Here is a 96535-nt window from a genome sequence, read left to right as displayed (position 1 = left end):
GACATTACATATCAATTAAAAGAACACTTTCAACCTATTTTAGAAAAAGTAGGTACAAAAAAATTATTTGATGAAATCGAAATTCCATTAGTTGAAGTTTTAGCTGATATGGAGAAAGAAGGAATCAATTTAGATGTTGACTTTTTAAAAGCAATGTCAAAAGATTTATCTGAAGAAAGTAATGCTTTAGAACAAAACATATATGAAACGGTTGGCGAAACCTTCAATTTAGCTTCACCAAAACAATTAGGTGAAGTTTTGTTTGATAAATTAAAAATTGGTGGACCAAAACAAAAGAAAACTAAAACGGGTCAATATGCAACTGGCGAAGAAGTACTTAGTTATTTAGCTAAAGACAACGAAATTGTTCGCAATATTTTAGAATGGAGACAATTGGTTAAGCTACAAAACACTTATGTTGATGCCTTACCTAATCAAGTAGATGCAAAAACAGGTCGAGTTCATACAGATTATATGCAAGCGGTTGCTGCAACTGGTCGTTTGAGTTCTAATAATCCTAATTTACAAAATATTCCTATTCGAACAGAAAGAGGGAGACAAATTAGAAAAGCATTTATAGCTCGTAATGAAAACTACACGTTATTAGCTGCCGATTATTCTCAAATAGAACTTCGAATTATTGCGGCTTTATCTGGTGAAACGACTATGATTGAAGCCTTTAAAAACAATGAAGATATTCACAAATCAACGGCTTCAAAAGTCTTTAATGTTCCAATAGAAGAAGTCACAAAAGAACAACGTAGCAATGCTAAAACAGTTAATTTCGGAATCATTTATGGTGTTTCCGCTTTTGGATTAAGCAATCAAACTGATTTATCACGAAAAGAAGCTGCAGAATTGATCGAAGCTTACTATCAAACCTATCCAAAATTAAAAGCCTACATGGCTGAACAAGTAGATTTTGCCAGAGAAAACGGATATGTTCAAACGGTTTTAGGCAGAAGAAGATATTTAAAAGATATCAATTCGGCTAACGCAATGGTTCGTGGTGGAGCAGAACGAAATGCAGTAAATGCACCAATACAAGGAAGTGCTGCAGATATTATCAAAATTGCTATGATTAACATTCACAAGCGATTAATTGCTGAAAATTGGAAATCAAAAATGTTGTTACAAGTACATGATGAACTTGTTTTTGATGTACATAATAGTGAATTAGAAAAAATTCAACCCATGATAAAAAGCGAAATGGAAAATGCTTTTAAAATGGATGTTCCTTTAATTGTTGATTTAGGAATGGGTAAAGATTGGCTAGAAGCCCATTAATTTTTTGAAGCACATATTTATAAATTAACTTCAAATTTAAAGCAACTAAATAAACAGAAATACATCTAATTAAAAATGAAATTTTATTATATTTAACAAAAAAATAAGCCTTGCAAAGTCTAAAAACAATATTATACTTTTCAATTTTTCGATATCCTTTGACTATTGAAGAAATTCATAGTTACACAAAACATAATGATTTATCAGAAACAAAAGAAGAATTAAATTACTTGTTGCAAGAAAAAATTATAACTGATATTGATGGCTTTTTTGTTTATGCAAATGACTTACAAAGTGTTACAAAAAGAATTAAAGGCAATCTTGAAGCTAAAAAAGCATTAGTAATTGCCAAAGAAAGGGCTGAATTTATTTCAAAATTTCCTTATGTAAAAGCTGTTGGTGTTTCTGGTTCTTTGTCAAAAGGATATTATGATAACGAAAGTGATATTGATTTTTTTGTCATTACAAAACACTCTAAACTTTGGCTTTGCAGGACATTTTTAATGCTTTATAAAAAAATATTTCTACTAAATTCGAGAAAATATTTTTGCATCAATTATTTTGTGTCAGAAAAAAAATTGGAAATAGAAGAACAAAATCGATTTACGGCAACCGAATTAAAAACACTAATTCCCTTACAAGGAAAAGAAATATTTGAAGAATTTTTCAATCAAAATGATTGGATTTCAACCTATTTTTCAAATTTTCAACCAAATGTAGAAAATATTCAAAATACAAAAAAACCAGTTTTTACTAAAACTATAGAATTAACGTTTAGCAATAAGTTTGGAACTTCAATTGATTTTATTTTCAAATCAATTACTTTAAAAAAATGGAATTCAAAATTTCATTATTTAAGCAAAGAGGACTTTAATATTGCTTTAAAATCAACAAATAACATCTCTAAACATCATCCTTCTAATTTTCAGAAAAAAGTCATAATGGCTTTAAATGAAAAAACGGAAGAAGTTCAAAGAAAATTCAAAATCGAATTAACCAAAGAATATGTCTAACATACTTTTTTCGCATTCCTATTATTACAAATTAGACGCAAAGCAATGGAAAAATAAAATGCCATTTCCACCTTTGGGAACTTTGTATGCAGCTTCATTAATGAGAAAAAATGCCTTTGATGTAGATTTGTTTGATACCAATTTATTAGATTCTCCAAAGGCAATTGTTTCAAAACTAAATTCCAATCAACCAAAATATTTAGTAATTTATGATGATGGCTTCAATTATCTAACCAAAATGTGCTTAACCAACATGCGTGAAGCTTGTTTTGAGATGATTATAATTGCAAAAAATTATAATTGTAAAGTAATAATTTGCAGTTCGGACTCAACAGATCATTATGAAAAATATCTTGAAAAAGGGGCAGATTTCATCATTCAAGGGGAAGGAGAAATTACTTTATTAGAGTTAATTCAACATTTAGACGAATGTAAAGATATTTCTTCCATAAACGGAATTGTATTCAAAAATAAAGACGAAATAAAAGTCAATACAAAACGAGCAGTTCTTCAAAATTTAGACGAATTACCTTTGCCAGCTTGGGATTTGGTTGACATAAATTCCTATAAAGAAGTTTGGAAAGAAAGCGATCAAGAATTCACTTTAAATTTAGCTACAACTCGTGGTTGTCCCTACAAATGCAATTGGTGTGCAAAGCCTATTTATGGCAATCGTTACAATGCGCATTCACCAGAATATATCGTAAAAGAAATTGCTTATTTAAAAGAACAATTTGGAGTATCTCGTTTTTGGATGTGTGATGATATTTTTGGTTTAAAACCTAATTGGGTTCAAGAATTTAATGTTGAATTGAAGAAAAAAGATATTCTAATAAAGTATTTCATTCAAAGCCGCGTTGATTTGTTATTAAAAGAAGACACCATTGCCGCTTTGGCTGAATCTGGTTTAGAGGAAGTTTGGGTTGGTGCAGAAAGTGGTTCGCAAAAGATTTTGGATGCCATGGATAAAGGCACAAAAGTGGAAGAAATTTATGAAGCAACACGACTTTTACAACAAAAAAACATTAGAGTTGCCTTGTTTCTTCAGTTTGGCTACTTGACTGAAAACCAAGAAGATATTCAGAAAACTATTCAAATGGTTAAAGAGTTGAAACCCGATAATATCGGAATTTCAGTATCATATCCTTTACCAGGAACCAAGTTTTATGACAAAGTAAAAGATGATTTAAAATTGAAAGCCAATTGGACCGATTCAGACGATTTTGATATGATGTTTCAAGGAACATACAGTTCCAATTATTATAAAAAATTACAAAGATTTGTTCACAAGGAATTTAGAAAAAGTCAAGGCATTGATAATTTAAAAAACTTTTCGTTTTCTAAAAACAAAATTAAATCCATATTGAAATTGGGATATTATATTCCTAGTGCTTTTTTGGATAAGATTAAATTGAAAACACTTCAGAATGAAAGCTAGTTTTGATAAAGCAGCAACTACTTATGACCAATCTTTTACAAACACTTTGATTGGGAAACTACAACGCAATTTAGTTTATGAAGTAGTTTCAAAACATTTATATCAAATAAAAAACATTCTTGAAATTAATTGTGGAACTGGTGAAGATGCAATTTGGTTAGCAAAAAAAGGCATTGAAGTAACGGCAAGTGATATTTCAACTGAAATGATTTTCATTGCAAACTCAAAAAAAAATCTCAAAAACCTCAACTTTATTCATGCTGATATTAATACAATTTCAGAACAATTTTCAGATAAAAAGTTCGATTTAGTTTTTTCAAATTTTGGAGGTCTTAATTGTTTAAATATTGATGAATTATCTGATTTTTTAAATTCAGTTTCAACTATTTTATCAGAAAAAGGAAAACTTATTTTGGTAATAATGCCAAAAAATACACTTTGGGAAAAAGTCTATTTTATCCTGAAAGGAAAATTCAAAACTGCTTTTAGACGTGCAAAAAAAGTAGTTTTCGCAAATGTTGATGGCATAAGTGTTCCAACATATTACTATAATCCAAAAGATATCGTAAATTTATCCAAAACAAATTTTAATTATTTAGATGTAAAACCTGTTGGGGTTTTTATTCCACCATCTTTTTTAGAACCTTTTTTCAAAAACAAGAAAGGTTTTTTAGGATTGTTGAAAACATTAGAATCAAGAATCAAAAACTGGTCATTTCTATCAAAATATGCAGATCATTATTTAATTGTTTTACAAAAAAAATGAGTTTACTTTTCACACATGCTTACTATTTGTCAGACGACTTGAAAGAGCAAAAGATAATGAAACCTTATCCACCATTAGGTTTGCTTTATGTGTCTGCTTATTTGTGGAGTAAAAATATTGCTAATGATGTTTTTGACACTACTTTTTCATCTTTAGAAAAGCAATTGGAATTTATTGAAAATAAAAAGCCAAAAGTAATTTGCATGTACACCAATTTGATGACAAAAATTGAAGTCCTTAAATTAATTAAAACACTGAAAACCAAAAAATATAACTTTCCAAAAATTGTTCTTGGTGGTCCAGATGTTACTTATAATATAGAAAATTATTTAAAAGCTGGAGCTGATTTCTTAATCATTGGTGAAGGAGAAGAAACTACATACGAGTTGTACAATGCCATTATTAAAGACGAAAATTATCACAACATAAACGGAATTACTTTTTTAGAAAACAACGAAGTAATTCAAAACAAACCTAGAGTAAAATTCAAAGAATTAGACGAATTGCCTTTGCCTAATAGAGAAGCAATTAATATGCAACACTATTTAGATACTTGGAAAAACAATCACGGAAAAAGTTCTATGACCATTTCTACACAACGTGGCTGTCCTTATACATGCAAATGGTGTAGCACAGCTGTTTACGGACAAAGTTACAGACGAAGACCAGCAGAACAAGTTGCTGCTGAAATGAAAATACTAAAAGAAAACTACAATCCTGATGCGATTTGGTTTGTAGATGATGTATTTACAGTAAGTCATAAATGGTTAATCGCTTTTAGAGAAGAAGTATTGAAACAAGATGCTGTTATTCCTTTTGAATGCATAACTCGTGCAGAACGATTAAACGATGAAATTTTAGCCCTATTAAAAGAAATTGGTTGTTTTAGAATTTGGATTGGTGCAGAGAGTGGTTCGCAAAAAATAATCGACTTAATGGACAGACGTGTTGATGTTAATGTCGTAAAAGAAGCCATTCAGAAAACAAATGCTCTTGGAATGGAAACAGGAACATTCATAATGCTTGGTTATCCTGGAGAAACGGAAGAAGACATTACAGAAACTATTCAATATTTGAAAGATGCAAATCCAACATTATACACCATAACAATTGCTTATCCAATAAAAGGAACATCCTTATATAATGAAATAGAAAGCAAAATAACAAGCGAAACCGATTGGGAAACCTCAACAGATAGAGAAATTGAATTTGAACGAACTTATTCCAAAAAATTCTATAAATATGCTGTGAGTAAGGTTGTGAATGAAGTTGAATTTAGCAGAACAAGCTCCAGAAGATCTATAAAAGCATTGAAACATAAAGTGAAATCTGTTTTGGCTAGTGGAATGATGAAAGTTAGTAAATGAGAAAAATAATCACAATCATATTATCTTTATTTCTTTTAGGTTGTGAAAGTACTACCTATTCTGATTTAGTAAAAACTGACTCAACTCTTAACTTAAAATGGAATAAAGCTTATCAAGATGATACAATCGATAAATCATTAATTGGTTTAAAATGGGGTTTATCTTATGTAGGTGCAACTTTACCAAGTTTAGATGAAGGATTTTCTTTGTCAAATACAACAATTGCAATAGATTATAAAAAATTAGGTTTTACTGAAAATGCACAAAACAAATTAGCTATTCTTCATTCAAAAATTATCAATTCTGATGAATACAAACAAACAAATGCAATTGATTTAGGTAGATATGTCTCCTTACTCATTGGTTCTTCTGAACATTATTATGAATTAATTGGAACACCAAACACTTTATCCCAAGTTTTAAATAAATATACTTTATTACCTCAAAAAGGATATATCAATAATTCTAGTGTTTCACTTGAACATAGAATTATTCAATTTTCTGAGCAAAATGGTTTTAATCAACTTTTTATTTCAGAAGAAATTGATCCAAATACTCAAGAAATCTATGAATATGAAACTATTGAATTGTTAGCAAATGGTCAATTACGATTCGGAATCTTTGATGCAAATGGAAACAGAATAAACAACGCAAATTCAGCTCATACAAATGCTGGTAAACCTGCCAAGTGTATGTGGTGCCATGAATCTGTAATAAACCAGATGTTTACACCACAAAACAATTTTTTAGGATATTTGACTTTTGATGAATTTCAAAATACATTAATAAACTATAGAAATTCTCATCATAACTTAAAAATAACATTGAATGATGGTGTTGATTTTACATCAACTCAACAACATACTTTTACAGAATTATTATACATTTCTTTTATGGAGCCTTCAGCTCAAAGATTGAGTATTGAATGGAATATGTCGTTGGAGGAAATTCAAACTAAATTATTTGCTTTACCTACTCATGTTCATGAAGAATTTTCTTTTTTAGGAATTTTATATAATAGGAATGATATTGAAAACTTGGCTCCTTTTATAGGCTTAGATATTTCATCTAATGTCCGTGAAGAATCTCCCATTGAAGTCAATCACCTACATTAAAAAATATGTCAAAAACAACATTATATTTTTATTTAATTGGCTCATTGCTCTTTATTCTCATTCGATACCTGTTAGGTCTCGATGGATTATATGGGCAAGACTCTTACGAATATCAAAGATATACTGATGTATTAAATACTTTTATCACCCATGGAATTCAACCTGATGATTATTTTTGGCCAATATATTATCCTTTAATTGGGAGTATTCTAAAAATCATTATTCCGAACACCTCTTTTGTTTTACAATTAATAAGTACATTTTCCTTAATCACATCATTAATTTACCTAAAAAAAATAATACTATTTATATGTCCAAAAAATCCTGAAATAGTTAATTGGTATTTAATTTTATTTTATTTATTTTCTCCAATGCTTTTCAGAATGGGATTTTTATGCATGTCTGATATGCTCTCGTTGCTTTTTATTATTATTTCTGTTTATCATTATATAAACTACTTCGATAATAAAAGTATAAATAATTTATATTTTTCTATCCTTTTTACTTTACTAGCCGCATTAACTCGATATGCTAGCATAGTTCTGTTATTACCATTTAGTATTTATATGTTATTCATCTTGTCTAAAACAAAAAGACACTATATTCATTTGTTTGTCCTATTAATAATTTCCATACTAGTCATAATTCCACATTACTACTTGAAAAGTCAAAATCCAATTGCTTTTTTAAATCATAATTGGCTTCAAAATTGGTCTTTAACTAATTTTTTCAAAAGATCATTTGTAACTGTTGATGGATCGAGTTATAATTTTTTTCCAAATATAATTTATGCAATATCAAATGCTTTTCATCCAAGATTTTTCTTTTTAGGAATTCCTTTCATTATCATGTTATTAACCAAAAAGACAAAAATTAAATACTTTTGGATTGTATTGTCTTCCTACTTATTCTACACATTTTTTTTAGCAGGAATACCATTTCAAAACAATCGTTTTCTAATACTATCTTTTCCTGTCTTACTTCTATTGTTATTTCCTTCATTCTTATATGTTTCCGAAATTAACATTTTTAAAAAAAAATATAAAATTATCATTTATACATTACTATTACTAAATTTTTCATTTTGTTTATATGGTTTAAAACCCGTTTTAGAAAGAAGTAAATTCGAAAAAAAAATGGTCTCAGCTTTATTACCTTATCAAAACAAAATACTGTATTCTTTTGATGTTGATATTGCTTTAAAAGGCAGAAATTTGAAATTTCAATATCAAAATCTTTGGGTAAAAGAATATCAGACTTTTGAAGAAAACTCACTTTTGCTTTTTCATCCTTCAAAATTCACAGAGCAATGGAACAATAAAAATCCAATGATAAACTGGAGCTATTTAAATAAAAATTATCAATTACAAATGATTAAAAAGTGCCCAGAAGGTTGGAATCTTTACAAAATAAATCGTAAAAATGAACGCTGACAAAAGACACATTGTTTTTCTAACACCTGGTTTTGCAGAAAATGAAACCGACACTACCTCTATTCCGGCATTACAAGATTATTTAAAGTTAATTAGAAAAAATTTACCTGACACTAAATTGACTGTACTCACTTTTCAATTTCCTTTTACAAATAAAAAATATAATTGGCACGGAATTGACATCATTCCTTTAAATGGTAAAAATAATAAACTCAATAAAATTATCATTTGGTTTAAAGCTTGGCAAATACTTAAAAACTTAAATCATAAAACACCAATAAATGTTATACATAGTTTTTGGATTGGAGAATGTTCTTTTATTGGCCAAAATTTTTCAAAATTTTTCAAAATCAAACACATAGTTACAGCTATGGGACAAGATGTTTTTAAAAACAAATATGCTGGCTATATAAATACTTTTAAAAGTTACGTTGTTACGCTTTCAAAAAATCAAAATAGTTTATTATTAAAAAACTATGATTTAAAATCTGAAATCATACCTTGGAGTATTCCATTAGAAGATTTTCCTAATTTAAAGAAAAACGAAATAGATATTTTGGGTGTTGGTTCTCTAAATTTAGTGAAAAATTATTATACTTTCATTAACGTTATAGAAGCTTTAGTTAATAAATATCCTCATTTAAAAGTTGCAATTATTGGTGAAGGAAAAGAATCTGAAAATATAAAACAAGAAATCATCAAACGAAATTTAAATGCTACAATAACTCTCTACGGTAAACTTCAAAGAGCTGATGTTTTAGAAAAAATGAGTTCTTCTAGAATTTTACTTCATACAAGCAATTATGAATCGTTTGGCTATGTTTTTGCTGAAGCACTTTATTCAGGAATGAAAATAGTTTCATTTGATGTTGGAGCTGCAAAAATAATTCCTGAATGGAAAATTTGTTTGTCAACTCAAGAGATAATTGAAACATGTCTAGCTAATTTAACAACAACAGAAAGTAGCAAATATCGTGTTTTATTAAATACACAAACTGAAATTTTACACTCCTATTTAAAACTATATTATGAATAAGTTAGTTAACATAGGCGTAAATGTTTTTCGAGGCATACTATTTTCTATTCTGAATTTTCTTGTAGTAATATTAGGTGTGAAATTTTATGGAAAAAATGATTGGGGAACGCTGATAAATATAATTATTTGGGTTTCACTTATCGTTTTTGTCCTAAATTGGGGAAATAAAGATTATTTAATTCGAAAATTCAGCCAAGAGCCTTCTAAAATTTACAATGCTTTTTATTCTAATTTATTCAGTAGAAGCTTATTAATTTTTATATCATTAGTTTTTTTGTTTTTTTTTCCAATTGCAATCGCTCTGACAAGTATTTTATTGGTAATATTAACCCATTTTTATAATTCATTTGAAAGCTTAATTATTTTTAAGCAAAAGTTTAAAGAGCAATTAATCGCAGAAGCAATTGGTTTTTGTATAATATTGACCGGAATAATTGGTCTAAAAAACTACAACTTAGAACAGTTTATAGAGCTCTATTGTTTAAGTTTTTTGGTAAAATCAATATATTTATTTGTGGCTTTGGGTCTTTGGAAAGAGAAAGTAACTTTCACAATTAGCATAAGTCAATTTAAATCCAGTCTACCCTTTTTTATTTTAGGATTAAGTGGTATGATTAATTCGAAAATAGATTTGTATCTTGTAAATACTTTTTTACCCAGTGGCAAAATTTCAGACTATCAATTATTAACTTCAGCTTTTTTAATGTTACAGTCACTTTCTATATTTATTGTTGCACCTTTAAACAAAACTATTTATAGGTCAAACCAAAAAATAATTGATAACCTAAAAATACTATTTAAAAAATTTGCTATTCCTATAGTTTCAATTGGAAGTGTTTGCATTTGGCTAGTCTTAGAAAAATGGGTTAAACTTGGTTTAGGATTGGAAATATACTTAATTGGCTTATTAGCAAGCTTACCTGCTTTTTATAATGTAATTCCGATACTAAATCTGTATAAAAAAAATCATGAAAAAAAAGTATTAATTTCTAATATTATTACGGCAATTATAAATACAATTTTGAGTTTATTATTACTTGAAAAATTTGGAATTTTAGGAGTACTTATTAGTGTTTGTATTTCCCAATGGCTATATTTAATAATTATTAAAAGATATGAAATTAGTACATCCTGATTTTGAAACTCCAAAAGAATTAAACCAACTTGAAATTTATCAAGATGAAGGTGTTTATTGTCTTATTCCAAAAGATAAAAAAGACAAACTATCTTATTTTTTGAATTCCTTCGACAATTACCGTACTCAAACAAATCAGAAAATTACTGATTCTAATTTGTATTCAAACTTACCATTTTCAATAAATGATAACTCTTGGAAATCTAAACAAAAAGACATTTATATAGTTGACAAAATTTGTGGCACCAGAAAAGAATTAAGAATTTTAGATATAGGTGGTTGGAACGGTTGGTTGTCAAATTATTTAACAATGAAGGGTCACACTTCAGTAACTACAGATATTTTTATCGACCGATTTGACGGCTTAAAAGCAGTGAATCATTATAATAACCCATTTGTTGCCTTACAACTATTGCCTAATGAAATTTGGAGAGTTCAAGAATCTTTTGATTTGATTATTTTTAACAGAAATTGGGCATATCTTGAGAATCATCAAGAAATACTTTCTATGGCAAAATCCAAGTTAAATAAAAATGGAACCATCTTATTTACCGGATTAACATTTTATAAGAACTCATCAAAAATTGAAAAACAAATTTCAGAATCCTCAGATTATTTCGAAAAAAAATATGGTATTCCTCTACTATATTTTAAGACAAAAGGGTTTCTAAATAATGTCGATTTAGCCTTTTTAAAAAACGAAACTACTCTTTTTCCATATAATGTCTTAAAGACCCTTTTAAAAAGATTATTTTTATCAAAAAAAAATCATCAATTTGCTATTTATAGACAAAATGAAACTTGAAAAAATTCAAATATTATTCTACAGTTGCATAGCAACCTTGATTGCTTTAATAGATAAAGCTCCGCTACAACTTGATGAAAGAATTGGTACAACTTATATCGAAAACGGATTTTACATTACTTATAACGGTATTTTAAATAATACTATGGAAGCTCCATATACATACAGGTTTATAGTGCCCAAAATTATTCATTTTCTTTCTGAAATACTTAACTGCTCACCAATAAATGTAGCTTTTATTCTTAATATTGTTTGTATATTTTGTGTTTTAAGTTTGTTTAATAAATTTGCCAAAACATATTTAAACTCATTTGAATCATTGTTAACAACATTAGTTCTCTCCTTTTTCATAGCCATTATTCAATGCCAAATAATGGGTATTATAATTATAGAAAGCCAAGACATTGTAAATGCACTGTTTTTTATTGTCTTATTACTTTTGGCTCAAAAGGAGAAATGGTTACTTTTTGGATTATTATTAGGTTTTAGCATTACCAATAGAGAAACTACATTAATACTTTTATTACCGTTTAGTTCTATTCTTTATAAACAACAAAAAATTAAACAATTACTATGGATCAACTTTATCGGAATTGGAACCTATATTATCATTCGTGTTTTAATCAAAGTAAAACCAAGTGATTATCCAAATTTTGCAAATTTAAAAACTAATTTTCCTTTTCTAGACATATCATTTCTATGCAAATCGCTAGAAAACAACCTTCATTTATTTTCATTACTTTTACCAATAATCATTTTGGCTTTCCTAAATCTAAAAAGACAAAATTATTACACCAAATCTTTAATTCTTACAATTATTCCTTTTATATTTATTCATTATATAATGGGAACAATTATAGAATTACGTCTCTTTTTGCCATTGATAATATTAATTTTACCTATTGCTATAAAAAATTTAAAAAACAACATTGAAAAACAACAAAACCATAATTTTCAACCCAAAAAGCGCAAACGGCAAGCATCGAATTCCTAATTCTATCTTACAAGTTGGTGCGTCAATTCATGGAAAATTTGAATATGTTTTTGTAGATGGAAATTTAGAAAAAGATCCATGGAAAACTATTGAAAACTATTTAAAAACTGGTGAATTTAAATATTTTGGTTCTACAGTTATGCCTGGTCCTCAATTGCGTCAAGCAATTCCGTTTACAAGAAAAATCAAAGAACAATTCCCTGATGTTATAACGATTTGGGGTGGATATTTTGCTTCAAATCAATATAAAGTTTGTTTGAATTCTGGCTATGTAGATTATGTTATAAATGGTCCTGGTGATAACACTTTTCCAGAATTATTAAATACTATTGAATCCAATACTGTTGAAAATTTATCCTCAATTAAAAATCTAATTTTCAAAAATGATAAAGGTGAAATTGTAAAAAATGCTGTTGAAGCTTTACTGGATCAAGACACGTTACCAAAATTTCCTTATGAATATTTAAACTCCTTTTATCCTGTAAAAAATTATTTGGCTAAAACCTTTATGGGAAAGACAACTTTGTCTTATCATTCAAGTATGGGTTGTCCTTTTTCTTGTTCTTTTTGTGCGGTTGTGCCTATTTTTAATGCCAAATGGAAAGGAATGTCTGCTGCAAGAATGTATAAAGATGTAAAATTTTTCAAAGAAAAACACAATATTGATGCTATTGAATTTCACGATAATAATTTCTTTACTTCTAAAAAGAGAGTTTTAGAGTTTTCTGAACTTATTTTAAATGACAACATCAGTTATTGGGGAGAAGGAAGAATTGATACAATCAATATGTACAGCGATGATGATTTAAGATTGATGCGAAAAGCTGGTTGCAAAATGATATTTTTAGGTGCTGAAACAGGCAATGATGCTGTTTTAAAACAAATGAATAAAGGTGGAACTCAGTCTGGACAAATGATTAAAGATTTTGTACTTCGAATGAAAAACGCTGATATAATTCCAGAATTATCTTTTGTATTAGGAATGCCTGCAAAAACTGAAAAAGAAGTTTATGACCAAATTTCATGGGACATTAATTTTATAAAGGAAATTAAAGAAATCAATCCAAATGCTGAAATTATTATCTATCTCTTTAGTCCAGTTCCAACAGAAGGTTCTGATTTATACCAACAAATTCTAGATGCTGGATTTTCGTTTCCAGAACGTTTAGAAGATTGGATTTCTCCGAGTTGGGAAAATTTTGATTTGCGTAAAAACCCATTAACGCCTTGGTTAAAACCTTATATGATAGATACAATTATGAATTTTGAAACGGTTTTAAACGGTTATTATCCAACTGTTTCAGATTTTAGAATTAAAGGGTATAAAAAATCAATCTTGAAATCGATTTCAGGATTTAGATACAAAACTGGAATCTATCATTATCCATTCGAAATTAAAGCCTTACATAAACTTTGGAAATATCGTCAACCAGAAATTGAAGGATTTTATTCAGAATAAATGAGAAACCTTTTAAAAAAAATAACACATCCTTTTCTAAAACTAGGTTTAAAATTATATTATTACAAACCCAGAAAATATTGCTATGAAAACATTTGCGTCAAAGTACATCCAGATGTTTTTCCACCACATTTGACACTAAGTACAAAGATTTTACTCGATTTTATAAATCCATTAGAATTAGAAAACAAATCGTTTTTAGAATTGGGTTGTGGTTCTGGAATAATTTCGCTTTTAGCATCAAAAAAAGGGGCGAAAGTAACTTCAACTGATATAAACATTATTGCTTTAGATTTTTTAAAAGAATCAGCAAATAATAATCAATTGAAAATTACAATTATTGAATCTAATTTATTCGATAATCTCGTTGGACACTCATTTGATTATATTGTAATAAATCCGCCTTATTATCCGAAAGCTCCAAAAAACATAAAAGAACAAGCTTGGTTCTGTGGCGTAAATTTTGACTATTTTGAACTATTATTTTCTCAACTTGCAAACTATAAAACACCATCTAATTCAGTTTATATGATACTTTCTGAAGATTGTGATTTAGTAAAAATAAAAGCTATTGCAAAAAAAAACAACTTATCAATGAAATGTGTATCCCAAAAAAGCGTTGTAAAGGAAATAAATTATATATTTATAATTGATAAAATTGAATCATGAAAAAAATAGTTTTAGTAGCATTATTGTTTTTAACATTCATTGGTTATACTCAAGAACGCTTTCAAAGAATCGACAGTTTATTAACATATTTAAACGAAAATAATAAATTTATGGGCTCAGTTTCCTTGCGAGAAGGAAATGAAGTTGTGTTTTCAAAAGCTTATGGTTTTGCTGACGAAGAAAATAAAATTGAAGCAACAAATACTACCAAATATAAAATTGGTTCAATTACTAAAACATTTACTGCAACTATTATTATGCAGTTAATTGAAGAAAAAAAATTGCGTTTAGAAAGCAGGTTGACCAAGTTTTATCCAAAAGTTCAAAATGCAGAAAAAATTTCTATTTATGATTTATTACATCATAGGACAGGAATAAAAGATTACATCAATCAAGATTCGCTTTCTGTAGAAGATTTTGCAACTAATGATTTAAAAACGGTTATCTACAACAAAATAAACAATTACGAATCTATTTTTGAACCAGGTTCTCAATTTTTATATAGCAATTCAAATTATTACTTATTAGGTGGAATAATCGAAAAGCTAACAAAAGAATCTTACGCATCAAATGTAGAAAACCGAATAATTAAAAAGCTTGGATTAAAAAACACTTATTATCCAAACGATAAAATAGATTCTTCCAAAAAAGAAAGTTATTCTTATATTTTCAATGGCACTAATTGGGAAAAAGCTCCTGAATGGGGAAATAATGTTGCCTTTGCTGCTGGTGAAATTATGTCTACTCCGGATGATTTAACCGAATTCATGTTTGCTTTATTTAATGGAAAATTAGTCAAAAACACTTCCTTAGAAGCCATGAAAGATTTAAAAGATGGTTACGGAATAGCATTAATGCAATTTCCGTTTGGAGAAAGAAAGTTTTATGGTCACACGGGTGGAATTGAAAATTTTAGAGCTGTTGTTGGTTATTATCCAACTGATAATTTAGGAGTTTCCTTAATTGTGAATGGAGATAATTTTAATCGAAATGACATTATGATTGGAATTTTAAGTATTTACTATAAAATCCCTTTTCCTTTCCCTAATTTTGATAAAATTGACAATTCAGTTTTACAAAAATATATTGGAACCTATACTTCTTCAGAAATTCCTTTAAAAATAACTGTTTCTGTTAAAAATGGAGAATTAATTGCTCAAGCAACTGGTCAACCTTCCTTTCCTTTAACTCCAAAAAGTGATACTGAATTCGTTTTTCAAACTGCTGGTGTTGAAATGGTTTTTGAAGAAAACAAATTCACCTTAAAACAAGGAGGACAAAAATTCAAATTCATAAAAGAATAATGAATTTAAACCTTAAACTTTCAAGTACACATATTACAAAAATTAAAACCCTAACTAATAGTACCTATTTAGATATTATTGGGTTAATCATTGTAATTAGCGTTTCTATTTATTTGGAATATTACAAAACCACTTATAGTTTTAGTTATGGCGGAAAAAGTTATATCTTTTATTTAGGATACATATCAATATTGAATACCAGTTTCTCAATGATAGGAAATAGATTAGTAACTAAAAAGAACAACATTGGTAATTTCATTACAACTTGCAATACATTCTTAAGTGGTTCTATTGATTATTTATTAGGAAATGCTGGAGCAATTTTAACTTATCCTGTATCATTTATCGGAAACTATTTAGTCTTCAAAACTTGGAAAAAAAGCAGGATTTTAAGAAAAATTGATTTTATCTTTTATCGGAATATAGTCTTAGGGTTTATATTTTCATTCTTACTAAATTATATAGCTTTTCGTTATTTATCAACGAAAGAAATAGATTGGAAGTTGTTTTTCGCAATTGCTATTCCAGCAGGATTAACTTTTGGAGGAACATTTAATACGGCAAGAATGTATCCTGACAATTGGTTGTTATGGCAATTTTATAATTTAACAAAAATTATTCAAAACCTTCTTTTGTTAAACATTGCCAATACAGCAAAATATAGTTTTTATTTCTTTAATGCTATAATAGGATATATAACATGGAAAGATGACAGTAAAAAAGAATTATAATTTTCGTGTTGATTCGCGTTGACGCAATTCAGTTTTAATCACAACAGTTTTGTATTCTGGAATCTCTTTTTCTGTTTTATCTTCTAGTCTATCAATTAATAAGTCAGCAGCATTTTTCCCAATTTCTGGTGCGTGTTGACTAACCGTTGACAAACTTGGTGTTAATCTTTTTGACCAAACACCATCTGCAAAACCAATAAAGTTTATTTCTTCCGGAATTTTGAAACCCTTTTTTAAGGTTAATCTAAATGCGGTTGTTGTTGCAACTTCATTTAAAGCAAAAATTCCATCTATTTTTTTAGAACACAATAAGTCTTTTAATTTTGATTCAAAAACGTCAATATCATTTTCAATGATTATTAATTCTTCATCTAAAACCTGACCTTTACTTTCAATTGCTTTTTTAAAACCTTCTAATCTTAATTTCCCAACACTTAAATTATCAATAGTCGAAAGTAAAGCAATTTTTCTACAGCCAATTTTAATTAGATGAGTTGTGGCATCAAAGGCTGAATCAAAATCATCAACTATTACTTTATCACATTTAATTTCGTCTGCAACTCTATCAAACATAACAATTGGTGTTCCGCTATTTAGAATTTCTTTTAAGTGAGCATATTTTTTTTCTGATTGTGTTTCTTCTGAAAGTGAAATAATAAAACCGTCAATTGTTCCATTGTTTAACATTTCCATTACCTGTTCTTCTTTCTTTTGAGATTCATTAGAAATACCGGTAATAACATTATAACCTCGCTCTAGCGAACGTTTTTCAATTCCACTAAAAACTTTAGCAAAAAATGGATTTAATATATTAGGTATAATTACACCTATAGTGTTCGTTCTTTGATTTTTTAAATTCTTAGCTATACTATTAGGTTTATAGTTTTTTAAAGCAGCAAATTCTTTTATCTTTGTCTTTGTGCTTTCACTAATTTCAGAACTATCACTTAAAGCTTTAGATACTGTAGAAACAGAAACACCTAATTCTTTTGCAATTTGTTTTAATGTGGCTTTTGATTTCATAATATATTAAAAGGTAAAAATAGTGAATTTTAAAATAACATTTTAATCTAGAGCCGAATAAAATTTGACATTTCTTTTTCACACTATATATCATATTTTATGGCTCATATTATAACTACTTCATTCACAACACGAATAATAATGTAATTCGTATTTGGTTTTATAATAAATAATTGTACTTTTGCACTCCCTTACCCGAATCATCGGAAGGGAATGGAATGTTTAATTAAAATAAATTATTGTGAACACATTAAGCTACAAGACAGTTTCAGCTAACAAAGCCACCGTTGATAAACAGTGGGTTGTTGTAGATGCTGAAGGTCATAACTTAGGTCGTTTTTCATCAAAAGTTGCAATACTTTTAAGAGGAAAACATAAACCGGGTTTTACACCGCACGTTGACTGTGGAGATAACGTAATCGTTATCAACGCAGAAAAAATCAACCTAACTGGTAACAAGCTAGACGAAAAAACATATATTCGTCACACAGGTTACCCAGGAGGTCAAAGAAGTTTAACTGCTAAAGTAATGCAACAAAAAAACCCTGCATTATTAGTAGAAAAAGCTGTAAAAGGAATGTTACCTAAAAACAAATTAGGTGCTGAGTTATTCCGAAATTTAAATGTATTTGTAGGTACTGAGCATACTCATGGAGCTCAAAAACCTAAAACCATTAACCTAAACGATCTTAAATAATGGGAGTTATTCACAAAATCGGTAGAAGAAAATGTGCTGTGGCACGTGTTTACGTTTCAGAAGGAACAGGTAAAATTACCGTAAACAAAAAAGAATTTGCAACTTACTTCCCAACAGCTACATTACAATACAAAGTTATGCAACCAATGTCTTTGACAGAAAATGCAACAAACTTTGACGTAAAAGTAAATGTTTATGGTGGTGGTTCAACAGGCCAAGCAGAAGCTGTAAGAATGGCTATTGCAAGAGCTATGTGTGAGGTAGAAGCTGACAACAGAGCTATCTTAAAACCAGAAGGATTACTTACAAGAGATCCTAGAATGGTTGAACGTAAAAAGTTCGGTCAGAAAAAAGCAAGAAAAAAATTCCAATTCTCGAAACGTTAATACTGAACTTGTTTCAGTATCTTTCGAAGAGAACTCGATTTATTTCAGGTTGTATCGAATGATTACAAAAGATGCTGAAAATATTTCAGCATAAACAAAATTGAATTTAAAACACAGTTGTCGATATTCCTTTAATTAAAAAGGGATTAGTTTAGCATCTAAATTTTCAAGACTAACGAAAGTGACTACTTGAAGATTGCTATAACACGGAACGTAAACTATTACACAATGGCAAACAAAATTGACGTTAAAGAATTATTAGAAGCAGGTGTTCATTTTGGACACATGACTCGTAAGTGGGATCCAAACATGGCTCCTTACATTTATATGGAGCGTAATGGTATACATATCATTAACTTATATAAAACAGCTGCAAAAATTGAAGAAGCTAACGAAGCTTTGAAAAAAATTGCATCTTCAGGTAGAAAAGTACTTTTCGTTGCTACCAAAAAACAAGCTAAAGATATCGTAGCAGAAAAAGCTGCTGCAGCAAACATGCCTTACATCACTGAAAGATGGCCTGGTGGAATGCTAACTAACTTTATCACTATCAGAAAAGCCGTTAAAAAAATGGCTATGATTGACAGAATGAAGAAAGATGGTACTTTCATGACGTTATCTAAAAAAGAAAGATTACAAGTTGATCGTCTTAGAGCAAAATTAGAAAAAAACTTAGGTTCTATTTCTGATATGACAAGACTACCAGCTGCTCTTTTTGTAGTTGATATTAAAGCTGAGCATATCGCAATTAAAGAAGCTCACAAATTAAACATTCCAGTTTTTGCAATGGTTGATACAAACTCTGATCCTCGTGATGTAGATTTTGTTATTCCATCAAATGATGATGCTTCTAAATCAATCGATAAAATTTTATCTTTAGTTACTGGTGCAATTATTGAAGGTTTATCTGAAAGAACTTCTGACGGTGAAGACCAAGAAGAAGGAAAAGATGTAAAAAAAGCTCCAAAAGCCAAAAAAGTTGAAGCTGCTACTGAAGTAGTTGCTGAAACCGAAGTAGTTGCTGAAGCAAAACCTGAAGTAGAGCTTAAAGCTGAAGAAACTTCAACAGAAGAATAATATAAAAATTCAGAATTTAAAAAATCCAAATTCCAATAAAGAATCAATTAATTGATAATTTAATAAAGTTGGGATTTGGATTTTTTTATTTTAAGATTTTAAATTTACAATTAAAAAATAAAATATTATGGCAACAATTACTGCTGCAGACGTAAATAAATTAAGAACAATCACTGGTGCAGGTATGATGGACTGCAAAAAAGCCTTGGTTGAATCAGAAGGAGATTTTGATTTAGCAATCGAAAACCTTAGAAAAAAAGGACAAAAAGTTGCTGCTAATCGTTCAGATAGAGAATCAACTGAAGGTGCTGCAATTGCTATTGTAAATGCAGACAATACAGCTGGTGTTGTTATTACATTAAACTGTGAAACTGACTTCGTTGGAAAAAACGAAAGTTTCGTTAAATTGGCTACAGAATTAGCTAACCAAGCTTTAAAATTCAACACTAAAGAAGAATTATTAGCATCAGACTTCAACGGAATGACTGTTGGTGACAAATTAATTGAACAAACTGGAGTTATTGGAGAAAAAATTGAAATCGCTTCTTTCGAAAGATTAGAAGGTGCTTTTATTGGTTCTTACATTCACGCTGGAAACAAAATCGCTACTTTAACTGCATTATCATCAAAAGTTGATGGCGCTGAAGAAGTTGCAAGAAACGTATCTATGCAAGCTGCTGCAATGAACCCAATCGCATTAAATGAAGATGGAGTTGATGCTGTTGTTATTGAAAAAGAAATCGAAATCGCTAAAGATCAATTACGTGCTGAAGGAAAACCAGAAGCAATGTTAGATAATATCGCAAAAGGAAAATTAAATCGTTTCTTTAAAGATAATACTTTAGTAAACCAAGATTTCATTAAAGATAGTTCTATGAGTGTTGCTGCTTATGTAAAATCTGTTAATGCAGATTTAACTGTAACAGGATTCAAAAGAGTTGCTTTAGGATAATATTTCCAAATAAAACAATTTTAAAAACCTTAATTCGTTATAGAATTAAGGTTTTTTTATTTTACACCATGTTTTAAAAATTCCATATATTTGAAAAATACTATCACATATACTTATCATATCTTTTATGTCTAAAAAAATCATTCTGATTGCACTTCTATTTGTTTGTTTTACACAAGCTCAAGAAAAAAAATATCAAAGCCTTTTATGGGAAATTAGCGGTAATGGCCTTCAAAAAAACTCTTACGTTTATGGTTCTATGCACGTAAGTGAAAAAGTTTCGTACCATTTATCAGATGCGTTTTTCAAACATTTAATGGAAGCTGATTTTATTGCCAACGAAAGCGATCCAACAACTTGGTCAGATTTGTACAACATTTTCAGTGGTGTTTATGGTAACAACTATGGTTATGGCGCTTTTTATAGCAATTTCTATATCACAAAACCCAAAAAAGAAGATTTATATCCATTATTTAGAGGTACAAATTATAATTTAATTGGCTTACTTTCAAGAACAAACGAAATGAATAAAGATTATCAAGAAGATACTTATCTTGATATGTTTATCTATAGAACGGGAAGAAAATATGGTAAAAAAACACTAGGTTTAGAAGATGTAAAATCTTCAACTATCAACATTATGAAAGCCGAAGCTAAAGTTAAACCCAAAGATGTTGAAGAAAATCGTCAAAAACTTAAAAAACTTTTAAAAAATAAAAATTATAACGAAGCCATGATGGATTACTATCGTGAAAAGGATTTGGACATGTTAGATTCTTTAACGATTTTATCTTCATCAGAAACTTATTTGAAAGCTATGTTATATGATAGAAATACTGACATGGTTAAGAGCATGGATTCTATTATGAAAACAGGTAGTTTGTTTTCTGCAATTGGTGCAGCACATTTACCAGGAAAAAACGGAGTTATTGAAGCATTAAGAGCAAAAGGCTACACTGTAAAACCAGTTTTTGGAGATTATACAGATGAAGGCAGAAAAACAAAAAAACAAATTGAAGAATATTTTATCAAACCTGAATTTGAAACAAAAACTTCAACTGACGGAATGATTTCATTACCTCTTTATAAATTAGTTTTAGAAAACGCAGAAAATTTCGAATCTCCAGATTTAGCAAATGGAGGCTATATAAACGTGAAAAGAAGTCTTTTAAAGGATTTTATATCAAAAGACAACGAAACATTCAACCATAAATCTTTAGACAGTTTATTCTATGAAAATATTCCTGGAGACATTTTAGATAAAAAATTCTATCAGGAAAAAAACTATATGGTTTATGACATAAAAAGCAAAACCAAAACAAACAATGCTCAACGCTATAGATATTACATTACTCCATTAGAAATAATTGCTGTTATTATGGGTGGTGAAGGTGATTATGTACGCCAATACGAATCGTATGTTTGTGATAATATAACCATAAAAACTAATCAAAATAGCACAGAAAAATTTATTCCTAAAAAAGGTGGTTTTGAAGTTGAAGTCCCTTCCTATCATATCACGCAAGGAAACAAAGATTTTGACAAACAATATGGTGATATTAAATTATTAGCTTATGACGAATCTGAAAAAGCAAATTATTTCATACTAGAACAAACACTAGGGGATAATGAAAATTTAGAAGACACCGAGTTTGAATTAAAAAGAATTCAGTACGAATTTTATAACCAACACGACTTAGACTCCACAAACACTTCTTTCAATAAAGAGAAAATGAGCTTTGTTTCACAGTCTAAGATTGGCGAAAAAGACATTTATTTAAAAACAACTATAAATGGTAGCAAATATTATCTTTTAGGAACTGTTGGTGCTTCAAAAAACAAAACGGATGTGTTTTTCAGTTCATTTGCTGTAAAAAACTTAAGTGCAGCGGTCGAAACTAAAGTTTATTTAGATAGTACTGCAATGTTTTCGATAGAAATTCCTAAAAAACAAAACGAATACCTTGATTTTAGATTTGATAGAGATTATGATAGCTATCAAAAAAAGGAAAATATATTTAAAATAAAATCAAAAGCATTTTCATTCATGTCACCAACAGGTAAAGATGTTGAATTATCTTTCTACCAATATCACAAATATGATAGTGAGAAAAATTTAGATTCTGTTTGGAACGAATTTAGAGAACATATTAAATCTGATTTTGCAAGTAATAACTATGATGATATAGACGAGATTGCAGTCGAAACGGTTGAAAGCGTAGTAGAAATGGCTTCTGGTGATATAATTCCCGCTGATTTAGCAAAAGAAAAATCAGATAAAAAGAAAAAATTTAGCTATAACATTTCACGTTGGGATGAAGAGCTTGGCTTGAATAAAAAAGACAAAAACAAAATTGAGCTAATCGATGAAAAATTGACTTCTAACGAAGACAAAACAGTTCATGAGATGAATGTCATGGCAGTCAAACCTAATTCCAATCAAGCCATTAAATACAAAGCTGTTTTTAAAGACGGGATGTCTTATTTAATGAAAACGCTAGTAGAAAAAGACTATAAAAATGACGATGCTTTTGTAGAGAAAACATTTAATTCATTCAAACCCTTTGATACGATTCTAAGTCCTTCTGTATTTGAAAATAAATTCAAGTATTTTGTTGAAGACGCATATAGCGATAATGATACTATTAGATATTCAGCTTTAAAATCAGTTTACTTCTTAGACATTTCAAAAGAAGATTTACCACAAGTAAAAGAATTTTTAGATGGTTTTGAATTCGAACAAGACGAAAATGAAGCAATAGTAGCTCTTTATGAAAAAATTGGTCGAATTAAAGATCCAGCAATTATTCCGTATTTAGAAAACATCTACAAGAAAGAAAGTGTAACTACTTCGATACAATTTGCAATATTAAATGCTTTAACAAATCAAAAAAGCAAAGATGCTTACAAAACTATTGCAAAATTACTGGAATATGATTTACCGCTTTCAGACAATGAATACGAAGTAACGAGTTTATTTAACAGTTTTGAATATGATATTGAGCATAGTGAAGTATTATTTCCAGATGTATTTCAGTTTTATAGTGTAAATGAATATCACACACCCATAATTGATTTTACCAATAAATTAATTGAATCTAATTTGGGCAATCCAAAGAAATTGAAATCATACAAAAAAATGTTATTAACAAATGCCAAACTAGAATACAAACGTGTTTTAAGTTGGAAACAAAAACAAAACATTAAGGAAGATAATGGTTATGGATATTATGAAGATGGAAGTTATGCCCCGACTGAAGAATTGACAAGTTATTTAAATATTCTTTATCCCTTTAAAAAAGAAAAAGCTGTTGCTGAGTTTTACACAAAAGTTAACAAACTAGATGTAGACAATGTTACGATAGGTTTGGCAAAAATTCAATTGGATAAAAACAACCAAGTAGATAAAAAAACCATTGAGATATTACAAACAAAACCAAAGACAAAATTTGTAGCGCTTCAAATGTTACATCACACAAAAGAAATTGAGGAGTTAAACAAATATAGCGAAGATTCAATTGCTCTTGCTGGTATTACTTATTTTAATGATTTGAAGAAAGATAAAGACGATGTTACGTTTTTAGAAAAAAGGATCATCAAACAAAACAGAAAAGAGATTCATTATTTCTTCTATAAAATTGTAGATATTGATGAAGATTCATACAATAAAAATGCTGAGAAAATTACCGGAATTGCCTTTGTAATGGAAGACGGAAAAATAAATCCACAGGCATTTAAAAAATTACGTTCCAAGACTTTTATTGAAGAAAAAGAAATAGAGCCTTATATTAGAGCTGTTATTGACGAAAGCATTAACACAAATCATCCACGTGCTACTTATCAAAAATTAAGTGATGTAAGCAATATGTATGGCGGTTATGAAGATGAATATTACGAAGATTAAATCATAGATGGAAAACAAAAACCGTTGTTATTGGTGCGAAAAAGACGATTTATACAGAGATTATCACGATAACGAATGGGGAAAACCTGTTTATGACGATGATAACTTATTTGAATTTCTAATTTTAGAAACGTTTCAAGCGGGTTTAAGTTGGTATACAATTTTAGCTAAAAGAGAGAATTTTAGAAAAGCTTTTGATAATTTCGATTATAAAAAAATAGCACAATACGATGATTCTAAGATTGAAGAATTGCTTCAAAATGTTGGAATTATCAGAAATAAATTAAAAGTAAAAGCAACCATTTCAAATGCAATTGCTTTTATGGAAATTCAAAAAGAATTTGAAAGTTTTTCAAAATATATTTGGGGTTTTGTAGATGGAAAACCTATTGATAACAAACCAAAAACGACACAAGAAGTTCCAGCAACTACTGCACTTTCTGATGCTATTAGTAAAGATTTAAAAAAACGTGGTTTTAAATTTGTAGGTTCAACCGTTATGTATGCACACATGCAAGCCACTGGAATGATAAATGATCATGTGGAAGATTGTTTTACTAGAAATTAACACTAACTTACGGTTTTCATAATTCATTTTTAACAAATGAATACTTTTAATTAGTTTTAAATTCCAACATTATGTTTCGTCATAAAGGTAGAAAAAGAACATTTTCGCATAATTTCCGATTGGCCTCTACGCTTTCATTTGTAGCTGGAATCGTTAATATCGTTGGCGTTTTATCAGTATCAACTTTAACTACAAATGTGACTGGACATTTTGCCTTTTTGGCTGAAGAAGTATCGTTAAAAAATTACTTAGAAGCTATCCACATTATCTTATATGTTTTATTCTTTCTTTTTGGTGCTTTTATCTGCAACTTACTTGTTGAAATAATTTCGCGAAAAAGACCCAGAATCTCTCATGCGCTTCCAATGTTTATTGAAATTTTAATATTAACAATTATTGGACTTTCAACTGGTTTAAATCCCATATATATTGCCTATGGTTTACTTTTTGCTATGGGATTACAAAATGCCTTAGTAACAAACATATCACAATCCGTTATTAGAACAACACACCTTACTGGCCTTTTTACAGATTTAGGAATAAATTTATCTCAATTGTTTTTCACTAAAAAGAAAATCGAATTGAAACGACTAACTAGAATTATATTCTTAAAAATTTCGATTATTCTGTTTTTCTTTGTTGGTGGTGTTTTAGGAGGTTTATTATTTGTACCTTTTCAACTAAAAGTTTTATTCTTTGCTGTTGGATTATTAGTAGTTGCACTTTTTCTAGATAATGTTGTAGTTTACTATAACCTAACTAAAAGAAAAATCATGACTCCAAAATCTTCATAAATGCATCCCTAGAAATTTCAAAAGCACCTAGCTTTTCTAGATGATCATTATGCACTTGGCAATCCAACAAACGATAGTTGTTTACTTTTAAATATTCAATCCATTTTACAAAAGCGACTTTTGAAGCATTTGGTACTTTTGAGAACATACTTTCACCACAAAATACAGTTCCTAAATCAACGCCATATAATCCACCAACTAATTCATCGTTTTGCCAAACCTCTACAGACTTTGCATGACCTTGTTTGTGCAATTTACAATAAGCATCAATCATATCTTGTGTAATCCATGTCCCGTTTTGGCCAACTCGCTTAATTTGCTGGCAATTGGTGATTACTTCTTCAAAATTCTGATTAATGGTAACTTTAAAAATATCGCGATTAATAATATTTCTTAAACTCTTCTTGACTTTATAATCTTGTGGATTTACAACCATTCGTTCAGATGGTGACCACCAAAGAATAGGTTCATCAGCTTCAAACCATGGAAAAACACCACTGTTATATGCTAAAAGCAATCTTTCAGTAGACAAATCACCACCTACAGCCAAAACCCCTTCATAAGAAGCTTCTTCAACTGGTGGAAAATATAATTTATCGGTTACGTAATACATAAGAAAAAATTCCAATTAAAAAATTCCAAATTCCAATAAATAGACATTCAAGAACTTATGAACGTTTTCTTATGGGAATTTGGAATTTAATTTTTGTTTATTTCCTTTTTAATTTTCTAATTAAAAAGGAAGATCGTCGTGTTCTTCTTCATTAAAGTTTGAAGCTGGTTCAAAAGCATCAGCTGCAGGCATTGGAGGAACACTTCCTTGTGGAGTACCAGTTTGCATTTTTTCAACTCTCCAACCTTTAATCGAATTAAAATATTTTGTTTCACCTTGTGGATTAACCCATTCTCTTCCTCCTAAATTAATAGAAACTTTTACATCTTCACCAACTGAAATTGTATTTAATAAATCCGTTTTATCTTGAATAAATTCAATCATAATACTTTGAGGATATTGCTCATCTGTTGTTACAACTAATTCTCTTTTTTTAAAAGTTGGACTAATTTGTTGTTCTGCGCTAATTACTTTTACTTTTCCTGAAATTTCCATATTACTTATTTTTATTTTTTTGCCAAAAGCACTTTCCAAGCACTCAAAGCATCGTTATTATCTAAATATTCTTTTGCCATTTGGTGTTTCTTTCCTTCATCATCCGAACTCAAAACTCCTTTAACCGCAAAATCCTGTTTTACAAAGATAGCAATTTCTTCTTCATTTGGAATAGCTTCTATGTTTCCTAATTTACCTAAATCGTTTCCATCAAAATAAGTGCTTTCTTTTATGAATTCAGGAATATTGTCAACTCCTATTCCTAATGTGCTCAATGGCTTTTCTACTTCAAATAAACCATTTATAGCTCTACTATACCAATTCCCACCTAAACGCGAAACTAAATCAATCTTTTGTTGGTCAATCATTCCATTTTCATCTAAAACAGTTTCACTTACGTGAATTTTTTCAACTTCACAAATTATTAAATTTCCTGCACCACCTTCTGTTCCTAAAGCAATAATATCATTTACTTTACATTCAAATTGCACTGGACTTTCGGCAACTCTAAAAGGTCTTACAACATCCGATTTTAACATCGTAAAGCCTGATTTATCAAATTCATTTACACCATCAGCATATTCTGTACTTGACAATGACATTTGTTGAACCATAGAATAATCAACAATATTAATCACAACTTCTCTTGTTGCCTCACAATTTATTAATGTATGTTTTATAGTGTTATTCCTTACTCTTCTCGCTGGAGAAAAAACCAAGATTGGTGGATTAGAACTAAATACATTAAAAAAACTAAACGGTGATAAATTCGGATTTCCATTTTCGTCAACTGTACTTGCAAAAGCTATAGGTCTTGGAGCAATAGCACTTTGTAAATAGCTTTGTAATTTTGCTGGAGAAACTTCTTTTGGATTAATACTTATCATAAATTAACTTTGGTACAAATATAATTTTTTAAGATTAAAATCGTTTAAATAAGGTCTTAAATCTTTACTATAATTTTAGTACATTTAACAAAAAATTGCATGCAGTTTACCGAAAGAAGCAACTCAACACGCTGGTTTATTATTATATCTTCCTTTTTAATTGTTCTATTAATTTTATGGAACACTTATAATTTTTTTCAGATTTTTAAAAATGAAGAAAGAAATAAGATGGAATTGTGGGCTTTAGCACAAAAAAAAATTAACTCTGAGGACTTAAATGCAGATTTAGAATTACCATTTGAGATTATTCAAAATCCTAGAATTCCTATAATTGTTACCATAAATGATTCTATAAGTTTAACTACAAATATAGATAGTAAAATAATTAATGATCCTGAAGAATTAAAAGATTATATTGAATCCATTAAACTTCAAAACAAACCCATAGTAACCAAAATTTCTGAAACAAAAACCCAATTTTTGTATTATGGTAATTCAACTTTAATAAATCAACTTAAATATTATCCAATTGCTCTTTTATTAATCATTATACTTTTTGCTGCTGTAGTGTATAATTTTTATAGAGCAACAAAAATGTCAACCCAAAACAAATTATGGGCAGGAATGGCAAAAGAAACAGCTCATCAGATAGGAACACCTTTGTCTTCGTTAATCGGTTGGCTCGAAATATTGAAATTAGAAAATGTTGAAGAATCTACAATTGAAGAAATAGAGAAAGACATTAATCGATTACAAACCATTACGGATAGATTTTCTAAAGTTGGTTCAGAACCTGTTTTAGAAGAAAAAAATATTATTGAAGAAACTAAAACTTCTTTTGATTATTTAAGAGATAGAAGTTCAAAACAAATTAATTTTAAATTTATCGCTCCAGATAAACCAATAAATATTGCTATAAATCCAGCTTTGCATAGTTGGACTATTGAAAACTTAGTCAAAAATGCCATTGATGCAATGAAGGGAAAAGGAAATCTTACGTTGACTATTGAAGAGAAAGAAGATTATATAAGAATAAAAGTTACTGATTCAGGAAAAGGAATTCCGAAATCCGATTTTTCAAAAGTTTTTGAACCTGGTTTTACAACCAAAAGACGTGGTTGGGGTTTAGGCTTGTCTTTAACTAAAAGAATTGTTCAGGAATATCACAAAGGAAAAATAAAAGTAGCTCATTCTGAAATTGGCAAAGGAACTACTATGCAAATTAGTTATAAGAAAGGGAAACCTATTTCTTAAGTAAGAACATTTTTTTTCGTTCTCTTTCACTTTTAGTCAAATAATCATCTACAAAAACTTTGTGCTTTTTAGCTTCTTCGATTATATCAATTATGCTTCTTTTAAATTTATTTAAATCGTATAAATTATCTTGCCCCACAAAACCTAATTTATATATTTTATCGCTGCAATCTTCAAAAATACTTAATGGTTTTGTAATCATTTCTAAAATTTCCTGATCTTCTTTTACTGGTTTAAATTGTGCGTTTCTGTAGTAAATAAATTCATTTAGTAAATTTATTCCGTTGTTATAATTATTTGTGATAGCATTCAGCTCTCTTACATTAAAATTTAAAGAAAAAACCTCAAGTTGTTTTTTCAGGATTTCAAATCGCTCTTTGGCTAGTTTATTTTTATAACCTGTTTGAATCATTCTTGTTTTTAGCTCATTTAATTGTTCGTTTTCCGAAAGATTTAGAAATGTTTTAATAGTTTCATTATAATCAAATGACTTTCGACTCTCGTCTTGATTTAAATCACCTTTAACAAAGTCTTGTTCTGTTATTGGAGACTTTAAAAATTGCCATATATAATCAAAAGGCATGTGTGATTTTATGCTTTCAGATGGATTTGTTTTGAAATATTTAGAATTTAAACTTCTAACAAATTTTCCGTTTTGAATATATCCTGAATCCCATGTTGGATCAAAAACATACCACTTGCCATCTTTTAATTTTATAGCACACCAAGCATGTGATTGTTCTGCTAAAACATTATCTCTTTTGGTGTAACCCGAAATGACTTGACTATTATATCCTAATTGGTTGACTATATTCTTAAAAAATTTAGCGTAATGAATACAAACTCCTTTTTTAGAAGTAATAGTTTTTGAAACCATTTCATCATCTGAAATCACTAAATTCACTGTAAATTCATGAGAAATATCATAAGCAACATTTGAAATTACATAATAGTATGCTGCTTTAATTTGTAAATCTTCAGAAGTAAATTTTTCTTGAATAAAAGCTGCAATTTTTGCTGTAGCTTTTTTTTGACTTGCAGGAATAGATTGTATTGTTTTTTCTACATCAGAATAGAAGCTTTTAACTTGAGCAAAAGCAACTGTTTGAAAAAATAAAAAATAAATTAAATATTTCATGATAGTAAGTAAAACAAAAAAACACCAAAAAGGTGCTTTTTATTATAAGTTTGAAGTTATTTTTTTGGCAAATTCTTCAAATTCTTCTTTTTCTAAACTAACCTTTCGCTGAAAACGCATGTCATCCATATCTTGCAAAGGAATTAAGTGAACATGTACATGAGGCACTTCTAAACCTACAACTGCAACTCCTACTCTTTTACAATCAATAGATTTTTCTAAAGCTTTGGCAACTTTTCGGCTAAATTGCATTAGACCTAAATAAAGATCTTCTTCCATATCAAAGATTTTATTAATCTCCTGTTTAGGAATACACAGGGTATGTCCTTTTGCATTTGGATTAACATCTAAAAAAGCCAAATAATTTTCGTCTTCAGCAATTTTATAACAAGGAATTTCACCGTTTACTATTTTAGTAAAAATAGAAGCCATAGTTAAATTTTTATCTTGAAATTTCTAATATTTCGAATTTTAATATCCCGTTTGGAACCGTTATTTCGGCAATTTCTCCAACAGATTTACCAAGCAAACCTTTTCCAATAGGAGAAGTTACTGATATTTTTCCTGTTTTTAAATCAGCCTCACTTTCTGCTACTAAAGTATAATTCATTTCCATTCCATTGGTTTGGTTTTTGATTTTTACTTTAGATAACACTAAAACTTTAGACACATCCAATTGAGATTCATCAATTAAACGTGCATTAGCTACAACTTCTTCCATTTTAGAAATTTTCATTTCAAGAAGACCTTGTGCTTCTTTGGCTGCATCATATTCTGCATTCTCAGATAAATCTCCTTTATCTCTAGCGTCTGCGATGTCTTGTGATGCTTTTGGTCTTTGTATATTTTTAAGCTGGTCTAATTCATCTCTAAGATGTTTTAACCCTTCTGCTGTGTAATAAGATACTGTACTCATAACTTAATCGTTTATAAAAATAGAAAGAATCCCATACGAGTGGGATTCCTATATGCAAATATAACAAATATTTTGATTCCCAAATTTTTTAAGATATAATTTTGACTGTTAGTAATTCAAAAGTATTAAATTTGACTAAAAATAAACCATGAAGAAATATATCTTATTACTACTAATTCCTTTTTTTATAGGTTGTGAAAAAGATAGCGTCGGGAGCAACAATCCTTTTTTACCTGATTATTCTGTGAATTTAAATATAAATTTAAATTTGCCAGCTTATAATGTTTTAAAATATCCTAGTAATGGTGTTTTAATTACTACAGCTGGTGTAGGAATTAGAGGTGTTTTTGTCTTTAATACAGGAAACAACATTTATGCTGCCTATGATGCAGCTTGTCCAAATCAAGCATTGAGTGATTGTTCTACAATGACATTAAACGGAATAAACGCAAAATGTTCTTGTGATGCTGCCGAATATAGTTTATTCACGGGCTTGAGTCCTGGAAAAAATTACCCGATGAAAGCATATCGAACCGAAGTAAATGGAAATATAATTAGAGTATATAATTAAACAAAAAGGGAAGTTAAACACTTCCCTTTTTGTTTGCATTTAAAATTTTAATACCATTCCGGCTAAAAAATTTATGCCCGCTTGAGGATAATAACCTGCTCCTTCAATTGTTGTTATTGCAGGAGGATTTGAATAATTATCATCATAAGTGTAGAAATAACCGTTAGAAATATATTTTACATCAAAAATATTATTTACTAATCCAGACAAAATAATTGATTTTATGCCTTTGTTAATTTTCCATTCATAGTTTATATTTAAATCATTTATAAAATAAGCTTCTAATTCTGATTTTTTCGCATCAATATTTCCCATATATTGTTTGCTAACATATTTAGATAGTAAAGAAACTTGTAGTGACTTTATTGGCAAAAAAGTAATGTTTCCACCAGCAATTAAATTTGGAGAAAAAGCAATGTTAGTATCTCCTAAATTTTTCAAAATACCATCACGTTGAAAATTGAAATCTTTATTTTTATTTTGACTTAAGGTAACATTAGGCTGAAAAAACAATTTGTCTGTAATTTCAATTTGTGCATCAATTTCAAGTCCAACTCTATAACTTTTCCCACTATTTGTGAAAATTGGCGAACCTACATCGTTTAAAGCACCTGTTAAAACCAACTGATCGGTATAGTCCATAAAAAATGCATTAGTATTTACTTTCAGTTTTTTAGAATTATATTTCCATCCTAGTTCTAAATCTTTCAAACGTTCTGATTTTGTACTTCCGTTTTCATAATCATCTCTTCTTGGTTCTTTGTTTGCAATTCCGAAATAACCATAAAACATATTGGAATTATTCAATTGATAATTCAATCCTACTTTTGGATTAAAGAAACGAAACGTGTCATTTACATCTTCCTCAAACTTATAACTATCTGCTTGGTAAAAAACCATTCGATATTGCATATCTGCAAAAACACTTAATTTATTAATAACTTCATGTGATATTTTACCGTAGACATTTACATCATCTTTGTTTCCAAAATTATCGTAATAACGATTCGCATTTGGAACATAATATTGAGTATCTACTACTTCACCATAATGCTTCCCTAAATAACGATTTGCAGCACCGCCTATTTGAAAGCTAGTCTTTTTAGAATCATAATTTAAGGATGCTGTAGCTCCAAAAAAGTCATTGTCTAGCCATCTTTTTCGAACTAAATCTGAAATTGAATTTCCATTAAAATCAGGTAAATTATAATCCGAAAGCATTTCGTCTTCTTTATATTGTTCAAAATATCCTTTCCCTAAAGTGTAATGCAAAGCAACATTAGAATTCCATTTAGAATTCCACTTCTCTGACCAATGCAATTGAAAATGATTTTGCCAATAGTTATCAGTTTCATTATCATAAAATTGCTCATTTCCATATTCATCAAAATAGATTCCTGCAACATTATAAGTTCTATCATTTTTTAGCTTTTCCTCATCTTCAAGACCATACCATGCTTGATAGGTTTTCTCTTTTCCTCCAAAAGCCAAAAATTTTATTAGTGTATTTTCTTTTACATAATTAGCATTCAAAAAATACCCAAACATGTTAGTTGAAGCTCTATCAATAAAACCATCAGAAGCAATTTGAGACAGTCTACCGTTTATTTCAAAATTGTTTTGCAAGCCTGTTCCAAAAGCTAAAGTGTGTTTTCTAGTTCCAAAACTACCAACAGAGTTAGCAATTTCCGCATAAGCTTCTTCTTGATAAGATTTTGTTTCTACATTTAAACTTGCTCCAAAAGCTCCAGCTCCATTTGTAGAAGTTCCAACTCCTCTTTGCAATTGAGCACTTTGTATGGATGAAGCAAAATCGGGCAAATTAACAAAGAAAGTTCCTTGACTCTCACTATCATTAAATGGAACTCCGTTTAATGTTACGTTAATTCTAGAACCATCAGAGCCTCTTACACGCATGTAAGTATAACCTACACCATTTCCGGCATCGGTTGTAGTTACAACAGAAGGCTGATAGTTTAATAAAACTGGAAGGTCTTGTCCAAGATTTCTTTTAGCAATTTCTTCTTTAGAAATATTAGTAAAAGTAATTGGATCTTTTTCTTTTGCTCGAACAGATGTCAATACAACTTCTTTAAGCTGTGTAACTTTAGTTGAATCTGTTTCTACTTCCTGTGAAATGGCAAATGCCGAGTAAAATAAAGTGAATAGACTTAAATAAGTCTTTGTACTTTGTACTTTGTACTTTGTACTTTTTGCAAATAATTGTTTCATTCGTAAATAAATTATACGAATAAAAGGGGTAATTATTCTTTGGTTAAAATTAAAATTGAAAAACTCCAGACACAAGCAAACGTGCACATTTGCTTGTGTCTATTCCCTAAACAGCATTACCTGTTCTAGGTTCTATGGGTATAATCTCAGCTCGTTTTTTAGAGCACCCCTTTGAGACAGTGCAAATATAATTGAAAGTATTAAGATTTGAGTATTAAGTATTAAGATTTTTAAAACTTTTTCTAACCGCATCATTCTTAATACTATAAATCAGGTTTTTTTCTATTTTGTTTAAGTAAGGCTGTAGTCTTTTTAGATTTTAAACGTCTTTCTTTAGAAGCTTTTGTTGCTTTTGTTGCTCTTCTTATTTTTGGCTTTGTTAATCCTTTTTCAATGATCCCTATAAAACGTTTGGTGACAATGGATTTGTTTTTTATTTGACTTCTGTCTTCATCACAATTTAAAATCAAAATAAATTCTTGAGTCAATTTTGAAGCTAATTTTTCCTTTAAATAGGTTTTTTCATTTTCAGTCAAACCATTAGAATTTTCTAAATCAAAATTCAAAACTACTTTAGACGAAACTTTATTTACATTTTGCCCACCTGCTCCACTACTTCTAATAGCTTTGTAGTTAAGTTCTTTTAAAAGAATATATTTATCCATTTAAGCAATTTTATCTTCTGGTTGGTGAGAAGGTTTTAATAAGTCATTTACCGTTTTAACAGGATTAAAAGTAGACAAGGGCACTTCTACAAAAAGAGTAATCCAATTAGCCATTGCTCCATTCCATAGGCCAGGTAATTCAAAAGATTTTACAGGTTTTCCAAACTTGTTTTTTTCTACGATAAAACCTGTTTTCTCATCGACAAATTGTGTTAAATCAAACTTTTTGTTTTTATAATCTTTAATACCACAAACCAAGTCAACTGGGTTAAAATGAGTGGCAAATTCAGCAATTTTCTTTTGTACTTTATCTTTTAAATTAATTTGAGAAGTTTCAACTATTTGCAATGATGATAATCCGTTTTCGTTTTTAACCCAAAAAGGGCCTCCACCAGGCTCTCCTTCGTTTTTAACCATTCCACAAACACGTATTGGTCGGTTTAATTCATTAAAAAGAAACTCAACTTTATACTCCAATTGAAATTTATCAAAACTAATGGGTAATGAAATGTTTAACTTTTCTTTTGCAAAACTTTTAATTTCAGTTATTAATTCTTCCGTAACATTTTTGCTCTCTAATTTTTCTAAATAATCAAAAACTTGTTCTTGGATTTTTATTAACAAACCGCCTAATACTTTTTTATATTTAATTATATCCACAATATGATTTTGCGAAACATTATCAATGTTTTTTATGAAAATAATATCTGATTCTAATTGATTTAAATTTTCAATTAATGCACCATGTCCACCTGGCCTAAATAACAAGCTACCATCTTCCAATCTGAAAGGTGTATTATCAAGATTAACCGCTATTGTATCTGTTGATTCTTTTTGATAAGAGTAAGTAACATCAATATTAGACTGATTCTTTGTGATAGTTTCAAAATGTTCTTGATGCTCTTTTGAAATTGTAAAATGAACTTTTGCTTTTTCACCTTCTTTTTTATAAAAAAAAGTCTCACTTAAGTGTTCTTCAACTGGAGTTAAAACTGCTTTATCTTTGGTATGAAATGGCAAAATTCCTTTTGGTTTATTCGCAAAATTAAAATATTCGGAAGACAAAAGTGTTTTTATAAAAAGATAATCTTTTTCATCTTTTTCAAGTTCATAATAATTTGAATTTAATTGAATGACTTGATCTTTTACTTCGCTATAAAAAGGAAAATCTTTCATCCCAACTAGAAAAACAGGCAAATCGTGTTCTTGTTTGTGGTTTATATATGAATTTATTGTTCCTTCTTCAAAACTAAATTCAGTTAAAAATTCTATCAAAAATTTGAACATTCTACTGGCAGCACCTGAAGCAGGAACAAACTTTTTTATAGTTCTATTACTTTTGTTTTTATCAAAAAATTGACATAGTTCTTCAATTTCTTCAGTAGAAAAAACTAAAATACCATCATTAATTGTTGCAGACTTTTCAAGATTTACTTTTGCTATTCCATTAGTAAAAAACTGAAGTTGTTGTTCTATTTTATCTAACAAAATCCCTTTATCTTGAATTTGTTTTATATCTTTTTTGCTAAGTTTTTCTTCCATTCTAAATAAGCATAAATTGCAATTATTGTAAATATAACATATTGAATACTAGTAAAAGTATATCCCTTGTAAAAATATAAAGGTACAGAAACTATATCCCCAATGATCCAAAGTATCCAGTTTTCTATCTTCCTTTTTGCCATTAACCACATTCCTACAAAGAAAACACCCGTTGTAAATGTGTCTACATAAGCTGTCCAATGTGTAAATTTATTAAAATATTTATAGACTATTACTACGAAAGCTATTGTTATCAAAAAAATAATGATGCCATAATAAATTTCTTGCGTAGTAACTCTTGAAATCGGAAATTCGGGTTTGTCATCAGTTTTTCTTGTCCAAATATACCAACCATATATGCTCATAGTCGTGTAATAACCATTAATTAACATATCTCCAACCAAGCCCCATTTATTAAGTAAATAAACAAAAATAATTGTACTTACAATTCCTGTGGGATAAACCAATATATTGTTTTTTTTGGCAAGAAGAACACTCGCAAGTCCAAATAAAATTGCAATAATTTCTAAGACAATATCAATTGTTTCATACCCTTTGTATTGTGAAAATAAAAACTCTATCATTCTTCAAAAAAATTAGCGTTGTTTTCAAAAGCAGTTCCTATTACCACTAAATCAGCTCCTGCTTTAAACGCATTTTCGATTCCAATTTTAGATCTAATTCCACCACCAATAATTAAAGGGATAGTCAGTTTTTTAGAAACTTCTTTAATCATCTCTAACGGAATTGCTTTTTCGGCACCACTTCCTGCTTCTAAATAAATTAATTTATTTCCCATATATTCTCCTGCTTTTGTGGTTTGACAAACATAATCTATATCATTTCTATTTAAAGGTTTTGTTTGACTTATACGTTCAACAGCCGTTTCTTTTCCGCTTGCAATTAAAACATAACCTGTAGAAATAACTTCTAAAGCTGTTTTTTCAAGAATTGGAACTGCATTAACTTGATGTTCAATTAAATAGTCTGAATTTCTGCCTGAAATTAAATTTAGAAATAAAACACCATCAGCATATGCTGAAATTTGTGATGGATTTCCTGGAAATAAAAGGATTGGTAAGTTACAGTTTAATTTAATTTCTTGGATAATTAAATCTATTTGATTTGTTTCAACAAAGCTTCCTCCAACAAAAACATGTGTTGCAGGTGATTGATTTATTTTTAAAATCAAGTTATCTAATTGCTCTAACTGAATTTTATCAGGATCAATTAAAATAGCAAGTAACTTTTCGTTCCTGTTTTTAGAATTTAGTATTTCTTGATAAATATTTTTCATTAATTATTCTCAAAAGCACAAACAAACATATATCCATCATAAGAATCAAATTCAATGGTAAATTTTTCTACTTTGTTATTAAATTTTAATTTGGCCGTTGCTACTTTGTCTTCAAAAATAAAGTTGTCTTCAAAAATATGCTTTGGAAAACTTATTCCAGGTTCATTTTTGATTTTAAAAATACTTTCTTTAATTCCCCAAATGACAGTTGCTTTTTCGATTTGCTCTTTAACGTTTAGATTTTCAATATGAGAAATATCCATAAACTTGGGAGCTATTCTAATTATTTTTTCTTTGAGAATTTCAATATCGATTCCAATATTTCTTTCACTAATAGCAATAGCTGAAAAATCATGTGAATGAGAAATGGAAATGTGCATATCCTTTATACTACATCCTTGAGGCTTTAAATTAGGCTTTCCAAATGCATCATAATATAAGTCAAAATCATTGTAATCAATATGTTGCAACAACTTTCTAACAGCTAAAAACCCTTTTTTATGACTTTCAGATTTCATGGATTCTAATCTTGCAATTGAAGAATCTTTTAATTTTGTATCTTTAGACAACGTATCTAAGTCTTCTGTGATTTTCCACAAATATAATTTAGTGTTGTTAGATAAATAAATAACTTTATGTAGTGGCATTGAATATTTTATTGAATTTCAGTTGATTATACTATTAAACAATTCACAAAATAAGTGAATCAATTTTAAAAATAAAAAGGAATTCCTTACCTTTGCACTTTAAAATTAATAATACAAATATACAATAGATGAGTACAAAAATCGTAAATTATGTACCTTATAAAGTTAAAGATATCACTTTAGCGGACTGGGGAAGAAAAGAAATTGAATTAGCTGAAGCTGAAATGCCAGGATTAATGGCCTTAAGAGAAGAGTATGGTGCAAGCCAACCTTTAAAAGGAGCTAGAATTGCTGGATGTTTACACATGACAATTCAAACTGCAGTATTAATTGAAACTTTAGTTGCTCTTGGTGCTGATGTTACTTGGTCTTCTTGTAATATCTTTTCAACTCAAGATCATGCTGCTGCTGCTATTGCTGCTGCTGGAATTCCGGTTTACGCATGGAAAGGATTAAATGAAGAAGAATTTGATTGGTGTATCGAACAAACATTATGGTTTGGTGAAGACAGAAAACCATTAAACATGATTCTTGATGATGGTGGAGATTTAACAAATATGGTTTTTGACCGTTTTCCTGAATTAATTGCTGATATTAAAGGATTATCTGAAGAAACTACAACTGGAGTTCACCGTTTATACGAAAGAATGAAAAACGGAACTTTACACATGCCTGCTATAAACGTAAATGATTCAGTTACTAAATCTAAATTCGATAACAAATATGGTTGTAAAGAATCTGCAGTTGACGCAGTAAGAAGAGCAACTGATCTTATGTTAGCTGGGAAAAGAGTTGTGGTTTGTGGATACGGTGATGTTGGAAAAGGAACTGCTGCTTCATTTAAAGGTGCAGGTTCTATTGTAACTGTTACTGAAATTGACCCAATTTGTGCTTTACAAGCTGCAATGGACGGATTTGAAGTTAAAAAACTAAACACGGTTGTAGGTAATGCAGATATTATCATCACAACTACAGGAAATAAAGATATTATTTTAGGTTCTCACTTTGAGCAAATGAAAGATAAAACTATCGTTTGTAACATTGGTCACTTCGATAACGAAATCGACATGGCTTGGTTAAACAAAACACATGGTGCTACTAAAAATGAAATCAAACCACAAGTTGACAAATACACAATTAACGGAAAAGACATCATTATCTTAGCCGAAGGTCGTTTAGTTAACCTTGGTTGCGCTACAGGTCACCCAAGTTTTGTTATGAGTAATTCATTCACAAACCAAACATTAGCTCAATTAGAACTTTGGACTAACACTGCTGCATACAAAAATGAAGTTTATATGTTACCAAAACATTTAGATGAAAAAGTAGCAGCTCTTCACTTAGCTAAATTAGGCGTTGAATTGGAAGAATTAAGACCAGATCAAGCATCATATATTGGCGTACCTGTTGAAGGACCATTTAAACCAGAATATTACAGATACTAGTATATTTTTTTGTTATGCTGAACTTGATTTAGCATCTCAATTAAGAATAAACCCTTGCAGCAATGTAAGGGTTTTCTTTTGAGCAATTGCCAAGGCACCGCGCTATTCATTCTAGTTTTGCAAAACCATTTATCAAAGTTTTGCAAAAGCTGCCATTGCTATCCCTATTGCAGTATCGTTTTCAATTCATAAAATATTCCTATCATTGTAATGCTGAATTAATTTCAGCATCAGAAATCTCATGAAAAGATCCTGAAACAAGTTCAGGATAAAAGTAAATAAACAAAAAAAACCCAACTCTTTCGAATTGGGATTTTTATTTTTTTGAAGATTAACTAATTATGCTTCAAAAGGAACTATAGATACAAATGATTTGTTCTCTCCTTTTTTCTGAAACTTAACTAATCCGTCAACTCTTGCATGTAAAGTATGATCTTTACCCATGTAAACGTTTTCACCCGGATTGTGTTTAGAACCTCTTTGTCTTACGATTATGTTTCCAGCAATAGCAGCTTGACCACCATAAATCTTAACGCCTAAACGTTTCGATTCTGATTCTCTACCATTCTTCGAACTACCGACACCTTTCTTGTGAGCCATGATGTTTTGGTTTTATAAGTTAATATTAAAATTAAACAGCTTTACCACCGTTTAATTCGTCTTGTAATTTTTTTAATTCGTCCATTTTACCATCAGCAGCTAATTGAGCTTGTTGTGCCCAAGTACCTGGATCTAAATGTTGTACTTTAGCTTCAGCAGCATCTAAAATTTCTTTTACTTTTTCTGCAGAAGTTTTAGCCAATTTTGCGAAAGTATCAATACCAGCAGCAACTAATACTTCAGCAGCTTTAGGACCAACTCCTTCGATCAATTTCAAATCATCTCCTTTTTTAGAAGCTTTTGCTTTTGGAGCTTTCGCTTCAGCAGCAGGAGTTTCTACTAATTTTTGAGCTTTAGCTGGAGCTTCTTTTTTTGCTTCTTCCTTTTTAGGAGCAGCCTTTTTAGAACCAGTTGCTAAAATTCCTTCAATTACGATTTGAGATAATGATTGTCTATGACCATTTTTCTTTTTGTACCCTTTTCTTCTTTTCTTCTTGAAAACGATTACTTTATCTCCTTTTAAGTGTCTTAACACTTTGGCTTCAACAGAAGCACCTTCTATAGCTGGGGCGCCTAGAGTAACTGTACCATTATCGTCTACTAAAAGAACTTTGTCGAAAGTAACTTTCGAACCTTCATCTTCAGATAAACGGTGTACAAAAACTTTTTGGTCTTTGCTAACTTTAAATTGTTGCCCTGCTATCTCTACGATTGCGTACATAACAATGTGTTTAAATTAATTTTTTTAAGGTTGCAAATATACAACTAATTACTATACACACAATACTTTAGTGGAGTTATTTTTTTAAGTCTTTTTTAATAAAAAATTGTAACTTTTTTACGAATTTAGCAACTTATACAAAAACAATAATTTCATTTTATGAAAAAATCATTAATAGCGCTAAGCTCAATACTTATGATAGGAAGCATTTCTAACGCTCAAAACGTAGTTTTTGAAGAATTTGATTTAGACAATGGCTTACATGTTATTCTACATCAAGATAATTCTGCTCCTGTAATAATTACATCTGTTATGTATCATGTAGGTGCCAAAGACGAACAACCTAACCGTACAGGTTTCGCTCACTTTTTTGAACACCTTTTATTTGAAGGAACTAAAAATATTGAAAGAGGAGAATGGTTTAAAATTGTAACCGCAAATGGTGGTCAGAACAATGCTAATACTTCTGATGATAGAACCTATTATTATGAGGTTTTCCCTTCTAATAATTTAGAATTAGCTTTATGGATGGAATCAGAAAGATTAATGCATCCAGTAATTAACCAAATTGGCGTTGATACACAAAACGAAGTAGTAAAAGAAGAAAAAAGATTAAGAGTTGACAATCAACCTTATGGAAATTTAATTAAAGCTGTCAAACAAAACTTATTCAAAACACATCCTTATAAATGGACAACAATTGGAGAAATGGAACATTTAGACGCTGCAACTTTAGAAGAGTTTCAGGCATTTAATAAAAAATTCTATATTCCAAACAATGCTGTTTTAGTTGTTGCTGGTCAATTTGACAAAGGACAGGCTAAAGAATGGATTCAAAAATACTTTGGTTCAATTCCAAAAGGAGCAACCATAAACAGAAACAAAGTAGAAGAAGCTCCAATTACACAAACAATTAATGCTACTTGGGAAGATCCAAACATTCAAAAACCAATGTTTATTCAAACTTATAGAACACCATCAATGAAAACTAGAGAAGCTAGAGTTCTTGATATGCTATCTACTTACTTATCAGATGGAAAAAGTTCTGTTCTTTATAAAAAAATTGTTGACGACAGGAAAATGGCTCTTCAAATAGGAGCATTCAACTTTAGCCAAGAAGACCATAGCATGTACATTCTATTAGGTATTCCTATGGAAGGATTTACACAAGAAGACATCAACAGAGAAATTGATGAAGAAATTGTAAAAGTTCAAACGGACTTAATCTCAGACAAAGATTTAGAAAAATTGAGAAATATTTTTGAAAATCAATACGTAAACAGTAATACTAGTGTCGAAGGGATTGCAAGTAATTTAGCTACTTATTACATGCTATATGGTGATGTTAACTTAATCAATACCGAATTGGATATTTACAAATCAATCACTAAAGAAGAAATTAGAGATGTAGCTAAAAAATATTTGAATCCAAATCAAAGATTACTTTTAAACTACATGCCTGCAACTGATAAAACTCAAAAATAAGAACACATATTATGAAAAAATTATTATATATAGTAACTAGTTTGTTCTTTATGACAACATTGACAGCACAAGATAGACCGATGCCAAAATCTGGTCCAGCGCCAAGTATAAACATAAAAAAACCTGAATCTTTTAACCTTAAAAATGGGTTAAAAGTTTTAGTAGTTGAAAACTCAAAATTACCAAGAGTTTCTTACACATTAACAATAGACAATACTCCTTATGCTGAAGGTAGCAAAAAAGGGGTTGACGATATGTTGAGTGCAATGATTGGAAATGAAACAGAAAAAACTTCTAAAGAAGCTTTTAATGAAGAAATTGACTTTTTAGGAGCAAACATTAACTTTTCGTCAAGTGGCGCTAGAGCAAGCGGACTATCTAAATATTCTGAAAGAATCCTCGAGTTAATGGCAGAAGGTAGTTTAGAGCCTAAATTTTCGCAAGAAGAATTTGACAAGGAAAAATCTAAAATGATTGAGAACCTTAAGTCTGATGAAAAAAACGTAACAGCTAATGCAAGAAGGGTTGAAAATATTTTAGTTTATGGGAAAAACCATCCTAGAGGTGAATATGTTAGCGAAGAAACTTTAAACAATGTTTCTCTAGAAGATGTAAAATTAAACTATGATACTAATTTTGTTCCTGAAAATGCTTATTTAGTAATTATTGGTGATGTGAAATTAAAAGACATCAAAAAACAAGTTGAAAAAGCGTTTAAAGGCTGGAAAAAAGCAACTGCTCCACAACTTACTTTCACAGAGCCTACAGATTTACAATATAGTCAAATTAACTTTATAGACATGTCAAATGCAGTTCAATCAGAAATTGCAGTGATAAATACTTCAAATTTAAAAATGACTGACAAAGAATATTATGCTGCTCTTTTAGCTAACCAAATTCTTGGTGGCGGTGGAGAAGGAAGATTATTCTTAAACTTACGTGAAAAACATGGTTGGACATATGGTTCTTATTCATCAATTGGATCAGGAAAATACACTTCAAAATTTAGAGCTGGTGCTTCTGTAAGAAATTCAGTTACTGATAGTGCAATTGCAGAAATATTGAATGAAGTTAAAAGAATGAGAATGGATTTAGTTTCTGACGAAGATTTAAGAAACGCAAAAGCTAAATACGTTGGAAACTTTGTAATGCAAATCGAAAAACCTGAAACGGTTGCTTTTTATGCACTAAACAAAGAAACTCAAAACTTACCAGATGATTTTTATGAAAAATACATTAAAAACATCAATGCTGTGACTGCAGAAGACATTAAGGCTGCTGCAAACAAATACTTTTTAGCTGACAACTTAAGAATAGTTGTTGTTGGAAAAGCGGCCGATGTTGTTCCAGGATTAGAAAAATCTGGAATTCCAGTTATGTATTTTGATCGTTTTGGAAATAAAGTTGACAAGCCTGTTATCAAAAAAGAAATTCCTAAAGGAGTTACAGCAAAAACAGTGCTAGAAAACTATATAAATGCCATTGGTGGTGAGAAAGCTTTAAAAGCTGTAAAATCTACTGTCATTATATCAAAAGCTACTGTACAAGGACAAGAATTACAACTTACTGCTAAAACTACTAGTGACAACAAAATGTCTTCAGAAATGTCTATGTCTGGGATGACAGTTATGAAAATGGTTGTTACAGAAAAAGGAGCTTATGCAAATCAACAAGGACAAAGAAAAGACTTTGAAGGAGAAAAATTAAAAGAAATGCAAGCAATGGCATATACTTTTCCTGAACTTTTATTAGCTAACAATAAAGATGTTGTTTTAAAAGGTGTTGAAACAATAAATGGCTCAGATGCTTATGCATTAACAATTGGTAAAAAAACCATGATGTATGATGTAAAATCTGGCTTAAAAGTTGCCGAATCAGTTGAACAAGAACAAGGTGGTCAAACTATGACTCAAGTAACAAACTTTAATGATTATAAAGAAGTTAAAGGAATCAAATTCCCATATAACGTTGTAATGAATGTTGGAATGGAATTAGAATTTGTTACTCAAGATGTAAAAATCAACGAAGGTGTTACTGCTAAAGATTTTGAATAAAGAATCTTCAACATAAATTCAAAAGCCATTCCGTAAAAAGAATGGCTTTTTTTATAAGATGGATTCTAAAACTTAAAAAGAATCAATCGATAAACTTCAATTTTTATTTTCTACTCGAAAAATAAACTCCTAACAAAACTACTAACGCTCCAATTCCTTGGACAAAAGTTAAGGTTTCATCCATAATAAAATAACCCAACATAATGGCTACAACGGGAATTAAATAAGTCACCGATGAAGCAAAAACCGGTGAAGAAATTTGTATTAATTTAAAAAACAAAATATTAGACAACCCAGTTCCTATAACTCCTAAAATAGCTATGTATCCTAATGAAGTTATAACTTTTGGTTCGTCAGCAACTTCAAAAAAACCAGAAAAGTAAAGCACAACTAAAGCTGGAACAAAAAGGACAACGAAGTTTCCTGTACTAATAGTCAAAGGCTTTAAATCCGATAGATATTTTTTGATTAAATTGACATTAATTCCATAAAAAATAGAAGCTAAAACTATCAATAAAGCATAGTAATAATTTTCAGTATTATTTTGTCCTTCTCCAAATAAAACCAACAAAACACAACCTACAAAACCAATAATTACCCCAAAAATTTGTCTTCTTTGAACGTCCAATTGAAAAAATAACATTCCAGCTATCAAAGTATTCAATGGTGTTAGTGAATTTAAAATCGAACTGATTGAACCATCAATTTTTGACAAGGCAACGGCAAATAAGTAAACAGGCAGAAAAGTACCAAACATAGAAGTTACAGCAATATATTTCCACTTATGTAAAGGGATTTTTGCAATATGTTTAAACCCAATTACAATTAAAAAAGCAGCTGCAAATAAAATTCTTAAACTTCCCATTTGAATAGGATTTACACCTTTTAACCCTAATTTCATTAGAATAAAAGAACTTCCCCAAACACAGCCCAGAAAGACTAGTAAATACCATTTTTTATTGTTTTCCATGTTTATGCTGAATTTAATTCAGTAAGTTAAAATTTATAAAGTGCAAAAATGCGACTTTATTTTGATATTAATATAAATTACACATTAGTTCGTTTGTGATAATTGTAACATTTAAAAAAAACAGAATTTGTATCTTTGTAAAACATCTTATAAAGTTATCATGAAAATAGTAAAACAAACCCTTTTAGTTGCAACTTTGGCTTTAGCTACAATTAGTTGCAAAAACGATAAAGAAACATCAACCGAAGCTAATGTTGTAGAAACAGAAACTATTGCAACAGAAAGCCCTAAAACAATTGCTGCAAACCCTAAAACAGCTTCTTTCGAAATTGAAGGAATGACTTGCGCAGTTGGTTGTGCTAGCTTAATTGAAAGTAAACTAAACAAAGTTGACGGAGTAACAGAAGCAAAAGTTGATTTTGAAACAAAAACAGCAACAGTAACTTATGATGCTGACAAATTAAACCAAGAAAAACTTACAAAAACCGTTGAAGGTGTTGCTGGTGGAGATTTATATAAAGTTTCTAAAGTGAAATCGTAGTAATGCATTTGCAATATTTCTTACAAAATCTAAAAATTCTACATATGTAGGATTTTTTTTATTTAAATTTAAATACTAATTCCCATATTTTTGACGTTTAAAATAAAACTAAATGATGAAACAAATAATTTTTTTAATCTTTATTACTTTAAATAGTTTTTCACAAGACAAACTAGTAGTTTATAATTTTAAACTTTTAGAGGACAAGAAATTTATGGAAAACAAAACACTTGGTGACTTATATAAAAAAGGCATTGAACAAGCAAAACATATTAAATTAAATTTAGAGTTTAATGACACTATTGCTAGATTCAAAATGCAAGAAACCATGAGCGCTGAAGAAAATAATAGAAATATGGCTGTTGCCTTTTGCAATTGTAAAGAAGACATATATATTTATAATTACAAGGTTTACAGAAGTAATACAGAAGGTTTATTTAAAAAAAACGAATTCCTTATTATTGATAGTTTAAATATGAATTGGAAATTTTTAAACGAATCAAAATTAATAGATGGCTATGAATGCTATAAAGCCACAAACGAATATATTGTAATCAATTCAAAAGGTGAATTGAGGCATCCTGTTGTGGCTTGGTATTGTCCACAATTACCCTATTCATTTGGACCAGTTGGCTATGGAGGACTTCCAGGTTTAATTTTAGAATTACAAGTTAGAAATAATGTTTTTGGAGTTGAAAAAATCATATTAGATCATAAAATTGAAGAACCCATTAAACTTCCTACAAAAGGAGAAGTAATCACAGATGAAGATTACAACAATAAAATTAAAAAAATAATGGAAGATCGATTTGAAAACAAAGAATAGTTTAACAAAAGAACTTAATTTTTTATAATAAATTCTTCCAAAAAAGGATTTCATTTTTTCATTTACAAACCATTTATTTACAAATACTTACAGCAAAACCTTTTCAGAATTACGGTTAAACCGTAAATTAGATGAAAAGCATTTTTGTACGATAATTAACACAACATGCTCTTGCATAAATCGTTTTTTTTTTTTTCATATTTGCCTAACAAAATATCTCGAGAAATACTTTTGTAACAAAAAATTTATTAATTTTAAAAATCAAATTATGAAAAAATTTATGTTTAGTGCAGTAGCACTTATTGCGTTCTCCTTTGCTGGTATTGCTAATACTGGTGGAGAAGATAAATTAGAATTAATTGAAACACTTAAATTAACAGAGCATAGTAATTGTCGTGATTATGGAAATCAAAACGCACTAATTGAACTTGAGGCGTTTGGTGCTATGACACTAACTGATTTTGTTTCAACAGTAATGTATTATGAAAACTTATGTAATGCAAATGGTGGAGCAACTGGAAACGTAGTAATTCTAATAGGTTAAAGCTAACAGCAGACTTATAAATTTTTTTCTAAGTCTGCTAAATTATAAAATATGATATGAAAAAATACTTGAGTTTATTTTTATTAAATTTTTTTATTTGTTGTGCGCAAAAAAGCGAAACCAATACATTTGTTTACAAAAAAATTAGTACTGAAAAAACAGAAGACATAAAAATCGATAGAGTTAAAAACTTACTGAGTTCGATTCAACAAACTCAATATACATTAGTTTTTAATGATACTGTTAGTCTTTTTAGCTCAATGGAAAAAGTCTATAAAGATAGTTTTGATAAAGGAGCAATATTATACGGAGGTGGAAATACTAGATACCTACAAAAAAAAGACACACTAATTAGAAGCTATAAAGAATTTGATTTTTTTGGTGAAAAATTTTTAATAAAAGACGGTAAAAATATTACTGATTGGAAAATTACATCTGAAACAAAATTAATAAATAATTTTAATTGCTATAAAGCAAACTCTTCTGTTAAGAGGATAACTTTAGAATTCGATAAAAAAGATGGAAAAATCAAAGATAAAGTTACTACTATAGGTTTAGAAGCTTGGTTTTGTCCAGACTTTCCGTTTAGTTATGGGCCAGATGAATTTTATGGCCTACCAGGCATTGTTTTTGAAGGCTACGAAAAAAATGGAAAAGTGATTTTTGCTTTAGAAAGTATAATTTTGAATTCAAATGAAAAAATAAATAAAATTCCAAAATTAAAGGTTAAAACAGAAGATGAGATATTTAAACTGTTAAAAGACGATTTAATAAAAGTGAGAAATTGATTTTTATTATCTTTTATAATATAAAAAGTCAATATTGAAAAGCTTATAATTTTACCAGAGATTCATAAATTTTTATTTGTAAAAAAAATAATTATTTGAAAAAGAAAACAAAATATTTATTATTATTATTACTATACACTCTTTTCGCCTTTTCCCAAGAAAGAACAATAACAGGCATAGTTTCAGACACGCTTAACAAATCATTAGAAAGAGCCAATGTTATAGCAAAGCCTTTGCAAGACAATGCTGGACTAAAATTTGCTATTGCAGATCATTTAGGTAGGTTTAAATTGGTTTTAGAGAGTAGCGTTAAATATGAAATTAAAGTTTTAAATTTAGTAGCCAAGATTCAATAATAATTTTAAAACCAAATCGTAATTACATAATACAAATAATTAATTAACAAATAATTACGGCAAAACCTTTTTAAAATTACGGTTAGACCGTAAATTAGATGAAAAGCATTTTTGTACGATAATTAACACAACATACTCTTGCATAAATCGTTTTTTTTTTTCATATTTGCCTTACAAAATATCTGCAGAAATAGTTTTGTATCAAAAAAATTATTAATTTTAAAAACATTTAAAAATGAAGAAATTTATGTTTAGTGCAGTAGCACTAGTAGCGTTCTCTTTTGCTGGTATGGCAAGTACTGGTGGTGAAGAGAAGTTGAATAATCAATTGGAGAAAGTAAAAGAAAGCGAAACACCTTGCACCGATCAGTGGAGCGATGACGTTGATTTTTTAATGGATTACTACGATGCAACATTTGCAGAAGCTAATGCTGTTGCAAATCATGCATGGGAAGCTTGTTTAGATGAAATGTATGGTGGATAAATTTTAACTAAGGGGTATCTAGTAATTCAGATACCCTAATTATTTTAAAAACAAATGAAAAAACATTTAATTATATTATTCTTTAGCATTTATTCCTTTTCACAAAAATCTGGTGAAATATTTTATCATATAAAAATTGAAAATGACACAACAATTAAAAATAATTCAATAAAGAAAATACTAAATAGTGCTGTAAAAGGTTCTGATTATCTAGTTTTTTCTTTAAAATTTAATGATTCAATATCTAAATTTGAATTATTAGATTTCATGGAAATAAATGAATCTAAAGATGTAGAAATTGCTTTATCTTGGTGTAATTATATAAATCCCATTTATATGAATTCCTTTTTAAAAAAAATATTTTTTTTTACTGAAAATAAATATGGAATGTTTAAAAAAAATGAGTTTCTAGTCATAAAAGAATATTATAATGATTGGTTAATATATAATGAATCTAAAATTATAAATGGTTTTACTTGCTATAAATCAGAATACACTTTAAAAAGTATAAACAGAAAAGGTAAAGAAGTAAAAAGGATTGTAACCGCTTGGTTTTGCCCTGAACTTCCTTACAGCTTTGGACCAAATGGCTATTGCGGTTTACCTGGATTAATTTTAGAATTACAAGATAAAAACATTACATATGGAGTAAAAAAAATTGAATTTAAAAAAAATAATATTGAAATACCTGAATCAACAAAAAAAATTGAATTTAATGAGTATGAAAATATTTTAAAACAAAGAATACTTAAGCAAAAAACAAAAGTTGAAGACAAAAAACAAAATTAATTGTTTCATTTTAATACTATTATCTCTTTCCTCCTTCTCCCAAGAAAGAACCCTAACAGGCATCGTTTCAGATTCTCTAAACAAACCGCTAGAAAGAGCCAATGTTATAGCAAAACCACTGCAAGATAATACTGGGATAAAGTTTGCTATTGCAGATCATTTAGGTAGGTTTAAATTGGTTTTAGAGAGTAGCGTTAAATATGAAATTAAAGTTTCCTATATAGGTTATAAAGACCAAGTACTTATAATTGAACCTAACAGTGAATTAAAAATACACAATTTCATTCTACAAGAAACAGGAGAAGAACTCAAAGAAATTGTTATTTCTTATGAATATAAACCCGTTATTGTAAAAAAAGACACTCTCATCTATGATGTTTCAGCCTTTGCAAAAGGTAACGAACGCAAAATGAAGGAAATTTTAGAAAAATTGCCAGGCGTAGAAGTAGACAAAGATGGTGGTGTAACTGTGCAAGGTAAAAAAGTTACCAAAATGCTTGTGGAAGGCAAATCTTTTTTTGGTGGTGGCACAAAGTTAGCTGTAGAAAATATTCCTGCTGATGCTTTAGATAAAATAGAGGTCATTGATAATTTCAATGAAGTTGGTTTTCTAAAACAAGTATCAGATAGTGAAGATTTAGCCATGAACGTTAAACTAAAAGAAGATAAAAAGAAATTTCTCTTTGGTGATATAGATGCTGGAGCTGAAGTTGGTAACGATAATGGCTACCATCTTTTACATAGTGCTTTGTTTTATTACAGTCCAAAAACAAATGTTAGTTTTATTGGTGATATTAATAACATTGGTAAAAGCACTTTTTCTTTTCAAGATTTGATGCGTTTTCAAGGTGGTGCAAGTAGTTTTCTTTCAGGAAGAAAATCACTGACTAATTTGTATTCCTTTTCAATGGATAACCAAAACATTATTGAAAATAAATCGCAATTTGCAGCTTTGAATTTTCGTCAAGAAATAAATTCAAAATTAGATGTTGATAGTTATGGCATATTTTCAAAATTATTCACGGCAAGTTCTTCTATAACTAACAATGAATATTTACAAAACAGCAGTTTTACATTAGAAAATAAAACATCAAATGGTGAAAATAAAACGCTTTTAGGCATTGGAAATGTAAAACTAAACTACACACCAAATAAATCGCAAAAAGTCTATTATAACGTACAATTTCAAGCCAATAATAATAACAACAATAGCTTCATCAATTCAGTAAGAGATAATACAAGTTCAACTTTTGAAACCATAAACAAAGCCGATAATTCGAGTTTAAAACAATATATCGAATGGCACAAACAATACAAAAACATAAATCATACTACAACTTTTGTGGTTAATCATACTTACGAAAACAGCAAACCACAAAATACTTGGCTAACAGATGCTGAATTCTTAACAGGACTAATTCCATTACAGAACGATACATTTTACAACATCAATCAAATTAAGAACATAAAAAACAATGCTGTTGATGCTTTGCTAAAACATTATTGGATTCTTAATAATTTCAATCATATTTACACCAATGTTGGAGCTAATATTGAAAATTCATCTTTGCAAATTTCAGAAAAACAATTCCTTACAAATGGTTCCATAAACGATTTTGCTTTAAATGGTTTTGGTAATGATTTGAATTATACTTTAAATGATATTTATGCAGGATTTGAATACAAGTTCAAAATAGGAAAATGGATTAATAAACCCGGTTTATACTTGCATTCGTATCATTTAAAAACCAAACAGATTACAGATGATTATGTCATCAATAAAAACTTATTTGAACCTCAATGGAATAGTGAATATGAATTCAATAGTTCAGAATCTTTAAAATTTAATTATAAATTAACTAATGATTTTCCTGAAGCCTCTCAATTAGTAGAACGTTATACTTTACAAGGTTATAATTCGGTTTTTAAAGGAAATGCTTTATTGAATAATGAACGTTTTCATAGTGCAAGTTTGAGGTACAATAAAATGAGTATGTATAGAGGAATTATGATTTTTGGAAACATCAATTATACTAAGAAAACAAAAACCACAAGAAATGCTATTGAATTAGATGGAATCAATCAATTTACAACACCGATTTTAACTGATAATCCAGAAACTTCTTGGCGAGTTAATGGTTCTGTGGAAAAGAAAATTTACCGTTTTAAAGCTAGACTTAATTCAAATTTAAGTTGGTTTAATTATTTTCAAAATCTAAATGGAATTTTTACTTCTAATAACAGAAACAATCAAAATGTTGGAATAAACATAAGAACTGCTTCTAAAAGTTGGCCAAGTATAAGTGTTGGTTATGATAAAGGTTTTAGTCAGTTTAGTGGTTTAACAAAATCGTCTTTTGAAACAGATTCTTTCAATTTTGATTTTGATGTTGATTTCTTAAAAAGTTTCACATTTAAAACTGATTATGAAATTACCTTTAACAATAACAGTAACAATCAAAATTCTAAGTTTAACGTCGCAAATGCATCACTTTTATATCACAAAAAAGATAATCCATTTACTTTTGAACTAAAAGCACAAAATTATTTGAATAATGGAAAAATTATTACTAATTCTTTTTCAGATTTTTTAATTTCAAATAACACTACTTTTATTTTACCAAGAATTTTTATGTTGACTATTAGTTATAAGTTGTAGTTTATGGTTGATAATATGATAAAAACACATATTTCTAATTTATAAAACTGCCAACTAAAAACTGACCACTGAGCACTAAAAACTACTCCTTCCACTTAATAGATTCCAACATCTTTTTCATGTCGTTTGTTATATAACTTGATGCCGGTAAAATAGAATCGTAATTAGGTTTAGTATAAAAATAAACACTTCCTGTAACGAAATTTTTAGTACTGTCAGTAGCGTAAAATAATGCATTCGATGCAGCATCACCTCCAACAGTGTAAAACATACCATATACTTTCTTATCCGGATTTACAAAAGGCTGTTCAGTGATTTCGTCAGCTTTCATAACATGTAATTTGTATGTCAGCTTTTGAGCATCAGTTAATAATTTTTCCAAATCATTATTCACTGTTTTATAACTTAAATAAACCGTTGCTTTCATTTTTGGATAATGCACTTCTATTGCTCCATTATCTTTTGAAAGAATCGTAGAAAAATCATTAATATCTAAAGAAAATGGATATTTTGATTCTTTTGAAATATATGTAGGTGTAGGATAATCTAAACGCAATTGACTTGTTGGCCTAGGAATGGCGTCTTCATTACATGATTGCAAACAAATAGCTAATCCAACAAAAGCAAAAAATTTATTCATTATAATCAGTTTGTTATGGTAACGTAACTTTTACTTGTTTTATTCTTCGTTTGTCTACATTTTCTATGCTAAATTTACAAGTATCAAATACTAATTTGGCATTTTTTCTTGGAAAATTTCCAGATATTTCTAATATGAAACCCGCTAAAGTTTCTGCTTCTCCTTTTGCATTTTCAAACTTTTCTTCATTGACATCAACAACTCTATAAAAATCTTTTAAACTTACCTTTCCATCAAAGAGATAATTTTTATCGTCTATTTTCGTGTAACTTATATCTATATCGTCAAATTCATCGCTAATGTCACCTACAATTTCTTCTAGAATATCTTCCAAAGAAACCAATCCAGAAGTTCCACCATATTCATCAACGACAATAGCTAGGTGGTTTTTCATGCCTTGGAATTCTTTCAAAAGATTGTCTAACTTTTTATTTTCAGGAACAAAAAATGGTTCTCTTAATAAAGTTTGCCATTCGTAATCTTTATAATCAATGTATGGAATTAAATCTTTAATAAACAAAACTCCTTCGATATGATCTATTCCTTCTTTGTAAACTGGAATTCGAGAATATCCTTTTTCAATGATTTTTGACATTATTTCTGTAAAACTTTCAGAAAATTCAATAGCAAAAATATCAATTCTAGGACTCATTACTTGTTTAACATCTGTGTTTCCGAAAGTCACAATACCTTCTAAAATTTTTTGCTCGTCTGAAGTTGTCTCTTTTTGATCTGTTAACTCTAAAGCTTGTGATAATTGGTCAACCGAAAAATTTGTTTTTTGGACACTAAATTTTTTCTCTATAAAGACCGTAATATTTCGCATTGGAACACTAATAGGACTCAAAACTTTATTTAAAAAAGCAATAGGAATACAAACTGTTTTAGAAAAACTCACGTTATTTCTACTGGCATATATTTTAGGCAAAACTTCCCCAAAAAGCAATATTAAAAAAGTCAAAAGAATTACTTCAACTAAAAACTGTAGCGTTGAAGAAGTAATAGCGCTAAATAATTTTTCATTTATGGAAGTAAACAAAATTACAACTCCAATATTTATAAAGTTATTAGCTATTAAAATAGTGGCTAATAATTTTTTGGGCCTACCTAAAAGATCAGAAATTAATTTCCCTTTGTGACTATCATTTGCTTCTAGATCATCTAGATTTTTTTGATCCAGAGAAAACAAAGCTACTTCTGAACCGGATATAAAAGCAGAACACAACAATAAAAAGGCTACTCCAACTAGCCCAAAAACTAAACTAAAATCTATTGTATTTATAAAACTGGAAGGATCTGAGTCCAAATTCGTAGGTATTGGTTAAACATTAAAAAGGTAAATCGTCTTTTTGATTTGGCGCTTCATTTTGTGCGTCAAAATTAGTCTTTTTTGTGCTATCATTTTCATTTGAAGGGATATTTTGTTTGTTAACATCCGAATCTTTCTTGGTTGACAAAAAAGTAAATTCTGTTACTTGAATTTCTGTAGTATATTTAGTTGAACCGTCTTCAGCTTGCCAATTTCTTGATTTTATTCTTCCTTCAACATAAATTTTATCTCCTTTTGATAAGTATTTTTCGCAAATTTCAGCGGCTTTATTGCGAACTACTAAATTATGCCATTCAGTAGAAGTGATTTTTTCACCAGTGCTTTTATTGATATAAATCTCATTTGTGGCTAAAGGAAATCTTCCTATACAATTTCCCCCATCAAAATAGTGCATTTTTACTTCATCACCCAAGTGACCTATTAACATAACTTTGTTCAACGTTCCGCTCATGGCTTATAATTTTAATTATATCAAATGTACTAAATATTTTAATTAGCTGAAATATCTTTCTATAAAATTATGAATAACTATAGGAAAAGGAAGTTTTTTTAAATCCTGCATTGAAATAAAATTTTCTAATTGGTTAGACAACTGAACTTTAACAAATTGAATATATAAAGTTTGATGTGATAATTTATGAATAACATCAAAAGCTGGTAGAAATGTAATGCTTGTAATGTCAGAATATTTATCACTTATTAAGTTAAATATTTCATCTTCATGAATTATTGAATCTAGTTCAATTACTGGAAATTCATATAAATTTTGCCAGATACCTTTACCTAAACGTTGATTAATTACAGTATTACGATTCAAATCTTCAAAAACTATATAATTAAAGTAACGATTTGTCACTTTTGTTTTTTTAGATTTAATGGGTAAAATGTTTACGGTTTTATTTTGAAGAGCAGCACAACTATCAGACAAAGCACAGTCAGAACAATTTGGACTTTTGGGCACACATTGCAAAGCACCAAATTCCATAATGGCCTGGTTGTATATATGTGCGTCTTTTTTAGGAAGTACTTCTTTAGCCAATTCCTGAAACACTTTTTTGGTTGATGACACAGAAATATCATTGTGAACATTAAAATACCTTGCCAAAACCCTATAAACATTTCCATCTAAAACTGCTACATTTTCATTTACAGAAAAAGAAGCAATTGCAGCTGCTGTATATTCACCAATTCCTTTTAATTTAATTAATTCTTTATATGATGTTGGAAAAACTCCATTTAATTCAACAACTACATATTTTGCTGTAGCATGAAGATTTCTTGCTCGAGAATAATACCCTAATCCTTGCCAAAGTTTTAATACTTGTTCTTCATTGGCTTTAGCTAAATCAAAAACAGTAGGAAAATGAGAGATAAAAGTCTCAAAATAAGGCGTTCCTTGTGCTACTCTAGTTTGCTGAAGAATTATTTCTGAAAGCCAAATAGTATAGGAATCGGTAGTATTTCGCCAAGGTAAATCCCTTTTGTTTTGTAAATACCAATAAATTAAAGAGTTAGAAAAAGACATAAAATTTGTTGTTGGCGCAAAATTAACTTTTATTATATTAAAATATAATTGATTATGCTTGAAATATTGTTTTTTTAATTCCTATATTTGCACTCTCAAAAAAATTAGAATAAAATTAATACGCAAGAAAAATGACGAAAGCAGATATCGTAGCAAAAATTTCTGACAGATTAGGACTTGAAAAAGGAGATGTTCAAGCTACTGTAGAGACATTTATGGAAGAAGTAAAAGATTCTTTAGAATCAGGAGACAATGTTTATTTAAGAGGTTTCGGAAGTTTTATCATCAAAACTAGAGCTGAAAAAACGGGAAGAAACATTTCTAAAAACACAACAATAAAGATTCCAGCACACAACATTCCAGCTTTTAAACCAGCTAAGGTGTTTGTAGAAGGAGTTAAAACAAAAACAGAAATAGCAGTATAATTATTTATTAATCTAAACTAACGACATTATGCCAAGCGGTAAAAAAAGAAAAAGACATAAGGTAGCAACGCACAAACGTAAAAAAAGAGCGAGAGCTAACCGTCACAAGAAGAAAAAGTAGTATTTAACTACTTTTTCTTTTTTAGAAAAAAAAGATGTTCTTTGAAAAAAACCAATTGTAAGGATTGGTTATCGGGTAAAAATCCTGTAAAAATTATTGTTTAATCCATCTGTACTAATGGAATTCAGAATTTAGAATTCAGAATTTAGAATATTTCTAACTTCTAACTTCTAATTTCTAACTTTATAAAGTATGGATAAAAATGTACTCTTTTGAACAAAGAATTAATTATTAGATCAAGTTCAGACGCTGTAGATTTTGCCTTATTAAAAGATGGAAAACTAATTGAACTTCACAAAGAAGAAGAAAACAGTAGTGGTAGTAATTTTGCTGTTGGCGATATTTTTATTTCAAAAATAAGAAAGCCAGTAGCCGGTTTAAACGCTGCTTTTGTAAACGTAGGTTATGAAAAAGATGCTTTTTTGCATTATCATGATTTAGGTCCAAATCTTCCTTCAATGATGAAGTTTATAAAACTTGTAAGCGCAGGTAAAATAAAAGATTATTCACTCAAAAATTTTCCTTTTGAAAAAGAAATTGATAAAGATGGTAGTATAGCTGATATTATCAGTGCCAATCAATCACTTCTTGTTCAAATAGTTAAAGAACCAATATCTACAAAAGGCCCCCGTATTTCTTCAGAAATTTCGTTAGCTGGTAGATTTGTTGTTTTAGTTCCGTTTTCGGATAGAGTTTCAATTTCTCAAAAAATTGAATCAAAAGAAGAAAAAGAACGATTAAAACGATTGGTTCAATCTATTAAACCAAAAGGATTCGGTGTTATTGTAAGAACAGTAGCCGAAGGCAAAAAAGTAGCTGAACTAAACAAAGATCTTCAAAACCTATTAGACAAATGGTCTAGTATGTGTAAGAAGCTGCAAACTGCTCATCATCCATCAAAAGTTTTAGGAGAAGTTAATAAAGCTTCCTCCATCTTGAGAGATGTATTTAATGATACTTTTACTAGTATTCATATTGATGATGAAGAATTGTATTTGCAAACCAAGGACTATTTGCAAGAAATAGCTCCAGACAGAGTGTCTATCGTAAAACACTATCAGTCGAAAGACTTACCTTTATTTGAGAAATATAACGTGGAAAGACAAATTAAAACTTCCTTTGGAAAAACAGTTTCGATGAGTAAAGGAGCTTATTTGATTATCGAACACACAGAAGCATTACACGTAGTGGATGTGAATAGTGGAAATCGATCAAACAAAGCTCGTAATCAAGAAGATACTGCTTTAGAAGTAAACATGATTGCTGCTGCAGAGATTGCACGACAATTGCGATTACGAGACATGGGTGGAATTATTGTGGTGGATTTCATTGATATGCAAAATCCAGAAAACCGCAGAGTTTTATACGATTTCTTAAAAGAAGAAATGAGTGACGATAAGGCCAAGCATAAAATCTTGCCTCCTAGCAAATTTGGATTAATTCAAATTACTAGACAAAGAGTTAGACCAGAAGTAAATATCAAAACAAGAGAAGAAGATCCCAATGAAAATGGGGAAATTGAAGCTCCAATTTTGATTATTGATAAAATTGCGTTTAGCCTTGAAAAAATTATTAAAGCCCATAAAAAAGTTACACTTCATGTGCATCCTTTTGTGGCAGCATACCTTGAAAAAGGTTTTCCATCAATACGTTCAAAATGGTTTTTTGAACATAAAAAATGGGTGAAAATTATACCTCGTGACGCTTACACGTATCTTGAATATCATTTCTTTGATGACAAAGGAAAGGCAATCAAGTAAGATTATTAAAAAACCGTTTAGATTTAGTTCTAAACGGTTTTTTTATTGTTCAAATTCTACTTTTCTCCTAATTTCATTTCCTAATTCATCAACTACCGTTACAATATGAAAGCCTGTTTTAGCTATGATTGGCATTTCATGGAATGTTTTTGTACTTCCTAAATACTTATTATCTAAATACCAAAACAATTAATGGCGGCAAAACAAACCAAGATTTTGAAACTATAGCATCAACACTTTCACAAATTGAATTTACTCTAAATTGTTCACTCTTATCTAAATGAATTAATTTATGATAAGGACAATTTTCTGTTTTCTTAGCTCTTTTCGGAATCCATTGATTTTTTGATGGACAATTTTCTTGGGCTAAATAGCCTGAAACAGAACAAACCTTAACTTCTTCTAAATCATTAAAAGGGGTTTCAAACCATTTTGATTTGGGTAACAAATGAAAAACATCAAACAAAATCGGCGCTGCACTTTCTACTCCAGTTAATAATGGCCTTCCTTCACCAGTTGCATTTCCAACCCAAACTCCAACTACATATTCTTTGGTTGCACCAATTGCCCAAGCATCTCTACTTCCAAAACTTGTTCCTGTTTTCCAAGCAATTTCTAGTGAAGAATCATAAAAACGCCAAGCCTCATCACCTTCTGGACGATTGACTTCTTTCATAGCATTGAAGGTTTGCCAAATGGCTCCAGCTCCAAATACATTTTTTTGTCGCGTTGACTTTCCAAAATCTAATTTTTTATTGAAATTTAGGTTTAAACTACTTAATTCATTAGTTCTATATTCGTCATTGTTTTTATTGAAATGATTCAACGTGCTTGACATATACGCATAAGAATTGCATAAATCCCATAAGTTTGATTCTGCTCCACCTAAAATTAAGGACAAGCCATAATTACTTGGTTGTCTGTTGATATCACTCAATTTTAACTTTTGTAACTGCTCATAAAATTTATTGACAGAATAATCTTGAAGCATCAAAACAGCTGGAATATTTAAAGAACGTGATAAAGCCTTACTTGCTGGTACAGCACCATCATAAGTCAAATTATAATTTTGGGGAGAATATCCTGAAATTTGTGTTGGAATATCTGGAATTAAAGTATTTGGCAAAAGTTCACCATCATCTAACATAGAAGCATACAAAAAAGGTTTCAAAATACTTCCTGTACTTCTTGGTGCTGAAATAATATCCACATCTTTTTGATGATTTTTATCCGTTGGGCTATTTCCTACATAAGCAACAACATTTCGGGTTTTTACTTCAACAACCAAAACAGAAATATTGTAAACTTGGTTTTGTTTGTACAAATTATAATATTGCCTTACAATTTCATTAGCTTGTTCTTGAACATGCGTATTAATTGTAGTTTTGATTTTCTCTCCACGATTTGTTTTAGCTATTTTTTCGAGTAAATGAGGAGCAATTTGTGGTACATCAAAAGGTTTTTGAGGTAACATTTCTTGAAGTGCTAATTCATAAGTTTCTTTATCAATTACTTCATTTGAAAATAGTTTTTTGAGTAAAATATTTCGTTTTTTAAGCAATCTTTCTTGATTTTTCCCAGGATAAATCAAACTTGGAGCATTGGGTAAAACCGCTAAAGTTGATGCTTCTGCCCAAGATAATTGATTGGGTTGCAAACCAAAATATTTCCAAGAAGCCATTTCTAATCCGACAACATTACTTCCAAAAGGTGCATGAGCTGCATATAATTGTAGAATTTCATCTTTTGAATGTCTAAATTCTAAACGTGTAGATAAAATGAGTTCGATTATTTTTTCTAAATAGCTTCTGCTTTTGCCCTTTCGATGTAATCTAATGACTTGTTGCGTTAAGGTACTTCCCCCACGAACCACTTTATTGGCTTTTCGATTTTGCAAAAAAGCATGATACATGGAAACTGGATTAAATCCAAAATGTTGATAAAAATGTTGGTCTTCAAAAGCAATGATACATTCTTTAAACTTTGTGGGAATGCTATCACTTTCAGGAAAACGCCATTGACCATCTTTGGCAATTTTGGCTCCTAATAATTGTCCGTCATTACTTTCTATGACTGTTGCATAATTATTTTCAAATAATTTTCTGGGTAATGAAAAGTAATAAACTACCATCAAAAAAAGGATGATGGTAGTTTTTATTTTATTGTTTAGTATCCATTTTTTTATTCGTTGAAACACCTTTTAATCCTTTACAATTTTCACCCATTCTCCTTTTGTTCTTACTATATAATTGTTGTCATACATAGCTTCACATTGAATACCTGGGAAATAATAATCTCCTAAATAAGTTGCGTTTAATAAAACCGTAAATGTTCTGGATTCATTTGCTCGAAGTTCAAAATAGAATTGTGTTCTATCATCACGAATATCGATGTAATCAGCCTTATTTTGAGCAAAATCACCAAAATCTGTATAACGTGAATTCATGATTTCAAATCCTGACGGAATAATCTGAGATAACGCTACATTGTCAATATTATCATTGGATTGATTTCTGATAGTAACTTGAGCCACAATTTCAGTTCCTTGTTTGATTTCGTTTAAAGAAATTGTGTTACCATTTCTAGTTTTGAATGTAATGTTTCCGAATAAGTTATTCTGCATAACTTTTTCTTCACCTACAGGTAAAATTCCGCTGTTTAAAACACGGACATAAATGGTATTGTCTTTGTTGTTTTTAATCGTCACGCTATTTGAACCGTTTTTTACCAATAACTTTCTATCTGCAATAGATTTGTTGGAAGTTATTGTTTCGGATTTTCCGTTATTAGTGAAAGAAGCATTGATTCCTTTTCCACCATTTTTAATGGCAAATTTTGACATAGCATATAAACAATAAGCTGTTGTTTGCGTACTCATGTAATTTTTAGAAGAAAGTGAATTAGCAATTTTAGTAGCTAAACCAAATGCTTTTTGATTGTCATTTACTAACAAATACGTTTCTAAAAGCATCGCTCTATTTCTTTCAGAAGAGCCATAATAATAGTAATTTCTATCATTTGAATTATCAACAGAAGTTGAATTTAACAAAGCTAAAGCTGTATTTTTCTGTCCTGTGATTGCGTAAGTTGCAGCTAGTCTTATTTTAGATTCATTTGAAATTCCAGAAGTTTCTCTTAAACGATTCATTGAACCCATATCTGGAACGCCAGCTAAAGCTAAAGTATACAAACGATAAGCTTGTGCAAAATCATTATGATATTGTTGGTTAAACCTCCATTTTTTGGCTTCTGTTTGTTGGTACGAAATCCATTTTTGTTTGAAAGAAATTGGCAAAACATAGCCTTTTTTCTCCGCTTCTAAAAGGAAATGTCCTGCATAAGAAGTTCCCCAATCATCAGCACTAGAACTTCCTGGCCAATAGGACAATCCACCATTTACTTGTTGGAAACCTCCTAATTTTTGAATTCCAGCGTTGATGTTTTTTTGCATTTCTGATTTTCTATTGCCATCTAAATCCATAACATCACCTAAATACAATTGAGGAAAAACACTTGAAGTTGTTTGCTCTACACAACCATGAGGATATTGAATCAAATATTGAATTCGACCATTAAAATCAATTGTTGGAAAAGAAGAAACTTCTAACCTAGCTTTGTTACTTCCTTCGACTCCAAAAGTATTCCATTGAATAGTTTTACTTGAATTGGGTTCAATCACCACATCTACAAAATCATTTGTTATTGGATTTGGATTGGTAACATCTAATTCGACTTCATAAGTAGCTTTTTCATTTCCTGAAGTAGCAATTACTTCAATTTTTCCGATTCCTAAAACATTTCCAACTTCTAAATCAAAGTACACCATTTTTTCATCAGGTGAACTAAAACTTACATTCTGTTTTGAAGCAGAAGTCAATCGAACAGCATTATTGGTTTTTAACTGAACTGTTACATTTTTCACATGATTTTCCATTGCGAAAACCGTAATTGGTAAAGTTACTTTTTCGTTTGGAGAAATTTTTCTTGGAACGGAAGCCAACACCATTAAAGGTTTTCTTACTGGAGTTGTTTTTTCGACACTTCCATAAGCGTTTGTTTTGGCATCACCAGCTACAACCATTGTACGAACTGAACCTATATAATTTGGCAATTCAACTGTATGTAATTTTGTTTGTCCTTTTTCTAATTTGAAAGGCCCTAAATAAATAACAACAGGTTTAAATCGGTTGGCTTTTTTGGAACTTCCACCACCTAAATCTTCATCTCCACCAATACTGAAAATTTGGTTTATTTTTCCACCATAAGCACCAATTACATCATCATAAACATCCCAAGTTTTTACACCTAAAGCTTGTCGAGCATAAAATTTATCCCAAGCATTTGGTGTTTTGAATCGTGTTAAATCTAACAAACCATCATCTACAATTGCTAATGTGTAAGTCATCTCTTTCCCTTCTTTTTCACTTACTTTGATAGTAGTTTTAGTTTCAGGTTTTAAAACACTTGCCATAGCAATTTCAGGTTGAAGTAAAGTGTTTTTATCAACCACTTCAATCGGTAAAATTCCATACATTCTAATTGGAGTATCATTTACTGTTGAAGCATGTGGTTTTAATAATGAAATATTTACATACACATTAGGAGCCATTTCTGGTGTAACAGGAATTTCAACTTTTGTTTCTCCTTTTGTTGTCATTGCCCAAAATGATGAAACTACTTTAGAACCATTTTCAATTGAAATTAAAGCTCTTCCACCTTGACTTGACGGGAAAGAAACGGTTGCTTTTTCACCAACTGTGTATTTTGTTTTATCAGAAGTAAACACTAGCATGTTTGCAGTTGAAGCATCACCAGATTTTGTTTTTCCTGACCAAATTGGCCAATCGATAATTTCCGTTTTGCTTGTTGCATGACCACCTTCATTATCAATTACTCTTATCAAGTATCTTCCCCAATCGTTTTCAGATACTTTGAATTGAACGCTTGATTTCCCTGAAGCATTCGTACTTACATTAAAATTTTTGTAAGCCGTTGTAACTTGAGAAGAATTATATTTAGATAAATCATCACCTGAACTGTTCCACCACCAACGCCAATCAACTTTATACACTCGTGCTTCAAGATTTTTGACTGCTTTTGGTTTGCCATTTTCATCTACGGTAACGATGTCAAAACGATTTACTTTTTCAGTTTCTAACATTCCGTACTTATTCGGTTCTGGACTTTTAATTCCAACATAAGTTTTGTAGGGTGAATAAGTTGCTGTTACTACATCTGTACTAAAGTCACCTCCATTTTCATAAGCTTTGGTTTGAAAAACGACTTTCAATTTTCCGGGTGCTTGATTTTTAATTTTAGGTTGAATGGTAACATTTGTTTTTCCAAAATCATCCACTTTTCCAGAGAATACATTGACTTCTTCTGATGAAAAACTTCTAACGTCATCATCAAAATCATAGTTTGAAAACCCTTTAAAAGCAGTTACTTGTTGCATAAATTTGGCTTGCATATCCACTTTTAAGTTTTTTGCAATTGATCCATGCAACCAAGCTACTTCAATGGTTCCGTTATTGGGTTTGTTGCCCGATAAATTTCCATCAGCAAAACTATTTTTGATTTTTAGACGATTCGGTTTTATGGTTTCAATTTTAATACTTTTATAAAAATGAACTCCACCAATTGATATTTTAGCTTCCCAATTTCCAGTAATGTCTGAATCTTTAGTCACAACTTTAAACTTATAATGATTGTTTTCATTATATTTTTGAACCGCAACATACATTGCTTTTCCTTGCGGATTTGACAATTTGAATTTTAGAGGATGTGTTTTTTCTAATTTACTTTCATTATCATTCAACATAAAAGCTATGTGTAATGTGTCACCTGGTCGCCAGACTCCTCTTTCCCCATAAATATAACCTTTCAATCCCTTTTGTAATTGTTCTCCTCCAACATCAAAGTTACTTACCGAAAGTGATTGCCCTTCATCTAATTTAACATAAGTTGTATTGTTGTCATTCGTCACTATAGCAAAATAAGCGTATTTAGTAATATCTGCATTTACCAAACCTTGAGCATCCGTTTTTATAGTTGCTAATTTTTGTTGTTGAAAGTTGTATAAATCAATAACAGCTCCAGCGACAGGTTCAGTTGTAATGATGTTATTTACAGCAAAAAAGTAAGAACCGTTTTCACCTCTTTTAGCAATTACTCCTAAATCGGTTGCAATTACATTCGTAAAAATTTTGTTGTTATAATAGTATGAATTTGAGCACGGATCATCTCTTTCATTCCAATTGTAATCGTCATAATAGTAATCGTCATCATCATAATAATATTGGTTAGAACGTACTTCATCTTCATCTACAGCTTCCTCTTCTTCTTCGTCTATAGTTGTTGAAGTACATTTATATAATGAATATTTCTTTTTATAGGTTAATTCTACTCTATAAATTGAACCCTGATCAACTGCAATTATTTTAGACAAATCTAATGCATATGCATTCCAATCGCCATAATTAGCTAAATTGTTTGTTTTTAAAATTATGGTTTGTTTTGCTATTGGTTGGGCTACATTCCTAAGATTTTGACTTCCATTAATTTCATTATATTGAAGAAATTGTAGTATGTTGTTTTTATAAATTTGATATACTTTTACATCAACAGCCTTAAGATTAACTGCTTCAAAATTGATTTTTAAATTGTTTGAACTTGGTAGTATAGTTCCGCTTTTTACAAATCTAATCTCAGGTTTTACTTGGTCAAAAGTTACTTTTTCTGAAAAATCGTATTTCATTTTATAACCATCTTCACTTTGAATGCCTTGAAAAACTTCAACTAATAATTCTCCTTTCAAAGATTCAGTAAAAAAGACTTTTAAAAGATTTCCTGCAGTAGCAAATTTTAAATTAGACGCTGATTCAACTTGAACCAAACCATCTAAATTTTGGCCTTTTTTTATGGGATCAGAAAAATTAATCAATAAAACTTGCGCATTGTCTTCTTGAATTTGAGCTGAAATAACTTTGAAATTGTTTTTTCCTGGAATATCAAAATTTACTGTTCCTTGTTGATCAATATCAAGAGCAGAGCCATCCCATAAAATATTTATTTTGCTATCCTCTACTTTTCGTTGAATGCTATCGATAACAAATTTATATTCTTTTGTATTTGATAAATCTTTATCAAATTTGATCTTTAAATTTTTATCCCCTTGGCTCGCTTTAATTATTTTTTTGGCTGATTCAACATCCATGTTATCGCTAAAAGCAATTGTAGCATTAAGATATTGATATTCTTTGCTATACGATTGTAAATCTAATGTGTTTACTAAAAAATCTTGCTTTATAGTTTTTATTGTAAAATTGAATTCTTCTAACTTTTTAGGCACATCTTTAACTTCATCTAAATGAAAAGTTATTTGATATTCTGTGTCCTGTTTTAATTTTTCTGATGGAATAAAAGCAACTGTATTTGAAGAAAGCGCTACAACTTTTCCTGATACATTTGGACTTATTGAGAACAAATCACTGTCTAATTCTTGATTTGGCGTCCATTCTTTATTATCAAAAGCTAAAACAACTCTAAAATCGGTTTCTGCAGAAACTAATCCAGAACTAAAATTAAGAATGTAATCTTTATACAAACTAAAATCCGAATTGAAATTTTCTGATTTTTTTCCACAAGAGTAACTCACAATTAACAATACGATCAACTGTAAATAGCGATTTAACTTCATAGCAATTATTTTTAAAGATTTATCTAATAAAAAACAAAACTCTAATATTGAGTTTATTATTGTCTAAAGATATAAAAAAAATTAAAGCTTAACTTACAAAAATTACCTTTTCATTCTAAAAAAAGCTCTCATCAACAGTGAACAATCTTTTTCTAAAACTCCACTTACAACTTCTGTTTTGGGGTGTAATTGTGTTCCCATTTTTACAAAACCTCTATTTTCATCGGAAGCGCCATAAACTATTTTAGAAATTTGACTCCAATACAAAGCACCAGCACACATTTGGCAAGGTTCTAAGGTAACATAAAGCGTGCACCCTTTTAAATATTTTCCTCCAATAAAATTTGCAGCGCTTGTAATCGCTTGCATTTCAGCATGAGCTGTAACATCATTAAGCAATTCTGTTAGGTTATGACTTCTTGCAATGACTTTGTTATCAATAACAATTATTGCACCAACAGGAACTTCTCCTTTTTCAAAAGCCGTTTCAGCTTCTTGCAAAGCTTTCTTCATAAAATAATCATCGGTGAAAATATCTATCATAATAGCAAAAATACAATTTCAAGTTAGTACTTTTGTCAAATGAAGGAAAATTTACTTTCACATATTAACAATCCTAAAGATTTGAAGAAACTTACTCCAAATCAACTTACTCAATTGGCCAAAGAATTGCGTGAATTCATCATTGATGTTATTTCACAAAGAGAAGGCCATTTGGGAGCAAGTTTAGGTGTTGTAGAATTGACCATTGCTTTACATTACATTTTCAATACACCTGAAGATTTATTGGTTTGGGATGTTGGTCATCAAGCGTATGGTCATAAAATTTTGACTGAACGACGTGACGTTTTTGAAACTAATAGAACTTTAAACGGGATTTCGGGTTTTCCTAAAAGAAGTGAAAGCGAATATGATACTTTTGGTGTTGGACATTCTTCAACTTCAATTTCGGCAGCTTTGGGAATGGCAATTGCTTCTAAACTAAAAGGTGATTTTGAAAAACAACATATTGCCGTAATTGGTGATGCTTCTATAGCAAGTGGAATGGCTTTTGAAGGCTTAAATCACGCTGGAGTAACTGATGCCAATTTATTAGTAATTTTAAATGACAATGCCATTGGAATTGATCCAAGTGTTGGTGCTTTAAAAAATTATTTGACAGCTGTTAAAGAAGGGAAAAATCCAAAACAAAATAATATTATAAAATCCTTAAATTTTGATTATTCAGGACCAATTGACGGTCACGATTTACCAAAATTATTAGCCGAATTAGAACGACTAAAAAAAATAAAAGGTCCAAAATTCCTACATGTTATTACTACTAAAGGGAAAGGATTAGAATTGGCAGAAAAAGATCAGGTTAAATATCATGCTCCAGGGAAGTTTGAAGCTAAAACAGGTAAAATTCATCCTAAAAATGAAGAAAATTTGCCGCCTAAATTTCAAGATGTTTTTGGGCATACATTAGTTGAATTAGCAGAAAAAAATCAAAAGATAATTGGAATCACTCCTGCAATGCCAAGCGGAAGTTCTATGAAATACATGATGGAAGCGTTTCCTGAAAGAGCTTTTGATGTCGGAATTGCAGAACAACATGCTGTAACTTTAGCTGCTGGAATGGCAACGCAAGGCATGGTGGTTTTTTGTAATATTTATTCCACTTTTATGCAGCGTGCTTATGATCAAATTATTCACGATGTGGCTTTGCAAAATTTACCTGTTATTTTTTGTTTAGACAGAGCAGGTTTAGTTGGAGAAGATGGAGCAACACATCATGGTGTTTTTGATATTGCTTATTTAAATTGCATTCCTAATTTAATAATTTATGCCCCAAAAGACGCAATTGAATTAAGAAACATCATGTACACAGCTTCTTTAGGACTAAATCATCCGATTGCAATTCGTTATCCAAGAGGAAGAGGAGAAATTGTGGACTGGAAAAAGCCTTTTGAGATTATTGAAATCGGCAAAGCTGAATGTTTGAAAAAAGGTTCTGAAATAGCAATTCTTTCAACTGGAACTATAGCTTCAAATATAGAAAAAGCTATTGCTGAATTCAGTCAAATTAAAAAAATATCGCATTATCATTTCCCTTTTATTAAGCCTATTGACGAAAAGACCTTAAATGAAATTTTTAAAACGAATTCTAAAATAATTACAATTGAAGATGGCGTTATTATTGGCGGATTTAGCAGTTTAATAAACTCCTTTGCCACTTCAAATACTTATACTAACAAAATTGTTAATTTAGGCATTTCTGACAATTTTGTGGAACAAGGAAGTGTTAATGAATTACAACAGATTTGCAAAATTGACGTTATATCTATATTAAAAACTATTAGTACTATATAAACATGTTTAAAAAAATAATATTTATCATAGCTTCATTACTCCTTTTTCAAAATGGGTTTTCTCAAGTTATAAGAACTAAATTGCCTGACACAATATCATATTGGAAATCAAAAAATAAAGTTGGTTTTGATATTTCACAAATTTCATTTGTAAACTGGAATGCAGGTGGAAACAATTCGATTTCTGGACTTTTGAAAGGAAATTTTAAAAGAGATTACAATATTGAGAAACTCAATTGGGACAACGAATTAATTTTTCGATATGGAATAAACAAACAAGAAGGACAAGAGTTGAGAAAGACAGATGATCAATTACAAATTAACTCAACAGTTTCTTTTAGGAATGATACTATTTCAAAATGGTTTTATGCCGGAAAATTTAATTTCAATACGCAATTTTACAATGGATATGCTTATCCAAATACCGATGTTTCTATTTCTGCTCCTTTTGCACCTGCTTATTTTTTCTTAGGAATTGGTGCTGAATACTTTAACAAAAAAGAACATCTTAGATTTTATTTATCTCCTTTAACTCATAAAACAACTTTAGTTCTTAATCAAAGGCTAGCAAATGAAGGTGCTTTTGGTGTAGATAAAGCAATTTATGATGAAAATGGGAATATAGTTTCTTTAGGAAAAAAATCAAGAACCGAACTAGGTGTTTTAGTTAGCAACGAATGGGAAACAGAAATTTATAAAAACATTATGTTTGAGAATCGCATTTCTTTATATTCTGATTATTTAAACCATTTTGGAAACATAGATGTTAATTGGCAAATACAGTTTGAAATGACAGTAAATGAATATGTAAAAGCAAGTATCGGAACACAATTAATTTATGATGACGACATAAAAACCAAAAAACAAGTAGATAACATTCAAGTTATTTCTGGCCCAAAAATTCAACTAAAACAAATTATGGGAATAGGAATAGTATACGAATTCAAGAAAAAAACCATCACTACAGGATAGCGATGGTTTTTAGTTTTCTTTTTAAGATAGCGCTTGCTCTAAATCATCAATTAAATCATCTATATCTTCTACTCCAACACTCAAACGAACTAAATCATCAGTAATTCCAATTTCTGCTCTTTCTTCTTTGGTTAAAGAACCGTGAGTCATAGTGGCTGAATGATTTGCCAAAGATTCTACTCCGCCTAATGACTCTGCTAAAGTAAATACTTTTAATTTTTGAAAAAAAGCAACAGCATCTTCCATTTTTCCAGATTTAAAAGTAAATGAAACCATTCCTCCAAAACCACCAATCATTTGTTTTTTTGCAATATCGTGATTTGGATGGCTTTCTAATCCAGGATAATAAACTCTTTTAACTGCTGAATGTGAGCTTAAGTATTCAGCTACTTTTATTCCATTTTCACAATGGCGTTGCATTCTCAAATGTAAGGTTTTGATTCCTCTTAAAACCAAATAACAATCCATTGGTCCTAAAATTCCACCTGTTGCAAATTGTGTAAAATGTAATTTTTCGCCGAGTTCTTTATCTTTCACGATTAAAGCACCAGCAATCACATCTGAATGTCCTCCTAAATATTTTGTTGCTGAATGCATTACAATATCAGCACCTAAATCCAAAGGCTTTTGCAGATAAGGTGTTGCAAAAGTATTGTCTACAGCTAAAAGTAATTTATGCCTTTTAGTAATTTTAGAAACTTCAGCAATATCAGCTAATTTCATTAAAGGATTTGTAGGTGTTTCAAGCCAAACTAATTTTGTTTTTTTATTTATTAAAGATTCGAGCTTTTTTAAATCAGTCATGTCAACAAAATGGAACTTTATTCCAAAATCTTGATAAACCTTGGTAAACATCCTATAGGTTCCACCATACAAATTGTCTATCGCAATAACATCATCACCTGGTTTTAGCATTTTCATTACAGCATCTGTAGCCGCTAAACCCGAAGCAAAAGCTAAACCTCTTGTTCCGTTTTCTATACTTGCTAAAGAATCTTCTAAAGCTGTTCTAGTTGGATTTGCTGATCTTGCATATTTGTATTCACCAATAGGTTTACCTGGACTGGTTTGTGCAAAAGTTGATGTTTGAAAAATAGGAGTCATTACTGAACCTGTTGTTTTTTCATGGTGTTGTCCACCGTGTATGGTTTTAGTATTGAATTTCATTTGTAGAATTTTGTTAAAAATAATTATTTTAAAGACAATAACTACCGTATTTTTGCATTCAAATTAAAATTTTAGACCAAATGGATAAAATATACTACTTAGCTTCATGTGATACTTGTAGAAAAATCATTAAATCTTTACCAAAAGGAATTGAATTAGAATTTCAAGACATCAGACAAGATAAAATTACAGTTGAAGAAATAGAAAAAATGCACGAATTAGCTGGAAGTTATGAAGCCTTGTTCAGTAAAAGAGCTCAATTATATAAAGAAAGAAATTTAAAAAATCAAAAACTGACTGAAGACGATTACAAAGCATTGATTTTAGAACATTATACCTTTTTAAGCAGACCTGTTTTTATAATAAAAAATGAAATATTTATAGGAAACACACAACCTAATATTTTAAAACTAATGAAGACTTTAAAAAATGTCTAAAAGGATCTTAGCCTTAATTGGCGCAACATTTGTCGCTTTAATTTATGGTGCAACTTTTATTTTTGCTAAAGAAGTTATGCCTATTTATGTAAAACCTTATGGCTTTATTTTAATAAGAGCTATTGGTGGTGCTTTTTTATTTTGGCTCTTAACCTTTTTTGGTCCGAAAGAAAAAATTGCTTTAAATGATTTTCCAAGAATAATTGCAGCTGCTTTATTTGGTGTCGCGATAAATCAACTGACTTTTTTTAAGGGATTAAGCATGACTTCACCGATTAGTGCATCAGTAATTATGGTTACTGCTCCTATTTTGGTTTTGATTTTATCGGCAATTCTACTAAAAGAAAAAATTAAACTCAAAAAAGTCATTGGAATATTTATTGGACTTACAGGAACTTCAATTTTAATACTTTATGGAAAAGATATTGAAAACAGTCCAAATGCTAGTTTTGGTAACTTTTTAGTTTTTATTAATGCTTCAGCTTATGCCGTTTATTTGATTATTATTAAAAAACTGATCACTAAATATCATGCTTTTACATTTATTAAATGGATTTATACTTTCGGATTATTGTTTGTACTTCCTTTTGGCTATCAAGAATTTATAGAAATTAATTGGGAAAGCATTCCAACTACTATTTATTACAATATTGGTTTTGTAGTTTTGTTTACAACATTCTTAGCTTATTTAATTAATCTGATGGCAATGAAAGAATTAAAGCCTACAACTTTATCGGTTTTTATCTATTTACAACCATTATTTGCTTCAATAATTGCAATTAGTCTTCAAAAAGATGAACTTAATTTTATTAAGGTAATTTCAGCTATTTTAATTTTTGTTGGAGTGTATTTAGTTACTCATAAAAAGAACCTAAAAACTACTGAAGAGTAAAAAACTAAAGACTGAACACTTTTTATTATCTTTGAATTCTTTAAAACACAATATGATACAATCAATGACAGGTTTTGGTAAAGCATTTATGCAATTATCAAACAAAAAAATAACAGTAGAAATTAAATCATTAAACAGTAAAGGATTAGACTTAAACGTAAGAACTCCTTCTGTTTATAGAGAAATGGAATTACAAATTCGAAATACAATTGCACAAAGATTAGAACGTGGAAAAATTGATTTTTCGTTATATATAGAAGTAACTGGTGAAGAAACTTCCGCTAAAATTAATGTACCAATTGTTAAAGGATATATTAATCAAATGAAAGAAGTTATTCCTAATGCAGATGAAACTGAATTAATGAAAATGGCTGTCAGAATGCCTGATGCATTAAAAACAGAACGCGAAGAATTAGACAAAACAGAATGGCTTCAAATTGAAAAAGTAATTAATGAAGCTTTGGACAATATTGCCACTTTTAGAAGTGATGAAGGGCTTTCTTTGGAAAAAGAATTTAAGTTAAGAATTTCAAATATTGAAAACTTGATGAATGAAGCCGTTTCTTATGATGCTGAAAGAGTTGAAACAGTAAAAACTAGACTTCGCACAGCATTAGAAGAACTAAAAGCTACTATTGATGAAAATCGTTTTGAACAAGAATTGATTTTTTATTTGGAGAAATATGACATCACAGAAGAAAGAGTTCGTTTAGGAAATCATTTAAAATATTTCTTAGAAACAATGCAAAACGAAGAAGCTTTAGGAAGAAAACTTGGATTCATTACCCAAGAAATTGGTAGAGAAATCAATACAATGGGTTCAAAGTCTAATCATACCGAAATGCAAAAATTAGTAGTGCAAATGAAAGATGAATTGGAGAAAATTAAGGAACAAGTATTGAATGTGCTTTAAAAGCACATATAAAGATTAAAAATATAAATTTTCAGCATGGAAAGATGCTGAAACAAGTTCAAATTAAATATTATTAAGCATCGCGAGATGCTGAAACAAGTTCAGCATAAAATGACTAAAGGAAAATTATTTGTTTTCTCAGCGCCATCAGGTTCTGGAAAAACTACCATAGTAAGACACTTATTAGAAAAAGAAGAATTAAATTTAGAATTCTCAATTTCATGTACAACGCGTGAACCGAGAGGAACAGAAATTAATGGTACAGATTATTATTTCATTTCTTGGGAAGAATTTAAAAATCATATTAAAGCCGAAGACTTTGTAGAATGGGAAGAAGTTTACACGGATAATTTTTACGGAACTTTAAAAGCTGAAATTGAACGAATTTGGGCTTTAGGAAAACATGTAATTTTTGATATTGATGTTGTTGGTGGATTACGTATTAAACATAAATTTCCAGAACAAACTTTAGCTGTTTTTGTAAAACCACCAAGCGTAGACGAATTAAAAAGAAGGTTAAAATTACGTTCCACAGAAAGTGAAGACAAAATAAATATGCGTGTTGCAAAAGCTTCTGTTGAATTAGCAACTGCACCTCAATTTGACAAAATCATTAAAAATTACGATTTAGATACAGCTAAGGAAGAAGCTTATCAATTGGTGAAAAATTTTATTAAAAAATAAAATCATGAAAAAAGTACTCTTATTTATTTTTGCATTATCAACTTATTTCTCTTTTGCACAAAAAGAAAAAGGAACCGTTACATTAATCGATGGTACAATTTTAAATGGCTATGTAAGTGTTTCAAATAAAATTAAATTTAGATCTTCACTTGAAGAAAAAAGTATAACCTATGATTATGAAAATGCTAAAGAAGCAACAGTAATAGACAAAAAAGGTAAAAAATCAAAATTTGAATATGTAGTTATTAAAGAAAATAAAAAACCTGTTATACTTGAAATATTAGCTGATGGTTTTTTAAGACTTTATACAGAAAACACAACACAATATAGCTCAAATTTTGGTGGAAGTGGAATGGGTGGATTTAGAAGCTCTTCAACTTATTATTTAAAAAAACAAACGGAAGAAATTGCTCAACAATGTGCCGCTTTTGGTTATGTAGGTAATAGTTTTAAAAAGTTCATAAATTCTTATTTTACAGATTGTCTAGAAATAGTAACTAAAGTAGAAAAAAAAGAATTTAAAAAGAAAAACTATGATGAGATAGTCGAGTTTTATAATTCTAACTGTGCGACAAAAGAATAAAAAATATAGCACAAAGTATTACTAAGTTAAACACAAAGAGACACAAAACTTTGTAAAACTCTGTGAAAAACTTTGTAAAACTCTGTGAAACAAAAAAAATGAAAATCGGTTTATATTTCGGAACATTCAATCCAATTCATGTGGGTCACATGATTATTGCCAATCATATGGCTGAACATTCTGATTTAGATCAAATTTGGATGGTTGTTACGCCTCATAATCCACACAAGAAGAAGAATACACTTTTAGATGATTATCATCGTTTAGAAATGGTGCATTTGGCTACTAAAGATTTTCCAAAAATTCAACCTTCAGATATTGAATTCAAATTACCTCAACCAAATTACACGGTAAATACTTTAGCTCATTTGTTTGAAAAATTTCCACAGCACAAATTTTCTTTAATCATGGGTGAAGACAACTTGAATTCGCTTCACAAGTGGAAAAACTATGAAGTTATCTTGAAAAATCATGCTATTTATGTTTATCCAAGATTGAATTCTGGTGAAATGGATGATCAATTTGTAAATCATCCTAAAATTCACAGGATTGGTGCTCCGATAGTTGAATTATCTTCGACATTTATTCGCGAAAGCATCAAAAATGACAAAAATATTGTTCCCATGCTACCTAAAGAAGTTTGGGAATATGTCGAACATAATTTATTTTATAAGAAGTAATTTATTCTAACATATAAGTTCTAATTTCTTCTTTTACTTCATCTAAAACTGCATTCAACGTATCATTTTTTCGAGCCAATAAAAAAACTTCTGTGGATGGCATTTTTGAACTATTCCAAACCAATTGAATTTTATTTTTATTTAAGTAATGCTTTGCATTAATATCCCAAACAACTGAAACACCTGAGTTTTCTGCCAAAGTAGCTAACATTTCCGATTCAGATGGGATAATATAGTTAGAAACCATGGAAGGTCTTTTTTTATCAAAAACATGCAACCAAAACAACTTCACGTGCGGAATTCGAGCATCAAAATTATACCACTTTTGTTCGTTTAACCAATTTTCAACATATGAATATTTTTGATTTTTGATTTCATTCATAACACCTTTTAAATCCAAATCATTACTTGCAACGATTATTTGCTTGATTTTCCCCAACTCTTTTTGAACCGTATCAAAAGTGACGAATTTTTGGGTTACAATAGCAAAATCAATTTTTTTATCATTGACTAAATTGAATAATTCTTCATTTTCACCATAAGTAAAGTCAATAAAATCAAATTTTGAAATTAGTTTAGTCCCGATACTAGCAAACAAATGTTTTGAGATACCAACTGAAACTAATCTATTCGAACTAAATGCTTTTTCACGGAAACCATTTTCAACACTTTCTAAACGATCCAATGCTTCAATAATTAAGTTATTTAATAACTTTGCATATTCTGTTGGTTCTACTCCTTTTGATTTTCGATTGAATAATTTATAACCTACATGTGCTTCCAACATTGCTATTTGCTGACTAACAGCTGGTTGACTAATAAACAATTCTTTTGCAGCTTGTGAAAAGTTTTCGTTTTTGTAAACGGATTTAAAAGTTCTGTACCATTCTAAACTCACCATGATATAAATATATTTATCACAAACATAATTTAAATTATTTTTACTAATACCATATATGATGTAATTTTGTAAAATAAATAACAAATCATGAAACGCATAGCAGTAGCATTAATCGTAATTTTGTCAGTAAGTTGTAAAGACAAAGAAAACACAACTGAAACAACAACACAAGAAAATCAAATAACAAAAAAAGAAACTATGAAAAAGGTATTATTTGTTTTAACTAGTCACGAAGACTTAGGAAACACAGGAGAAAAAACAGGATTTTGGATAGAAGAATTTGCAGCTCCATATTATGAATTAGCAGACAAAGGAGTAGAAATAACAATTGCTTCCCCATTAGGTGGACAACCTCCAATTGATCCAAAAAGTGCTGATCCAAGTTCAGCTACAGAAGACACTAAAAGATTTGATGCTGATGCAGCGTTACAAGAAAAATTAGCAAATACAGTTAAATTAGCTGAGATAAATCAAGCCGATTATGATGCTGTATTTTATCCAGGTGGTCATGGACCATTATGGGATTTAGTATCTGATAAAAATTCGATATCTTTAATCGAATCATTTTACACAAACAATAAACCAGTTGCTTTTGTATGTCACGCACCTGCTGTTTTAAAAGATGTAAAAGTTAACGGAGAGTATTTAGTTAAAGGTAAAAAAGTTACTGGTTTCACTAATGAAGAAGAAGAAGCTGTTGGTTTAACCAAAGTAGTTCCATTTTTATTAGAAGATGCTTTAAAAGCAAACGGAGCAGAATATAGTAAAGGTGAAAATTGGGCACCTTATGCAGTTGAAGATGGTTTACTGATAACAGGTCAAAACCCTGCTTCCTCTAAATTAGTAGCTCAAAAATTATTAGAACAATTAAAAAAATAATAAAATGAACAATTTCGAATTATATAATCCAGTAAATTATGTCTTTGGTAAAGGACAAATTGAAAAATTAAAAGATTTAGTACCTGCAAATACAAAAATTCTTATCACTTATGGTGGTGGAAGTATTTTCAAAAATGGTGTTTACGACCAAGTAAAAACTGCTTTAGCAACACAATTTGAAGAAAATAATATTGTAGAATTTGGTGGAATAGAACCAAATCCGAGATATGAAACTTTAATGAAAGCTGTTGAAATCGTCCGCGAACAAAAAATCGGATTTATTTTAGCAGTTGGTGGTGGAAGTGTTATTGATGGAACAAAGTTTATTTCTGCAGCTGTAAACTACGAAGGTGATGCCGCTGAAATTTTAAGAAAAAGAATTCTTTTCAAAGAAGGTGACAATGTAGTACCTTTTGGAACAGTTTTAACTTTACCAGCAACAGGATCAGAAATGAATTCAGGAGCAGTCGTTACGATTAACGAAACACAAGAAAAATTAACTTTGGGCGGAAGTGCTTTATTTCCAAAATTCTCCATTGTTGACCCAACTGTAATTACATCTTTACCAAAAAGACAATTACAAAATGGTGTTGTAGATGCTTTTACACACACAATGGAACAGTATTTGACTTACAGGCATGATGCTATTTTACAAGATAGAATAGCAGAAAGCATTTTACAAACTTTAGTTGAAATTGGTCCAGATGTAGTTGAAAATCCAAAAGACTACAAATTGGCTTCTAACTTTGTTTGGTGTGCAACAATGGCTTTAAATGGATTAATCCAGAAAGGTGTTCCGTCAGATTGGGCAACACACATGATTGGTCACGAATTAACAGCTTTATACGAAATTGATCATGCAAGAACTTTAGCTATCATTGGTCCAAACTTATACAGAATAATGTTTGAAACTAAGAAAGACAAATTAGCGCAATACGGAAAACGTGTTTGGAATATTCAAGAAGGTTCAACAGAAGAAATTGCAGAAAAAGCGATTGAAAAAACAGTAGCTTTTTTCCACACTATGGGAATGAAAACTAAATTATCTGAAAACACAGATGAAGATTTTTCAAAAACTGCTGACTTCATAGTAAATCGTTTTGAAGAAAGAGGCTGGAAAGCTTTAGGAGAAAAACAAAACATTACTCCAGACAAAGTAAGAGAAATTGTGGAAATGAGTTATTAATTTCGATGCTCGGTTTTCGGATATTAGATTTTCAACACTTTATATTTACTGTAGTTTGGCTTTATCCAATGGAGAGAAAAAAGAGTTATAATTAAAATCAAAAAGCGTTCAGGTTTTTCAACTTGAACGCTTTTCTTTTAACCCCAAAACAAAAATTAACTTAACCCAACTAATTTATGTATTTGTAATATTTTGAACATATTACTCAACTAAAAACGCTTTGATGAATTTTAAATTGTACTAAGAAATTTAAAATTTTGTTAAACTTTCCCTTAACACTTTTAACAATTGATTTGATAATGCGTTTTAATTTGCTAATTTTGGTTACTTAATCGATTGAGAAATGAATTCAAATCCAAAGTTTGCAGTTATTGGTGGCGGAAGTTGGGCAACAGCAATTGCCAAAATGTTATGTGAAAACCAAACTGAAATTGCATGGTACATGCGAAATGTCTATGCTTTAGAACATTTAAAACATCAAAAACATAATCCTAATTATTTAAGTTCAGTTGAATTTGACATTAAAAAACTTAAGTTAACCAATGACATCAATGAAGCTGTTGCTTTTGCTGATTATGTAATATTTGCTATTCCTTCTGCTTTTTTGAGTGGTGAATTGGAAAAACTTACAGAAAGTTTAAAAGATAAAGTCATTTTTTCTGCTATTAAAGGAATTGTTCCTGAAACTAGTTTAATTGTTGGGGAACATTTTCATAAAAAATATGATATTCCGTATGAAAATATTGGAGTAATCACTGGTCCTTGTCATGCGGAAGAAGTTGCTTTGGAACGTTTATCTTATTTAACAATTGCATGTGGAGATTTAAATAAAGCCGAAATAATGGCAACTAATTTAAGTGGAGATTATATCAAGGCCAAAACTTCAGATGATATTATTGGGACTGAATATGCAGCCATGTTAAAAAATATTTATGCTATCGCTGCCGGAATTGCTCATGGATTAGGTTATGGAGATAACTTTCAATCGGTTTTGATGAGTAACGGAATTCGTGAAATGAAAAAATTTATTCGAAAAGTACATAAAATGAAACGTAATATTAATGATTCTGCTTATTTAGGAGATTTATTAGTTACAGGTTATTCCGTGTTTTCTAGAAATAGAATGTTTGGAAACATGATTGGAAAAGGCTACACCGTTAAATCAGCACAAATGGAAATGAGCATGGTTGCTGAAGGCTATTATGCTGCTAAAAGTGCTTATAAATTGAATCAAGAATATGGTGCTAAAACTCCAATTATTGATGCCGTGTATCAAATTTTGTATGAAGGTAAAGAAGCCAAAAAAGTATTTGCTAAATTGACTGATAAATTAGATTAATTTTCAAATAAAATTATAAAACCATTTAGAAGCTAGGCTATAAGTTCTAAATGGTTTTTATATTTTACTTCACTTCAATTTCATCTATAAAAATAAACGCATCACCTCCAAAACCTTGATGCCATTCTGGAAGTTTTCCAAAATTAGTGGCTACGACTTTTACATATCTAGCTTTTTGTGATTTAAATTTTAGTTCAAAAGGTTTTATTATGGTTTCATAATTTTTAGAATTAACTGTATTTTCAATAGTTCCAACTTTTTTAAATGTGACATTATCTTCAGAAATATAGTAGTCTACTTTGGTTGGCATTAATATCCAAGAACGTGTATCTTGTAAGTAATTCGATGTGATTGAACTTATTTTATGTGTAGATTGCATATCTACTACACATTCGAAATCTTGGTTTTGAAAACCTTGCCATTCGCCTTTTCTCCAGTTTTCGTTGCCGTAAATTCCGTCTAACAAACCATCTTCACCACCAGCGTGATATTGTGGATTGTATTTTCCTTTAATGTCAATTGTAAAGTCGTTTGGCTTTTTGAAGAATTGGGCTGAAATGGTGTTGCTTTGACTATTTTTATCTTTAATAAAAGCATTAATCGTTGTTGTTTTATCAATAAAAAATGGCTTTTTGTATTTTATATAAGTCATTTTAATAGTTGAATAATCTATATTTTTTTCTTGAATAATATAGTAAATAGAATCGTTTAAAAATTGAGAATTTATTTCAATTTTTAATTTATCTTTAAATGATTTACTTTCAGCTTCAATTACAGGAACAGAAATTATTAATTCAGGTTTAAAGCTTTCATCCAAAAGATAATTATTATTTTCAACTCGATTATTCGCTTCCTCAACAGCTTTTTCTTTTAACTCTTTTTTAATTTTTTCTGAAAGAATAATTGATTCATTATTGTCATTTGTTAATTTGATTTTTTCGAAAAACATTTCATTATCATATATATCTACTAATGTGCCTGGTGTTACAAAATATGTACCCATCGAACTCAACACATACCAAGCACTCATTTGTCCGCAATCTTCGTTTCCAATTAAACCATCTGGTGTGTTTTTATAGAAATTCTCTAAAATGTATTTTACTTTTTCGTTGGTTTTTTCTGGTTTTCCAACATAATTATACAAATAAGCCATGTGGTGACTTGGTTCGTTTCCGTGCGCATATTGTCCGATTAAACCTGTAACATCAACTTGTTCTCTTCCTGTAGTTTTGCTTTCACTGTTGAACATTTCGTCTAGTTTGGCTTCAAATTGTTCTGCTCCACCATAAGCTTCAATCATTCCAGGAATATCTTGAGGTACAAAAAATGAGTATTGCCATGAATTTCCTTCTGTATAATTATTATTCACTTCTCTTGGGTCAAAAGGTTTGTCCCAACCTCCATTTTTCTTTGGACGCATAAAACCAGTATTCCAATCGAAAATGTTCTTCCAGTTCTGCGAACGTTTCATAAAGTATTCGTAATCTTCTTTTTTATTTAAAATTTGAGCCATTTGAGCAATACACCAATCATCATAAGCATATTCCAATGTTTTTGAAACACTTTCGTGATCATCATCCATGGAAATAAACCCGTTTTCTTTGTAAGCTTTTAATCCTAGAACATCTCTCATCGCTGATGCTTTGCTAGCTTCGAAGGCTTTTTCGTAATCAAAACCTGTAATTCCTTTTGCCATAGCATCTGCAATTACTGAAACAGAATGATATCCAATCATACAATCGGTTTCATTGGAAGCTAATTCCCAAACCGGCAATCTTCCACCTTGTTCGTATTGTTTTAAAAACGTATTAATATAATCGGAAGTTCGTTTCTTATCAATCAAAGTATATAAAGGGTGAGCTGCTCGAAACGTGTCCCAAAGTGAAAAAACGGTGTAATAATCAAATCCTTCAGCAGTGTGAATTTCGTTATCACGACCACGATATTTTCCGTCTAAATCTTGAGCAATATTAGGTTGCATCATGGTGTGATATAAAGCGGTGTAGAAAATGGCTAATTTTTCTTTATCATCAGAATTGACTTCAATCTTTGACAATTCTTTATTCCAAAGTACTTCTGCATCTTTCTTTACTTTTTCAAAATCCCAATGTTTAATTTCAGAACTGTTTAATTTTGCTCCTTCATAACTTGTTGGAGAAAGTGATACTTTTACTAGAATTTTTTCTCCTTTTTGGACTTGTTTTGAGAAACTTGCTTTTACTATATTATTAGGAAACTCATTGTTAGTATTATTCGATTCTGTCGATGCTTTAAGTAATTCTAAAGGGACATTAAACTCAATTCGAGCGTAAACGTATTGATTGGTTGCCCAAGCTTCACTTCTTCTTAAAACCTCAACTGTTTTATCATCAATTACTCTAATTCTTCCTTCCAATAATTTATCTCGATGGTTCAAATCTAAAATGATATTAGCTTGACCATCATGATTGAATGTATATTCGTGAAAGCCAACACGAGTTGAAGAAGTTAATCGAACATCAATATTATGTTTTTCTAATTTTACACTGTAATATCCGGCTGAAGCATTTTCGGTTTGATGTAAAAAATCAGAAGAATATTTTTCTTTATCAAATGAAGGTTCTCCCATTGTGGGCATCAACATAATATCACCAAAATCAGAAACTCCAGTTCCATTCAAATGAGTATGAGAAAATCCATAAATCAAATTATCTGAATAATGATAACCAGAGCAACCGTCCCAACTTCCATCAATTCGTGTATCTGGGGACAATTGCACCATGCCATAAGGAGTTGTTGCACCAGGAAAAGTATGTCCATGTCCACCAGTTCCAATAAATGGATTTACGTGTTTTGCAAAATCTTGTGCAAATACACTACTTGTAATAAAAAGTATAGTAAAAAGAAAATTCCTCATTTTATAGGTTTTAATTTGCTATAAAATTGAGGAATTTTTATGAGGAATACAATAGTGTTATTTCTTAAACACCAATTATGCCTTGTTTATTTATGACAGGTAAATCAACTTGATCGTTTATATTTATAGAGTTGGCTTTAAATACAAAATTTTTATCATACATCTTATTTCCTATAAAATAGGACAATGAAAACTCATTGTTTAGTTGTAAAACACTGTTTTCTAAAAATTCCATTTTTACAGCTGTTTGTGGTGCAAGTGTTGCAAATGCGTGACGTAATTGCATGGTATTTCGTTCTTCACCATTAATTAAACCGTGAGCTTTTGAAACAATCATAGCCATTTCTAGCGTTTCATCTGTTGCATTTAATAAATAGGCATACCAACAATTTTCTTGAAAATCATCGCTAAATTCATTGATAGCAACTATGTAAACGTTTTCTACTTTTGGGATTTCTATATCTGCTTTCATAAATGTAAATAAAAAAACCTAACAGATTTTGATAACCTGTTAGGTCTAGTAAATTATATAGTTGCCTTAAATTGCTCTAAAAATCTAACATCATTTTCATAAAACATTCTGATGTCTCCAATTTGGTATAAAAGCATAGCAATACGCTCTACTCCCATTCCGAATGCAAAACCTGAATATTCTTCAGAATCAATGCCGCAATTTTTTAGAACATTTGGGTCAACCATTCCACAACCACCAATTTCTAACCAGCCGGTTCCTTTAGTGATTCTGTAGTCTGTTTCTGTTTTTAAACCCCAATAAATATCTATTTCTGCACTTGGTTCTGTAAATGGAAAATAAGAAGGTCTAAGACGAATTTTTGACTTTCCAAACATTTCTTTCGTGAAGTACAACAAAGTCTGTTTTAAGTCAGCAAATGACACGTCTTTATCAATGTATAATCCTTCTACTTGATGGAAAATACAATGTGAACGAGCCGAAACCGCTTCATTACGAAAAACACGACCTGGAGAAATAGTTCTGATAGGTGGTTTGTTGTTTTCCATGTAACGTACTTGCACAGATGAAGTATGTGTGCGCAAAAGCAAATCGGGATTTGTTTGTGTAAAGAAAGTATCTTGCATATCACGTGCTGGGTGATATTCTGGTAAATTTAAGGCTGTGAAATTATGCCAATCATCTTCAATTTCTGGTCCTTCGGAAACATTGAATCCTAAAGTTGAAAATATATCAATGATTTGGTTTTTTACAATAGAAATAGGATGACGAGAACCAATAGCAACTGGTTCCCCTGGGCGCGTTAAATCGCCATATGTTCCTTTTGCTTCGTCTTTTGTTTCTAAAACTTCTTGAAGAGAAGCTACTTTTTCTTCGGCAGTCGTTTTCAATTGATTGATTACTTGACCGAATTCTTTTTTCATTTCGTTAGGAACATTTTTAAATTCGGCAAATAATTCTTTAAGTAATCCTTTGCTACCTAAATATTTAATACGAAACTCTTCTAACTTTTCTTTGTTTTCAGCATTGAAAGCTTTGGCTTCTTCAATGTGTATTTTAATCTTGTCTATCATCTTTCATTTTGTAAAGGGCAAATTTAGTGAAAAGGTTTTAGGTTGTCGGTATTAGGTTATAGGTTTTTTTTACTGAACACTAATAACTGAACACTGAACACTATTTTATAACTTCTTTTTCAAGAAAGTAATTCACAATTGCATCTTTCATTAAAACCGATTGTTCTCCAGCTTTTAGTGTTGGTAGTTCTTCTTTTACAGTATAGTGAGGCCAACCTTCAGCATCAAAATAATCAAATTCGTAATAACCATAAGGCTCAAGCAAACGACAAATAGCAATGTGCATAAGGTTTACTTTCTCATCTTTTTTGAATTCTTGATTAAATTTTCCCAATTCTTGAACTCCTATTAAGTATATAATGGCATCAAGATCTAGCGTGTCACCATCAGCAAATTTGTTTGATAATAACGAAACTACTGTTTCCCAACGTTCTTTTAATTGTTCGTCTCTTGACATCTTTTGAAATTAGAAGTTAGAAGTTAGAAGTTAGATCTAACCTAACTTTAACTAATAACAATTTTTGCAAAGATAGTAACTAGTAATTTGACTTTCGATAATTCTTTTATCTTTGTTCCATTGACTATTCTCTAATGTCTTACAATCTATTATATATTATATGAGTTTTATTGATATAATTTTTGCTGCTTTTTTAGCTTATGCTTTATATAAAGGAATTAAAAATGGCCTATTTGTTGAGCTGGCTTCTTTAGTTGCTTTGTTGGCAGGAATATTTGTTGCTTTAAAATTTTCTAATTTTGCGAAATCTATTATTGAAAATAATGTTTCTTGGGATCCAAAATATATTGCAATTATAGCTTTTGCTTTGACTTTTATTGCTGTTGTAGCCGGAATTCATCTTTTGGCTAAAGTCTTGACAAAAATTGCTGATTTTGCTTTTTTAGGTTGGATTAACAAATTAGCTGGAGCCGTTTTTAGTATGCTTAAAACTATTTTGGCTTTGAGTATTGTTATTTTATTGTTTGAAAAAATCAATGTAAATAACATGATTGCTAAACAAGAAACGCTTGATAATTCTATGTTTTATAATCCGATCAAGAAAGTCTCAGAGTTTGTTTATCCACAGATAGAAGAATGGTATGAAAAAAGTGTTCAGTCTTAAGTTGGCAGTGAGCAGAATTCAGATAACGGTGAAAATTTAAAAATTTAAAAAACATTTATATAATTAATAAGATAATTATTAAATTGCATTTCGAAAAACTATATGATGACAAAATTAGAAAACAAAGAAATCCTTGATAACGTTATTGAAGCTTTAGGAGTAAAAAAACCTGAATTTAGAAAAGCTCTTAAATACAGTTCTAATACAACAATTTACAATGTTTATAATGGTGTACATGGTATTTCTAATGATATGATTAACAGAATCCTTAATGCTTATCCAGAAGTTAATCATTTATATTTAAAAAGAGGTCATGGCACACCTTTAAAAACTGAAGTTTCTGAAAGTTTTTCTAATATTAATGCTGATGAAAACATATCAATTAATGAATTTCTTAATTTACCAAAAAAAGTAAAATTATTAGAACAAATGATTTACGATTTAAGTAAACAAGTAAATGATTTAAAATTAAAATAATTAAACTTTATTTTAAATAAAATCTACCTAACTTCCTTAACAGCACTACTCAAAACCCAACCTTCAGTTTTATCTGTTAAATGAATTCTTTTGTAATTATCTAATGTTTCTTTCACATAGACTTTTGTACCTTCGTGAAGTGTGAAAGCATTGTCTGCATCTTCTTTGGGTTCTGCTTTTACCTCAACAGTGTCTTCAAAAATTATGGCTGGTTTGTCTATTTTTTTGTAGTTTGTCAAAAAATTGGCTGATAAAAAGGAAACTATTACCAAAAATAAAGAAACAAAAATTCCAATGAATGAAACTCTTTTGGTGCCTGATTCTTCTTTATATAAAAACAAACCAAAACTCAATATGGTAATTACTGAAAAAGCAACGCTCAACCACGTCCAAGTATTGATAGAAAAAATGGAAGTTATACCTTTAATAAATTTAGTAAATCCTAATTCGTTAACTACTTTTATGTTGTCAATAGTTCTTTTTTGTGCAAATGCTAGATTTGTTTTTATAGCTTTATCACTAGGTTTTAATAACAATGCTTTTTCATAATAATAAATTGAAGGAGCAACCTTATTTAATTTGTAATAAGAGTTTCCAAGGTTAAAATATAAATCAGCTGATTCTTGTTTCAAGCTTTTTTCAATAAATTCATATTTCTGAATCGCATTTTCGTAATCTCCTTTTTTATACATTTCATTTGCAATCTCAAATACTTTCTGAGAAGATTCATCGGCTGATTGTCCAAATGAAAATTGGAACAATAGTATAAATATGTAAACTAAATTCTTCATTTTATTAAACTGATTTAGTTTGAGTTAATTCTTTTTCTAATAGTGAAATACTCTCCACTGCTTTTTCAAAATCCATTTTCATAGTATCATCTGATGAAGGTGCATATCTTGCAAATTCAGCTGATTTCATTGTATTTATAAAATTAGCAACAGATTCTTGAGAAGCATTTTTCTGCAATAGTAATAATTGGATGTTTTCTTTATCCATTTCAGACGTTTCAATATTCAATTTAGCTTTTAAGAAATTGTGTAATGCTTTTTCAATAGCCAAATAGAAAGGCACTTTGTTTCCTAATTGTTTTTTAGCTTCCCCTAAATATTTCTTCGCTAATTTGTTATTCATTCGAATTCTATTTCCGTGTTCATCACTTACATATTGGTCTGTTTTGCGTTTCACTATGAATAAAATTGGAATAAAACACAACGGCAATAGCAATAATGAATAATAAATAGTTGATCCAAATGGTGTGCTTTTATTTATAGGTTCAAAACTTGTTTTTCTATTTATGAATTGAAAGGTTTCCGTTTTAGTAATATCTTGTTTATCAGGATTATTTGAGGCAACTGTTGCTAAACCTGGCCCATCTATAACATCTACAACAAATTCATCAGAAGTGATAGTTTTGTATGAATTAGATTTCAAATCAAAATAAGAAAATACAACAGGTTTTATCGGGAATTTTCCTTTGGATTGAGGTACAATTGTGTAAGTGTCTGAAATTTTTCCAATCATTCCAGATAACGGTGTATTTACTTCTTCGTTGTGTTTTGGTTCGAAAACATCAAAAGCAGTTGGTAATTCAAGTTTTGGTAATTCAAATAATTTTAAATTTCCTTTTCCTGAAACTTCAACAACTAAATCTAATGATTCACCAAACTTAACTTGCTTTTTCGAAGGCACAATTTTAAATGCAAAGTCTCCAACTGCTCCTTTAAAATCTATTGGTTTGTTAGCTTCTGGCAAAGGCTTTACATTAATTGTTCTTGCACCAGCCGAAATAGTTTTTGAAACCGTTTGAAAAGGACTTTCATAAGGAGAAGTTCTTCTAACGGGTACATTTACATCCATTGTAATTGTTAAAGGATCTAGGTTTTTATTTCCTGATTCTAATGGATATAATATAACTTTTCTCCATTCAACCATTGCATAGTCTTTTCCGTTGTATTTTGCTAAAACTGCTTTTAGGTTTTTCATATCTTGAAACTGACTCCAAAAACCATTATAAGCAGGATTTTCTGTTTCACGCACATTATTTACACCATATCTTGGATCAAAATACACTTTATAAACTACGGTTACAGGTTCATTTACATAAGGATTTTGTTTAGAAATATCAGCCACTAAAAAAACACCTTCTCCAACTTGAGCTAATGGATCATTTGGATCAACCGGCATTTGTATAGCATCAACAATTCTTACAACAACTGGATTTGATTTGTAAATTATTCCTTCATATTCGATTGTTGCTGGCTGGATAGTAAAAGTTCCTTTTGACTTTGGAGTAAGGTAATAATTTAATTGAGTGAAAATTTCTCTTCTACTATTTACTTTTCCGTTATTAATAGAAATTGAAGTATTGTTTCCTTTACTAATTGAAGGACCTTCAACTCTAAAAGACTCTAATTTTGGTGGATCAAAGTTATCTCCATCATTGTTAATCATAAAAGTAAGTAGAATCTTTTCGTTTAAAGCATAAATATCCTTATCTGTTCTTGCTTCAAATTTTACTTGAGCCAAGGCAGTGAATTGGATTAAAATCACGAAAATTAAAAAAATCTTTTTCATTTTATGCTGAATTTATTTCAGTATCTAATTATTACCAATCTTTATCTGTTTGAACACGAACTCCTTTTTCTTTGCGAGAATTTACTTTTTCTTGAATCTTCTTTTCAGCGTTATTAACTGCTTCTAAGATGTTTTCAATTTTTTGTTTGTCAGCTCCTTGTGGTTTAGGATTTCCTTTATCCTCTTTATCTCCTTCTTTATTTTGATCTTTTTTGTCCTTTTTATCTTGTTGATCTTGGTCTTTATTCTTTTCTTGATCTTTATCTTTGTTTTTATCCTTATCATTTCCGCCACCACCACTTTTTGGAGGATTTTCCTTTAAAAACTTTTTTGCTAAAGCGTAATTATAACGCGTTTGCTCATCATAAGGATTATTACGCAAAGCATTTTTATAAGATTCAACTGCTCCTTGATAGTTTTTTTCTAACATTAAAGTGTTTCCTAAATTATGAAAAGCCTTATGTTTTTCATCTTTAGTTTTAGCGGAAGTTGTTGCTTCAAAAAACTTGAACTTAGCTTCTCCTGGTTGATTTAGTCTATAAATACTATTTCCCATATTATAATAAGAAGCTGCTTTTACCTTTTTATCGGATGAAGCCGAAACTCTATAATCTGCCTCTGAAGCAATGTATTTCTTTCCTTTGAAAGATTCATTTCCTTTATACAAATCTTTGTGATCTTCTTGTGCAAAAATAAAAGAAGAAACTAATAAAACTATATAAACAATTACTCTATTCATCTCTTTTCTCTTTAAATAAATTTAATTTTTGAAACCAGGCTGTTTTTCTTTCAAACATCAGCAAATCTATAAATAACAGCAGAAATCCTAAACCTAAAAACCATTGATATTGCGATTTAAATTCAGCTATTTGTTGTGTTTCAGATTCGTTTTTTTCAATTGAATTTAAAACAGTTTGCAAATTATCTACAACTGATTTAGTATTATTTCCGTCTAGATATTTTCCTTTAGTTGCTTCTGCAATTAATTTTAGTGATTCAGCATTCATTTTGGTTACAACTATTTCACCGTTTGAATCTTTTTTGTAGCCTAAAACTTTGCCATTTTCTTTGATTGGAATTTGTCCACCTTTAGTTGTTCCAACACTTATTGTTACAATTTTTATGCCCTTTTCTTTAGCAATTTCTAGAGCTTCTTTTGAATCATCACCATGGTCTTCCCCATCAGAAATTAAAATCAACAACTTACTTTGTTGGTCATCATCAAAGAAATTGATCGCTTGATTAATCGCTTGATTTAAAGCAGTTCCTTGTGATGAAAGCATATTAGTATTCGCGTTTTGCAAATACATTTTTCCAATACTATAATCAGATGTCATTGGCAAAATAGGATAAGCACTTCCAGCGTAAGCAATTAAACCAATTCTATCTCCTTGTAAATTATTAATAATTTGGTTGATGATTTGTTTTGACTTCTCTAAACGATTTGGAGCAACGTCTTCAGCTAACATGCTTTTAGAAACATCTAACGCAAAGACAATATCAATTCCGTCACGTTTTATCGTTTCCATTTTTGTTCCTAATCTTGGATTTGCTATAGCAATTATTATAGCACTCAATCCCAAAACAACCAATAAAAACTTAAGAATTGACTTAAAACCAGAATATTCTGGAATCAGTTTTTTTACCAAATCTAAATCACCAAACTCTTTTTGCTTTTTAGTTTTCCAATAAAAATTGAATACGAAAAACACTACCACAATTGGCACTATCAGCAATAAATACAAATATTTTGATTCTTCTAGTTGAAACATTTTATATAAATCCTCTTAAAATTGTGTTTCTTAATAGTACTTCTATCAACAATAAACCACAAGCTACAAGTAGTAATGGTCTAAACAATTCGTTATAATTAGTAAATTTTTTTTCTTTTATTTCTGTCTTTTCAAGCTTATTAATGTTGTCATAAATAGCTTCTAATCTTTCATTACTTGTTGCTCTGTAATAAATTCCGTCTGTTTTTTTTGCGATTTCCTTCATTAATCCTTCGTCAATTTCTACATCCATCATTTGGTATAAGAATTTTCCACTTGGCTCTTTTGCGTATGGAAACATGGCTCTACCGTTTGTTCCAATTCCGATTGTGTAGACTTTTATACCATATTTTTTAGCAATATCCGCAGCCATTCTTGGGTCAATTGTTCCTGAATTGTTAACACCATCAGTCAATAAAATAATTATTCTACTTTTAGCTTTACTTTCTCTTAAACGGTTTACGGCAGTTGCCAAACCTACACCAATTCCGGTTCCATCTTGAATTATTGAATCATCATATTCAATAGATTTTATAGCTTGTTGTACAATTAATGCATCTGACGTTACTGGTGTTTTTGTATAACTTTCACCTGCATAAACTACAATTCCGATTCGGTCATTTATTCTATCATTTGAGAATTTTGAGGCTACTTTTTTAAGTGCATCTAAACGGTTTGGTTTTAAATCTTTGGCCAACATACTTCCAGAAACATCTATTGCCATTACAATATCAATTCCACTTGTTGATTTTTGTTTTACTGAAACATCAACAGTTCTTGGTCTTGCTAATGCTAAAATTATTAATGCTAAAGCCATCAACCTTGCGTAAAACAATAGTGGCTTTACTTTTGACAATAATGAATGATTCTTTTTAAACGATTTTGTTGAGCTAATTTTTAAACTTGCATCTCTATTATTTTTGTTATAAAAATACCAAGCAGTAGCTAATGGGATTGTTAAAAACAACCAGAAAAAATGTGGATTTAAAAAGGTTATATTTCCCATTATAGACTACTTTTTTTAAGTTCAATAGAGTTTCTTACGCGTTCCATCATCTTCTCTGCATCTTTATCACCATCTTTATAGATTAAAAAGAACTCTTGAGCTGAGTTTGGTTGCGCAAAAATCACAATTTCATAAGCCATTTTATATTCTTTTTTATCTATAGGATTATTTACTGTAAATGTTCCGTAGGCCTTTTTACCTGAAAGCCCTTTCTTTGGCTCATAATCATCAACTTTTACTAAAATATTTTTTGCACCAACAGATTCTAAATATTTAATATTTGCTTCTATAGCAATGTCTTTATCTAAAGCGACAGAATCTTTAAAAGTGGTTGTGTTTAATGTTATGGAGAAGTTATCAATCAAACTTCCATATGTAAATCTTCCAACAGACTTAACAGTTGGTGGTAAATTTTGCTGCACTCTTTCGTCAACAGTACGTTTTAAAACTCTTGGGGTTTCAATTTTTATGGCTGGATCACCATATTCTGATATTACCCATTCTTTTTCTAACAATTCTTTAGAGGTGTGTCCAATATAATTATCTTTCAAATAATCATAAGCAATTGTTCTAGCAAATACTATTAATGATATAAACAAAAACACAATTACAACTACAATAGAAAGTACAGCACGAATTACCTTATCTTTTTTAGCTTTCTTAATTCTAATTTCTTCTTGAAACAGATTATCTTGTTCTTCTTGTGTTCTAGGAGTTGCTTTATCTAATGACAATAAAAACTCATTTATTATCATTTTACTTTCTTCAATTTCTGAAGCTATTGGTTGTGATTTGGCAAATTTTACTAAATCGGCGTTTTTTAATACTTCGTTAAATTGGTTTAATAAAGAAGGACTTATTTTAATATTTCTTTTTCCTGTTTCGGCTCTTAATGCTTTGTATAGTTCATTTGAAGTACTTTCCATAGCCGGAACAGAAAGTGATTCTTCTATGTAGACACGAGCAATATCCGTTAATTCAGAATAATACTCTTTTACTTTTCCGTTTTGCCAAAGACTCTTTTTTTCTAGGTTTTCTGAATAGACTAATGCTTTTTCAATTGGAGAAGCGAAACCTTTAGCTTCCTCTTTTTTATTTTTCTGAATTCTTTTTATAATGAAATAAGCTAAAACGCCTAATCCAATTACTAAAAGACCAAATAACACATATTTCCACCAATCACTTGCTGGTTTTTTGACTTCTACAATAGGTTTAATATCAAACATGGGTTGCACAATAGTATCAACCTTTACATCATTAACTCTGACTGAAGATGAATCTGAAAAATATTCTTTATTATTAATTCGAACTGCAATGCTAGGTATTTTATAAACTCCAGAATCAAATTGCGTTAATCCGTATTTTTTTATTAATTCTAGTTTGTCATTGTCTTTGATTGTGTCAATTGGATACGATTCTAAAACTTCTAGACGACCAATGAATTTTCGCTCTGGAAAAACCACATGATCTTTTAGCGTTACTTTTGCTTTTAGAATCAAATTCAATTGAGAACCGATTTTTATTTCTGTAGAATCTACTGAAGAAGTCATCGATTGAGAAAATCCAAACGCTGAAATCAATAAAAACAGTATGTATAATCTTTTTTTCATTTTTTTATTTCTGAAATCTAAATTCAATTATCATCAATCTTGAAACATTATCTAGCCTTGAAGTAACTCAGCAATTTTTTTACGTAATTTTCATCAACTCTTGAGTGAATTACTCCAGCTCCAGATTTAGAAAAAGTAGTTTTAAAATAATCTACATTTTCCCTATGATTAACTTCATAATCTAATCGCAATCGTTTTGAATTTGTATTTACATACATTAATTCGTTTGTTTCTGCATCAAGCATTTGAACCAACCCAATATTTGGAATGCTTTCTTCTCTTTGGTCAAAAACTCTAATTCCAGTTATGTCGTGCTTTTTTGAAACAATTTTTAAGGTTGATTCATAATCTTTCACCATAAAATCTGAAATCACAAAAACAATTGCTTTTTTCTTCATGATGCTTGATAAGAATTTTAAGGCTTGAGACAAATCGGTTTTCTTGCTTTTTGGCTGAAATTCAATTAATTCTCTAATAATTCTTAACACGTGTGACTTTCCTTTTTTTGGTGGAATAAACAACTCAATTTCGTCTGAAAATAAAATTAAACCAATTTTATCATTATTGTTTGTTGCTGAAAAAGCTAATGTTGCTCCAATTTCGGCAATAATTTCACTTTTTAATTGGTTTTTAGTTCCAAAACTTTCAGAACCAGAACAATCAACTAGTAGCATCATATTAAGTTCTCGTTCTTCTTCAAAAACTTTTACGTAAGGTTCGTTATATTTTGCTGTTACATTCCAATCAATACTTCTAACATCATCTCCAAATTGGTATTGACGGACTTCAGAAAATGTCATTCCACGTCCTTTAAAAGAAGTGTGATATTCTCCCGAAAAGATATGATCGCTCAATCTTCGGGTCTTGATTTCTATTTTACGTACTTTTTTAAGAATTTCCTTTGTATCCATTTTTTTTGAGTAATCAGTGTTCAGTATTGAGTGATCAGTGATTAGCTTTGTGTTGTACAATTGTCAACAATTCAACTTTTTTAGTAATTTTAAAGTTTTAGTGTGTTATTTTACGTTAAGCAACTGCCAACTAATAACTGAACACTACCAACTAAGGTACTTCAACTTCGTTTACAATTTTATTGATGATATCCACAGAAGTTATATTTTCAGCTTCTGCTTCGTATGTAATTCCAATTCTGTGACGAAGAACATCATGAACAACCGCACGAACATCTTCTGGAATTACATAACCTCTTCGTTTAATAAAAGCATAACATTTTGAGGCCATTGCTAAATTGATACTTCCACGAGGTGAAGCTCCAAAACTGATTAACGGCTTAAGACTTTCTAATTTATATTTTTCTGGATAACGAGTAGCGAAAACAATATCTAAAATGTATTTTTCGATTTTTTCATCCATATAAACTTCTTTCACGGCTTCTTGTGCACGTTTAATTTGTTCTACAGAAACTACTGGATTGATTTTATCATAATTACCCATTAAACTTTGCTTCATAATCACACGTTCGTCTTCCATTTTTGGATAATCAATAACGGTTTTAAGCATAAAACGGTCAACTTGAGCTTCTGGCAAAGGATATGTTCCTTCTTGTTCCACAGGGTTTTGTGTGGCTAATACAAAAAACGGCTTATCTAATTTGAAAGTTGTATCACCAATCGTTACTTGTTTTTCTTGCATCGCTTCAAGCAAAGCTGATTGTACTTTTGCAGGAGCACGGTTAATCTCATCTGCTAAGACAAAGTTGGCAAAAATTGGCCCTTTCTTGATTGAAAAAGCATTATCTTTCATATTATAAATCATAGTTCCAACGACATCAGCTGGCAATAAATCTGGTGTAAACTGAATTCTACTAAAACTTCCTTCAACAGCTTGAGCCAAAGTATTTATTGCTAATGTTTTTGCTAAACCAGGTACACCTTCTAACAAAATATGTCCTTGTCCTAAAAGTCCAATTAACAATCGTTCAATCATATGCTTTTGTCCGACAATTGTTTTATTCATTTCCATTGTAAGCAAATCAATAAAAGCACTTTCTCTTTCAATCTTTTCATTGATCGCTCTAATATCCAAAGTCATTGTGTTTTCTTCCATTTTATTATTAATTTAGTACCGAATTCTCGGGTAAAACTATGTGATTTTTTATAACGTTTCAAAATTGTACTTTTTTTTACTTTTTTGTTGTTAACATTCCGTTAAAAATAATCTGAATAGCCCTTAATTGGGAATGATTTATGATTTAGTTTTATACTTTTAAGAAAAAATTTAAAAATACTATAAATATGACTGCAAAACTTTCGCCAATTGTGGCTGGAGTTATGAATTGGGGTGTTTGGGACAAAAACTTAAACGCTCAAGAAATGACTACTTTAATTCATGCTTTTTTAGCTCAAAATATTACTTCATTTGATCATGCTGATATTTATGGTGGTTACACAACGGAAGCCTCTTTTGGAAAAGCTTTTTCACAATCTGCAATTGACAGAAACGCTATTCAACTTATTTCTAAATGTGGAATAAAACTTATTTCTGAAGAAAGAAATTATAAGGTTAAACATTATGATTATTCGGCTGATTACATTATTTGGAGTGCAGAAAACTCATTAAAAAATCTTCAAACTGATTATTTGGACGTGTTTTTATTACACAGACCAAGTCCATTACTTCAACCTGACGAAGTTGCAAAAGCAATTGATCAATTAAAATCACAAGGTAAAATTTTATCTTTTGGAGTTTCCAATTTCACCAATTCTCAAACTGAATTATTACAAAAAGTCATTCCTGTTGAATTTAACCAAATTCAATTTTCAGCCACAAATTCTGAAGCAATGCTGAACGGAAGTTTAGATTTTATGCAAAATAATGCTATAAAACCAATGGCATGGAACCCTCTTGGATCAGTATTTAAAGAAGATTCACAACAAACTAGAAGATTAAAAAAAATCTTGACAGATTTAGTTATCAAATATGAAGTTTCTTCGGATTTGTTATTGCTTTCATGGGTTTTGCAACATCCTTCAAATATTATTCCAGTAGTTGGAACAACAAATTTAACTAGAATTCCGCAATTGAATAATGCTAAAAAAATTAAATTAGATTTAGAAGATTGGTTTGCGATTTGGACAGAAAGCCAAGGAAATGAAGTTCCTTAAAAACTTTCTATGAAAACTATAAAACATGATTAACAAACGCCTCCTTGTCAAAAATTTACTAGCTCACAATGATGAGAACAGTTTTTATGACAAAAAGCGTCAGTTAAACTTACATAGCAAAGAAGGAAAAGCAAAGTTTTTAAAACACATTTGCGCTTTATCTAATTCAAACCCAACAAATTCATCTTTTATTGTTGTGGGTGTTGAAGATGAAACGAATGAAATTGTTGGAGATGATTTTTTTGATGACAGTCGCATTCAAAATTTGGTAAATGCTTATTTAGAAAATCCCCCAAAAATTCAATATGAGAATGTGCCTTTTCCAAATTTGTCCTCAGATAAGGTTGTTGGTCTAGTTACAATTAAGCCTAATGGAAAGGTTTCTAAATTCAAGAAAAACATTCATACAATTCTGGCAAATTCAACTTTTATTCGAGTCGGAAGCAGTACTATGCCTACCCATGAAAAGGTTTCTTTTTCAAAGATCAACACTGAAACTGTAATTAGCATTGAAAATAATTCTAGGAATAGCATAGAACATACCTTAGAAAGTGTTTTACATTTTATAAATATTTCGCACAAAGACTTGCCTTCTGAATACAAAGTTTTCAAGGAGCTTTTTGTAGTTTGTTGGGCTGGAAATAAAAAGAAAGTTAAAGACAAAACGTATTATTCAAGAGTTGATATTGAGCTCGTTAATGAACAAGTGAAGTTGTTTTATTCTGCTTTAGACGAAATTAGCATTTCTTTTGACAATGATTCTTTTATGATTACCGAATACGTTCAATTAGGTTTGAATGACAAAACCAGTTATTATCCTTTAGAAAAATTAAAAATTACTTTTTTTGACAATGGTTATTATAAAATGGATTCCGAATTTTTGTTTGAACCACCGCAATATAATCGAAAAATGTTGTTTCACATTTACAATTCGACTTTAGCGTTGATTCAGAAAATGAATAAAAAAAATTTATTGAATGATCAGGAAAAAAAAGATGTTGAAAATATTCCTTCTATTTTAATGATTTGTTACTTAAATGGATTTGATGAGGCCAAACAAAAGTTAATTGATGCTAAATTAGTTTTAAAACAATATGAAAATCCCGAAGTTTACATCGCTTTTAAAGAAGCATTACGCGTTTTAAGGAAAATGAAATATAATAAGAATGAATAGAAAATTAGTAATAGGTGACATTCACGGTGGATTAAAAGCTTTAAATCAAGTTATAGAAAGAGCTAATGTTACTCAAAATGATACTTTAATTTTTTTAGGAGATTATGTTGATGGTTGGAGTGAATCGCCTCAAGTTTTAGATTTTTTAATGGATTTAGATAAAAAACAAAACTGTGTTTTCATAAGAGGAAATCATGATGACCTATTGTTAAATTATCTAAAAAACAATTCCTATAATATAGAGTGGTTTAAACATGGTGGAAAATCTACTATTGA

Annotated in this window: 89 protein-coding genes, 1 pseudogene and 1 riboswitch; of the genes and pseudogenes, 53 read left to right on the top strand and 37 right to left on the bottom strand. The window is 29.7% G+C overall.

Going from position 1 to position 96535, the window contains the following annotated elements; genetic code table 11:
* The 15 genes from polA to AACZ53_RS00380 form a co-directional block, all read left to right on the top strand.
* Positions 1-1287, top strand: a 1287-nt coding sequence (gene polA, locus AACZ53_RS00450; protein WP_339833403.1) for a DNA polymerase I, incomplete at its 5' end; no start/stop codon positions are given.
* Between the two features lie 110 nt (positions 1288-1397).
* The gene (locus AACZ53_RS00445; protein WP_339833401.1) at positions 1398-2300 is read left to right on the top strand and encodes a nucleotidyltransferase domain-containing protein; all 903 of its coding nucleotides are present in this window, start codon (positions 1398-1400) and stop codon (positions 2298-2300) included.
* On the top strand, positions 2293-3738 hold the full coding sequence (locus tag AACZ53_RS00440; protein ID WP_339833398.1) for a radical SAM protein: 1446 nt from the start codon (positions 2293-2295) through the stop codon (positions 3736-3738). Before AACZ53_RS00445 ends, AACZ53_RS00440 begins: the two co-directional genes overlap by 8 nt.
* On the top strand, positions 3728-4504 hold the full coding sequence (locus AACZ53_RS00435; protein WP_339833396.1) for a class I SAM-dependent methyltransferase: 777 nt from the start codon (positions 3728-3730) through the stop codon (positions 4502-4504). The genes AACZ53_RS00440 and AACZ53_RS00435 overlap by 11 nt, the downstream gene beginning before the upstream one ends.
* Positions 4501-5871, top strand: coding sequence for a radical SAM protein (locus AACZ53_RS00430; RefSeq protein ID WP_339833393.1), 1371 nt, complete (start codon positions 4501-4503; stop codon positions 5869-5871). The genes AACZ53_RS00435 and AACZ53_RS00430 overlap by 4 nt, the downstream gene beginning before the upstream one ends.
* Complete coding sequence (locus AACZ53_RS00425) at positions 5868-6986, top strand: hypothetical protein (RefSeq protein ID WP_339833391.1); 1119 nt, start codon at positions 5868-5870, stop codon at positions 6984-6986. Before AACZ53_RS00430 ends, AACZ53_RS00425 begins: the two co-directional genes overlap by 4 nt.
* A gap of 5 nt (positions 6987-6991) precedes the next feature.
* Complete coding sequence (locus AACZ53_RS00420; protein WP_339833389.1) at positions 6992-8419, top strand: hypothetical protein; 1428 nt, start codon at positions 6992-6994, stop codon at positions 8417-8419.
* On the top strand, positions 8409-9455 hold the full coding sequence (locus tag AACZ53_RS00415; RefSeq protein WP_339833387.1) for a glycosyltransferase: 1047 nt from the start codon (positions 8409-8411) through the stop codon (positions 9453-9455). The genes AACZ53_RS00420 and AACZ53_RS00415 overlap by 11 nt, the downstream gene beginning before the upstream one ends.
* Positions 9448-10590 (top strand): hypothetical protein, encoded by a 1143-nt coding sequence (locus tag AACZ53_RS00410; RefSeq protein WP_339833385.1) that lies wholly within the window; start codon positions 9448-9450, stop codon positions 10588-10590. Before AACZ53_RS00415 ends, AACZ53_RS00410 begins: the two co-directional genes overlap by 8 nt.
* Positions 10571-11395 (top strand): methyltransferase domain-containing protein, encoded by an 825-nt coding sequence (locus AACZ53_RS00405; RefSeq protein WP_339833383.1) that lies wholly within the window; start codon positions 10571-10573, stop codon positions 11393-11395. The genes AACZ53_RS00410 and AACZ53_RS00405 overlap by 20 nt, the downstream gene beginning before the upstream one ends.
* A complete protein-coding gene (locus tag AACZ53_RS00400; RefSeq protein ID WP_339833381.1) occupies positions 11385-12389 on the top strand; it encodes a hypothetical protein in 1005 nt (334 codons plus the stop codon). The genes AACZ53_RS00405 and AACZ53_RS00400 overlap by 11 nt, the downstream gene beginning before the upstream one ends.
* Positions 12325-13848, top strand: coding sequence for a radical SAM protein (locus AACZ53_RS00395; RefSeq protein ID WP_339833379.1), 1524 nt, complete (start codon positions 12325-12327; stop codon positions 13846-13848). The genes AACZ53_RS00400 and AACZ53_RS00395 overlap by 65 nt, the downstream gene beginning before the upstream one ends.
* Positions 13849-14517: a methyltransferase gene (locus AACZ53_RS00390; protein ID WP_339833377.1), complete on the top strand. Its 669-nt coding sequence runs from the start codon at positions 13849-13851 to the stop codon at positions 14515-14517.
* Positions 14514-15821 carry a serine hydrolase domain-containing protein gene (locus AACZ53_RS00385; protein WP_339833375.1) on the top strand — a complete coding sequence of 436 codons (1308 nt, stop codon included), beginning with the start codon at positions 14514-14516 and terminating at the stop codon, positions 15819-15821. Before AACZ53_RS00390 ends, AACZ53_RS00385 begins: the two co-directional genes overlap by 4 nt.
* Positions 15821-16552 (top strand): nicotinamide mononucleotide transporter family protein, encoded by a 732-nt coding sequence (locus AACZ53_RS00380; RefSeq protein ID WP_339833372.1) that lies wholly within the window; start codon positions 15821-15823, stop codon positions 16550-16552. Before AACZ53_RS00385 ends, AACZ53_RS00380 begins: the two co-directional genes overlap by 1 nt.
* Here the strand turns inward: AACZ53_RS00380 and AACZ53_RS00375 are convergent.
* Complete coding sequence (locus tag AACZ53_RS00375) at positions 16547-17575, bottom strand: LacI family DNA-binding transcriptional regulator (RefSeq protein WP_339833369.1); 1029 nt, start codon at positions 17573-17575, stop codon at positions 16547-16549. The two genes, AACZ53_RS00380 and AACZ53_RS00375, sit on opposite strands and share 6 nt — an antisense overlap.
* Positions 17576-17816: 241 nt before the next feature.
* On the opposite strand from AACZ53_RS00375, the gene rplM reads away from it, so the two are divergent.
* From rplM to AACZ53_RS00340, 7 genes are all read left to right on the top strand, one after another.
* Positions 17817-18272: a 50S ribosomal protein L13 gene (rplM, locus tag AACZ53_RS00370; protein ID WP_339833366.1), complete on the top strand. Its 456-nt coding sequence runs from the start codon at positions 17817-17819 to the stop codon at positions 18270-18272.
* Positions 18272-18658: a 30S ribosomal protein S9 gene (gene rpsI, locus AACZ53_RS00365; protein ID WP_339833363.1), complete on the top strand. Its 387-nt coding sequence runs from the start codon at positions 18272-18274 to the stop codon at positions 18656-18658. Before rplM ends, rpsI begins: the two co-directional genes overlap by 1 nt.
* 228 nt (positions 18659-18886) lie before the next feature.
* Positions 18887-19735 (top strand): 30S ribosomal protein S2, encoded by an 849-nt coding sequence (gene rpsB, locus AACZ53_RS00360; RefSeq protein ID WP_339833360.1) that lies wholly within the window; start codon positions 18887-18889, stop codon positions 19733-19735.
* A gap of 127 nt (positions 19736-19862) precedes the next feature.
* On the top strand, positions 19863-20687 hold the full coding sequence (tsf, locus tag AACZ53_RS00355) for a translation elongation factor Ts (protein ID WP_339833357.1): 825 nt from the start codon (positions 19863-19865) through the stop codon (positions 20685-20687).
* A gap of 127 nt (positions 20688-20814) precedes the next feature.
* Positions 20815-24591 carry a TraB/GumN family protein gene (locus tag AACZ53_RS00350; protein WP_339833354.1) on the top strand — a complete coding sequence of 1259 codons (3777 nt, stop codon included), beginning with the start codon at positions 20815-20817 and terminating at the stop codon, positions 24589-24591.
* Between the two features lie 7 nt (positions 24592-24598).
* Positions 24599-25159 (top strand): DNA-3-methyladenine glycosylase I, encoded by a 561-nt coding sequence (locus AACZ53_RS00345; protein WP_339833352.1) that lies wholly within the window; start codon positions 24599-24601, stop codon positions 25157-25159.
* A gap of 71 nt (positions 25160-25230) precedes the next feature.
* On the top strand, positions 25231-25953 hold the full coding sequence (locus tag AACZ53_RS00340; RefSeq protein ID WP_339833350.1) for a YoaK family protein: 723 nt from the start codon (positions 25231-25233) through the stop codon (positions 25951-25953).
* On the opposite strand, the gene aat is transcribed toward AACZ53_RS00340, so the two are convergent.
* The 3 genes from aat to AACZ53_RS00325 form a co-directional block, all read right to left on the bottom strand.
* The gene (gene aat, locus AACZ53_RS00335) at positions 25931-26566 is read right to left on the bottom strand and encodes a leucyl/phenylalanyl-tRNA--protein transferase (protein WP_339833347.1); all 636 of its coding nucleotides are present in this window, start codon (positions 26564-26566) and stop codon (positions 25931-25933) included. The two genes, AACZ53_RS00340 and aat, sit on opposite strands and share 23 nt — an antisense overlap.
* Positions 26567-26686: 120 nt before the next feature.
* Entirely contained in the window at positions 26687-27061 is a 375-nt protein-coding gene (locus AACZ53_RS00330) for a DUF3127 domain-containing protein (protein ID WP_339833345.1), read from the bottom strand.
* An 11-nt stretch (positions 27062-27072) separates the two neighbouring features.
* On the bottom strand, positions 27073-27948 hold the full coding sequence (locus AACZ53_RS00325; protein WP_339833343.1) for a flavin reductase family protein: 876 nt from the start codon (positions 27946-27948) through the stop codon (positions 27073-27075).
* 99 nt (positions 27949-28047) lie between these two features.
* Between AACZ53_RS00325 and AACZ53_RS00320 the strand changes: the two genes are divergently transcribed.
* Entirely contained in the window at positions 28048-29202 is a 1155-nt protein-coding gene (locus tag AACZ53_RS00320; RefSeq protein ID WP_339833341.1) for a HAMP domain-containing sensor histidine kinase, read from the top strand.
* Here AACZ53_RS00320 and AACZ53_RS00315 read toward each other — a convergent pair.
* From AACZ53_RS00315 to greA, 3 genes are read right to left on the bottom strand one after another with little or no spacing between them, the layout of a single operon-like run.
* On the bottom strand, positions 29192-30340 hold the full coding sequence (locus tag AACZ53_RS00315; RefSeq protein ID WP_339833339.1) for a transglutaminase domain-containing protein: 1149 nt from the start codon (positions 30338-30340) through the stop codon (positions 29192-29194). The genes AACZ53_RS00320 and AACZ53_RS00315 overlap by 11 nt on opposite strands.
* Positions 30341-30382: 42 nt before the next feature.
* Positions 30383-30772 (bottom strand): HIT domain-containing protein, encoded by a 390-nt coding sequence (locus AACZ53_RS00310; protein ID WP_339833337.1) that lies wholly within the window; start codon positions 30770-30772, stop codon positions 30383-30385.
* A gap of 10 nt (positions 30773-30782) precedes the next feature.
* Positions 30783-31256 carry a transcription elongation factor GreA gene (gene greA, locus AACZ53_RS00305; RefSeq protein ID WP_339833334.1) on the bottom strand — a complete coding sequence of 158 codons (474 nt, stop codon included), beginning with the start codon at positions 31254-31256 and terminating at the stop codon, positions 30783-30785.
* 148 nt (positions 31257-31404) lie between these two features.
* On the opposite strand from greA, the gene AACZ53_RS00300 reads away from it, so the two are divergent.
* Positions 31405-31827, top strand: coding sequence for a hypothetical protein (locus tag AACZ53_RS00300; RefSeq protein ID WP_339833332.1), 423 nt, complete (start codon positions 31405-31407; stop codon positions 31825-31827).
* Positions 31828-31866: 39 nt separating this feature from the next.
* Here AACZ53_RS00300 and AACZ53_RS00295 read toward each other — a convergent pair whose 3' ends face one another.
* From AACZ53_RS00295 to AACZ53_RS00270, 6 genes are all read right to left on the bottom strand, one after another.
* A complete protein-coding gene (locus tag AACZ53_RS00295) occupies positions 31867-34059 on the bottom strand; it encodes a TonB-dependent receptor (protein ID WP_339833330.1) in 2193 nt (730 codons plus the stop codon).
* An 85-nt stretch (positions 34060-34144) separates the two neighbouring features.
* Positions 34145-34240, bottom strand: a riboswitch (TPP riboswitch).
* Between the two features lie 82 nt (positions 34241-34322).
* Positions 34323-34724 (bottom strand): alternative ribosome rescue aminoacyl-tRNA hydrolase ArfB, encoded by a 402-nt coding sequence (arfB, locus tag AACZ53_RS00290; RefSeq protein WP_339833328.1) that lies wholly within the window; start codon positions 34722-34724, stop codon positions 34323-34325.
* On the bottom strand, positions 34725-36266 hold the full coding sequence (locus AACZ53_RS00285; RefSeq protein ID WP_339833325.1) for a DUF4301 family protein: 1542 nt from the start codon (positions 36264-36266) through the stop codon (positions 34725-34727).
* Positions 36236-36850, bottom strand: a complete 615-nt coding sequence (gene pnuC, locus AACZ53_RS00280) for a nicotinamide riboside transporter PnuC (RefSeq protein WP_339833322.1) — start codon at positions 36848-36850, stop codon at positions 36236-36238. The genes AACZ53_RS00285 and pnuC overlap by 31 nt, the downstream gene beginning before the upstream one ends.
* Positions 36847-37563 (bottom strand): geranylgeranylglyceryl/heptaprenylglyceryl phosphate synthase, encoded by a 717-nt coding sequence (locus AACZ53_RS00275; protein WP_339833319.1) that lies wholly within the window; start codon positions 37561-37563, stop codon positions 36847-36849. The genes pnuC and AACZ53_RS00275 overlap by 4 nt, the downstream gene beginning before the upstream one ends.
* A complete protein-coding gene (locus tag AACZ53_RS00270; RefSeq protein ID WP_339833316.1) occupies positions 37563-38210 on the bottom strand; it encodes a 4'-phosphopantetheinyl transferase superfamily protein in 648 nt (215 codons plus the stop codon). Before AACZ53_RS00270 ends, AACZ53_RS00275 begins: the two co-directional genes overlap by 1 nt.
* A gap of 128 nt (positions 38211-38338) precedes the next feature.
* On the opposite strand from AACZ53_RS00270, the gene ahcY reads away from it, so the two are divergent.
* Positions 38339-39655, top strand: a complete 1317-nt coding sequence (gene ahcY, locus AACZ53_RS00265; protein ID WP_339833313.1) for an adenosylhomocysteinase — start codon at positions 38339-38341, stop codon at positions 39653-39655.
* Positions 39656-39994: 339 nt separating this feature from the next.
* On the opposite strand, the gene rpmA is transcribed toward ahcY, so the two are convergent.
* On the bottom strand, positions 39995-40255 hold the full coding sequence (gene rpmA / locus AACZ53_RS00260) for a 50S ribosomal protein L27 (protein ID WP_339833310.1): 261 nt from the start codon (positions 40253-40255) through the stop codon (positions 39995-39997).
* Between the two features lie 31 nt (positions 40256-40286).
* A complete protein-coding gene (rplU, locus tag AACZ53_RS00255) occupies positions 40287-40976 on the bottom strand; it encodes a 50S ribosomal protein L21 (protein WP_339833307.1) in 690 nt (229 codons plus the stop codon).
* Between the two features lie 159 nt (positions 40977-41135).
* Here rplU and AACZ53_RS00250 point away from each other — a divergent pair, with 159 nt between their 5' ends.
* Positions 41136-42461, top strand: coding sequence for a pitrilysin family protein (locus AACZ53_RS00250; RefSeq protein WP_339833304.1), 1326 nt, complete (start codon positions 41136-41138; stop codon positions 42459-42461).
* Positions 42462-42472: 11 nt separating this feature from the next.
* Positions 42473-44515, top strand: a complete 2043-nt coding sequence (locus AACZ53_RS00245) for a pitrilysin family protein (protein WP_339833301.1) — start codon at positions 42473-42475, stop codon at positions 44513-44515.
* Between the two features lie 103 nt (positions 44516-44618).
* On the opposite strand, the gene AACZ53_RS00240 is transcribed toward AACZ53_RS00245, so the two are convergent.
* On the bottom strand, positions 44619-45485 hold the full coding sequence (locus AACZ53_RS00240) for a DMT family transporter (RefSeq protein ID WP_339833299.1): 867 nt from the start codon (positions 45483-45485) through the stop codon (positions 44619-44621).
* Between the two features lie 160 nt (positions 45486-45645).
* On the opposite strand from AACZ53_RS00240, the gene AACZ53_RS00235 reads away from it, so the two are divergent.
* The 8 genes from AACZ53_RS00235 to AACZ53_RS00200 all read left to right on the top strand — a co-directional run bounded on the left by AACZ53_RS00235 (position 45646) and on the right by AACZ53_RS00200 (position 52472).
* Positions 45646-46026 (top strand): heavy metal-associated domain-containing protein, encoded by a 381-nt coding sequence (locus AACZ53_RS00235; RefSeq protein ID WP_339833296.1) that lies wholly within the window; start codon positions 45646-45648, stop codon positions 46024-46026.
* Positions 46027-46138: 112 nt separating this feature from the next.
* Positions 46139-46852, top strand: coding sequence for a GLPGLI family protein (locus AACZ53_RS00230; RefSeq protein ID WP_339833293.1), 714 nt, complete (start codon positions 46139-46141; stop codon positions 46850-46852).
* A gap of 268 nt (positions 46853-47120) precedes the next feature.
* Positions 47121-47396, top strand: coding sequence for a hypothetical protein (locus AACZ53_RS00225; RefSeq protein WP_339833291.1), 276 nt, complete (start codon positions 47121-47123; stop codon positions 47394-47396).
* 56 nt (positions 47397-47452) lie between these two features.
* Positions 47453-48184, top strand: a complete 732-nt coding sequence (locus AACZ53_RS00220; protein ID WP_339833289.1) for a GLPGLI family protein — start codon at positions 47453-47455, stop codon at positions 48182-48184.
* A 95-nt stretch (positions 48185-48279) separates the two neighbouring features.
* On the top strand, positions 48280-48540 hold the full coding sequence (locus AACZ53_RS00215) for a hypothetical protein (protein WP_339833286.1): 261 nt from the start codon (positions 48280-48282) through the stop codon (positions 48538-48540).
* Between the two features lie 235 nt (positions 48541-48775).
* Entirely contained in the window at positions 48776-49024 is a 249-nt protein-coding gene (locus tag AACZ53_RS00210) for a hypothetical protein (protein ID WP_339833283.1), read from the top strand.
* Between the two features lie 54 nt (positions 49025-49078).
* Complete coding sequence (locus tag AACZ53_RS00205; protein ID WP_339833280.1) at positions 49079-49813, top strand: GLPGLI family protein; 735 nt, start codon at positions 49079-49081, stop codon at positions 49811-49813.
* On the top strand, positions 49791-52472 hold the full coding sequence (locus AACZ53_RS00200) for a carboxypeptidase-like regulatory domain-containing protein (RefSeq protein ID WP_339833278.1): 2682 nt from the start codon (positions 49791-49793) through the stop codon (positions 52470-52472). Before AACZ53_RS00205 ends, AACZ53_RS00200 begins: the two co-directional genes overlap by 23 nt.
* A gap of 82 nt (positions 52473-52554) precedes the next feature.
* Here the strand turns inward: AACZ53_RS00200 and gldD are convergent, their stop codons facing one another.
* From gldD to mutY, 4 genes are read right to left on the bottom strand one after another with little or no spacing between them, the layout of a single operon-like run.
* The gene (gene gldD / locus AACZ53_RS00195; protein ID WP_339833276.1) at positions 52555-53112 is read right to left on the bottom strand and encodes a gliding motility lipoprotein GldD; all 558 of its coding nucleotides are present in this window, start codon (positions 53110-53112) and stop codon (positions 52555-52557) included.
* Between the two features lie 13 nt (positions 53113-53125).
* The gene (locus tag AACZ53_RS00190) at positions 53126-54418 is read right to left on the bottom strand and encodes a gliding motility-associated protein GldE (protein WP_339833273.1); all 1293 of its coding nucleotides are present in this window, start codon (positions 54416-54418) and stop codon (positions 53126-53128) included.
* 22 nt (positions 54419-54440) lie between these two features.
* Positions 54441-54893 carry a single-stranded DNA-binding protein gene (ssb, locus tag AACZ53_RS00185; RefSeq protein ID WP_339833271.1) on the bottom strand — a complete coding sequence of 151 codons (453 nt, stop codon included), beginning with the start codon at positions 54891-54893 and terminating at the stop codon, positions 54441-54443.
* Positions 54894-54935: 42 nt separating this feature from the next.
* Positions 54936-55967, bottom strand: coding sequence for an A/G-specific adenine glycosylase (mutY, locus tag AACZ53_RS00180; RefSeq protein WP_339833268.1), 1032 nt, complete (start codon positions 55965-55967; stop codon positions 54936-54938).
* 131 nt (positions 55968-56098) lie between these two features.
* Between mutY and AACZ53_RS00175 the strand changes: the two genes are divergently transcribed.
* Positions 56099-56392, top strand: a complete 294-nt coding sequence (locus AACZ53_RS00175; RefSeq protein ID WP_026716764.1) for an HU family DNA-binding protein — start codon at positions 56099-56101, stop codon at positions 56390-56392.
* Between the two features lie 333 nt (positions 56393-56725).
* A complete protein-coding gene (locus AACZ53_RS00170; protein WP_339833263.1) occupies positions 56726-58273 on the top strand; it encodes a ribonuclease E/G in 1548 nt (515 codons plus the stop codon).
* Positions 58274-58315: 42 nt separating this feature from the next.
* Here AACZ53_RS00170 and pbpC read toward each other — a convergent pair.
* The 3 genes and pseudogenes from pbpC to AACZ53_RS00155 all read right to left on the bottom strand — a co-directional run bounded on the left by pbpC (position 58316) and on the right by AACZ53_RS00155 (position 66515).
* Positions 58316-60404 (bottom strand): annotated as a pseudogene (gene pbpC, locus AACZ53_RS00165) (penicillin-binding protein 1C).
* 69 nt (positions 60405-60473) lie between these two features.
* On the bottom strand, positions 60474-65972 hold the full coding sequence (locus AACZ53_RS00160) for an MG2 domain-containing protein (protein ID WP_339833260.1): 5499 nt from the start codon (positions 65970-65972) through the stop codon (positions 60474-60476).
* 102 nt (positions 65973-66074) lie between these two features.
* The gene (locus tag AACZ53_RS00155; RefSeq protein WP_339833257.1) at positions 66075-66515 is read right to left on the bottom strand and encodes a nucleoside deaminase; all 441 of its coding nucleotides are present in this window, start codon (positions 66513-66515) and stop codon (positions 66075-66077) included.
* A gap of 39 nt (positions 66516-66554) precedes the next feature.
* Here AACZ53_RS00155 and AACZ53_RS00150 point away from each other — a divergent pair, with 39 nt between their 5' ends.
* The gene (locus AACZ53_RS00150) at positions 66555-68324 is read left to right on the top strand and encodes a 1-deoxy-D-xylulose-5-phosphate synthase (protein WP_339833254.1); all 1770 of its coding nucleotides are present in this window, start codon (positions 66555-66557) and stop codon (positions 68322-68324) included.
* Positions 68325-68326: 2 nt separating this feature from the next.
* Positions 68327-69295 (top strand): DUF3078 domain-containing protein, encoded by a 969-nt coding sequence (locus AACZ53_RS00145; protein ID WP_339833252.1) that lies wholly within the window; start codon positions 68327-68329, stop codon positions 69293-69295.
* 21 nt (positions 69296-69316) lie between these two features.
* On the opposite strand, the gene AACZ53_RS00140 is transcribed toward AACZ53_RS00145, so the two are convergent.
* Positions 69317-70462, bottom strand: a complete 1146-nt coding sequence (locus AACZ53_RS00140; RefSeq protein ID WP_339833250.1) for a cystathionine gamma-synthase — start codon at positions 70460-70462, stop codon at positions 69317-69319.
* Between the two features lie 80 nt (positions 70463-70542).
* Here AACZ53_RS00140 and AACZ53_RS00135 point away from each other — a divergent pair, with 80 nt between their 5' ends.
* From AACZ53_RS00135 to nadD, 6 genes are all read left to right on the top strand, one after another.
* A complete protein-coding gene (locus tag AACZ53_RS00135; protein WP_339833248.1) occupies positions 70543-70899 on the top strand; it encodes an ArsC/Spx/MgsR family protein in 357 nt (118 codons plus the stop codon).
* On the top strand, positions 70892-71791 hold the full coding sequence (locus AACZ53_RS00130) for a DMT family transporter (protein ID WP_339833245.1): 900 nt from the start codon (positions 70892-70894) through the stop codon (positions 71789-71791). Before AACZ53_RS00135 ends, AACZ53_RS00130 begins: the two co-directional genes overlap by 8 nt.
* Positions 71792-71843: 52 nt before the next feature.
* Positions 71844-72704, top strand: coding sequence for a YicC/YloC family endoribonuclease (locus AACZ53_RS00125; protein ID WP_339833243.1), 861 nt, complete (start codon positions 71844-71846; stop codon positions 72702-72704).
* Positions 72705-72815: 111 nt separating this feature from the next.
* Positions 72816-73388: a guanylate kinase gene (gmk, locus tag AACZ53_RS00120; protein ID WP_339833240.1), complete on the top strand. Its 573-nt coding sequence runs from the start codon at positions 72816-72818 to the stop codon at positions 73386-73388.
* 4 nt (positions 73389-73392) lie between these two features.
* Positions 73393-73971 (top strand): hypothetical protein, encoded by a 579-nt coding sequence (locus AACZ53_RS00115; protein ID WP_339833237.1) that lies wholly within the window; start codon positions 73393-73395, stop codon positions 73969-73971.
* A 98-nt stretch (positions 73972-74069) separates the two neighbouring features.
* On the top strand, positions 74070-74651 hold the full coding sequence (nadD, locus tag AACZ53_RS00110; RefSeq protein WP_339833234.1) for a nicotinate (nicotinamide) nucleotide adenylyltransferase: 582 nt from the start codon (positions 74070-74072) through the stop codon (positions 74649-74651).
* A 1-nt stretch (position 74652) separates the two neighbouring features.
* On the opposite strand, the gene AACZ53_RS00105 is transcribed toward nadD, so the two are convergent.
* Positions 74653-75552 carry a LysR family transcriptional regulator gene (locus AACZ53_RS00105; protein WP_339833232.1) on the bottom strand — a complete coding sequence of 300 codons (900 nt, stop codon included), beginning with the start codon at positions 75550-75552 and terminating at the stop codon, positions 74653-74655.
* Positions 75553-75639: 87 nt separating this feature from the next.
* On the opposite strand from AACZ53_RS00105, the gene AACZ53_RS00100 reads away from it, so the two are divergent.
* From AACZ53_RS00100 to AACZ53_RS00090, 3 genes are all read left to right on the top strand, one after another.
* Positions 75640-76431, top strand: a complete 792-nt coding sequence (locus AACZ53_RS00100) for a type 1 glutamine amidotransferase domain-containing protein (RefSeq protein ID WP_339833229.1) — start codon at positions 75640-75642, stop codon at positions 76429-76431.
* Positions 76432-76435: 4 nt separating this feature from the next.
* On the top strand, positions 76436-77617 hold the full coding sequence (locus tag AACZ53_RS00095; RefSeq protein ID WP_339833226.1) for an iron-containing alcohol dehydrogenase: 1182 nt from the start codon (positions 76436-76438) through the stop codon (positions 77615-77617).
* Between the two features lie 343 nt (positions 77618-77960).
* A complete protein-coding gene (locus tag AACZ53_RS00090; RefSeq protein WP_339833223.1) occupies positions 77961-78956 on the top strand; it encodes an NAD(P)H-dependent glycerol-3-phosphate dehydrogenase in 996 nt (331 codons plus the stop codon).
* A gap of 64 nt (positions 78957-79020) precedes the next feature.
* Here the strand turns inward: AACZ53_RS00090 and AACZ53_RS00085 are convergent, their stop codons facing one another.
* The 4 genes from AACZ53_RS00085 to AACZ53_RS00070 all read right to left on the bottom strand — a co-directional run bounded on the left by AACZ53_RS00085 (position 79021) and on the right by AACZ53_RS00070 (position 83854).
* A complete protein-coding gene (locus AACZ53_RS00085; protein ID WP_339833220.1) occupies positions 79021-81852 on the bottom strand; it encodes a GH92 family glycosyl hydrolase in 2832 nt (943 codons plus the stop codon).
* A gap of 64 nt (positions 81853-81916) precedes the next feature.
* Entirely contained in the window at positions 81917-82324 is a 408-nt protein-coding gene (locus tag AACZ53_RS00080) for a hypothetical protein (RefSeq protein WP_339833217.1), read from the bottom strand.
* A gap of 53 nt (positions 82325-82377) precedes the next feature.
* Complete coding sequence (gene pheS, locus AACZ53_RS00075) at positions 82378-83397, bottom strand: phenylalanine--tRNA ligase subunit alpha (RefSeq protein ID WP_339833214.1); 1020 nt, start codon at positions 83395-83397, stop codon at positions 82378-82380.
* A 100-nt stretch (positions 83398-83497) separates the two neighbouring features.
* Positions 83498-83854 (bottom strand): hypothetical protein, encoded by a 357-nt coding sequence (locus AACZ53_RS00070; protein WP_339833211.1) that lies wholly within the window; start codon positions 83852-83854, stop codon positions 83498-83500.
* Between the two features lie 160 nt (positions 83855-84014).
* Between AACZ53_RS00070 and AACZ53_RS00065 the strand changes: the two genes are divergently transcribed.
* Positions 84015-84518, top strand: coding sequence for a CvpA family protein (locus AACZ53_RS00065; protein ID WP_339833209.1), 504 nt, complete (start codon positions 84015-84017; stop codon positions 84516-84518).
* A 102-nt stretch (positions 84519-84620) separates the two neighbouring features.
* The gene (locus AACZ53_RS00060; RefSeq protein WP_339833206.1) at positions 84621-84995 is read left to right on the top strand and encodes a hypothetical protein; all 375 of its coding nucleotides are present in this window, start codon (positions 84621-84623) and stop codon (positions 84993-84995) included.
* Positions 84996-85018: 23 nt separating this feature from the next.
* Here the strand turns inward: AACZ53_RS00060 and AACZ53_RS00055 are convergent, their stop codons facing one another.
* From AACZ53_RS00055 to AACZ53_RS00020, 8 genes are all read right to left on the bottom strand, one after another.
* A complete protein-coding gene (locus AACZ53_RS00055) occupies positions 85019-85786 on the bottom strand; it encodes a tetratricopeptide repeat protein (protein ID WP_339833204.1) in 768 nt (255 codons plus the stop codon).
* A gap of 4 nt (positions 85787-85790) precedes the next feature.
* Positions 85791-87572 carry a BatD family protein gene (locus AACZ53_RS00050; protein WP_339833201.1) on the bottom strand — a complete coding sequence of 594 codons (1782 nt, stop codon included), beginning with the start codon at positions 87570-87572 and terminating at the stop codon, positions 85791-85793.
* Positions 87573-87603: 31 nt separating this feature from the next.
* Positions 87604-88311, bottom strand: coding sequence for a tetratricopeptide repeat protein (locus AACZ53_RS00045; RefSeq protein ID WP_339833198.1), 708 nt, complete (start codon positions 88309-88311; stop codon positions 87604-87606).
* A complete protein-coding gene (locus AACZ53_RS00040; RefSeq protein ID WP_026716736.1) occupies positions 88304-89344 on the bottom strand; it encodes a VWA domain-containing protein in 1041 nt (346 codons plus the stop codon). The genes AACZ53_RS00045 and AACZ53_RS00040 overlap by 8 nt, the downstream gene beginning before the upstream one ends.
* Before the next feature lies 1 nt (position 89345).
* A complete protein-coding gene (locus tag AACZ53_RS00035) occupies positions 89346-90350 on the bottom strand; it encodes a VWA domain-containing protein (protein WP_339833193.1) in 1005 nt (334 codons plus the stop codon).
* The gene (locus AACZ53_RS00030; RefSeq protein ID WP_339833190.1) at positions 90350-91960 is read right to left on the bottom strand and encodes a hypothetical protein; all 1611 of its coding nucleotides are present in this window, start codon (positions 91958-91960) and stop codon (positions 90350-90352) included. The genes AACZ53_RS00035 and AACZ53_RS00030 overlap by 1 nt, the downstream gene beginning before the upstream one ends.
* A gap of 47 nt (positions 91961-92007) precedes the next feature.
* A complete protein-coding gene (locus AACZ53_RS00025; RefSeq protein WP_339833188.1) occupies positions 92008-92871 on the bottom strand; it encodes a DUF58 domain-containing protein in 864 nt (287 codons plus the stop codon).
* Between the two features lie 151 nt (positions 92872-93022).
* Positions 93023-94027, bottom strand: coding sequence for a MoxR family ATPase (locus AACZ53_RS00020; RefSeq protein WP_026716732.1), 1005 nt, complete (start codon positions 94025-94027; stop codon positions 93023-93025).
* A 188-nt stretch (positions 94028-94215) separates the two neighbouring features.
* Here AACZ53_RS00020 and AACZ53_RS00015 point away from each other — a divergent pair, with 188 nt between their 5' ends.
* From AACZ53_RS00015 to AACZ53_RS00005, 3 genes are all read left to right on the top strand, one after another.
* Positions 94216-95085, top strand: a complete 870-nt coding sequence (locus tag AACZ53_RS00015) for an aldo/keto reductase (protein WP_339833185.1) — start codon at positions 94216-94218, stop codon at positions 95083-95085.
* Positions 95086-95110: 25 nt separating this feature from the next.
* On the top strand, positions 95111-96259 hold the full coding sequence (locus AACZ53_RS00010) for an ATP-binding protein (RefSeq protein ID WP_339833182.1): 1149 nt from the start codon (positions 95111-95113) through the stop codon (positions 96257-96259).
* A partial coding sequence (locus AACZ53_RS00005) for a metallophosphoesterase (RefSeq protein WP_339833180.1) occupies positions 96252-96535 on the top strand: 284 nt, incomplete at its 3' end. The genes AACZ53_RS00010 and AACZ53_RS00005, both read left to right, overlap by 8 nt.

The sequence above is a fragment of the uncultured Flavobacterium sp. genome (assembly GCF_963975005.1).
GTDB lineage: Bacteria > Bacteroidota > Bacteroidia > Flavobacteriales > Flavobacteriaceae > Flavobacterium.
The sequence above is the reverse complement of the archived record's forward strand: the minus strand, read 5'-3'. Positions and strand labels throughout refer to the sequence as shown.

Bases quoted from the DNA above. Each gene is read 5' to 3' on its own strand.
- AACZ53_RS00015 (WP_339833185.1), top strand. From the start codon at position 94,216: ATGACTGCAAAACTTTCGCCAATTGTGGCTGGAGTTATGAATTGGGGT.
- AACZ53_RS00240 (WP_339833299.1), bottom strand. From the start codon at position 45,485: ATGGAAAACAATAAAAAATGGTATTTACTAGTCTTTCTGGGCTGTGTT.
- rpsI (WP_339833363.1), top strand. From the start codon at position 18,272: ATGGGAGTTATTCACAAAATCGGTAGAAGAAAATGTGCTGTGGCACGT.
- AACZ53_RS00065 (WP_339833209.1), top strand. From the start codon at position 84,015: ATGAGTTTTATTGATATAATTTTTGCTGCTTTTTTAGCTTATGCTTTA.
- aat (WP_339833347.1), bottom strand. From the start codon at position 26,566: ATGTATTACGTAACCGATAAATTATATTTTCCACCAGTTGAAGAAGCT.
- AACZ53_RS00430 (WP_339833393.1), top strand. From the start codon at position 4,501: ATGAGTTTACTTTTCACACATGCTTACTATTTGTCAGACGACTTGAAA.
- rpmA (WP_339833310.1), bottom strand. From the start codon at position 40,255: ATGGCTCACAAGAAAGGTGTCGGTAGTTCGAAGAATGGTAGAGAATCA.
- AACZ53_RS00235 (WP_339833296.1), top strand. From the start codon at position 45,646: ATGAAAATAGTAAAACAAACCCTTTTAGTTGCAACTTTGGCTTTAGCT.
- AACZ53_RS00310 (WP_339833337.1), bottom strand. From the start codon at position 30,772: ATGGCTTCTATTTTTACTAAAATAGTAAACGGTGAAATTCCTTGTTAT.
- AACZ53_RS00375 (WP_339833369.1), bottom strand. From the start codon at position 17,575: ATGAAATCAAAAGCCACATTAAAACAAATTGCAAAAGAATTAGGTGTT.
- AACZ53_RS00040 (WP_026716736.1), bottom strand. From the start codon at position 89,344: ATGTTTCAACTAGAAGAATCAAAATATTTGTATTTATTGCTGATAGTG.
- AACZ53_RS00090 (WP_339833223.1), top strand. From the start codon at position 77,961: ATGAATTCAAATCCAAAGTTTGCAGTTATTGGTGGCGGAAGTTGGGCA.
- AACZ53_RS00315 (WP_339833339.1), bottom strand. From the start codon at position 30,340: ATGAAATATTTAATTTATTTTTTATTTTTTCAAACAGTTGCTTTTGCT.
- AACZ53_RS00130 (WP_339833245.1), top strand. From the start codon at position 70,892: ATGTCTAAAAGGATCTTAGCCTTAATTGGCGCAACATTTGTCGCTTTA.
- tsf (WP_339833357.1), top strand. From the start codon at position 19,863: ATGGCAACAATTACTGCTGCAGACGTAAATAAATTAAGAACAATCACT.
- AACZ53_RS00160 (WP_339833260.1), bottom strand. From the start codon at position 65,972: ATGAAGTTAAATCGCTATTTACAGTTGATCGTATTGTTAATTGTGAGT.
- AACZ53_RS00210 (WP_339833283.1), top strand. From the start codon at position 48,776: ATGAAGAAATTTATGTTTAGTGCAGTAGCACTAGTAGCGTTCTCTTTT.
- AACZ53_RS00270 (WP_339833316.1), bottom strand. From the start codon at position 38,210: ATGCCACTACATAAAGTTATTTATTTATCTAACAACACTAAATTATAT.
- AACZ53_RS00295 (WP_339833330.1), bottom strand. From the start codon at position 34,059: ATGAAACAATTATTTGCAAAAAGTACAAAGTACAAAGTACAAAGTACA.
- AACZ53_RS00205 (WP_339833280.1), top strand. From the start codon at position 49,079: ATGAAAAAACATTTAATTATATTATTCTTTAGCATTTATTCCTTTTCA.
- AACZ53_RS00155 (WP_339833257.1), bottom strand. From the start codon at position 66,515: ATGATAGATATTTTCACCGATGATTATTTTATGAAGAAAGCTTTGCAA.
- AACZ53_RS00435 (WP_339833396.1), top strand. From the start codon at position 3,728: ATGAAAGCTAGTTTTGATAAAGCAGCAACTACTTATGACCAATCTTTT.
- AACZ53_RS00380 (WP_339833372.1), top strand. From the start codon at position 15,821: ATGAATTTAAACCTTAAACTTTCAAGTACACATATTACAAAAATTAAA.
- AACZ53_RS00405 (WP_339833383.1), top strand. From the start codon at position 10,571: ATGAAATTAGTACATCCTGATTTTGAAACTCCAAAAGAATTAAACCAA.
- AACZ53_RS00275 (WP_339833319.1), bottom strand. From the start codon at position 37,563: ATGAAAAATATTTATCAAGAAATACTAAATTCTAAAAACAGGAACGAA.
- AACZ53_RS00230 (WP_339833293.1), top strand. From the start codon at position 46,139: ATGATGAAACAAATAATTTTTTTAATCTTTATTACTTTAAATAGTTTT.
- AACZ53_RS00145 (WP_339833252.1), top strand. From the start codon at position 68,327: ATGTTTAAAAAAATAATATTTATCATAGCTTCATTACTCCTTTTTCAA.
- pnuC (WP_339833322.1), bottom strand. From the start codon at position 36,850: ATGATAGAGTTTTTATTTTCACAATACAAAGGGTATGAAACAATTGAT.
- AACZ53_RS00225 (WP_339833291.1), top strand. From the start codon at position 47,121: ATGAAAAAATTTATGTTTAGTGCAGTAGCACTTATTGCGTTCTCCTTT.
- AACZ53_RS00425 (WP_339833391.1), top strand. From the start codon at position 5,868: ATGAGAAAAATAATCACAATCATATTATCTTTATTTCTTTTAGGTTGT.
- AACZ53_RS00320 (WP_339833341.1), top strand. From the start codon at position 28,048: ATGCAGTTTACCGAAAGAAGCAACTCAACACGCTGGTTTATTATTATA.
- AACZ53_RS00060 (WP_339833206.1), top strand. From the start codon at position 84,621: ATGATGACAAAATTAGAAAACAAAGAAATCCTTGATAACGTTATTGAA.
- AACZ53_RS00140 (WP_339833250.1), bottom strand. From the start codon at position 70,462: ATGAAATTCAATACTAAAACCATACACGGTGGACAACACCATGAAAAA.
- AACZ53_RS00245 (WP_339833301.1), top strand. From the start codon at position 42,473: ATGAAAAAATTATTATATATAGTAACTAGTTTGTTCTTTATGACAACA.
- AACZ53_RS00095 (WP_339833226.1), top strand. From the start codon at position 76,436: ATGAACAATTTCGAATTATATAATCCAGTAAATTATGTCTTTGGTAAA.
- AACZ53_RS00105 (WP_339833232.1), bottom strand. From the start codon at position 75,552: ATGGTGAGTTTAGAATGGTACAGAACTTTTAAATCCGTTTACAAAAAC.
- ahcY (WP_339833313.1), top strand. From the start codon at position 38,339: ATGAGTACAAAAATCGTAAATTATGTACCTTATAAAGTTAAAGATATC.
- AACZ53_RS00410 (WP_339833385.1), top strand. From the start codon at position 9,448: ATGAATAAGTTAGTTAACATAGGCGTAAATGTTTTTCGAGGCATACTA.
- AACZ53_RS00135 (WP_339833248.1), top strand. From the start codon at position 70,543: ATGGATAAAATATACTACTTAGCTTCATGTGATACTTGTAGAAAAATC.
- AACZ53_RS00055 (WP_339833204.1), bottom strand. From the start codon at position 85,786: ATGAAGAATTTAGTTTACATATTTATACTATTGTTCCAATTTTCATTT.
- AACZ53_RS00020 (WP_026716732.1), bottom strand. From the start codon at position 94,027: ATGGAAGAAAACACAATGACTTTGGATATTAGAGCGATCAATGAAAAG.
- AACZ53_RS00115 (WP_339833237.1), top strand. From the start codon at position 73,393: ATGAAAAAAGTACTCTTATTTATTTTTGCATTATCAACTTATTTCTCT.
- AACZ53_RS00100 (WP_339833229.1), top strand. From the start codon at position 75,640: ATGAAACGCATAGCAGTAGCATTAATCGTAATTTTGTCAGTAAGTTGT.
- AACZ53_RS00440 (WP_339833398.1), top strand. From the start codon at position 2,293: ATGTCTAACATACTTTTTTCGCATTCCTATTATTACAAATTAGACGCA.
- AACZ53_RS00125 (WP_339833243.1), top strand. From the start codon at position 71,844: ATGATACAATCAATGACAGGTTTTGGTAAAGCATTTATGCAATTATCA.
- rpsB (WP_339833360.1), top strand. From the start codon at position 18,887: ATGGCAAACAAAATTGACGTTAAAGAATTATTAGAAGCAGGTGTTCAT.
- AACZ53_RS00035 (WP_339833193.1), bottom strand. From the start codon at position 90,350: ATGGGAAATATAACCTTTTTAAATCCACATTTTTTCTGGTTGTTTTTA.
- AACZ53_RS00330 (WP_339833345.1), bottom strand. From the start codon at position 27,061: ATGGAAATTTCAGGAAAAGTAAAAGTAATTAGCGCAGAACAACAAATT.
- gldD (WP_339833276.1), bottom strand. From the start codon at position 53,112: ATGAATAAATTTTTTGCTTTTGTTGGATTAGCTATTTGTTTGCAATCA.
- AACZ53_RS00385 (WP_339833375.1), top strand. From the start codon at position 14,514: ATGAAAAAAATAGTTTTAGTAGCATTATTGTTTTTAACATTCATTGGT.
- AACZ53_RS00080 (WP_339833217.1), bottom strand. From the start codon at position 82,324: ATGAAAGCAGATATAGAAATCCCAAAAGTAGAAAACGTTTACATAGTT.
- mutY (WP_339833268.1), bottom strand. From the start codon at position 55,967: ATGTCTTTTTCTAACTCTTTAATTTATTGGTATTTACAAAACAAAAGG.
- AACZ53_RS00390 (WP_339833377.1), top strand. From the start codon at position 13,849: ATGAGAAACCTTTTAAAAAAAATAACACATCCTTTTCTAAAACTAGGT.
- arfB (WP_339833328.1), bottom strand. From the start codon at position 34,724: ATGGATAAATATATTCTTTTAAAAGAACTTAACTACAAAGCTATTAGA.
- AACZ53_RS00175 (WP_026716764.1), top strand. From the start codon at position 56,099: ATGACGAAAGCAGATATCGTAGCAAAAATTTCTGACAGATTAGGACTT.
- rplU (WP_339833307.1), bottom strand. From the start codon at position 40,976: ATGTACGCAATCGTAGAGATAGCAGGGCAACAATTTAAAGTTAGCAAA.
- AACZ53_RS00345 (WP_339833352.1), top strand. From the start codon at position 24,599: ATGGAAAACAAAAACCGTTGTTATTGGTGCGAAAAAGACGATTTATAC.
- AACZ53_RS00025 (WP_339833188.1), bottom strand. From the start codon at position 92,871: ATGGATACAAAGGAAATTCTTAAAAAAGTACGTAAAATAGAAATCAAG.
- AACZ53_RS00220 (WP_339833289.1), top strand. From the start codon at position 47,453: ATGAAAAAATACTTGAGTTTATTTTTATTAAATTTTTTTATTTGTTGT.
- AACZ53_RS00300 (WP_339833332.1), top strand. From the start codon at position 31,405: ATGAAGAAATATATCTTATTACTACTAATTCCTTTTTTTATAGGTTGT.
- AACZ53_RS00045 (WP_339833198.1), bottom strand. From the start codon at position 88,311: ATGAATAGAGTAATTGTTTATATAGTTTTATTAGTTTCTTCTTTTATT.
- gmk (WP_339833240.1), top strand. From the start codon at position 72,816: ATGACTAAAGGAAAATTATTTGTTTTCTCAGCGCCATCAGGTTCTGGA.
- AACZ53_RS00285 (WP_339833325.1), bottom strand. From the start codon at position 36,266: ATGGAAGAAAAACTTAGCAAAAAAGATATAAAACAAATTCAAGATAAA.
- AACZ53_RS00030 (WP_339833190.1), bottom strand. From the start codon at position 91,960: ATGAAAAAAAGATTATACATACTGTTTTTATTGATTTCAGCGTTTGGA.
- greA (WP_339833334.1), bottom strand. From the start codon at position 31,256: ATGAGTACAGTATCTTATTACACAGCAGAAGGGTTAAAACATCTTAGA.
- AACZ53_RS00050 (WP_339833201.1), bottom strand. From the start codon at position 87,572: ATGAAAAAGATTTTTTTAATTTTCGTGATTTTAATCCAATTCACTGCC.
- AACZ53_RS00400 (WP_339833381.1), top strand. From the start codon at position 11,385: ATGAAACTTGAAAAAATTCAAATATTATTCTACAGTTGCATAGCAACC.
- ssb (WP_339833271.1), bottom strand. From the start codon at position 54,893: ATGAGCGGAACGTTGAACAAAGTTATGTTAATAGGTCACTTGGGTGAT.
- AACZ53_RS00085 (WP_339833220.1), bottom strand. From the start codon at position 81,852: ATGAGGAATTTTCTTTTTACTATACTTTTTATTACAAGTAGTGTATTT.
- AACZ53_RS00415 (WP_339833387.1), top strand. From the start codon at position 8,409: ATGAACGCTGACAAAAGACACATTGTTTTTCTAACACCTGGTTTTGCA.
- AACZ53_RS00420 (WP_339833389.1), top strand. From the start codon at position 6,992: ATGTCAAAAACAACATTATATTTTTATTTAATTGGCTCATTGCTCTTT.
- AACZ53_RS00150 (WP_339833254.1), top strand. From the start codon at position 66,555: ATGAAGGAAAATTTACTTTCACATATTAACAATCCTAAAGATTTGAAG.
- AACZ53_RS00010 (WP_339833182.1), top strand. From the start codon at position 95,111: ATGATTAACAAACGCCTCCTTGTCAAAAATTTACTAGCTCACAATGAT.
- AACZ53_RS00325 (WP_339833343.1), bottom strand. From the start codon at position 27,948: ATGATAAGTATTAATCCAAAAGAAGTTTCTCCAGCAAAATTACAAAGC.
- nadD (WP_339833234.1), top strand. From the start codon at position 74,070: ATGAAAATCGGTTTATATTTCGGAACATTCAATCCAATTCATGTGGGT.
- AACZ53_RS00070 (WP_339833211.1), bottom strand. From the start codon at position 83,854: ATGTCAAGAGACGAACAATTAAAAGAACGTTGGGAAACAGTAGTTTCG.
- AACZ53_RS00350 (WP_339833354.1), top strand. From the start codon at position 20,815: ATGTCTAAAAAAATCATTCTGATTGCACTTCTATTTGTTTGTTTTACA.
- pheS (WP_339833214.1), bottom strand. From the start codon at position 83,397: ATGATAGACAAGATTAAAATACACATTGAAGAAGCCAAAGCTTTCAAT.
- AACZ53_RS00250 (WP_339833304.1), top strand. From the start codon at position 41,136: ATGAAAAAATCATTAATAGCGCTAAGCTCAATACTTATGATAGGAAGC.
- AACZ53_RS00340 (WP_339833350.1), top strand. From the start codon at position 25,231: ATGTTTCGTCATAAAGGTAGAAAAAGAACATTTTCGCATAATTTCCGA.